Origin of the sequence: Vibrio crassostreae (genome assembly GCF_041439375.1) — a bacterium.
In the GTDB taxonomy this organism is placed as follows: Bacteria; Pseudomonadota; Gammaproteobacteria; order Enterobacterales; family Vibrionaceae; genus Vibrio; species Vibrio crassostreae_D.
Map to the genome: position 1 here is coordinate 1 of NZ_JBGONY010000010.1, position 114,370 is coordinate 114,370.

The window sequence follows — 114,370 nt, forward strand, 5'->3', positions numbered from 1 at the left end:
AAGAGAAGCTGCTTAGTAAACAAGCGAATGATGACAACTACCTTGAAAAACGCCGACAGTAATCATTTTTAATCTCATCGTAGTTTCCGTGATAAGTCAGTTTATCCGTTTCGGTTAGCAGATCGTTAAAGCGTTGCGTAAATGAAGATAAACCAAGTACATCTTGGTACACTATCTCAGACTTACATACATCATTTAAATCATTGATAAATAATCGATTTTCAGCACACCAAGCTAAGTAACCCCTCTGCTTATCAGATTCAAATTGTTCTTCAAATTCATCAAAATAATTGAATGAATCATCTTCATAATTTCCGAGAAACCAGCTTCTAAAATGATGAAGCCGTCCACCCTCCTCAATTGGGATACGTTGTTCTGGTTCAAGCAATTCTTCAAAAGGTTCGAGTTCCTCTAACAACTTAGCAGCAGTATAGTAATGGTATTCTCTATGTCCTGAATCATAGATAGAATCTGCTATAAACAGTGCATTTCGAGCCTTTGCAACATAGGCAACTGGATTATTGTCTAATCGTATTGCTTCATCATAAAGTTCAATACAACATAGTGCTCGACCTTGTGAAGAAAGATGATTGGCTAAGTTGGTACAGATCATCGATTTTAACTTTATGGTATTTGGTGAAGCATCAACGCTATCTATCATAGCTAATGCTTTTCGGTAGCAAACAGCTACTTTCACCATTTCTTGTGAATACCATTTGGACGTTAAAGGGTGGTATAAAGCAGAATAACAATTAGCCAATGCATAATAGTAGTGAGCTTCATAAAATGCTGAGTCAAATTGGTAGCCATTTTCTTCGTGTTCATCTACGTAGTGTTGCAATGCTTCTAAATCACCTGATAGCAGGAGTTCATCAGCTTTTTGTGAAAACTCTACCAGTTGTTCATACTTCATCTCAAACTCCCATCAACAAACATATTCTTTCAAATTATACCTTGCTCGAGCTATTTCTACGATAACTTCTTTTAAATCATGTGGTTGTTCATAAGTTAAATCCTAAATCTTTAAGAATTAACACCACAGTGTTCACAACTAACTTTAGAAATTTTGCTTCTGAATCTGTGAGTTTTAAGTGGCAATAGGTTACACAACTCTCATTAAATAAGTGGCAATAAGTCACAAAATCGATATACTCAAATAGATTATTAAGGAGGTTTTTATGTCAGTGTCACAGCAAGTAACCAGCTATATCATGCACCAACGATATGGCCGTGTATTTACGCTTGATGATTTCATGAAAAATTCAAGACTTGAATCAAACCGAGCAGCAGTCACAGCACTCAGTCGATGCGTTGAAATGAAGTTAGTAAAACGTCTATCTCGTGGAGTCTATTACAAACCCCAAAAAAGTCGTTTTGGTACTCTTCCTGTTGATACACAAGAACTAATCAAAGCTCTCAGCAGAAAAAAACATGCTGAATATGTAGTGTCGGGGGCGGCGGCAGTCAACGCTTTAGGCTTATCAACACAACTCCCAATGGTCAGGAGTTACATAATGACAGAGCGTATCAGAGCCGACCTTAAGTCCGTCAATATCAAAATTGAATATAGTAAAGCACTTGATCATTTTTCAAAGTACCTAAAAGTCAGTGATAATGCGCAGAAAAAACAAGCTTTTATTTTTTGGAGTGCACTACATTACATAGGCAAGGATAGGTTTTCTGATTATAGAAGTAAGTACATTTCACGGTTTAACAAAACGTTAAGCAGTGATGTTAGAAAAAAATTCTTACAAGCTCTTCCGCCATCGATGAATTGGGCAAAAAGTGAATTAGGACATTAAATTGAGCAAATTTTTAGAGCTATCTGCTTCTGAGAAACGAGAAGCACTATTGGTTGCAGAAGAGCAACATGAGAGTAACCTTCCTGCGTACATAATCGAAAAAGATTATTGGGTTACGCAAACTTTAAACATTCTCTACACAAAGATTGCACCTACTTTTTCTGATAAATGTGATAAGCCATTTCTCTTTAAAGGTGGAACGAGTCTTTCTAAAGGCTACAGCTTAATCAATAGAATGTCTGAAGATATAGACCTATCTTTTTCTTTAAACCTCATTGAGTGTGAACCTATTGATTTAGAGAAAATAACCAGTAGGAAAGCCAGACAAACCGCAGCTATAGCAATCGATACAAAAGCTGAAGAGTTAATAAAGCAACAGCTCATTGACCAACTTACTGAACATTTACAAGCTCTGGATACAGAAGTCAAAATTGAGATTGAATCCGATGCACCACTCAACATCGCAATATACTACCCAAAAGCTCTAAACGAGGATGAATATGGAAGTTCTGCTCAACAAAGAGTTTTGCTCGAAACTGGTGGGCGTTCTGATAATCATCCAGACAAATTGATTGAGCTTAATCATATGTTGGGCGAGGCTATACCAGATCTTTTAGATGATGGTTTTGATGTTTTAACCTTGTCTCCTGAAAGAACAATTTTAGAAAAGATGTTCGCAATACACACGAACCATGTGAAAGAGTCCTTAGCTGATAAACATGCTCGACATCTTTATGATATTGTCGAAATTGATTCGAAATTCCCAGAATGGTGTACAAATAAAGCATTGTTCGAAGTTGTGGTTAACTTTTGTGATGTCTACTACAAATGGCACGCTGATTCATGTTCAACAGCTTTAAAAGGACCGTTAATCCTTGTCCCTCAGAATCAAAACATGACGGATAAGTATAAACAGGATTGGGAAAGCATGGCTGATATGTTTCCTAAAGCTGAACTGCCTTATTCATTCGAAGATTTAATAGATAATGTTAAGTCAATTGAAGCTAAGGCAAATGGTAGCTTCTACGCTGATTCACCTTAGAAGCAATCTCCAATATTTTTAACCTCTTCATATTAAAAACATAACCACTCGGTTGAGTGGTTATTTATCATATGTGAACCTGTAATTTATTTAAAAATTTATGCCTATGGACACTTTCAATATCTGAATGGAAAAATTGAATATTCAAGGGTAATCTAAGCAATGCAAAAGATACTTCAAAGGGATTAACGAATAGCTCCAAACTTTAAGCTATTGATTTAAATGAAAATATGTACTATTTAAAGTAACACTAAGATGTAAACTCCCCCTCTAAATGTTAAATTTTGGTCCTACTCGCCAATTTCCATTGGTGAAACAATTGTACTGTCGCCTGCACCAAAGATAATCTCTTGTTTTTTATCAGCTTTACCAACGAATTTTAAATCTTCGATCCACGTTACTTCTGCTTTCATAATACTTATTTCCTACTTTATGCAACAAAGCCACTCTATCGAGTGGCTTCTATCTATTTGCTCTTTACCGATGGTATTTAGTTTACCACTGTATTTGGCTAAACCTACCGTTGAACCCATTTCTTCTTTGTTTCAGCAGATCGAACGATCTTATTACTTGATGAAAGAGCGTTGATAGCCTTTGTAAAAACTTGTCGTGATAAGCGTAACTCTTTCTGCAATGCTTCATCTAAGGCTCTTGGCTTAGATAAAGCAGCGTACAACCGTTCTTCGGCATTATCAGCCTTAGATTTTTTCTGCTCAACAGGCAAAGCGACAACTTTTGAGCTTTCTTTCGTCTGAACAGATTCCGATTTAACACTAAGCCTATTGCATTGATACTGAAATGCGGAGATTAAATTTAAGTCATTGCTATGAAGCTCAAATACTACTTGCGAGAGTGCTTTAAGGTCATAGTGAGTCAGAAATCTCATTAGGTACGCAATAATACAAAAATCGGCTTGGTTAGCTCCTGATGGATAATCTGAGATGTGCTGATACATTTCTTTCTCACAAAATTGCTCTATGTTATCTGACTTTGAAAAGACAAAAACTTTATCAGATACAGATGGAGCAATCTTCTCCACCCCTTTCAGGCCTACATTCTCAGCATCTACCAGTATTATCTTCATTTTTTCACCTAAGCATCCATGTTGCATATGATTATAAACTTGTTTCCCATGTCGATGAAATCAAATAACTTAGAGACATAAATCCATAAGTATCAAACCATCACAATTGTATTTGACGCAGCTCATACTCTTGAACTCTGTGCTTTCATACAATAATCAACAATGAGCATAATTAATTTTAATACTCGGTAGTATAGGAGCCGTCCATGAGGAACATGACTGCTGTATTTTTGACTCAGGAAGATAAGGTAATTGATGCTAATGAGTTCTTGGATTCTTGTGAAGAACAGGAATACTTCCAATTCAGAACCGCAATCGCCAAAAACAGAAAAACAAACCCATTGGCTCTTTGTAATGTTTGTTTTCAACCCGTAGTTTTAAGAGCCACACCGCAAAGAACCACATTCTTTGCTCACGTAAAAGACTCAGAAGACTGCCCAATCAAAACTACCACGAATCTCACAATGGAAGAGATTCAAGCGATGAAATACAACGGTCAAAAAGAGGGACGACAACACAAAGAGGGTAAACAAAGGTTAGCGGAACTGCTAAGTTCAGATCCCCTATTCTCTGATGAGATTCATATAGAAAAAACATTCCGAGAAAAGAACCCTGTTGGTATAGCCAAACGCTGGCGTAGACCTGATATTTCAGCTCGTTTAGCTTCGGATAACCGAGAAGTCGTATTCGAACTTCAAGTATCGACAACGTTCCTTGACGTTATCATTAGTCGAGAAGAATTCTATAAAAACAATGATGCCTATATCACTTGGTATTTCTTGACTTTGACTCTGAAAAATTCACAACTCTCGACATAGCATATGCCAATAAAGCTAACGTATTCGTTTTGGACAATGAGGCAAACCATGAATCCGAGCTTAACGGTAAACTGGTCATGAAATGCTACTACCGACAACCTTACATGACCGAGGAATTAACCATCGCTCACAAGTGGGTTTCGGAAATAGTGGACTTCTCTATGCTTAGTTTTGATGAAGCTACTAAAAAAACGTACTTCGTAGATACTGTACAATTAAGAATGCAGGTAATCGAACAAATTAATGATGAAAAGCTTAGACAACAGATCGAACAGCAAGAAAGAGAGCGAGCCAGAGAAATAGCCTTACAACAGGAAAGAGATGCACAAGAGCGACTTGATAAGTTAGAACGCTCGTATTCAAGTTTTCATGCTCCCAAAAACTACAAAGAGAAAACTCATCGAAGCCAGAAACTATCCGCCTTACCAATGTCGGTCAAATCTATTGGCAGCACCTCAATTTGCCGAAAGTGTATGAACATAGGAAAACCTCGAAAAATGGGCAGATTGACCGTTTGCAGCAGATGTGGACATGAAATAATTTAAGATAAGCCTGCGAATATTTTCGCCATGTAAACGCACAAATACCTAAAGCAACTTAAGTTGTAGAAGCCGAAGCCATTAAACTCTTTTTAACTTTATTTAATTCACATAAAGCCTCAGAAACATAGGTATTTTGGGGTTCTACTTTTTTAATATAACTACCAATACCGATTAATTCATCGACTTCCAAAAGTTCAAACAGCCTCTCATTACCTAAGTTATCATAACCATTCTTAATTAAGTAGTATGAGTCTTTCCTGAATTTCCTTCTCATTTTTTTAGGTACTCTAATAGCATCAGATTGAACTACGAGACCAGTAACAACTTTTCTTTGATTGTCTTTCACAAGTCTTGATTTATCATCATTAATACTGAAACCATGATCTTTTAAATGAGAGAAGATATCATCTATAACATCTTTTGTAATATTATCGCCCGAAAAAAATAGATCATCAGCATATCGAGTATAAGTTAAACCATTTGATTGTGAAATATCATAAAAAACACTATCTAAGTCATAAAAAATAATATTACTTAATGCAGGGCTTGTAGGAGCACCTTGGGGAAGGTGATCATAATATGTGCAAATCTTAGCTAATTTATTACTTAAATCTTCAGTGTACCCACAATCAATAAAAACTTTCTCAACTTGGCTTATACTTATATGACCAAAAAAGTTGACCAAATCCAACTTAAGCATTTGTTTGCAGCCAATATGCATTTTTGCATTACTGATATGAGATTTACCTTGCAAATAGGAGAATACATTATTGTGGACGGGCAGAGCGGAAAGAATATTATCGTTTATCCATCTTTGAATATATTTTAACTTGGGATAAGGTGATTCAATATGACGAAATCCATCATGCCTCTTTGCCAAATTAAACAGCCTATAAAACCGTTCATTAAGTGTGCAAATTCGGCTCAGTAATGATAATTCCACACCCAGAAGTTTGGATAAGTGTTCGAGTTCAAAGATCACTGGAAGTGATTTTAACTCAAGTGTTTGTGCATATTCAGCCAGAACCTTTGCTTGTGATTTGCTTAAATCATTTTCTATAAAAAACTTAAACCAACGACTTTGTTCCATCATCAATGCAGCTTCTCTATCGATGTGTGATATGTAAAGCTACCCACCGTCACGAAACCCGGTAGAGAATCAATGAGGTTAAAGTGAGCCTTATTGATGGCGGGCGAATCACCCGCTCTAACTAACGGTGAGTAGCGTTTGAATATTATCAAATTTTTCTCACGAGTCAACAAGTAAGGAATCATCAAGCCTATTTAGATTTGGAACATATAAATCATATATTCCCAGTGATGATTCTTTATAACCTGCTATTATTGAACACTCAAGGCTAAGGCTTCTAAACCTAATTGTATTATATAAATCTGAAATACTTTCAAGAGAGATATCATCGTTTAAAGAAAAGTTATACCCATCATAACTAACCATTTTCTTCTCATTGAGATAGTTGATAACCTTAGCTGACTCGGTATAAGTTAGACGAAACTTATTATGAAGATCAAATAATGAAGCCTGATTTTTTTCTTTCAGAAAATCAATGGCGACTTTCACATGTGATGGATTCATTTATCTTAACCTACCAAACATTGGGTTTCTGAAATTTTTATTGTCATCATATTTCCACCAAAAAATAGGAAGAACATTATTAGAACAGTTTGACATATATAACTGATAGAGAGCTTCTGATTCTTTATAACCTAAACTAAAATCTGATATTTTTAACTGATTCCACTTCGGTAATAACGACATTTCCATATTTAGAACTTCTTTTCTAATTTCCTGAGAATTGGGGTGGTCTACAATTCCCTTTGTTAGTTCTGTGTGGCAATAAATATCTATGCCAAGTTCATCCCTTGCATACTCAACACCAAATTTCATTCCAACAAACGAGAATACAAAATACTTCCTTTGCTTCTGACCTCGATTATTCATTTCAGCTTTCAAAGTGTTAACTTTGTTCACTATTGTCTTGCCACTTCCAATAAAGTCATCAAAAACAACTATATTCTTCATACCTGCCTGATGAATCCTATCATAGCTCTCATCCAATACTGGAAGAAGGTTACGTTCTTTCCAATCCGCCTCCTGCCTGCCAAGTAGCGACTTTATTTGATATAAGCCAGATTGAGAGCCATCGGACTCTTTACCATCGGATGTAGCGACAAATACGGTATCATTGGGTTTAAAATTATGTTCGCTTATGATGTTGATCAGCAAATCATTTGCCTCTAAACGATCATCGCTTTCATGATGAGTGAATCGGCGAAATAGTTCTTTTAACACTACTCTTTCTGACTCTGTGTTATATGTATTGAATAACGCAGGAAGTGAAGATTCATAGTCTTTTTTAGCCAACCATGGTATTTCTTTTACCAGTTTACCCAGTTCAATGAAATCTTCTTCACTATTGGTTTTTGAGGATAAAATTGACATTAATCATTACACCTAAATTTCGAGTTTAACCTAACGTTAAGTTAGGACTCACTGATTATACCGAATAAGAGATAGATGTCTGCTGCTCTCTACAAAGAGGTACATCAATTTTAAGCTTAAAATATGCTGTATAGTGTCTGACTTAAAGGTTATAAGGATGTATTGAGTACTTGAAGCTAATCTAAGAAATGCGAAAGAGGCATCAGGGAGGATTTATAGGAATCAGACCTTGCCGAAACTAAGCTGTTGATTTAAAAACAAAAAACATTTTAAAATGTAAAGGTTACATTAGACATGTAAGTCTTTATCACCAAATGTTAAATTTCGGTCCTACCCCACCATTTCCATCGGGCTTGGCGCAGTAGCACCGCCGCTTCCATCCATCACGACAGAGTGACCTGATTGAGATTGACCTAGGAATTTAAAGCCTTCGACCCATTTAACTTCTGCTTGCATGTGGTTCCTTAGATGTACGATAACCGCCATCAGTATCTATTATTGGATATCAATACTGACACCCTACTACTGGCGGCATTTATGAGCAAGATGTTCTCGGCGACATATTTTTTGTGAACGATGCAATTTTTTTCATCTAAAACCTGTCTCTATTCGTACATTCAAAATTGAATAAGAAAAACGTCAAGATGAGGTATCTATGAATAAACTATCTAAAATATTGGTATCACTCGTAGTCGTACTGCCACTGATTTCGCTGTTTGTAAGCCAGACTGGCACTGCCAATACAATGGATAAAACGGCTGATTCAGGTAAAAATGAAATCGCGACACTGGCTGGTGGTTGTTTTTGGTGTACAGAGTCCGACCTAGAAAAACTGACAGGCGTGACCGACGTTATCTCTGGGTATTCTGGTGGTGAATTAGAAAACCCCACTTATAAACAAGTATCTTCAGGTAAGTCTGGTCACATCGAAGTCATCAACGTGACTTACAATCCAGATCTTGTCAGCTACGAACAGGTTCTTGACCAATTCTTTAGACACATAGATCCAACCGATGACAAAGGCTCATTTGTAGACCGAGGCCCTCAATATCGACCTGCTATTTTCTATCATAATCAAGAGCAAAAAGACGTCGCTCAGAACTTTATGATGGAAATCGACAAAGCTAAGATCTTTGGTGCTCCACTAAAAACAGAACTGATTAAGTTTGAAAAGTTCTGGCCTGCCGAAGGTTACCACCAAGATTATTACAAAAAGAGCAAGGTTCGTTATAACTATTACCGTTACGCTTCCGGTCGTGATCAATATTTAGATAAAATCTTCGGTGATGATAGAAAGGAAAACCCACAAACTATCCGCCAGATCATCGACAGCAAAAATGCGACAGCAAACGCTAAGACCTACGTTAAACCGTCTGATGCTGAGATTAAGGCGAAACTAACCTCACTGCAGTACGATGTAACACAAGACGATGCAACAGAGCGCCCGTTTGACAACAAATACTGGGATAACAAGCAAGAAGGTATTTACGTTGATATCGTCACCGGTGAGCCTTTGTTCTCGTCAAAAGACAAATACAAATCAGGTACAGGCTGGCCGAGCTTCACACAGCCAATCAGCGAAGCTTATGTAGTAACCACTACTGACTACAAACTGCTTTACCCAAGAACAGAGGTCCGTAGTAAATTTGGAGATTCTCATCTAGGTCATGTATTTAAAGATGGTCCTAAACCGACAGGTTTGCGTTACTGCATGAACTCAGCTGCGATGCGCTTTATCCCAGCGGATAAATTAGCGGAAGAAGGCTACGAAGAATACGTTGAGATGTTTGAGGGCTAGCTAAAGGCTCAATTCCACAGAATTCTATTCATAAACAACAAAGCCAGCATATCGCTGGCTTTCGTTTTTCTAACGCTCTAACAAGAAGGATTAACTCTAGCCTGTTAGCATTATTAACCCGTTAACACCGTATCTTCTGGGTATTTCAACAAAGAAGGTTCTGGCCGAGCTAACATATAAGCTAACGTTAAAGGACCGATACGGCCGATCACCATAACAACAATCATGATGTATTTACCTGGCTCAGTCAGATTCGCAGTTAATCCAGCCGTCAGTCCTACCGTTGCAAAGGCTGAAATCACCTCAAACATCACTCGATCAAACGCAGCCTTTTCAGTAAGCATTAACAGAAACATCGCGGTGGTTAATAACGCCCCACTTACCACAATAATGGCCAATGACTTTGTTACCGCTTGCCAAGTTACGGTTCGCTTAAACATCACTACATGTTTTTTCTGACGTAAAAACGTCCACGTCGCGACAAAGGCAACCGCAAAGGTCGAAACCTTAATACCACCACCCGTTGAGGTAGAACCTGCACCAATCAACATCAAAACAATCATCACCAGCAATGCAGGCTGAGTGTATTGAGACAAATCCACACTATTAAAGCCAGCAGTACGAGCACTCGCCGACTGGAAAAACGCTGCCAGCCACTGCCCTTGAGTCGATAACCCCTCCATGGTTGCTGAGTTATTCCTCTCCAAAAGCCAAAACATCACCGTACCGACCAACAATAGAGTCGGTGTCGCTGTTAGCATAATCTTGGTGTGTAGATGCAGATGTCGAAAGCCTTTACGCCAGTTACTCGATAAGTCACCGACCACCGTAAAGCCTAAGCCACCAAAAATGAACAGAGCCGCTAAGGTAAAGATCACTAATGGATCGTCAACAAAGCTCATCATACTATCTGAGAACAGAGCGAAACCCGCGTTATTGAATGCTGATATCGCATGAAACAGTGCGTAGAAGCTGCCTGTTGCCCATCCCATTTCAGGAACCCATCGGAAACAAAGCAATACAAAGCCGATAAATTCCGCCATTAACGCAAAGATGATGATCTTCTTTACTAGCTTACGCAGGTTAATCTTACGATCTTGCCCTAATGCTTCTTTCGCCAATGCTTGTTGCTTTAAACTTAACCGAACACCGAACATATAGAGCAGCACCGCAGACAAGGTCATCTGCCCTAACCCGCCCACTTGCATCAAGAACATCAGCAAGATTTTCCCGGCCAAAGTAAAGTGTTCGCCCGTATCAACGACTCCTAACCCTGTTACGCTGATTGCAGAAGTCGCAGTAAACAATGCATCTGTGAAACTGAGCCCTGTGACAGAAAATACGGGCATCGTTAGTAAGATGGCCGAGGGAATAAGAACCGCCAAAAAGCTGGTCAGGATTATCTTAGGTTCAGAGCCTTTACGCGGCTTTTCATCTCTTGTGAGTGTGTAGAAAGTACCTTTTCGCTGAAACGAATTCATACTGTTACCCTATTACAAGTTCCCATTACCAATTACGTAGCTTTCTAGATAGGGTCTCTTTAGGCCCAGCGATGATCACCACATCTCCGATTTCTAAACTAATATCCAGTTCAGGTGCTTTAGTGAGATTAGGTCCGCGCTTAAATCCAAGAACTTCGACACCTACCTCTTTGCAAAGCTTCAAGTCACGAAGTTGCTTACCCAAGAGTTTTGAACCAATAACAATTTCAGTCATGGCCAAATCACTGCCAAGGTCAATAAACTCCAGAACGCGCCTGTCTAACATCTTACGTGCAACACGAATACCCATATCGCGCTCTGGCATGATGATATGGTCAGCCCCAATCTTAGAGAGGATCTTGCCGTGGAATTTATCGTTCGCCTTCACCCAGACGGCTTTTGCGCCTGACTCTTTCACCACCAGAGTGGTTAGAATACTGGAGTTAACATCAGAGCCAATCGACACCATGACCATGTCGTAATCATCGAGCCTTAGCTCTGTAACCGTCTCTTCGCTCGTACAGTTCGCAACAATAGCTTGTGAAACGAAAGCCGCTGCTTCTTTCACTCGCTCTCCATCAATATCGACGGCTAATACCTGCGCCCCTGAACCTTGCAGCTCTTTGCAAACTGACAGACCAAAACGCCCTAAACCGATAACTGCATATTGTTTGTCGCTCATTTGAAATCCTGTTTAGAAATTTTAATTATACGGGATAGCCAAACCTACATTAGTTTCTATCTCAAAAAAAGTTAGTTCTGTAATAATAAGGTTATACTATTGCCATAATCGCTTGATTTATAAAGGTAGAGAACAACTCGAGTTTCTGCTAATTTCCAATTCATAATTTCTGCGGCAGCACACACAATGAATGAATTCATAACCCAAGTACAAACCTACATCAACCAGAGCCATAGTGATTGGGCAAACAGCGTCCTATTCATCACTATTGCAAGTTTTCTCGCTTGGGTAGCTTGGCGAATTATCCATAATCGCTTGGAAGTTCTGGCACAGAGAACCCACTTTCACTGGGATGACCTGCTACTAGAGGCACTGAAAACCCCTGTCAGTACGTTACTTTGGTGTTGGCCCGCGACCGTATCTATCGGGTTGATCCTTCAAGACCAATTTGGCAACGAAATCAACTGGTTAAAAACGCTCAAGCACATATTGATCATATGTACCTTCGTTTGGTTCACCTTACGAATGATCACCAATGCTGAAGCGTACATCTTAGAGCAGAAAAACAGAGATGAAACCACAGTACAAGCAATTGCAAAAGTAGCTCGTCTGTTCTTTATGGTTATGGGCGGCCTGACGATCATGCAGGCATTTGGGCTCAGCCTGTCAGGCTTGCTCACCTTTGGTGGTGTGGGTGGTTTAATCGTTGGTTTGGCAGCAAAAGATCTACTATCGAACTTCTTTGGTGGCATGATGATCTACTTCGACCGCCCTTTTAAAGTCGGAGACTGGATTCGCTCACCTGACCGCCAAATTGAAGGTACTGTCGAACGTATAGGCTGGCGTATGACCATTATTCGCACCTTCGATAAACGTCCTTTGTACGTACCAAACTCGGTATTCAGTAACATTGTGGTGGAGAATCCATCGCGAATGCTAAACCGCCGAATTAATGAAACCTTCGGGCTTCGTTACGAAGACGCAAGCAAGTTGGCTGTTATTGTGGATGACGTAAAAGCCATGCTTGAAACGCACCCAGATATTGATGCCAAACAGACGCTGATCGTTAACTTTGATAAATTTGGGCCATCAACGCTTAATTTCTTTATCTACACCTTTACAAAAACGGTCAACTGGGTGAGATACCATGAAGTTAAGCAAGATGTTCTGTTACAGGTGCTAGCGATCATCCATAAACACAATGCGGATATCGCATTCCCAACACAAACACTCAAGATTGATCCTCAAAGTTTTAGCGAAGCTCAAGCTATGATCATGTCCAATCCAGAAGCGCATCAATAAGCACACCTATATTGCTTATCGTTAAGTAAATTTCTTAGCGATAAGCAAAAAAGGTGAAGCGTGGTAACATGGTGCCAGTCTTCCAATGCACCCAATTACCACTCTATGATTGTACCTGTCATTCTAGCTGGCGGCTCCGGAAGTCGTCTCTGGCCACTATCTCGCGAGCTTTACCCTAAGCAATTTCTCAATATTGCCGGCAAGCAGTCCATGCTTCAGCAAACACTTCAACGACTGCAAGGTCTTGATGAGTACTTAACGGATAGTAACTGCGATGCCCCGCTCATCATCTGTAATGAAGAGCATCGCTTCATTGCCGCAGAACAAGCTCGAGCATCCAATATCCAACACAGTGGAATATTGTTAGAACCTGTAGGTAGAAATACAGCCCCAGCCATCGCACTAGCTGCGTTACAGGCTTTAGGTCACTCGAACAGCAGCCAACAACATAAATCTGACCCAATATTATTAGTGCTGGCTGCAGATCATCACATCGTAAAAACAGCTGAATTTCAGCAAACGGTGGCAAGAGGCGTTGAATACGCAAAACAAGGTAAACTGGTTACTTTTGGTATTACTCCAAATGTACCAGAAACTGGCTATGGTTATATAAAACAAGGAGAGCCACTCTCCCATCATGCTTTTGCCATTGAATGTTTCGTTGAAAAACCAGATCTAGCAACCGCAGAACAATACGTTAATTCAGGGCAATACCTCTGGAACAGCGGTATGTTCATGTTTAGAGCATCACGCTACCTTGAAGAACTTGCTGAACATCGTCCAGAGATCTTAACGGCCTGTAAACTCGCTCTCACAACGCAAAACACCGACCTCGATTTTATCCGTATTGACGCCGAAGCATTCCAAAGCAGCCCGAGCGACTCTATCGACTATGCCGTGATGGAAAAAACGTCGGATGCTGCGGTGATCCCGATGGATGTTGGTTGGAATGATATTGGTTCATGGTCTGCAATCTGGGATGTCAGTGATAAAGATGAACACAACAATGTGATTGAAGGCGATGTGTTAACTGTCGATTCTCAGTACAACTACATCCACGCTGAAAACAAGCTGGTTGCGACGGTAGGTGTCGAGAACCTCATTATTGTCGAAACCAAAGACGCTATATTGGTTGCGAACAAAGACAAGGTTCAAGGTGTTAAATCGATTGTCAGTCAACTGAATCAAGCCGGTCGCACAGAACATTTGCATCATCGTGAGGTGTTTAGACCTTGGGGTAAATACGATGTTATCGATCTAGGCCAGCGCGACAAAGTTAAACGTATCACCGTAAAACCCGGTCACAAGTTGTCGTTACAAATGCACCACCATAGAGCGGAACATTGGGTAGTCGTGGCGGGTACTGCGAAAGTGACCAACGATGAGAAAACCTATCTGGTTGAAGAAGATCAATCCACTTACATCCCTTTAGGCCATATTCACAGCCTAGAGAACCCAGGGGACACTCCACTCGAAATGATCGAAGTACAAACCGGTAGCCATTTGAGTGAAGACGACATTATTCGATATCAAGATAGTTACGGGCGGAGCAAACAATCTAGCTCACCTCAAATCAACAAATCGAACTAGAGCAGCCACAATAGAATGAAACAGAATTTAGAGCTCAGCTGCTTTAAAAATAACGATATCCGAGGAATCATTGGTAAACAAATCAATGAGCGCCTTGCTTACCTGCTGGGTAGAGCATTTGGCGAATATGTCCTGTCCGCTACGCCTGAAACCTCATTCGATGACTTGGCGCAAGTGGTGATTGGTCGTGATAACCGCGAAACGTCTCTTTCATTACAAGAAGCCATGACCAAAGGCTTAATCGAGTCAGGGATTACCGTGATAGACCTAGGTATGACTGGCACAGAAGAAGTCTACTTTGCGACACGTTCCCTAAAAGCGATTGGCGGAATACAAATTACAGCTAGCCATAACCCAATCAATTATAACGGCATGAAATTGGTCGGTGTAGACGCTAGCCCTATTAGTAAAAACAGTGGTTTAGATGAAATCAAACGACGCATTGAAGTACTCGAACAAGAGCTAAACAGCAATTTACCGCTCGTTTATGTGCAACCAAGTAACTCTAGTAGACCGACTAGTATTCTCGCCCCTTATGTAGACCACCTACTCTCCTATATATCACCTTCTAAGCTTTCGCCAATGAAGATTGTAGTTAATGCAGGAAACGGCGTCGCAGGACATGTCATTGATGCTTTAGAGAATAAATTTAACAAACTCAGTGCCTCTATCACTTTCGTCAAGGTTCATCATACGCCCGATGGAGACTTCCCCAATGGTATTCCAAACCCTTTGATTAGAGAGAGTCAAGCAGCCACTCGAGATGCCGTTTTAGAACATTCTGCAGACCTTGGAATTGCATGGGATGGAGACTTCGACCGCTGCTTTTTCTTCGATGAAAAAGGCAATTACATTGAAGGTTACTACATCGTTGGTCTGCTAACCGAAGCCTTCTTGCTAAAAGACTCTAATGCAACTGTACTGCACGACATGCGCATAACATGGAATACAATAGAGATCGCAGAAAGACTAGGTGGAAACGCTGTTGGCGTAAAAGCTGGACATGCTTTGATCAAAGAGAAAATGCGAGAGTTAAACGCAGTGTATGGTGGAGAAATGAGCGCACACCATTATTTTCGTGATTTTGGATATTGCGACTCAGGGATGATTCCTTGGCTACTGGTTATCGAACTGATGTCGAAGACTCAACAATCTCTTCATCAATTGACGAGTACCAGTATGCAGAAATTCCCCTCTTCCGGAGAGATAAATCGCAAAGTTTCAGACCCCGAGCAGGTCATGGCTTGCGTGTTATCGCACTACCGAGATAATGCCGTTGAGATCGATCATACAGACGGTATCAGTATGGATATGGGAACATGGCGCTTCAACCTAAGACAATCGAATACAGAACCATTAATACGCCTTAACGTTGAGACCAAACAAGATAGAGCTTTGTTATCATTTAAAGTCAACGAGCTACTGTCTTTTCTCATTTAAGAGTACAAGGTGCTTCCAATTTTCAACTAAAAACCATAAAAAAGCCCTTACTAACGATTGCTAATAAGGGCTTTGAATTTTCAGTAGCTTAGTCGCTGACTGTAATTGGTCTATTTGTTACGGCGAGCTTCAACAGCGTCTGCCAACTGGCGAAGTACTGTTTCAGTATCTTCCCAACCAATACATGCGTCAGTAACAGATTGACCGTAAGTTGCTGCTTTACCATCAACAAGGTCTTGACGACCTTCAACTAGATGAGACTCGATCATCACACCAAAGATAGCTTTGTCGCCGCCAGAAATTTGTGCACTTACGTCATCAGATACATTCATTTGACGCTTAAACTGCTTAGAACTGTTTGCGTGGCTGAAATCGATCATTACTTTTTGTGGAAGACCTGAAGCTGCTAGCTCTTCTTTGATCTTACCAACGTGTTCTGCGCTGTAGTTTGGCTCTTTACCACCACGTAGGATGATATGACAATCAGGGTTACCTGCTGTTTCAACAATAGCTGAATGACCGTACTTAGTTACCGATAAGAAGTGGTGAGAAGCGCTAGCAGAGCGAATAGCATCTGTTGCGATCTTGATGTTGCCATCAGTACCATTCTTAAAACCAACTGGGCAAGATAGGCCTGAAGCCAGCTCACGGTGAACTTGAGATTCTGTCGTACGTGCGCCAATTGCACCCCAACTGATTAGGTCAGCAACGTATTGAGGCGTGATCATATCTAGGAATTCACTTGCCGTTGGCATGCCCATGTCAGTTAGGTCAAGCAGTAGCTTACGTCCTAAACGAAGGCCATCATTTAGTTTGAACGTATCGTTCATGTACGGGTCGTTGATTAGACCTTTCCAACCTACCGTTGTGCGTGGTTTTTCAAAGTAAACACGCATTACGATTTCAAGCTTATCGCCGAGTTCGTCACGCAGCACTTTTAAACGCTTGCCGTACTCAAGAGCAGCTTCTGTGTCATGAATAGAACATGGACCAACAATTACAAGCAAGCGATCGTCACTATCTTCTAAAATATTGTGAATCGCTTTACGGCTTTCAAAGGTTGTAGAAGAAGCAATTTCTGTCGCTGCAAACTTTTCTAAAACAGCAACAGGTGGTAATAACTCTTTTACTTTGTTAATTCTTACATCATCAGTCTGGAACATTGCTTACTTCTTCCTTTTTTCTATCCTTGAGCTGAATGTACGTTGTCTCACGTCACTTTCTATCAGCACTAATCTTCTTGTTCCCTGTAACTTAACTAGTAAAAACTCTAGTTTCAATCACTAATTGAAAATAAACGCAATTTTTTTTGTGTTTTATATTTAAAACACCCCGTATAACATTATTTACACGTTATCGATTGCGTAATTTATAGGAAAGCAAGAGTAGTAATTCTTCAAGCTTCACCATTCCTGTGAAATTGTGTAGAACTGAAAAACAAAAAAGCTCACGTTATCAGCGTGAGCTTTTGTTTAATTACATTCTTTTCAATGGCTTGACGACACTATCAAGCCCTTCAACTTTGAGAGCAAGGCACAATTTTAATAAGTCGCCTAGTTCGCCTGACGGGAATCCCTTTTTGTCGAACCACAGCAAATATTCTTCAGGTAAGTCAATCAGTGTACGACCCGCGTACTTTCCAAATGGCATCTGCATTCGAGCCAACTTAATCAGATTCTCTTTCTCTAGCACTATTCGGCCTTTCTATGCGTCATCTATGTTCTGTAGAGTATCACCTAAACGTTCAACCCAATAGTTGATCGCATCTTTGGCATCATCTAGCGAATCAATCATGGTTGAAAAATCTTTATTCCCCGCTTCTCGGTCGATTGCAGCAAATAATGGAGTACCCTCTTGAGCATCACTGACCAACAACTCTACACTCGCACTCCCAACATTAGTGTGTTCTCCTGTTGTCACCTTAGATATGGTTGACATCGCAAGACCAAACGGCAGAACGCTGCTCGTTACAGCTAAGATCGGGTTGGGCGTTTCAACGTTACTCAGAGCGATACTCAGGCGTAATGTTTTACCCGTAGGCTCATCGACGATTGTTTTATGAGGCGATATTTTCTCTTCCAAACGCGCAACCATGTGGGTAGTGAGCACCTGAATTTCGTCCTGCTCTAACGAACCTTCTTCTGCCAAAACAAAAATTTGGTCGATCACTACAGAATCGTAATCATCTAACTTGGATTTCAAACGCTGTGCGTCACGCAGACCGATTCTGGCCCAAACTAAGTCAACACCACCGTCAGGACCTGGCTGAAAATCTTCATAACTGGTGAACTTGGTTGCGGTTTTAATTGGACCGCCTGCACAACCAAACAAAAAAATGCTGGTTGTAACAAGCAAGAGAAGTTTTAAAGGTTTCATAGCGCACTTACATTAAATAGAAAAATCCAACTAAGTATGCCATACCCTATGTGAGAAGATTGTAGAAAAAGGGGTTAAAACTCAGAGCTAGCTCTAAAATTAGTCATGCTGCACGGTATGAGCATACTCTACAATCACCTGATTTCCTTCGATATAAGCGTTTTGAATCTCGCCATCAACACTCATTCTACTTTTCAAATACACCACTTTAGGTCCAGACTCATTACCTTCTTTAAGTGAAGGGAACACATTTCTAGGTTCTAAATGAAGTAAACGGCAAAAGTGACTGATGAAAGACATGGTCAATGGCGTCTCCCCTCGCAGTACATTTGAGAAATCAAGCTGGTTCATCCCTAGCTTTTTTGAAAACTCCATCTGCGTAATTCGCATTCTCGATTTTTGTGACATCCACGTTTGATACAACGCATCTCTGTCTTGTTCTGTGAATTCCATACCGACTCCTTTATATAATTTATACCAATCAATTGTCCGTTTTTTCATACATGACATGTCAGAGTTCGGTTAGTGGAAACCAAAGGTTTGGTTTTGATATGAGCACAATTGTTCTACAGAACGAAACACAAAGACTCAAAGTATTCACAAAAACGATTAGAGCAAATACTTTCTTTATTTATATCAATAATTTATACATTAACTTAAGAAATATATAGCAAGTTAATTTGTATTAAGAATTAAAAGTTCGAGATTGGCATTCCACATTTCAATCGATTGATTCGCATTTATAAAACTGGTTGGCTACATTTCGTTTGCTCAAACGCACTTCTGGCAAACTATTTGAAAGAATAGGACGCAAAGCCACCGGTCTGTCGACAAATATTCTGTCTATGATAGCGGGGCCGCCACTTAATAGGATTTAAGTGTAAATGCATGCCGGAGTGTTCTCTTTTTTGTCGGCCAAATACAGTAAGGACAAATAATGAAACAACTCCCAAAAAAATCACTCATCGCACTATCGCTACTTAGCGTAAGCGGTGCAAGCTTCGGTCACGGTTATGTCTCTGCATACAACAATGGCGTTGCTGAGAGCCGTGTTGCTCTATGTAAGTTCCCCGCGAGTGATACGCAAGAGAAAAACACCAACTGTGGTGGTATCCAATACGAGCCACAAAGTGTGGAAGGCCCTGAAGGCTTTCCTGAAGTCGGCCCTGCTGATGGGAAAATCGCCAGTGCGCAATCTTCTTTAGCAGCAGCACTAGACGAGCAAAAAGCAGATCGCTGGGTTAAACGCCCTATCAAGTCTGGTTCTCAGTACTTTGAATGGACGTTCACAGCTAACCACAAGACTCGCGATTGGAAATATTACATTACTCAACCAGACTGGAATCCAAACCAGCCTTTGGCTCGCAGCTCTTTTGACTTAACGCCATTCTGTGTTGTTGAAGGCAATATGGAACAACCACCGATGCAAGTCAGTCACTTGTGTAATGTACCAGAACGCGAAGGTTATCAAGTGATCCTTGCGGTATGGGATGTAGGTGACACTGCTGCGGCTTTCTACAACGTTATCGACGTGAAATTTGATGGCGACGGCCCTATCATTCCTGATTGGGATCAAGGTGGTCAAATCAACCCGACACAAGACCTGAATGTTGGTGACGCTGTTTATACGCGTGTATTTGACCAATCTGGTGAGAACGCTTCATACAGCACAGAGCTTGTGATTGAAAGTTCTGATCAAGGCAAAGCCAATAACTGGTCTTACGCACTTGCCTCTAAGATCAACCAAGAGCAGACGCAAATCAAAGCAGGCCAATTGAACGACCAAGGCGATTTCGCACCCGTTTACGGCACTAACCCTGTTTATCTAAAAGCAGGCTCTGGCTTTAACAGTGTAGAAATCGGCTACAAGATTGATACTCCAGAACCCGAGCATGAGCTAGAAGTCACGGGCTTAGAATCAGAGTACATTATCGATGAGAGCCAACCTACTCAGCTTGATCTTACGTTAGCGGCAACAGGCGATATCCAAGCTGAGCTTACCGTGTACAACCACCACCGTGAAGCACTTGCCTCTCAGAAATCAGATCTAACAGATGGACAAGTTGAAGATGTTCAACTGACTCTTTCTAAGTCTGAAGCTGGCCACCACATGCTTGTGGTTGTGACGAAAGATGACCAAGGCAACTTAGTGGATCAGAACACACTTGATTTCCATCTAATGGACGAGCAAACACCGCCACCAGCGGGCGATTACGACTTCGTGTTCCCAGAAAGCATTGAATCTTATACTGCAGGAACAAAGGTTCTGAGCAGCGATGGTGGTGTTTATCAGTGTAAAGAGTTCCCATACTCTGGTTACTGTGTTCAATGGGCTCCAACAGCAACTCAGTACGAACCAGGTGTCGGTTCACACTGGCAAGATGCTTGGAACAAAGTGGACTAATTGTTAGCGAGTTACTTACCTTCAAGTATGTGAGCTTGTGTAATTAGCCAAACAAAAACGGATGCCCAGAGCATCCGTTTTCTTATTCAGCAACAGCAGAAATGCGGTTATCAAAGTAGATAGTGGTCTGCCAACAGAGCCACAAACAAGATCATGAGATGATAGATGGAGAACTTAAAGGTCTTCATTGCCATATTGGGCTCATCACGATACTTAAGTACCCAAGCGTGATAAACAAACCCACCGTTGAGTACCAATGAAGCGCTCAGATATATCCAGCTGCTCATGCCGACCAATACAGGCAATATACACACGATGCTAAGCAACAAGGTATAGAGAAAAATAGAAGTCTTGGTGTATTCGATTCCGTGGGTCACAGGCAGCATGGGGATGTTCACTTTGGCATACTCGTCACGACGATGAATTGCCAGCGCCCAGAAGTGCGGAGGGGTCCAAATAAATATGATCATCACCAATAACCAAGCGTTTGAATGAAGCTCATTAGTAACTGCCGTCCAGCCCAACAGCGGAGGCATTGCACCAGCGATCCCTGCTATCACGATGTTTTGTGGCGTCGCTCGCTTCAGATACATGGTATAAATCACTGCGTAACCCAACAAGCTTGCAAAGGTTAACCAAGCGGTGAGTTGATTGACCCACACCACAAGCGTGACGAAACCAAGTAAGCCAATACCCGCGGCAAAGCTGAACACGCGCGCACTACTCAGTTCACCGGATGGTAAAGGTCGTCGATTTGTTCGAGTCATCTGGCCGTCGATCTTTTTATCGATCAAATGGTTAAATGCAGCGGCTGAACCTGCCATTAACCCTATCCCAATCATTCCGAACAGAGTTTGTTGCAAAGGCAATCCATTCGGCACAGCCAAACACATTCCAACCAATGCAGTTAGCAGCATCAAAGCCACCACTTTAGGCTTGGTCAGTATTAAATAAACTTTCCAAGTGGCTTTGTTTTTTGCAGCCATTTCGTTACTTAAAGCTGTGTCATTGTTGGCTGCTATCTTATGAGTTAAGGCTGCGTCTTGAGCCACCACTTCATACTGTGTTGACGTTCTACTGACCATGATTACCTCCTTGTAATACACTATTCTTCACCAAGCTTTCACTCGGTTTGCGTTGCCACACCACAAAATTGGTTACAACCATGCTGATGAGCAACATCGCTGCGACTAGGTTATGCAAAACCGCGACTGAAATTGGCAAGTGAAACCATACATTACTGATCCCAAGGCTGATTTGAGTAAACAATACTAATGCGACAATCACGCTCAGCTTTTGGTGAGGCACTTGGCCAAATTTCCATAGCTGGTACACGATCATCAGCACCATTAACGTCGCCACAATAGCCCCGAACCGGTGCATGACATGGATGGTAAGCCTTGCGGGATATTCCAACACACCAAACTCATAGTTATCGTGTCCATGTTGAGCAAAATCGAACGCATTTTTGAAGTCGAGGAAGCTCATCCAGTTACCTTCACAAATCGGTAATTGAGTACACACCAAAGCGGCATAGTTTGACGATGTCCAGCCACCGAGCAGTATCTGCCCGATTACAATGAGTAATCCGAATAGTGCCGAGACTTTAAGTGGTGAAGAATAGGTAGCCTCACCAAAACGGCTTTGGAATTGAGACAAACGACAGTAGAGCAAACACAACAGTGACAGCAACGTGAAGCCCCCCATCAAATGCGCCATAACCACAACGGGCATCAACTTGAGAGTCACCGTCCACATTCCAAGCAAAGCCTGAAAGATCACAGTAGCCGAGATAAGTAATGGAAGACCGACTGGTGTGATGTTCTTTTTAATACACCAAGCAACAACGACAAAGATAAGCAACCCTAATGTTCCTGCAAAGTAGCGATGGATCATCTCTATCCAAGCCTTGTCAGCTTCGAGAGCTCGCTCGGGAAATTGCAGATTGGCTTGATTCACCGCTTGGGTATTCGAGGGAACGGTGATCTTTCCATAGCACCCAGGCCAGTCAGGACAACCAAGGCCAGCATCAGACAAGCGTGTATAAGCACCGAGAACAATCACGGTAAGGGTTAACAAGATAGTTAATCTCATCACGAGCATCAGTAAATCAGGGGCTTTATTCTGCATCACTTATCTCCCTATACTTATTCCCTTTTCGCTAACAACACTCAGCATTAACGCAATCTGCTAAAGCTCATTAACTCAAGCTCATCAACTCAAGCTTATCAACTTAAGCTGATTAACTACCCAACTCGTGACAGCTTAAGCAGCTTTCTTAGATCATGAATCATGCCTTTAGATTGGCTGACTAGCTGCGAAGGATCAGAAACACTTTTGTATTCCATAACCAATTGCCCGAGTGGGTCAATTATGACAATGGAAGCTGGTGCAAACTCAGTACTTAATTGATCACCACCTGCTAACAAAGATAAATCAGGCTTGTTGAGCGAACCCGACAACGAGTTACCTTCTGAGACGAAAACAACGGCGGTCACTCGCTCTTTGTTTTTCCCTAGCGCCAAGTAACTTTGATTCAAATAATGAAGCTGTTGTTCACACAAGCTTTCGCACTCCATCGGTGCGATATAACCCACAACCCAACCCTCTCCTGCCATGGGTACCGTTACGCCGAAATCCGCTAGTGTAATTCTTGGTTCTACCAATTCGCCTGAGTTAGTGACACCTGATGTATACCAATTCTGATCCAACACTGTTTTGGCGATAATCGCAGGCAAAGCGAAAATTAAAACGAGTCCGATTAATACCAAGCGTCCTTTAGTACGACGGCTTCTGAGCTCAGCCATGTTTGCCTCGGTACTTTCCTGGTTCATTTGCGCTTGAGATTTATCCATATTTCTTCCTTGTGGTAAGCACTGCCTTTAAGTCGCTATTTCAATCTCGAGTGCCTACTTCTTATTCATGTGGCTATTTTTCTTAAAATATCGGAACCCTATCAACAACATCAAAAACAAAAGTACGGCAGCCATTACAAACCATTGAAATGAGTAACCAAAGTGCTTCTCAGATTTCATCGCCGTTGGACGCCATAACATTTCATAGGGCCATGAATCTAAACTCTGAGGTTGGAAGACAAAGGGCAGTACTTCTTGCCCGGTGTACTCTGATAACGCTGTTATGTTTAGGTTTTGGATTCTATTTGGTGTCGTATTTTCTAAAGCTAACTCATGGCTTAAAGGATTCACCGAACGTGTATACAAACGCCCTGACATTTTGGTTGGTAGTGTGATGCTTCCTAGTTGTGGGAGTTCTCTTCTGTCACTGCTCGCTGCAACGAACCCAAGATCGATCAATAACTGTTTTTCAGCCACTAAGGATTTGTTGTCATCTTCAAAGCGAACCTCACCCAACATGTAAATCACATAGCCTACCGTTCCTTGGTTAATCTGGTTGTCTAACAAAACCACTAAACCACTGGGTGTTTCCAGCTCCACGTCAACTCTTAAGCCATTTAAAGACGGCAGTTCAGATGCACCTTGCATTTGTGTACGCGAGCCCTTCCATTCAGAGATCACCGTATCCAACGACCTAGACGATTGCTGCGCTCTTTCTGATAGCTGCTGTTCATAGCGCAATTTCTCGTTACCTCGCTCTAACTGCCATAAACCCAACTTGATTAAAATGCCGACTGAAACCACAGTTAAAACAACCGCTATCCAAAAACCTTTACTGCGGAACTTGTGTTCATCATCAATCAATCGGTTTGGAGTTATCACTATGGCGTCATCTACCTTTGTGTTGTTGTTTAAAATTGTGTTGGTCGCTTTGCTGTTCTTCATCGCTTTCAACTTGATGAAAGGCCTAATCCAAATCGCCTCGGGCAAACACAATGGCAAAAGACTGAGCCATTTCTTGGGTCGTCGTGTGATGTGGTCAGCTGTTGTCGTGTTACTGTTATTACTGGCTTTAGGTGCAGGAGTGATAACTCCCAACCCTCGCCCCTATTAATTCCCAATAGGCTCAGCAGTTAGAGCACATACACAAACACAAACAGACCTAACCAAACCACATCGACAAAGTGCCAATACCAACTGCCCGCTTGGAACGCAAAATGGTCTTTCGGAGTGAAGTGGTCTTTCGCAACCCTTGCTAGCAACACAATCAAAAAGAGGGTTCCTAAACAGACATGCAAGCCATGGAATCCAGTCAGTAAGAAGAATGTGTTGCCATAGATGCCAGATTGAAGTGTCAGCCCCATCTCTTGATAAGCGTGAAGATACTCTTCAACTTGGAAAAATAGGAAGAAGCCAGCTAGAACAATCGTGATCTCCAACCAGACGATTAACGCCATGCGCTTATTTTGTTCGAGGCTTAGGTGCGCCATGTGCAACGTCACGGATGAAAGCAGTAGAATAATGGTGTTCTTAAGAGGGATACCCTGCCAAGGCATAGCTTGTGTCGTCACGCCATCAGGTGTGGTTGTTAGCGGCCACATCGATTGGAACATCGGCCACAACACTTCGTGAGTCATTTCATTATTGCCCGCCCCACCAATCCAAGGCACAGAAATCATGCGAGCATAGAAAAGCGCACCAAAGAAAGCACCGAAGAACATGATTTCGGAAAAGATAAACCAACTCATGCCTTGTCGAAACGAACGAGATATCTGCTCAGAGTAGAGACCACTTAATGATTCCGTGATCACATTGCTAAACCAACCTGCGAGCATGTAAAGCAGCACAGCAAACCCGACTAACAACACCGCTTTGCCAAACACACCACCAGCCGCGTCGCTACCCATGTTTTGCACCGTCAAGCCTGCGCCAACCGCGACCAGAAACAGTGCTACCGCCCCCACTAATGGCCAGTGGCTTTGATGCGGAACGAAATAAACTTCCTTTTTAGAACTCATCGCTCAACTCCTTATGTTGATACTGGTTCTGTAAATCCCTAATTACTTGCGAGTACGTTAGGCTCAGATTTATTGGCTGCAGCACCCACCTCATTCGTGATATTGAATAATGTATAAGAGAGCGTAAGCGTATGTATCGATTCTGGAATATCTGGCTCAATGTAAAATATCAAACCCATTTCTGCGCTTTTGTGCCCGTCCAGTGGCTGCTGATTAAAACAAAAGCACTCCATCTTATTAAAGTAGGTCGCTCCCATACCTGGAGACACAGATGGTACAGCCTGACCAACCAATGAACTCGCAGATAGATTCTTCGCGATGTAATTGGTTTGAACTACCTCTCCTGGATGAACCTCTAGCACTCGAACTTCAGGCGAAAACTGCCATGGCATATCTGGCTTGATGTGTGACATGAATTCAACGCGGACCGTACGAGAGTAATCGGGTTGCATTCCCTGAGGCTGAACGGCAGAGACCGTGTTGGTTTTACCATTAATACCTAAAGCGTCACACATCACATCGTAGAGTGGCACCAAAGCAAAACCGAAACCAAACATCGCAACCACACTCAACACCAAGTAGCCCGTCAGCTTTTTAGTCGATCGCTTATTAGATAGGCGCTTTGGTTGTTTTTTATCTTGATCGGAATCGCTTTGCTTATCACTCATAGCTCATTCCTCTAATCTACTTTAGGTGGATGAGTAAAGGTGTGGTGAGGCGCAGGGCTTGGTACTGTCCACTCAAGTCCTTCCGCTCTGTCCCAAGGCTTGCTTGGTGCAGGCTCTCCGCCTCTTACGCACTTAATAGCCAGCCATAAGAAAATCAACTGAGACAACCCAAAGGCAAAACCACCAATCGACACGACTTGGTTAACGTCAGCAAATTGAATGGCGTAATCTGGAATACGACGCGGCATGCCCGCTAGCCCTAAAAAGTGCATCGGGAAGAACAGTACATTAACTGAGATTACCGACGTCCAGAAATGCCACAAACTGAGCTTGTGGTCGTACATATGCCCAGTCCATTTCGGCAGCCAGTAATAGGCGGCGGCCATAATTGAGAACACAGCACCTGTCACCAGAACATAGTGGAAATGAGCTACAACAAAGTAGGTATCGTGGTATTGGAAATCAGCAGGTACGATAGCGAGCATCAATCCGGATAACCCACCAATCGTAAACAGAACAATGAAAGCAATAGCAAACAGCATTGGCGTCTCAAAGGTCAAAGCACCCCGCCACATGGTCGCCACCCAGTTGAAGACTTTCACACCTGTCGGCACAGCGATCAACATGGTGCAATACATGAAGAACAATTCGGCAAATACTGGCATACCCGTGGTGAACATGTGATGCGCCCAAACCAAGAATGACAGCAATGCGATACTGCAAGTCGCGTATACCATCGAGTGGTAGCCAAACAAACGCTTGCCACTGAATGCAGGGATGATGGCTGAGACAATACCAAAAGACGGCAAGATCATGATGTACACTTCGGGGTGACCAAAGAACCAGAATATGTGCTGGAACATCACCGGATCACCACCACCAGCGGCATCAAAGAAGCTTGTTCCAAAGTATTTGTCGGTCAGTACCATGGTGACCGCACCGGCCAGCACCGGCATAACGGCTATCAGTAAGAAAGCGGTAATTAACCAAGTCCATACGAACATCGGTAACTTGAACCAAGTCATGCCCGGCGCTCTCATATTGACAATGGTTACGATCACGTTAATCGCCCCCATGATCGAACTGATCCCCATAATATGTACTGAGAACACGAATAGTGCAGTGCTGTCCGGGCCATAAGTTGTCGAGAGTGGCGCATAAAAAGTCCACCCAAAGCTCGGGCCACCACCCTCTGTAAACAAAGACCCTATTAAGATTAGAAAAGCAAACGGCAAGATCCAGAAGCTGAGGTTATTCATTCTCGGCAAAGCCATATCTGGAGCACCGATCATCATTGGGATCATCCAGTTAGCTAACCCCGTAAATGCTGGCATCACCGCACCAAACACCATGATCAAGCCGTGGACTGTGGTCATCTGGTTGAAGAAGTCTGGCTCAACGAGTTGTAACCCCGGTTGGAATAGCTCCGCGCGGATCACCATTGCCATAGCTCCACCCGTTAAGAACATCGCAAAGCTGAACCACAAATAAAGTGTCCCAATGTCTTTATGATTGGTTGAATATAGCCAACGAGCCCAGCCTTTAGGGGCCGCATGTGAGTCGTGATCATCAACAGGCAAATCACTATTGCCCAGTGTACCTTCCACAGAATGGCTTAGCGCTTGGTCTTCTGCTGGAGCCGATTTCACCGGCTTATTGATTGGTGAACTCATAGCTGCTCCTTAGCATCACTTTGTGCTTCGTCCGATGAGCCCTGTTCGTCAGGTGCTTGGGCTCCGCCTTCTTGTTTAACTTTGTAAGCGTTAATATCTGAAGCCTGAACAATATCGCCTGTATCATTGCCCCAAGCGTTTCGTTGATAAGTCACTACCGCTGCGATCTCTTTCTCGGTTAGCTGATTATCGAATGCCTGCATCGCCGTGCCGCCACGACCATAAACAATGGTGTCAATATGAACATCGACATCACCAAGAGCGATAGGGCTCCCTTTAATGGCTGGGAACGCCCCGGGAATACCCTCACCGTTAGCTTGATGACAAACTGCACATCGAGTTTTGTAAACCTCTTCACCGATCATATTCAACTCTTCCAAAGAAAGTGACGCATCTAATGCATCTTTCGCGGCTTGTTGTTCGGCTAGCGCCAACTCTTTTTGCTCTGCTAGCCATGCGTCAAATTCATCTTCTTCCATGGCATGCACCACTATCGGCATGAAACCATGAGCACGACCACATAGCTCAGCACATTGCCCGCGATATACCCCAGGCTCATCGATTTTTGTCCAAGCCTCATTGATAAAGCCTGGAATGGTATCTTTCTTAACGGCGAACGCTGGCACCCACCATGAGTGAATTACATCGTCGGAAGTCATCAAGAAGCGGACTTTTCGGTCAATAGGCAATACAAGTGGCTTATCAACTTCTAGTAGGTAATGCGCGCCTTTCATTTCGATGCCTTCAATCTCTTTGTCGCTGGTCGCTAGAAGGCTGAAGAATTCGACATCCTCACCAAAGTAGCTGTAATGCCATTTCCATTGTGATCCAGTGATTTTAACTGTCAGGTCTGATTGGGAGGTATCTTCCATCGCTATCAAGGTTTTGGTGGCTGGTATGGCCATAGCGATAAGGATGATAATAGGGATAATAGTCCAGAGGATTTCGACTTTGGTACTTTCATGAAAATGAGCAGCAACTGCGCCCTTCGATTTCCTGTGCCTCAAAATCGAATAAAACATCACACCAAAAACAACAAAGGCAATCGCACAACAGATGTAGAAGATCAGCATATGAAGTTCATACACCTTACCACTGATCTCAGTGACGCCTTGAGTCATGTTGTAATCACTGCTTGCGTGCACTAAAGGCGATACTAAAAGCACAACAAAACTCTTCAAAAGCCACGCTAGCCTAACCAGTAATCTTTTCAAAAGATCTCTCCTTATCCTTCCTAATTGGATACTTGCGACCTAAATGTCGTTGCGAGATATATGTCATTCAGAGCTGGACAACATTCATTGTTATTCCGGCTACACATGAAAAGGCGAATCTCAATCTACAACTCACATGAAATTAGCCTGTAAGTGGGCTACTGACCTCATATAACCTAAGAACTAATACGGTTCAAAAGCGTTGGAGGTTTCCATGAAAGATTCAAAAACGGCGAACTTGTTAAATTTTGTTATATTTATGTAAAAGGCTAGTTAGTGATATCCAATTGTTCAAGGTAAGTTTACTTACTAAACAGTCAATTATTTGAAGTGGCTTAATCTACATGCCTTCTTGCCGTTGGAATTTAATTTATATCGAGTTTTACGATTGTCCTCATGGAAATGATAATCAATATCAATTAAGTTAAATCCAACAGTAAGTCATACAGACATTTAAAGGTTTAGTGATTATGCAAGATGCAATGAACTGGTTAGCGAGAGACCCAGACCCAAGAACTCGTGAAGAGCTTCAGCACCTCATTGATGAGGGAATGCACGACGAACTAGAAGACCGCTTTACTCAACGATTAGAATTCGGAACCGCAGGGTTAAGAGGCAAAGTAGGATGCGGTCCAAATAGAATGAACCGCTTGGTGATACAAGAAACGGCAACAGGCCTTGGCCATTACTTGATTGAACATGTCGCCAATGCCTCGATTCGTGGCGTCGTTGTGGGTTATGATGGGCGTTTAGATTCAAAGCAATTCGCAATTGATACGGCTTCTGTGCTTACCGCTTTGGGCATTAAGGTGTACCTAACCTCCGATGTCGCTGCAACACCTATCGTTGCTTTTGGTATTGAGCATTTCAATGCGGCTGCCGCTGTTGTTGTTACGGCGAGCCACAACCCGCCGGAATACAATGGGTTCAAAGTATACTGGGAGAATGGCGCTCAAATCATTCCCCCTCACGATGCGGGCATTGCCGGCGAAATCGATGTCGCTTCAACCAAGCCGATCCCTTTAATGAGCCTAAGTGATGCCGAAACGCAAGGTAAACTAGTGTGGTTAACTGAGGGTTATTATCAAACGTACCGTGCTGCTATTAATCAAAGTCCGTACGTGAATAACGCTCTTGAATCGGCGAATACCACCATCACCTACACAGCAATGCATGGGGTGGGAGCAAAAATGGCGGAAGATCTTCTTCACGATGCTGGATTTCACAAAGTCTTCAGTGTGGCCGAACAAAGAGAGCCTGATGGCAACTTCCCAACCGTGAACTTCCCGAATCCAGAAGAAAAAGGGGCAATGGATCTCGTGGTTAACTTAGCAAAAAGTGTCGATGCCGACATCGCTTGTGCCAATGATCCAGATGCAGACCGATTTGCCGTTGCGGTTAGAACTGACGATACAGCTAGAACTGATGATGCTTCCTATAAAATGCTAACGGGCGATCAAGTCGGCGTGCTATTCGCTCATTATTTACTCTCAAAGCCGCATACCAAAAACCAGTTAGTTGGTAACAGTATCGTATCTTCAACTCTGCTTGAAAAAGTGGCTCAGTCCCATGGTGCGACTTATTTCCAAACGCTGACCGGGTTTAAATGGTTAGCTAATATTGGCATGCAATTAGAAGATGAGAATAACGAGTTCTTGTTCGCCTATGAAGAAGCGTTAGGCTACACCATTGGTACTCAGGTACGAGATAAGGATGGGCTATCGGCTATCGTCGTGTTTGCTCAATTGGTTGAAGAGTTAAAATCTCAAGGCCGAACGGTTTGGGATCTCCTTGCTCAGATTTCATTTGAACATGGGGTTCACACCAACGCGCAACGAAGTATTGCCCTAGACCCAAATTCACCGTCGATTGGTTCTAAACTCCGCTCGGCTCAGCCTAAAGCCATAAACGGTGTCGCTATCTCTGTGATTGAAGATCTACAGTCTTCTCTGCGCTTTGTTATTGGCGGCAATACCGAAGCGATCAATCTACCTTCCAGTGATGTGCTCATCTATCATCTCGAAGATGGCTCACGCATTATCGTAAGACCTTCGGGCACTGAGCCAAAAGTGAAAGTCTATTATGAGACGGTAACAAGATTTGAAGGGACAGAAACGTACGAAGACACTCGCCTGCGCGGTGAGAAGTACATGGAGAACCTGATTGAGCAACACCAGCAGGAACTGAATTCTTAACGATTGACATGTTCAACGTATAACAGCTAAGAACAAAAATGGACGCTTAGAGCGTCCATTTTTTTCGGCGACTAACCCCGGAAGTATGTTTTGGTTGTGAGCTTACGACGTAAAGAAAGAAGACAGCATCCAGATCGCCAATACGATGAAGACCCCGCCCATCACTTTTTGTTGATAGGTGCGAAACTTAGCATTTTCCACCAGAGACTTACCAATCGTACCCACTAAAGCCACCAGCAAAAAGTTGAACGTTAGGCCAAGAACATTCAATAATAAACCCAGAACAAGCATCTGCTCACCGGAAGTCGCTTCAATATTCGTCGACACGAACTGAGGCAAAAACATCACAAAGAACACCAACGCTTTAGGGTTAAGCAGGTTACTGATTAGCGCTCTTTGGTAGTAGGCTTTTGCTGCAAAGTTATCGCTTAGCTCAGGCGCGCTCCCCTGTTCTGTCCGAAGGCAATCCCACCCCATTTTCAATAAGTAGGTTCCGCCTAAAAGATGAAGGGCTTTTAAAGCTATTGGGCTCATCGCAATCAATGCTGAAACACCCATTGCAGCCAATACTGTCAGGATGATTCCGGAAGTCGCGTTACCTAAACTTGCGAACACACCAACCTTGCGGCCATAGCTCATACTTGAGCTCGCGATGAGTAACATATCAGGGCCAGGTAAAAGGAGAAGTGCAACAACGGCAGTCAGGTAGACAGGTAAAATGGTTAAGTCGATCATGGGTTTCAGCATTGATAAAAACGGAGGCGAATTTTATATCAATTACCAACACCCTTCCAGATGCAATTAGTGGTAATGCGGGAGTATATTCGAATTAAAAACCAACTTTAATCACTTGTACCAACTTATTAACTAAACATAGAGTATTAATTAACTCGCTACCCACTCAATCTCAATCAGTGTCGTTTCACCACACTTTAGACGACCAAGGAATATATCACCTCGATGCACCTCACCAACGCCTTTGGGGGTTCCTGTCATTACAACATCGCCATCAAGCAAAGTCGTGTAAGAGGTTAACTCTTCGAGGATAGTTTGTGGAGAATAAAGCATCTGCTCTACGTGCCCTTTTTGAACGCGAACACAATTAATAAACAGTTCCAGATTTAAGTCTGTGATATCTAGGTTATCTGTTGGAACAAAGCGACTAAATACGGCTGAACCATCAAACGCTTTGGCCCGCTCCCAAGGTAAGCCTTTCGCTTTTAAGCTACTTTGTAATTCACGTTTGGTAAGATCTAACCCTAAACCCACAGCGGAGTATTGACCATTTTTAACGATGAAGCAGATTTCTGCTTCGTAGTGCAGGGCTTCTTGATGAAAAGAAGACAGAGAGGACGTAACACTGGTGCTCGGCTTATTGAAAACCACCATAGAGTCTGGGATTGCATTATTGAGTTCTTCGATGTGATCGACATAGTTACGCCCAACACACAGCACCTTAGTTGGGGTTGCGGTTCGCTTCGAATTCATTAATTGTTCCTGCTCTACAACGCTGCTCATAGTTTGTCCCTGAACTATTTTTTGGAGTGAGAAGTTTAACGCATCATAAAATGAGAGTCTTCGACAAGATGGTTACCAATATCTAAATTCTGATCTTTAACTCAATTAAATGATTTAAATACTTTTATCCGAAGATCGCAGCAGTACGAAATAACAATCCAGATAAAAGTTCTAAACGAAAAAAGCCCTCTCCAACCAAAAGGTTTGAGAGGGCTTAGCATGGTGTCTAGGACAGTATCCTAAAAGGTAAACTTAAGGAGTAAACACTATGCTAAATAAGTCTGCGACTTATAGGTAGTAACGAGCACCAAGTAGCCATTGGTCGTCAGCATCTTTCTTGTAAAGGCCTGAACCTTGAAGATCAAACTGGTAACCAGCAAAACCTACGAACTGAGATGTGAAGTTGTATTCAGCTTGTAGAGCCGTTGTGCTGTATACAGTTTCGCTGTTCTTGTCGTCTTCTACCGCTTCGTAGTTAACGCTTAGGTTAAGGCTGTTAGACAGAGCGTAAGAAGCTAGTAGTTCAATTGCTACAGACTCTTCTAGTACACCAGTGAAGCTACCTACAGTCGCAGAGTTCATGTAGTTGTTCATTGCGTATACACCTGCAAGGTATAGACCTTCCGCGCCGTATGAACCGTAAGTTGCACTTAATACGTGAGAATCAGCAGTTTTTGAGCCAACAAAACCTGCGTAATCAACGTCACCTGTGTTGTAAGCGTAGTTTGCAGTAAAGTCAGCAATAGCGTAGTTCAAAGCGATCTGGCCACGGTTTCCGTAATCGTTGCCATTGTCTTTATCTGCCTTACGGCCTTGCCATGCAACAGCTGCACTTAGAGAGCCTGCGTTTCCGAAGTCTAGTGCATTAGCGTAGCTCACCATCTCTTCGCCACGACCAGTACCTAGGTTACCGTGATCATCGTAAATAAAGTCGTTTGCGAAAGCGATTGGCATATCAGCAACGCCAGCAACGTTGTAGTAAGGTGCCCATTGAGTACCTACTGCTGCACGACCTAGGTCATCATGAGTTAGACCAACGTAGCCTAGACGAGTTGTGAATGCTTCATCACCGCCGTCAAGCATGTTTAGCGCCCATTCACCTTTAGCATCAGCAGTAAAGCCGTTGCCTAGTTCATGAGTAGCGTTGAAGTTAATACGTGGAGAAACAGACTCTACACCGATATCATCTTCGTTGATACGGTCACCACTGTTTACATCACCAACAGCAACTGAAACGTGGCCGCCAACTGAGAATGTTGTGCCGTCTTCGTTGTAAAGTTCTACTGCAACTGCCTGTGTACCAAATACTGCACCAGAAATTGCTAGCGCTAAAAGTTTCTTATTCATTGTCATATCCATTTGTAACTGGGTGAGTTATTCACTAACAACCTCGTGCTTACGGAGAAGTTGTTACCTGCATTTAACAAGTAGGAAAACACTAATATACGAATGACAAAAAAGTTGCATTAAAATATATAAAATAAAACAAATCACACTATAAAAAACAAAAAATCAATATCAAACAAAAGGATAGAACACAAACCCGCCGTAACCTTTTTATATTTTGAGACCGACACCTTGTCAGATTTTGATTTTTCAATCGTGAAAGTAGCATTAAAATTCAAAGCAACATATTACTCATTAGACCATTGAGTGACACACCTTTAACCTTGAAACATTTTGTAACATATAGAATTCAGCTGAAATATTTTTCTTTGTGAAACAATTCTCAATTTGAGCTAGGAAAAATCACTCAATTGAAAGTGCGCTAGAAAAAATACAAAAAAAGGGCAACCAATAAGCAACTGGTCGCCCCTAATAACACATCATTAAACTCTTATTTGAAGCAAACTTCAGCCCAGCGAGCTAAACCTGCAGTTACCGAACCGAAATAGTTGCCACTCACAATAGGTACGTTAGGCACAGCTTGTTGTACAGCTTCACGAAGTATCGGTGAACGAGCTGAACCACCCGTCATGTAGATTACGTCTGGCTTTTTCTGGCCTTGTTGAATCGCTTCTTTAACCAACTCAATCATCTTAGACTTTGGTGTTTCAATCGCTTCAACCATCTGTTCGATTGAGATATCCACCTCGACCAATTCAGAGGCAACATTAATTGCAGCACGATATTGAGAGGATTCTGCCAGCGCGATCTTAGCTTCTTCCGCTCTGCGCACAATGCCGTAACCTAAAGTATCATGATAAACCTTCATCAAACGTTCTAGCTTTTGAGGCTCTGACGCTTCTTTACGAAGTAATTTCAATGCTGCTAGGTTTTCTCTTGAATAGAAATTCTTTTGAGCTTCAACATTATTAATCGCAATTGGATTCCAGAATTGAGTCAGTGGCATATCGATACCCGAAATGCCTTTGCTGCCCATACCAAAAGGTGACATCAGTTGTTTGAAAGCAAGATAGATATCTAGGTCATTGCCCCCTACCCTTTGTCCACTGTGTGCGAGCAAACTCTGGGTACGATCCGCTTTACCAGACCAAGTTGGTCCCATTTCTAACAATGAACAATCGGTGGTACCACCGCCAATATCCACAACCAATACCGTTTGGTTTTCAGTTAATGTACTTTCGTAATCAAGACCTGCAGCTACTGGCTCAAATTGAAAAGCGATATCAAAGAAACCGGCACGCTTAGCTGCGCGAGACAATATATCTTCAGCTTGCCTGTTTGCCTCTTCACCACCTCGACCATGAAAGTTAATTGGTCGGCCGATAACCGCTTGTTTGATCTGTTCTTGAGTCGTGCGCTCGGCTTGGTGCTTAATATTGGCCATCATGGCACACACCAAATCTTCGAAAAAGCTGACCTGAACATCGTGCAGTCCACTCGCACCAAGGAAAGACTTAGGGGACTTAACATAATAAACGTCGCGAGGGTCTTCTAAATAGAGATCCAACGCAGCCTGACCAAATGCCATGTCTTCTGGCACTAGATCGATACTCTCTTCTCTGTTCAGAGCAATAGCACGTCGGAGTACTTGCTCACCGATCGCATCACTCGGCTTGATATTCAAGTGGCGGAATAGATGTTCAGAAACGCTTTCACGGGTGGGCGCAAACACAGTTGAGGGAATATAATGGTTGTTACCTTCTAGTGGTAACAGGCTTGGCTCTCCATTAACCATCGCCGCGACAGAACAGTTAGCTGTTCCATAATCAAATCCAATAAACATAGTATCCCCCACTCAACAAAAGGGGCAAGATGCTACCTGAAAAGCCTTGAAATTACGAGGTCATTTGCTTCTTTCGCTTGCTCATTTTTATTTTTCTGACTCTTAATAGCGAAACAAGTATGCTACATTTCAGCGCAAATGAATCACAGGTTAGATAAATGAAAACACCTTGCCGAGCGGCTTGTAAAAATAACGGTGGAATGTGCAGTGGCTGCTTTCGAACTATGGATGAGATTATAGGCTGGAAAAGCTTATCTGAAGACGAAAGACTGTCAGTCATGAATAACCTTAGCGGTGTAAGTTCCACTCACCAGTGTCCACAATGCAATGAACCGGCTCAGTGCGATATTAGTGCAGGTAAAGAAACGTGTTGGTGTTTTGAACTAGAGAAGAGAGATACTAACTCCGTACCTAAAACTGGGGTATGCATGTGTCGTAAGTGCTTGTCTGAGTTGCCGATTCAGTAGCCCACCAAGATAAAAGCCACTCAAAAAGAAAAAGCGAGAAAATCAAATCTCGCTTCAAAACACTTATTGTTTAGTAAGTATTTACTTCTTCTTTAAAGCAATTTACTTATTACTTAGCTTTTGCAACCAGCGCAGGCTGAGAAAACTGTATTCCGTTCCAGCCATGAACCATGAAGTTACGAATATTTTGATGATCGGTGTTCTTAGGAAAAGCTAGCACGTCGTTACGATAAAATTGACCAAAACAAGCAAGTGTTTGCTCTACTGATAGACCTTGCGCTAAACCAAAAGCAAAAATCTTACACGAACCATTATTTTGCCCTGCTGCATTCACCACCTCACCATTACGAAATTCACTCTCCGTAAAATCATAGTGAGCTTCAATCACCTGCATTGTTTCTTCAAATTGCACGCTTTCTGGAGTTTCAGCCAGAGTATTTAATAAGGTTTCCAGTTCCATTTACTATTTCTCCATCAAGTATATAACTGACAGCAGTGTATCTTGTTTTTCGGTAAGAGTAAGCCGTTGTTTACTTTGGACAGCGATTCACTTTTGGGCTTACAATGCTAATTACCTCAATGAAACTAATGACATAGTTTTGTCAGGGCGTTATATTATTTTATCAAGCGGTTAACATTGTTCAGTAACGAATATGCATAAAGATAAGAACTTAGAACTGTTTAGATACCTTAAACCAGGTACAAAAACAGCAGCTGTATTAGAATTTGGCCCAGACGACTCCATCCAGATCAGTACACTTTATATCGGATACAAAGAAGATCAGTACCTTATCCTAGAGCTTTCACAAAAAGCGACAGAAGCTCTGACGCTCAGAAAACTCATCAATGTAGATATTATTGTTCGTGCTATCACAGATACTGAACTGGGGCATATTGTCGCCTTTAAAACCAATGTACTGGCTCATATCACCTCGCCCGCGCACCTTATTTTCCTGCGTCCTCCTTCGAGCTTTGCAAGCAAACCTATCCGAGAACACGAAAGATACAAGGTACGCCTTAGCTGTGAAGTCACCTTTGATACTTTGTCATTGGATGCCACTTTGGTCGATTTTTCAGTTTCAGGTTGCGGCATTTATATCACGCAACAATCAGATATCGATGTAGGTTGGAAGATACAAGTAAACTCTGTCTTAAGTGAATACTTAGATAGTGAACTGGTCTACAAAGTGGTGAGCAAGAAACGACAAGGCCAAGGCTGGCTGTTAGGCATTCAGTTCCCTGAACACCTAGATATGAGTGACGAGTTAAAAACGCTGCTGTTAGAGCAGGCCTTTGTTGCCGGCTTTGTATAAATGATTTTATTCACAATACTTGATCTATAGCGCTTTCAAAGAGTCAAATTAGTATTTCGTTACATCCCAGTGTAAGTTTTTAAAATGAACAAATGCTTGGTGTAACGACTCTTCTTTAATAGGCTTTACAATCACGTAATTCGCTCCTGCAGCCATAAAGTTGTCTCTGGTTGAATCTTGAGCATCAGCGGTACACGCATAAATTGGAGCTGTGACACCAATTTCGCCTCTTAATTGCTGTGTAGTTTCAACACCACCTAGATTGGGAAGTTGGTTATCCATCAAGATAAGGTCATAGGTTGTCGCCTTAGCCATTTCTATCGCTTCTAAACCGTCTTTTGCCCAAGTAACTACCATTCCATATTTTTTGCAGAAAGCTTGAGCAATAAAGGCGTTAGTGTGATTATCTTCCACCAGCAGCACCTTCAAAGACCGGCTAAACAACGCCTCTGGCTCGATATTCACTTGTTGCTTAATGCTCAAGAGCGACTTAGAGCGCACTTCCACAGGAATTTCTATAATGAACTCCGAACCTTGTTCTATAACGCTTCGGACTTGGATGTCCCCCTCCAGCATATCGACAAGGTTTTTTACAATCGTTAAGCCCAACCCTGTTCCACCATACTCACGAGTAGTAGTCTCTTCAGCTTGAACAAAAGGTTCGAACACAGCATCAATTTTACTTTCATCGATACCAATACCTGTATCTTTCACTCGAACGACCAAACTAGCATGGTCTGAATTAAAGATACTTTCGAGTTCAAAGCTCACGGAAATGCCACCTTGGTGAGTGAACTTAAGGGCGTTACTCAGCAGGTTAAACATGATCTGGTTAAGACGCACTTGGTCGGTATTTATTTCGATGTCATCAACTATGTGATTCACAATAGTAAACGCTAATGATTTATCTTCACAAAGCGGACGATAAATGCTGTCCAACGTATTGACCAACTCCCCCAAACGGAAGTTTTTCTTTTGAATATTGAACTGCCCCTGCTCTATCTTTGAGAAATCCAAAATATCGTTAAGTACCGCAAGTAGATGCTCAGCACTATTACAAAGTACATCCACCTGTTCTCGGTTATCTTCACTGTGTATAGAGCGCTTCAGTAACTGAGAAACACCGAGAATACCGTTTAGTGGAGTACGAATCTCATGACTCATCTTAGCTAAGAAGTCTGCACGCACATTCGCAAGGTGTTCTGCTTCTTCTCTTGCTCGATCTGCTTGCCTCTCAGCTTCAATAAGCTTGGTAATATCTTGTCCTTGCACTACCACACCAGTGATACCGTGTTCAACGCTTATTGCAGACATGTTCCAGCGAAATACCTTCTTGCCAATCGGCACATTGATACCCGTTAGTTTCGAGCCTTGAACGACCATCTGAATATTCGGCAGCATTCGGGTTTCAAACTCTTGAGCCACCGATCCGTAATTGTCATCGGCATCAAATAACGCCATTCGAGCCGCGGGGTTCATCTGGATTAAGTCGCCTTTCTCAGACCAAACCAGGATCGGTGAGTGGGCAAAGTTAAAGAGATCTTGGAACTTTTGATTCTGTTCCGATAAACGCTCAAAGGTGTCTTCAAGGGTACAACCAATATGATGAAATTCGAAAATGTTAGAGCCATCGAACTTGCTGTACTCTTCGCCATCACTTGCTGAGCGAGTGAAATCCATCAGCTTATCTAGTTCAGCAGCGACCCTTCTTTGAATCCAAGTTCGCGCAAAAAAAGACATCAATATAATCACCACAATCACCACGATGATTGCGCGCTGATAATTCTCTTCTAACGCAATGAAATTGTTGTTTTTTTGAATAGCTCGAATGATTAAAGGAGTTTCAACAGCATTGATCTTAATGGTTGCGATAGTGACAAAATGACGAGGCAACTGCTCGTACATTTGATAATTGAGGATGTCTGTAATGGTATAGCTTTCATCACCACTGAATGTCGATGTAACCGGTGTACCATGCGCCTCAATAACGATATTTTCGCAGTTACTGCCCTGTTGGATTGACTCAGCCAACGAGAAGTTGTTATCAAGCACAATAGCGATGTAGAGCTGACCAAGAACTTCCCCAGTAGCGTTATCAACAATAGGGGTACGGCGAGCCAACAAGTGACGCTTACCTATATTGGTCCTCAGTTTAATAAAATGCCAATTACTGCTGAACGAAACCTCATCAGAAATATGCTTTAAGCTGGACTCATCCAAACCATAAAACTGACTGTTGCCATCTTCCCAAGCCAAACCATCGTGGGTAGAGACAAAGCGCAAATCTGGAGCATGATCAGGCTCACGTTGGTCAACACCAAAGAAAAAGTAGCTCAGAGCATCTGCATCGTTGGTATCAAAATACTCCCGTAGCGTCTCACTGTGTGAACTACTATCTTGGTGGATTTGCAACACCGACAAACGATAATCAAACATATTCTGGATCAGGCTAGAGGTTTGCTGAACCGTTCGATTAGTCTCTTGTTTGACGATGCTACTACTGGTTTCATAATTATGAATAAGCACGCCAAGTGCCATCACGCCTATCACTAAAATAATGATACGTGTAATGAGTTTTGCTAAGGTGTTCCTTGGTGTACTGGCATAGCTTTTCTTCATTATTGACCTGAGTACCTAAATGCTCGCTGTTTAAGTTCTGAAATACGTTCTGGGGAATCTTCCTTGGTCACAATTTCAAATTCACCAGAGTAAACGGTAGGTACTTCCAAACCGGCTAGATCCCACTTGATCGCCTCTGCCATCGCAATGCCCGTGTCGTCGTTCATACGCATGACAGTAACATCTAGGTCACCCCTTGCAATGGCTTCAAGTTCAGCAGAGCCGCCTCCCCAACCATTCACTAAGATGTCTTGACCCGATTCGCGGATGGCTTCCGCTGCACCAAGAGCGACATCCGTTGAGCATGCATAGATAAAGTCTAGATCCTTATCGTTCTCTATGCTGATTTTCGCCGCTTGGTAGCCACTGTCTTTGTTTGATTTGGTGTAAAACGAAGACTTAAGGGTAAAGTTCGTATCAGTATTCACTTCATGGATAAAAGTATCTCCACGCGCATCACTGATATAGCCTTGTGAGTAATACAAAACAGAATACTTACTGTTTGGTTGGCTTACTTGTTTAAAATAGTCCGCCAGTTTTAAACTGCCTGTCGCATGATCAAAACCCACATACATAAATGGCTGTCTATCTGCCCAAGCTCGCACTGGCGTTGTGATGTTTTGAAGAATCAACTTAGTATCTGTAGAGGTCAACACGTGCTCAATAAACTTACGGTGGCGCGTGGTATCTAGCGTGAAAATCAAATAATCCGTCTTGTTTTCAATCGCTTCTTGCAATGAAATGCTCTGCTGCGCGAGATCAGCATTAATACGGGTAAATACTTGATTTATTTGGTAGCGGATCTTCAGCCTATCGAGACGCTTCTCAAAAGCTTGAATATTACGAACCCAGTAATCCGAGATTTGTTGACCCGGATACACCACGGAAATCGTAATTGGCTCGTCTTGGATTCTTCTCAATGGCACAGGGTGATTTTGTACAGCCTCGACCATTTTATCGGTCAATGCTTTTTGCTCTGGAAAAGTGGAAAGATAATCTTGGTATTCCCAGTACCCATTGAGGACATGAGTACCATGGGATAGAGCGGACGCAGAAAATACGGCAAGTCCAAACAACATCAGTAAACGTTTCATATTTTTCTCGTTTTATATGAGCTACTTTGGCTCATTTTTTAACCTAGCATGACACCACCTCTTTGTATGGCTGAAAGATATTATGTAGGACAACGATGAGAAATGATAGCGTCTAACAATAATTAGAACGACATTCTAAATGAGTAACATGTTAATTTGGAATGGAGATTAAGAACAACTAGTTCAATCATGATTTCAGCCTATTAACAGTAAGAGTAATTACCATTTAAATTCATAAGCTTAGCTTGATTTATTATAGACCCTTACATTATTAAGATTTAATCAATAACAAACATTTTGGCTATGAATTATGAGACTTCGATATATTGAATTTGGTCTTCTTGCCACTCAATTATTAGTTTGAGTGATACCAATTTTTCTTTACGAGATTTGGGTAATTGTTTGATCGCGTATTCGGTTTTCAACGCCTCACTTTTTGACCTAACATCGAAACTCCAAACCAACTTAAGCGGGCCTTTACCTTTTAAGGCTTTTGCGCCTTTACCTGTCTGGTGCTGTTCAAAACGGCGATCTAAATTATTCGTCACGCCACAATAAAGGGCATTGTGACGATTGCGGATCAAGTACACGACCCAATCCGCACTTTTATCAGACTCAGACATCTAAAGCAGCGATTCAACCAGAGCCTTAAGCTGTGCCACTTCTGCTCGCAGGCTTGCGACTTCTGACTCTAATTCTTCAAACTTTTCATTCGATGCAGAAGGTGCTGCCGCGCTTACCGATGCCGTCGCAAACGCTTCAACATCCACTTCACCGCTCAACAGATGTTGATAACGTGATTCACGCTTGCCCGCTTCACGAGGTAGCTTCACGACTAATGCGCCCGCTTCTCTTGCAGCTAGCTTCTCAAGTGTCGCTTCCACCTCTTTTACATCGCTGAAGTTCGCTAGGCGGCCAGTTCGAGTTCGGAGTTCACCTGGAGTTTGAGCGCCACGCAGCAACATACAACAGATGATTGCGCGTTCTTGCTCTGTGAATTGCAAATCACCGAACTCAGTGTTGCAGAAACGATGCTGATACTTATTAACACGGCTATTGAAACTGCTTTCGTCGCTTACCATGCGACGCGAAATCAAACCATCAACCGCATCTAAAACGTCTGATTCAGACAGTGAAAGAACAGGTTCACGGTTGCTCTTTTGATTACAAGCAGTTGTTAAGCTGTTCAGTGTTAATGGGTAGTGATCGGGAGTAGTGACTTCTTTCTCGATCAAGCAACCAATAATTCTCGCTTCAATTGGGGAAAGTACTGTGTTCATCGTTTTTCCTTTTTATTATTTTGATAATTCCATCTCAACACCTAACAATGCAGCCACTTAGGACTAGTGCTCAGACAAAATCGGTACTCGTTTCTTTCTGCCTTGTTCATCAATCATTATGATCTTAGAACGGTTTAGCTCTATTTCCACGACTTCCAAATAAGTACGCTCTTGTACATACGCATCACGAAGCTTGTTTTGTTCTGCTGAAGATTCAGTGACGTTATCGTCCAATTCTTCGGTTTCTAATTGTTGTTGATTCATTTCACATTTCGTATCAATGCAGTATCTACATGGGATACTAACTTGATCGGTGAGATAAAAACAATCACACATCAGCGAGAGTGACGAATAATTAAACAACCTTACTTTTGCTTTGATCTAAAGACTGTTACATCATCAATTGATGTGCTTTAATCAGATCCAGACAATGTATTTGAAGATTAGGAAAAGGAATCTATGAGCAGCGTATTTGAAATTGTTAGCCAAGCACGACGTAAGAACAAACTTAAGCGTGAACTTTTAGACAACGAAAAGAAAGTTCGTGACAACCGTAAGCGTGTCGACCTTCTTGATAACCTACTTGATTACATCAAGCCAGAGATGACTCACGACGAGATCCTAGGCATTATCAAAAACATGAAGGCTGACTACGAAGACCGTGTTGACGATCACATCATCAAGAGTGCAGAGATCTCTAAAGCTCGTCGCGACATCAGCCGCCGCATTCGTGAACTAACAGAAGAAGACAAGCAAATCCAGGGTAAGAAGTAATCTAACCTCGTTGATTAACTTGTAATAATGTTAATAACCCATTCTTTGTAGTGGGTTTTTTTGTGCCTAAATTCTAGTGTCTATACTTAAGCGTACGTAAGTAACGATATAAAACTCAACAGCAGTATGAAACAAAATAACGAGTGAACATCAGCTATGGAGAGACCTTATGTACGCAAGTATTCTGATAACCTTAGCGCTATCAACTGCACAACCCTACCCTGAAGAGTTTGAGAAGCTTTATACCGAAGAGACAGAAATCACTTATGACGATCTCGTGGTCGATGTTCATGGCTATAAGGTTCCAACCCGCTCAGCATTTCGAGGTTGGATGCTCCTCAACCACGCTCAAGACCAAGTCAAAGCAATCGGACAACAACTCAAGGACAATGGCATAACTCAAAGCATGCCTCTGCATCTAGTCTTGCTGCAAGGGACGGATTGGGCAATGAGTAATACAACCTTGTTTACCCTCCCGAATAAGAAACATGTGCCAAACATGATCAACACCCTTAAGTACATACAGCAATATATTGAGCCTGAAATCGGTGTTGTTATACCAGTATCTGGAGAGCGAACCGATATCTACAATCAGCAAGCTGGCGGTGCACTACGAAGTAAACACTTGGAATTTTGCGCGTTGGACTTGGTTCCCGCCAATGATATTACTCGTGAAGATCTACACGTGAAGCTTAAAAAGGTTCATGCTGAATTTGGTCAGAAAAATAACGTTGGTCTAGGTTTGTATTCTGGTGTTCGGTTCCATATTGATACCTGTGGCTTTAGGCAATGGTAAAAGAACACATAAATGTCAAAACGACACGATAAAACATCGTGTCCTTTTGACTCCAATAGGCCTAGATGAAAATTAAAACACTGATAAATAACAACTTTAAACTTGGATCGCTAATTGCTATTAGTTAAGTATCAAAAGAACTATTAGTAACTAGGAATTCAATATGAAGACGATGACTCAACGCTTTCAAACTCTACTTTCTGTTTCAAACTTCAGTTTAGCTATCACCGCCTTGCTTATGCTACTCAGCATTATTGTTGCTTATCCGATGGCCGATCACTTCTCACTGCCAACTCAAATCATGGCACACATCAGCACTATCTTGGTGGCTGCATTACTAAAGATTAGTTATGTAGGTCGTTGCCTTGCACAATACAATCTTGGATTGGAAGTTCGTTAGTTTGCACATCGCTAGCCTGATAATGAAGCAGTTAAACAATATCAAGGCTACTGAAAAGATCATACAGTTGGTGAGACTTATAAGGTTTTGGTAAATAGGCATTCATGCCCGCTTCAAAGCAATCTTTAATGTCTTCTTCTAACACACTCGCGGTTAAAGCAATGATGGGTAATGGTACGGCTTGTTGAGCGGTTTCCCACTGTCGAATCGCACGAGTCGCCGTTATCCCATCCATAACAGGCATCATACAGTCCATCAAGATCGCATCAAACTGAGCACCTTGAGTAATCACGTCCACCGCTTCTTGGCCATTACTGGCAATCAAATATTCATAACCCGCTTGCTCAAGGAAGAAGCTCGCTATTTTCTGATTCATCAGGTTGTCTTCAACAATCAGAATACGTCGATTAAGAGAGCGAACCTCTTCATCTTTTGCTTCCACCGTCAGCACTTGCTCTTCACCGACATCAAGCGATTGTAAGCTGTTTAAGAACCGTCGGCCCAAAAATGGCAATGTATGAGTCGAATGAACCGTTTCTGAGATTAGATTGGTTTTAAATAGATGATGCTGACACACGATGACTCGAGTCAAAGGGTATGCTTCCTTCAACGTAGCAAGATCTTTCTCCATGGAGTGATGCAGCGTATGACAATAAAGTATGAAGTCGCTTTCTTTCAGGCTCTCATCAAGATCCGAAATGGATGACACGACATTAGGTCGAACGTTTAAGCGTTCGCATTCTTTGACCAGTTGATCGAGGTAATTGAAAGAATTCGAGATAATCGTCGCACGGCTTAGGTTGTTGAAGGTTTGAACGTGAACTTCGATAGTGTCTACATACAGACAAAATGTGAATGTAGAACCCTCCCCTTTCACTGAGCGCGCGGTAATATAACCGCCCATCAAATCAACAAGCTGTCGACAAATCGCAAGCCCTAGTCCTGTTCCACCGAATTGGCGAGTAATACTGCCATCTTCTTGAGTGAAAGGTTCAAAAATAGACTCTAACTTCTCTGGCTCAATTCCAATACCGGTATCAGACACACTGCATTCCAGCTTGCCTCTCCCCATAGACATGGGTGTATAAGCAATGTCTGTTGTAATTGTACCCTTAGACGTAAACTTGATGGCATTAGATAACAGATTAGTCAGTACCTGCCTCACGCGGTACTCATCGAAAAACAATTGTGGCGGCGTTTGAGAATCAATATTGATGTCGAGCTCGATATCCTTACTTATCGCTTTGGATAAAATCACACTTACTGAGTCGTATACCGCCTCTCTCAGATCAGCATTGTGTGGTGATAGCATTAAGTTACCCGACTCGATTTTGGACAGATCAAGGATGTCATTCAGCAGAACCAACAATGAGTGAGAAGACGATTCGATATCTCCTAACACTTCTTGTTGATTCACGCTCAGTTGGCTTTGAGATAAGATCTCAGCCATCCCAATAATCCCGTTGAGTGGCGTACGTATCTCATGGGACATATTGGCTAAAAATGCGCTCTTGGCCTTGTTAGCCGAGATCGCATCTTCTTTTGCTTGTACTAGCTCTTTGTTATGTTGATAGTTGCGCTCCATCACTCGATTTAGAGTTTCAGTGAACTCGGCAAGTTCATCATTCCCTTGAATATGAATGACCTTTGGCTTGCCGTAGCTATCTGCGCATTCAGAGACTCCTTTCAAGATAATCGATAGGTTTCGATTTAAGCGAAGAGATGTCGCTACACCAAGCCATAACAACACACCTGACACGACAAGAATAAGCAATGTCATAACCAAGGTTTGCCTTTTTTGCAGTGCTATATTTTTGGTCAGATCAAACTGTAATTGCTTAGTGTAAGCACCCACAGCCTTTGAAATCGCTAACTTCTTTCGTTCTAAACCTTCCACATGTTCATATATTTCAGGCGACGAGAAATCACCTTTGAGGATTCGAGCTGTAAAACGGTTTTGAAAGTCATCTTTAGAAAACGTACTTAATAGCTTTCTAATTTCAGGCGAACGGCTTCCAGAACGGAAAAACGTATCTAATAACTGCTGCTGCCTTTCTAAAGCACCAACATAACTCAATAAATATTGTTCTATCAGCCTTGGAGCACGATACAAGCGGTAACTCAACCACACTTCTCGCTGAGTCCAGAACACATAGTGCGTGAGATTGACAAACATCGCGTCAGCTTGACCGATCTTTTCATCCACTATGTTAAGACGATATTCAGATAGCTCCATTAACACATCTTTCAATAAGTCAAAGGCCTGCTCTGTTAGCTGTGTGTTGTTGTCAGTAATCAATGATGCGCTGTTATTAATATTCGAGGTCGCACTAGCTAAGTTTGCTAAAACCTCCTTAAGCTCAACCAATTGTGATTCAACACTCCAATTACTGTCTAGCTGTTGCAGTTGTGCCTCATACTGAGTGAGTCTATCCAATTCCGTATGCAGCTTTAAGAGCAGCTGACCTTTCTCAAGGGAGTCATTAGACAAAACTAACCATCGATAAGCATCACTTGAAACCGTATTAAAAGATTGAAGCGCTTCAACTTTAATGCGTGTTGTTTCGAGGTGGTTCATCTTCTTATCGTTCTTAAGCACTTCATTTACTGTAAAACCAAACATGATGAATACAGAAACCGTGGAAAGAAATATAAGGCGCCATCTAATTGACATATTTATCATTTTTATAACCACTCCCTTCCCGAAAGTAATTTTACCTAGCCCAAGTTAAGAATAGGACATTAACAGAGGGTTATTGATCAAATTGGATATGAACAAACGATACTCTGAACCCAGAACGAAAAATTCGAAGAACAGAGCTTTAAAGCTGAGAGGCGTGCTTTTGCTAAGTGAAGTTTAGAAAAGCGAGGTTTCAGTGGGCAAAATGTAAACAAAAGATGTTTTCTCAAGTTATTATCACCCACATAACAAGTGAACGGCCACATTTAGAGGCTCAACTAGACTGTAAATAATGACTCTGCGCGCTAACAAAGCGGATAGTTAGGGTAAAATTGTGACATCCAATCGTTTGCGTGATGCACTTTTCACGCTCAAGCTAGGCTTATTCAAAGGTCGAACAACAATACTGGTTGATTCCCTTATTTGTCGTTTACTGTTTACGTGTAACTTGAGTTATCGATCACACCTTTAATGTTCATTATGACCTGCATTACATATTATCTTTTGAATTGAGTATTTTTTTACGAAAAATAAGTGCTACAGATTGTTAAAGTCAATAGTCTTTATCGACGTTCAAATCTTGATTTATGGCTAACATAAGGACAATTTACAGATATTTTGTCTGCATTTATTTTTCCTAGCAGAATAACCCGTCATACCTTACAATCCTGCCACATAAAAATCACAAGTTACACACAAGGTATATCAGCACATTCAAGTGGCAATAAAGACCACAGCCTGATACCTCAAATCCCCTATGCTGATTGGCTTCCCTACAACCGCCATGAATGCAGAAACTTAACGTGAAAGGTCCCGAGTAAAGATGAGTCCCGAAAAGCACCTCCTAGATTGGCAAACTAGTCAAACCATTGCTGAATCCATCGCTCCAACTTTAGGTCAGTTATACCGTCAAAAAGGCGTAGAAGTTATCCTCTTTGGTAAGACCCTAGTTAACGCGACAACTATCGACATCATCAAAGCTCACCGCATCGCAAAACGTTACACTGGTTCTCCTCTTACAGCAGAACAGACTCAACCCATCATTCAACACCTTCTTTCTATGGACTTGTCTCCATGTCGTATCGATGTTGGCCGACTTGCTCATTCATTCTGGCAAGATCGCGAAGACACACACGGGTTGGATGATTTCCTAAAAACTGCACTTATCGAATCGCTTGAAGGCGATGCGATGACAGAACCTCGTGACGTTGTATTGTACGGTTTTGGTCGTATTGGCCGACTGCTAACTCGCCTGTTGATCGAGAAAAGTGGGCCGGGTTACCCACTGCGTTTGCGTGCCATCGTTGTACGTGGCGGCAAAGATGGCGACCTAGAAAAACGAGCAAGCCTGCTTCGTCGTGACTCTGTACACGGCCAATTCAACGGCAGCATCGTGGTAGACCAAGAACGCAAAGCGATCATCGTTAACGGTAACTTCATCCAAGTTATCTACGCAAACAAACCAGAAGAAGTGGATTACACGACTTACGGTATTGAAAACGCACTTGTGGTTGATAACACAGGCGTATGGCGTGACGCGGAAGGCCTGAGCCAACACGTTGCGTGTAACGGTGCGAAGAAAGTTTTACTGACTGCGCCAGGCAAAGGCGACATCAAGAACGTGGTATTTGGTGTGAATGAAAATGTTATTCAGCCAGAAGACACCATCATCTCTGCAGCAAGCTGTACAACCAACGCTATTACACCTGTATTGAAAGCGGTTCACGACAAGTTTGGCGTACTGTCTGGTCACATCGAAACGGTTCACTCATTTACCAATGATCAAAACCTAATCGACAACTTCCACTCAGGTGATCGTCGTGGTCGTGCTGCTTCATTAAATATGGTTCTGACATCGACTGGCGCAGCTAAAGCGGTATCAAAAGCGATGCCAGAAATGGAAGGTAAGCTAACAGGTAATGCGATTCGCGTACCTACGCCAAACGTTTCAATGGCTGTAGCTAACCTAAACCTTGAGAAAGGCACAAACAAAGAAGAGTTGAACGAGTACCTACGTGAAATGGCGCTGTCTTCTGCTTTGTCTGCACAAATCGATTACACAGACTCGACTGAGATTGTATCTACGGACTTGGTTGGCTCTCGTCACCCAGGTGTGGTTGACGGTGTGGCGACTATCGCAAAAGACAACCGTGCCGTGCTGTACATTTGGTACGACAACGAGTTTGGCTACAGCTGTCAGGTTGTTCACTGTATGGAACAGATGATGGGTGTACGCTACAAGACATACCCTGAAGTTTAATCAACTTCGCTCTTGTAGATACGTCCATCGCAAAAAGCTCCACAACATAATAACTATATCTGCGAAGTCTGTATGGGCTTCGCAACCCCTTTTGTTTTACTCCCCCGTATAAACAAGAGGGTTGCCACTTAGATCTGCTCTCTCTAACGGATCTAGGTGGCCTTTTTACATCTAGCGCCCTAGCTTTTATCGCTATTGCAAGACCTTGTCTTCATCACTCTTGCACAGCTTCACTTCTGTTATAACTCAACCTCAACATCTGACTGAATCGAGCTTGAACATGCAAGCACGTACCCCTGTTCAATCTGTTCTGGCGTCAATGTTTCTTGACTGCTTGATTCAACAGACCCTTTGGTCACTTTGCATTTGCAAGAACCACAGATCCCACTACGACAAGCGATAATAATTGGAACGCCTGCTTTTTCTAATGAATCCGCCAATGGTGTGCCCGCTTCCGCTTCAACTTCTGCGCCAAACGCAGGTACAAATACCTTAACAGTCCCATTCGAATCCGCAGACCCTTCTGCTTGTGATTCTGCTGAGGCAGTATTGCTATTAGCTAGTGAATTATTGCTTTGAGTTGCTGGCGTAAAACTTTCCTGATAGAAGTTTTCCATGTTGAACTCTAGTTCTTTCAGGTAACTTTCTATGTCTTGCATAAAACCGACAGGCCCACACAAGTAAACAGTTCTGTCTAAGATATCTGGGCTCAGTTTTACCAACCAGTTCTTATCTAAACGACCTTGAGGAGCTGTTGTTCCCTCACTGTCTTTCAGAAGTAATCTTAAATTGAAGTTCGCGTGCGCTTCATCCATTTTATGAAGCTCTTCAAAATAGATAGTCTCAAGCTTGTTACGTGCCATGTGAACGAAATCTATCTCGATGTCACTACCTTGAGCGAGCCAGTATTTTGCCATCGCCATCACAGGTGTGATGCCGCAGCCCGCACTCACTAGCGTTACTTTTTTCGTCGCCGTTGGCATGCAATCAATACAGTTAAACACACCTGCAGGTTTCAATACTGAAACCTCATCACCTTCGTCAAGTTCATCAACAATAAAGTTCGAAACCAAACCACCTTCCACACGCTTTACCGTCAACTTCAGGCGGTTATCTTCCGGGCAAGAGGCCACAGAATAGGCACGGTAATCCGTTTTCGTCGGCATATCCAAACCCAGAGTAATAAATTGCCCTGGCTTAAAATTAAAATGTAAGTCTTGTGGAATACTACCAAGCTCAAAGCTGACCGTATCTGGCGTCTCGTGCCATTTCTTTAAACACACTAAATTGATTGAATCGCTATCCGACCATGCATACATAGTTCACGCACCTTGCTGATGACTAAAGATTTAAATCTAAAAAGCCCCGCCGTTGACTGTTTTATTAAAAACGTCACAACAACGAGGCTTCAGGTTGGCTTAAATTAAGCTGCTAAGATTGTTTTAAGATCTTGATCTGGCGTTGTGATAGAACGCATATCGAACTCATCTTGAATAATCTTTAGTAAGTTTTCTGTTAGGAATGCAGGTGCAGTTGGACCAGTGTAAATGCCTTTCACACCCAGAGCGAACAAAGTAAGCAGGATAACGATCGCTTTTTGCTCGAACCAAGAAAGAACCAGTGTTAGCGGTAGTTCGTTGATGCCACAATCAAACTCTTGCGACAGCGCAAGAGCAAGCTGAATCGCTGAGTAAGCATCGTTACATTGACCAACATCGAGCAGACGTGGAATACCGTTAATGTCACCGAATTGGTTTTTGTTGAAACGGAATTTACCACACGCCAATGTCAGGATTACTGAATCTTCTGGTGCTTGAGCTGTGAAATCTGTGTAGTAGCTACGTTCAGATTTGTCGCCATCACAACCACCCACAAGGAAGAAGTGCTTGATGTTGCCTTCTTTCACTTGTTCAACAACCGCAGGCGCAGCTTCCATCAAAGCATTACGACCAAAGCCGACAGTGATCATTTGCTCGATCTCGTCATGCTTGAAGCCTTCTTGCGCAAGAGCACAATCAATTACTGCACTGAAATCGTCACCTTCAAGGTGAGCAACACCCGGCCAGCCTACGATGCTACGCGTAAATAGGCGGTCAGCGTATGAGCCCACATCAGGATTAAGCAGACAGTTCGATGTCATTACGATCGCACCTGGGAAGTTCGCAAATTCTTTTTGCTGGTTCTGCCAAGCACTACCGTAGTTACCCGCAAGGTGTGGATATTTGTTCAGTTCAGGGTAGCCGTGTGCAGGTAGCATCTCACCGTTGGTGTAAACGTTAATGCCCTTGCCTTCCGTTTGTTGAAGGATCTTTTCTAGATCATGCAGGTCGTGACCAGAAACAAGGATACAGTGACCTTGCTTCGTCTTCACATTCACAGTTGTTGGTTGAGGGTGACCGAAGGTATCTGTCTCGCCTTTATCCAGCATTTCCATGACTTTGTAGTTCATCAAGCCAATCTGCATAGACGTATCTAACAGTTGTTTTAGGTCTGATGGATCCGTACCTAGGAAAGCCATGATTTCATGGTATTCAGCAAAGATAGCATTGTCAGTTTGACCAAGAACACGTGCGTGCTCCATGTAAGCTGCTGCACCTTTTAGCCCGTAAAGACAAAGAAGGCGAAGACCAATCACATCTTCGTGTTGAGAGTCGTGACCACGGTTTACCGCCGCTTGAGGGGCAAGCGCCAATAGCTCTGAAGAGTCCGTTGGAAGGTCGAATTGAGCAGCAGCAGAAAGCGCTGGGATCTCAAAACCAATCAATGTCGCTGCCGCGCGAACCTGTTGTTCTAAGCGCTGCTTAAATTCATGAGATTGCTGTGCAAATTCAATGATACGAGCAGGGTCGAAGTTAACGTTGGTTAATGTTGCGAAAAACGCTTTTGGCGCCCACTCGTCGATTTCAGTATCAATAACATCACACGCACGGCCCAAATTGGCCCAAAAAGAAACACCTTGAAGAGAATGCACCAACACGTCTTGAAGGTCGGATACTTCAGACGTTTTTCCACACATGCCTTGTGCGAAAGAACAGCCTTTTACGGTTGGGGTTTGAATTGTTTGTTCACATTGAATACAAAACATATAAGGGCTCCAGTAATTTTTATTAACTGTAAGTACTTTGCTTACAGTGACTTATTCCAAACCCTATAGAGCATTAAGCGTGCCAACCTTTAAATTATTGATTTTATTTAACTTAGTTTTATTCCATATTTTTAGTGCGTGATTATGACTACATATAAACTCCCTAACAGCACACATCCGTGTCATAGTGACTCTCTGAGATTTATTAACGACGTTCATGTTTCGTTCAGAATAGAAGCGATAAAGTAACAACATAGAAAAAGAGGAATGAATATGAAAAATATATTAGTTACGATTGTTGCATTGTTTACTGGCCTTTTGGCGTTATTCACAAGCTTGATCCTTGCTATTCCTTTAGCTATTGCAGCTTTAATTACTGGCAAGCGCATTCAGAATCAAATGAAGAAACAAGGTTTCGCAGCACATATGAACACTCGTCAGTCATCAACCAATGATGCCGGTGTTATTGAAGGTGAATACGAAGATCTTTCAAGCAAAAAGTAACCTAAACTTTAGTTTCAGACATAGTGAAAGCACAACAGAGACAAAATTACATAATGCAAAGAAAGCCCCTGCTAGCACTGCTGGCCTTAACGACTTTAAGTCTCGTTGGTTGTTCCAACGAGACACCGATACCCGCTTACGAAACATCTCCAGACTTACCTAGCTATCAGCAAGACAGCTTCGATGCCTACGTTAATGACACCCAAGATTGGTTATTGAAAAACCGTGTGTTCATGACGGAAGACAAGCAACTCGAGATCCAACTCAATTCACCAACCGAGTATCAACCAACCTCGCCAAACGGTAAGGCGGTGTTATTGGTTCATGGATTAGGCGACTCACCTTATTCATTTAAAGACATCGCTACGCATTTGGCAGAGCAAGGTTACTTAGTGAGAACCGTATTACTTCCGGGTCACGGCAGTCGCGTGGGTGATTTAATGCAGCCGAGCCTAGAAGATTGGCAAGGTGTGGTAGCTCATCATACGAAGTTACTTGAGCAAGAGTATGATTCTGTTTGGCTAGGCGGCTATTCAACCGGCGCGAACCTCGTGACTTCACAGGCGATGAACGATCCTAAGATCTCTGGGTTACTGTTGTTCTCTCCTGCGTTTCAACCAAGCTCGTCTGCTGTTCAATACGCAGGGCTAGCAAGCTACTTTGTCACTTGGGCTGATCAAGATCCTGAAGACAATGTGTTGCGTTACAACTCGTTGCCAATGAACGGAGCCTCGGTTTACTACGAGACATCAGAAGTCGTACGTGATGACTTACAAGATAAACACTTCGACAAGCCCGTATTTATTATGATGAGTGAAGGCGACAGCGTGATTGATACCAACTACGTTCAGCAAGCCTTTACTGAATCAATGCCGAATCCAAACAATGTGTTGGTTTGGCAAGGAGAGACGACTCTCGAGGATCCTCGCGCTGTTCAGTACAGCATGAAAATTCCAGAGCAACGTATCTCGAACGGCTCTCACATGGGCTTACTGTTCTCACCAAATAACCCTTATTACGGAATCAATGGTAGCGAGAAGATTTGCTCCAATGGTCAGGCAGAAGGCTTTGAAGAACAATGTAACGCAACCAGTGAGGTTTGGTATTCAGCTTGGGGCTATCGTGAAGAAGGGAAGAACCATGCGCGTTTGACCTACAACCCCTACTTCTCAGACTCGATGGCGAAGTTAGATGCCGTGCTGAACTCTGAAGGCTAATACGCTCAAGCCTTTCGAAACCAATCCATAGAACTCAAAAAGGCTCACTAGATAACCTCTAGTGAGCCTTTTTAATGAGTGTCGTTTCTGGTGAACGTCTAGGGTCTGTTGACCTTTAGAGCTGATTTTTGCAGCACTTTGTGGGAAATTTCTACAAGGCAGAGGCTTTGAAGTGTAGCTAGCCTATATGAGAAGCCGATAACGCAGTAGAAATGAACCACAAAGGCTGCCCGAAGGGTTCGGCTAGAATCGTTTTATGCTTTGTTAAGAAGTATTAACTTAGAATGACTAGGCTACATACTCCTTGCCGCGCCTAAAACGATTCTATCTCGAACAAAATTTAACCACTAAAAGTTAACAGACCCTAGTTACTTATTCTTATCACGCACTGCTATATCGTCCACACCACGCGAACAGCAAGCAAGATCAACACCACGCCAGATAGTCGATCAATCAACTGAGCTTTCGAGCGAATACGTTCAACAATCAACGGGCTAGACAGTACCAAGGTGATAAAGGTGTACCAAAGACCGTCGACAATCAGCGGTGTTGAGACAATGATAACCTGATTGGTCAGTTCATTACCTAGCGCAACAAATTGGCTAAACAGAGCGATGAAGAACAACGCGATCTTTGGGCTCAAGATAGAGATCAAGAAAGCCTCACGAGCAGACTGCATGTAACTCATCTTCTCACCTGCTTCTAATTTCGCGGCAACACCACCTTTCGAACGCAACGCGTTTACGCCGAGATAAAGCAGATAAGCAGCACCCGCTAAACTAATACCTTTAAACAACATTGGGGATTGCTCAAGCACAACAGCTAAACCAACAATGGTTGCGAACGCATAAATACCGATGCCAGCAGCGTGTGACCAAGCTGCGATAAGCCCGTTCATACGTCCACCAGCCAAACTGTGTTTAGCGATCATCGCCAAGCTTGGGCCCGGAGACATTGCACCCAACAAGCAAATCGCTAATAAAGAAAACCAAATTGTTACTGTCATCATTCCATTCCTAATAAAATAAAGCGTTCCAGCTGCACGCTCTACGCTTAATACTCAATACTTGGCACTTACCATAATCCGCAGAACATATCATTTGAAATCAAAGGTTATCATTACACCTATGATTTCAAATCATACTGATATTGTAACTCGACTTTTGCATGGCTTGGAATGCTTTTTCTCGCGCCCATTTGTGGGCAGAGTCGTTGTCATATTTAGGGTGCCACATTAACCAATAGGTATGCATTTCCGTATCAAATGGCAACGAAAAGTAGGTAGTATCGAGGTGTCGACCTAGGTTATAGGCGATATGTTCTGGCACGATCATCAAGTAGTCGTCTTGCATTAACACAGTACCTGCGGATGAAAAGAACGGGACCTGCAAAGCTACTCTTCGCTTCAGCCCTTGCTTCTTCAATGCTATGTCCGCGTAGCTGTCTTTATCTCCACCACCCGTCACTTTGATGTGAGAGTAGCTGACGATATCTTCTGCACTCAAAGCCGATTGGTGGGCTAAAGGATGCGACTTGCGCATCAAACACACCGATTTATCTTCACCAAGCTTAATGCTTGATACATGTTCTGGCTTTGTGGGAAACATACTGGAAGCCAAATGAATACCCGACTCGTTCAGAGCTTCAAGGTAATTTGGCTGCCACAAACGGAAGGCCAAATTAATGTTCGGGGCTTCGGCGGACACCTCTGCAACAATAACAGGAAGAATATACTGAGCCACATAATCACTCGAAGACAATACCAGTTCACCCTGCCAGTCTTGCGGTTCAAAGGGTTTATCGTCTAAAAGGTGGTCGAACTCTCCAAGCAAGTCATCGAGTTTGCCTTTGAGCAACAAAGCACGGTTAGTCGGAACCAGTTTGTTGCCATCACGAACCAGCAAAGGATCGCCACATAGATCTCTAAGCTGAGCCAGTTGACGGCTCACCGCCGACTGCGTGATGTGCAAACGCTGAGCTGTTCGACTGACATGACACTCTTCAAGAAGCACGTGCAGAGAGCGCAGTAGGTTTAAGTTGATATTACCTAACATGAATGCACCGTCGCATTCTGTTTGTTGAAAAATTCCGTCAAGACAGTATGAGTCATAAGGTGTCGAAGCTCTGGGTAGCTTTGCAGCTGGTCGCGAATTTGGTTCAAACGCTCCATGCTTTCAACTTCAACATAAAGCATCATGTCAGTCTCACCGCTAATAGAGTGGCACCATTGCACCTCATCAATACTCTGGATTCGTGTCGCGTAAGACTCACAACTATGGTCGCTGCTCGACATGTCGAACTTCAACAAGATGTAAGCGCACACATTCTTCGTTTGGTTGGGCTTTGCCACTTTAGCACAATAACCCGTAATCACTTTGTCGCTTTCCAGTTTCTTGATTCTGGCATTCACCGCCGAACGCGAAAGACTGACATCTCGGGCGATATCGCTCACTGAGCATCGTGCATTGGTTTTGAGAATATCCAAAATTTGGCGATCAAATTTATCCATGCTTCTGATTCTTTCCATTTATTGTTCTATTTATAACGCCTAATTTGACACAACTTTCCTACTTATAACAACCATTATGACAGCCGACACTTTCACGCTTAATCAAATTAAAACCGTTAAATTGACGGTGTCTTAAGACGTTTCGCTAGCTGTATTATTGATGTCGACAATGTATGCTCTCATTCATAGCATCACCCATACATCAGAAGACAGGCACAAGAAGGCCGATATAATAAGCCAATAGCTAGGAGAGCGAATGACACAACTCAAACAAGAAATCACGCTTATTTCAGGAATCGGACAACTCTCGACTACCTTGCTAGGCACTGGATTATTTATGATCCCTGCGATCGCAGCAGGCATTGCAGGACAGTTATCACTACTCGCGTGGTTAATCCTGTTTATCGCTATTTGCCCGATTGCACTAACCTTTGCCGCATTAGGAAAACGCTACCCCAATGCAGGTGGCACGGCCTATTTTGTGCGCCAGGCATTTAGCGAGCGATTAGAAACCAGCGTGGCTTGGTTGTTTGTGAGTGTGATTCCTGTCGGTATTCCGGCTGCGATTGCATTGGCTGGAGGTTTTGCACAACAACTATTGCCAGCACCACTCGACACACCACTTGGCGCTCAGTCCTTTACCGTCGCTCTGCTTATTGCCGTCAATTTGATGGGCAGTAAGTCTTCTGGTCGCTTGCAAACGGTGATTGCCTTGTCGATTTTTGCCTTGGTTAGCGCCTTTGTTTGGAAAGCCGACATCACTGCAGCTGACATCGCAGTTCCGACCATGACGTCCGATTCGATGTGGTCGATTGGCGCAGCCTTAGCGGTGATGTTTTGGTGCTTTGTCGGAATAGAAGCTTTTGCTCACATGGGAGAGGAATTCAAAAATCCACAACGTGACTTCCCAATCGCCATCATTGCAGGCTGTTTTGTTGCGGGGCTAGTGTATTGGGCTTGTTCAGTAGTGATTCTTAAGCTGGGTGCTTTCGGTTCATCTGAATTCGATGCCGCATCCATCCCTTGGGTAACAGAACAACTGTTTGGTAATGGCTTCAAAACCGTCATCAGCGTGCTGGGGTTCTTTGCTTGCTTTGCCAGCCTAAACCTTTACACACAAAGCCTGTCTCGGATGATCTGGGCTCAGGCCCGCCAACACAGCCCTGCAAGTCGAATGGCTCAACTGAACAGCCGCGGCGTGCCGCTCTACCCAACGTTAGCAATTGGCTTTGTCGTGCTTATTTCGTGTGTGATTGGTGAGCTGTCTAATTTAGACCTTGAGTTCTTTCTCAAGCTCGCCAACGGTATTTTTGTTCTGGTTTATCTGCTCGCGATGTTAGCCGCTTGCCGATTACTGACAGGCGCATCTAGATACACAGCCATGCTCTCGCTAGTCATCTGTACCTTGGTGTTTATCTGCTTAAGTTGGTCGATGCTCTATGCCGTGACTATTTTTGTGACATTGTCACTCCCTTGGCGAAAGTGGTTGGGTAAACCCACCGTTTCTGTCGACAAGCTGTAAACGATACCTACCAATATCACTGATAGAAAAGCCGAGCGATCTGTTTGATCTTCGGCTTTATCTCAGCCAAACGGATATTTCCAAACCCCAACACCGCCCCACTCCAATCACGAGCATCACTTGATCCATATTCATAAAAATCAAACGGACGAATGATGATATTTTCAAGCTCTGCTCTGTGGCTCCACTCATGTTCAGATATACCTTGATACCACTTCACGGTCACATGTAACCCTGCCGCCTGACTGATCACTTCAAGATCGCCATGAAACTCGCTTTCAATCGCTTCTATCATGGCTTCATACTTGAGTTTGTATGACCGACGCATCTTTCTAATATGACGCAGCAAGTCGCCTTCTCGAACAAAATCCGCCAAAGCTTCCTGTGTGTGGGATGCCGTGTCTCCCGTTAACGCGTCTTTGATCTCAAGACACTTCGCCACCAGACTTTCTGGCACCACTAAGTACCCTAATCGAAGGCCATTGAACATCACCTTACTCAGAGAGCCGACATAGATGATGCGATCATCGAATCCCAACTTACCCGCCAAACCTTGCATGCTGGTATAAGGGCGATGAGCAAACTGGAACTCACTGTCGTAGTCATCTTCAATGATCCATGACTGATGTTGATTGGCCCAATCGATCAGTTTAAGGCGTTGCTCAGTATTTAAAGTCGTGCCCATTGGGTATTGATTACTCGGTGTGACATACAGAGCCTTAGCGTTACTGGACAACACTTTTTCAATATCTAGCCCCACCTTTTCACGCACACTCACACCATCCAGCTCTAGTCTCAACAGATCGATAATTTTATGCACTTGTCGATAACCGGGTTCTTCCACGAGGATTTTGTCGCCCATCGCTAACGTTGCCATCAAACCAATTGAGATGGCTTGCTGAGCACCTGCGGTGATGATGATTCTATCCGCACTACAATGAACTGAACGACTGCTTGCAAGATACCCACTCAAAGCTTCTCTCAATGCTAAGCTTCCCTGAACCTCTTGATTGCCCGCAATGTTCTGGCGTGTAGAGTGGCGTTGCAGCAACCTCTGCCATTTAGCAAAAGGGAACGTATCTAAGTCTGGGACTCCGGGGGCAAAACTGCGGTTAATATCGTTAGGTGTCGCTATGTTTGCACTCGGTTGACTGACTGTTTGTTTAACCTTCGCATCCTGAATACTGTTTGGCTTAGACAAACTTAGAAAGTGTTCTGGTTGTTCAACCGAGACATAAAACCCTGAGCCTTGCTTACTCTCGATATAGCCTTCAGTGACCAGTTGTTCATACGCATAAATCACAGTATTTCGACTCACCGATAACTCGACGGCCAACTTACGTGTTGAAGGCAACTTACTGCCCTTGCTCCATAAATCTTGAACGATCTTCTCTCTTATCGCGTGGAACAATGCGGTTTGACGCGTGTCGTGTTGTTCATCTAACTGTAGGTCACCGACATCAATAGGCTGCATAACTGGATCCAAATAGTGTTTAAAAGTGGCTCTATTTAATAGACCAGTTAATCGCTACATTAATCAAAAGGCAATGATTAAGGAGCGATTATGTTATCTAACACGAAAAGAACCACGATTAAAAAAGGGGCTCACAAAGCTGTATTTGAACAAGAGAAACTGCACCAAATTATTGATGAGAGCTTAATCGCACACATTGCATTGCAAGGCGAACAAGGACCAATGATCATCCCGATGCTCGCGTGGCGAGTGGATGATATGGTCTACATTCATGGAGCTAAAAACAGTCGCCTACTAAAAGGGCTAAAAAAGGGAGAACCAACCTGTTTAACGTTCACCTTGTTCGATGGTTGGGTGTTGGCTCGTTCGGCATTTCATCACAGCGCGCATTATCGTTCTGCTGTGGTGTTGGGGTCATTTTCAGTCATCGATGACAACCAAGAAAAGGATCGCTTGTTGAATATCTTTATTGAGCAAATCGCGCCGGGCAGAACCGATGAAGTCAGGCTCAGTAATGAAAAAGAACTCACCGCAACCGAGTTATTGGCGATCCCTTTGACGGAAGCCTCCGTGAAGATTGGTAAACATGGAGTGAATGATGATAAAGCCGATATGGACATTCCAGTATGGGCTGGCGTATTGCCTTATCGAACGATTGTTGGGCCTTTAGAAACCGTTCCAGAACAAGAAGGCATCATTGAAACACCAGATTACCAACAAGCTTATGGTGAACGTTGGTATCAGAATTAACACTCGAAGATGGTGAACTTGATAAAATTGTATACAATCTGACTTACAAAAATTTAACATGACTCAATAATGTAATCAGACGATGAAAACGAACAAGGATATTCTGCCATTTCAAGGCTTGCTCAATGGCATTGGGCAAGTCTATTTCACACAGTCTGTCATGACGTCGACTTTGCTGTTGCTTGCCATTTCTATTGAGTCACTTGCACTGGCTTTTCTTACCTTGCTTGGCGCTAGTTGCAGCTTTGCATTGGCCTTCTATGGCTATATGTACACCAACACCAACACCAACACCAACACCAACACCAACACCAACAAGTCAGTTGACGACATTGATAGTGGAATGTACGCGCTAAATGGGGCTTTGATTGGTTTATTTATCGGTAACTTTTTTGGTGTGACACCATTATTGGCTTTAGTGACTGTGTTAGGTGCATTAGTCACGGTGCCGATTGCCCACATCGTATTCAGTTTTAAGAAATATCGCGGTTACACTAGCGCCTTTATCCTCACCACTTGGTTGATTTATATTATCCAATCAGCCTTTGAGCTATCAGCGTTTTATGCAACTGATTCCGCACTGATGCCACTCATCAGTATTGAGGCTAGCTCATGGTTCAACCTGCCGACAGTGGTGACCCCGTTGTTAAAAGGGATAAGCCAAGTCAGCTTCATAGAAAATGCGTTGTCGGGGCTAGTTATATTGTTTGCCATCGCACTCAACAATATCAAGCATGCCATTTGGGTTGTGCTCGCAGTAATAATTAGCACCGTATTTAGCGGTTTGATTGGCGTTTCTAACGAACTGGTAGCCCAAGGTCTTTACGGGTACAACGCCATCCTTGCTACTCTAGCACTTGTGCTCTATCCACGAGTCCCTTGGCCGTTAATCCTATTAGGCATGCTGTTAAGCTGCCACATCACACTCGGTTTTCATGAACTGTCACTGTTACCACTCACCGCCCCTTTCATTTTGAGTACTTGGGCTGTGGTTTACTTGTCCAGCCTGATCCATAAACGAACCATAAGTTAGCTCTGTATAGTTACAGGCCGGTTTTTAAGCGCTCAACATATTGCTTGGGGGTCAAACCTCGATGTTTCTTAAACATCCGATTAAAGCTCGCGACATTGGTATAGCCGAGCCTCGTCGCGACTTCTTTTATTGGCACTGAATACATCAACAACTCCACCGCCACGTTACTTAACGCATAGCCCATAATGGTAGAAAAGTTGATGCCTAAGTTATGCAATCGACGTTGAAATTGCTGTTCAGATAACCCAAGCAAACTCGACACTTTATGCAGCGTTGGCAGGCCGAAATGGCGACTGTAATTGATCATCTCATAGGTCACCTTATGCTCATCCGCGGCATCCGGCATGTTGAGGTAATTATCTAAGTCATGAAAATTCATGGCCAAGCTCATCTTGCCGTTCGAAGGGGCTTGATTGCTCGATAACCTCGACTGGCTTGGTATCCAAATTTCAGTTCGTGGCTGGCCCCACTGAATATTGCACCCAAAATACTCTTGATAGAGTTGAGTGTTCTCGCGATAACCTGCGATAGAGACAGCTGCGGGAGTAAAGTCATCTCCCAAGTAACGCCTTAATATCTTCATCATAAAGATGGCAACTCGAATTGAGTCATGAACTTTACCCACCTCAGTATAAGCAGGATTGTCGTAGCACCATTTGATGAAATTACCGACTTGAGCACCATATAGGAAAGCCCCAGACTGCAAACAGTGCAATCCGATGTTCACTCGGCGTATGGACGACGCCAGATCGTGCCCCGAGAAAAACCAGTTAGAGAGAGGGCCTAGCCTTTCAATATCCACTCTATCAGCCAGCTTCAAGATAATATCGGAATCATCGGTTTGTTGTTCAAGCAAGCCATACCATTTGTCCACTTCACTTACGGGGATAAGGTTCATCGGGTTATTAAACACCGATTTAGGAATACCTAATTGCTCAGTATTCACAGCCTTATTAGTCGTTGCGTATTGGTAAATACCCCAAATACCCAATGCTCTTAAGAAGTTACAATTGTTCATTAGCCACCATACTTAGAAGTCACTATTACAGATCAAATCATAATGACATCATTATTAAAGTAATTAGTAAATTATCAACTTCTAAATCTGATATCAATCACACTCGGTGCTCAATTTAACCTAGGGTATATCAATGAGTTTAGTTAGTGTCCCATTTGTCGGAACCGGCGCAGATACCGCACTACACGTAGTTGCAGGCGTAGTGTTGGTCGCAACCATCGCTGCTGCATGTTACGGCTTCTGGCGTGTACATGAATTACCAATCAATAAAGCTCACAGTAAAGATCATCATCAGCTCGGTTTGATTACCGCATTAACATGGATTGGTTTCGTATGGCACTGGGTATGGGTACTAGCAGTAATTTTGGCCTTCGTTGATATGGAAAAAGCCATCATCAATCTAAGAGACACATGGAAGTCACCGACAACAACCAAGGAGCAAACAACTTCCGATAAGCAAGATGAGGAGAGCCAAACATGTTAGAAGGCTTGGCAATTTGGGCACTGTTCATTTACCTACTCAGACTTGTTGGTATGCCTTGGAACAAAGGCACAAAGGCGTTTGCGTACCTAGGGGGTACATCTTGGTTGCTGTTTGTATGGGTTGGCCTACTCAACTTTACTCCGATGGATCTATCCGGAGGCTCAGTGGTTCAGTCTCCACATATTCAGCTGCGTCCAGATTCAACTAATGTGTCGGGAAAAACTTCCAAAGTCCACATCGACCCGAACCAGGATGTAACTGAAGGACAGCTAATTTACGAAATTGATGACACCAAATATGTCATCGCAAGAGACAAAGCCAGCGTTCAACTTGAGTCTGCAGAGGTCGCTTTAGACACAGCTCGCCAAGAAGTGAGCATTGCTAAAGTTAGCTATCGCTCAGCGCTAGAAGACATCAAAGCTTCAATTGCACAAATAGAGTCAGCGAAAACCGATTTAGTACTGCAATCTAAAACGCTTGATCGTTACCAGAAGCAAAACAGTGTCGTACAACACACAATCACTGAAACTGACATCGACCAACAAACGGCAAAGGTAGATTTGGCGACTCACAATGTGACTACGTTAGAATCTCAACTGAGCAAGAAAGAAGTCGATGCAGAAAACGCGAAACTCGACATTCACAAAGCCGAAACTAACGTTAGCAAACAACAAACAGAAGTGGATTCAGCGAAAGCAACCTTGGCTCAAGCACAATGGGATCTTAACAGCACCAAAGTCACGGCACCGACTGACGGCTTTGTAACGAACTTTATTCTTCGTGAAGGTCAGCGCGTTTCAATGATGCCTCGTATTCAAATGTACACCGAAGAGAAGTACGTGCTAATGCGAGTTAACCACCAAGCGATTCGTAATATTAAGGTCGGCCAACCAGCAGAATTTGCGACGGCGGTTTACCCTGGCAAGATATTCTCGGCAACCGTAGAAGGTATTGTTGAGGCGACGGGTGAAGCACAGGCGAGCTTGCTCGGTATCGATGAACAGGTGCGTGTCACCACAGGTCGGAACCTTCAGAACAAGCACCACTTTGTACGTTTAAAGATCGATGAAACAGAAGGCTACGATATTCCTGTTGGTTCTGTCGGGTTAGCGTGGGTAAGTGGTGAGAAACCGATTAGCTTCATGGCGTTCCTAGATGTAATACGCGGGATCATCATTAGAATGAAGTCTCAGCTGTACTTCTTTTACTCTATCTAATATGCCTGATAAGCAAAACAAGACAAAGCCCGTGCGATCTCAAATCGCACGGGCTTTTTTGGTTGCTTGCACAAAATTCCATATTTTTAGGCGTAGGAAGAGTCCATAGAAGGCAAAGAACTCAGAGACACGCTGTGCTCGCCTTTCTTCTTATCTCATCTCATCTCATCTCATCTCATCTCATCGCGACACTAGATCATCAACACCTAGATCACCCAACACTATCATTAAATTGCAAATCGCAATTGCATAATGCGACAGGATAATTCTAAAACGCGAATAAAACACCCAAATACGCACCAAATTGCTATTAAACAGCCTATATTCGAGGTTTTAAAAGTTGGCACGCTACCTGCAATGTATAAATCGACCCTTCTTAAGCCGAGGGTCACCTAGCCAACTGACGTTGTTAGTGAACCTTATTCTTGTTCACAAAATATATAAGCCAATTGCGGTTATTGCGATTGGCTATTTTTTTGCCTGCCGTTTGGCTAACCGCCCATCTCTCGATACAGACACCCATTCAATCGCATAACAATCAACATTCATAGCCAACTATCGATAGCAGATACCCAACACGCTATGGAAAACGTTTTCTATTTATTTTCATGAAATAAATGGAGAAAATAACCCTATGTTTTACAAGACATTTAAGATGATAACTAATTCTCAAGCGCCTTTATTGACAAAATTAGCATTGACTATGTGATTTATATCACCATAATGCGCACGTTTGCCTGCAATACGGCGACCGTTAATTTTAATTTTGATCATTTGCGGAGGTAAAAAATGGCTGCTGATAATAACTACAGTCTAGGGCCGGTTCCTACATCGGCTAGGAAAGGAGTCGCTTCACTCACCATGGTAATGCTTGGACTCACTTTCTTCTCTGCAAGTATGTGGACAGGTGGTTCACTCGGGACAGGCCTCTCATTCAATGATTTCTTCCTCGCCGTTCTCATCGGTAACCTAATTCTTGGTATTTACACTTCTTTTCTTGGCTACATCGGCTCATCTACTGGCCTCTCCACTCACCTCCTAGCTCGTTTCTCTTTCGGTACCAAAGGCTCATGGCTTCCTTCTGCTCTACTTGGTGGTACACAAGTAGGTTGGTTTGGCGTCGGTGTAGCAATGTTCGCAATTCCGGTACAGAAAGCCACAGGCATTGATACCAACACTTTGATTATTGTGTCAGGTCTTTTGATGACGGGTACGGTGTACTTCGGTATTAAAGCGCTAATGGTGCTTTCAGCGATTGCTGTTCCAGCGATTGCTATTCTAGGTGGTTACTCAGTGTTGACTGCGGTAGACAGCGTTGGCGGACTAGAACAGCTACAACTGATTGAGCCAGAAACTCCAATGGACTTTTCAATGGCCTTAGCAATGGTTGTAGGTTCATTTGTTAGTGCGGGTACGCTAACGGCCGATTTTGTTCGCTTTGGTAAAAAGCCAGCAAGCGCAGTATTGATTACTATGGTTGCATTCTTCATCGGTAACTCGCTGATGTTTATCTTCGGCGCAGCCGGCGCAGCAGCGACAGGCCAATCAGACATTTCAGATGTGATGATTGCACAAGGACTACTGCTTCCAGCGATCATCGTGCTTGGCTTGAACATCTGGACAACCAATGAAAACGCACTTTATGCATCTGGCCTTGGTCTATCTAACATTACTGGTCGCTCAAGTACTACAATGTCTATCATTAACGGCATCATCGGTACGATTTTCGCGCTTTGGTTGTACAACAACTTCGTAGGTTGGTTAACCTTCCTATCGTTGGCGATTCCACCAATGGGTGGCGTAATCATCGCTGACTTCTTCGCAAACCGTAAACGTTACAAAGATTTTGCAAATGCAGAGTTCCAAACCGTTAATTGGGCTGGCATTATCGCGGTAGCAACAGGCGTAGCCGCTGGTCACTTCCTTCCTGGCGTTGTTCCTTTGAACGCAGTGTTAGGTGGTGCAATCAGTTACCTCGTGCTTAATCCTCTATTGAACAAAAAAGCTCTGAAATCTCAGGCCGCTTAAGGACACACTATGACAACCTTATTAATCAAGAACGCGAAACTTCAAGACCAAGAGGGCTTGAAACAGATTCTGATTGAAAATGGTCAATTTTCTCGCATTCTCGATAATGACGCACAAATCAATCATCAAGGTGACATCCTTGATGCTGAAGGTGGCATTGCAGTTACACCGTTCTGTGAACCGCACATTCACCTAGATACCACTCAAACCGCTGGTGAGCCTAACTGGAATATCTCTGGCACTTTGTTTGAAGGTATTGAGCGTTGGGCTGAGCGTAAAGAACTGCTATCAATTGAAGACGTAAAATCGCGTGCGAAGCAAACACTGAAATGGCAGATCGCTAACGGTGTTCAACACGTGCGTACTCACGTTGACGTATCTGATCCAACGTTAGTTGCGTTAAGAGCGATGGTTGAAGTTCGTGAAGAGATGAAAGAGTGGGTCAACATTCAGATCGTCGCATTCCCTCAAGAAGGCATTCTTTCATACCCGAACGGCAAAGAGTTGCTTGAAGAAGCAGTGAAGATCGGCGCTGACGTTATCGGTGCTATCCCACACTTTGAATTCACTCGCGAATACGGTGTTGAATCGCTGCATTATGTATTTGAACTTGCACGTAAATACAACTGCTTGATCGACGTTCACTGTGATGAAATCGACGACGAGCAATCTCGTTTTGTTGAGACACTTGCAGCCCTTGCTCATAAATTTGAAATGGGCGAAAAGGTCACCGCTAGCCACACTACTGCGATGGGTTCATACAACGGTGCTTATGCCTCTCGCCTATTCCGTCTATTGAAGATGTCTGGTATCAACTTTGTTGCGAACCCGTTAGTGAACATTCACTTACAGGGTCGCTTTGATGATTATCCAAAACGTCGTGGCGTGACACGAGTTAAAGAGATGCTAGCGGCAAACATCAATGTGTGTTTCGGCCACGATGATGTGTTTGACCCATGGTACCCACTAGGTACAGCGAACATGCTTCAGGTACTACATATGGGGCTGCATGTAACACAAGTGATGGGCTACGACCAAATCAACAACTCGCTTGATCTGATCAGTAATAACTCCGCTCGCACGCTGAACATCCAAGACAACTACGGTATTGAAGAAGGTAAGCCTGGTAGCCTACTGATTCTTCCTGCTGACAATGGCTTTGATGCAGTACGTCGCCAGGTACCAGTGCAGTACTCTGTGCGTCACGGTAAGGTGATTGCAGAGACTCAACCAGCTAGAACAAAAATTAACTTAGATCAGACTGAAGATATCAACTTTAAGCGTTAATATCGTCTATACTAATCATGAAAAGGAGGCTTAGGCTTCCTTTTCAGTTTGTCATGGCGCGTAACTTTATAAAACCATCAGCTATTTTAGGTAGTTTTTGTTAACCAGCACAACATGACAAAAAAACTCGCTGATTTCTCAATCAATGAGTGTACAACAGGAAAGACTGTGTTAACATGCACTCGCTCTGTTAGCCGGAGTTATTTAAGTTAGATGAATAGTAAAAAATGACATGTAAAATCGTTACCCGTTTTTGTAAGTAGTTTTTCCTTATTTCTTAGCAATATTAAATAATTCAATTATCAGCGCATTGCAGTAATGCAATCAACAATTTAGAAAATTTATGAATAAGGGACAAATTATGTCTAACACAAATACTGGCACTGTAAAATGGTTTAACGAAGAGAAAGGTTTCGGTTTCATTTCTCAAGACAACGGCGGTGCTGACGTATTCGTACACTTCCGTGCAATCGCTTCTGAAGGCTTCAAAACTCTGAAAGAAGGCCAAAAGGTTTCTTTCGAAGTTGAAAACGGTCAAAAAGGCCTACAAGCAGCAAACGTTGTTGCTCAATAATTAGCTTTTAGCTAAAAAGAATTTTAAAGCGCTGATTTTTATCGGCGCTTTTTTGTATCTGTCGAAAAGTTTTCGACACTCCCTTTCCGTTGATAACTTCCTCTACCACACTCTTCAATCTCTAGCCCCCTATTTCAAACAACTACACTTTTACTCATCAATTTAGAGCGTCATTTTCTGAAATCATTGCTAAGCTTTAGTGTTGATATTTACATCGCTGATACAAAGTGAATAACCAAAAATATGTTTAAAGAACAACCCATTAGATCTTACATATGAATACGCAATCGATATTCATAATAAAAATGAGTTATTTATCCAATCCTCATCCATTAATCATATAATTTTTAAAGCAAATACCTGCGAAATCCGCTAACCTTGTCGACAAGTGGCTTTAGTTATTTTGGTATCTGCAGTAAAAATAATGAACAAAGACGAATTTCAGAAATCCACCGCAAATCTAAAAAAAGCGGTGCCTCTTATGATGAAAAACAGGGTGTCTACTACACCTGCAAATTACGCACTTTGGTACACCTATGTCGATAACGCTATCCCACAGCTGACTCAAGACATGGACGGTGTTTTAGAACACTACGGTATTTGCCCTCCAGCCGTTGGTGAGCAGCTATATAACAATTATGTTGCGAGCAAATCCGAAACAAATATCAATGACCTTCGCGCTAATTTGGAACTGTTAGTTTCTGAAGTTTCGAATTCGATGAACGACACCCTGACCGACACCTCTGCATTTTCTGACATGATCGATAAAAGCTTTGAAGATTTAGCTCGTGTTGATAATGAAAGTTTATCGATCGATGAAGTTATGTCTTTGGTTCGTCAACTGGTTTCTGAATCACGTCACATTCGTCACTCCACTCAGTTTTTAAACTCTCAGCTAAACTCTGCAACGTCAGAAATCACCAAGCTTAAAAGCCAACTGGTAGAAGTTCAGAAAGATGCACTCTTTGATAGCACTACGACACTCTATAACCGACGCTCTTTCGATCGAGATATGGAAACCTTGTGCGAAGCGCAGCAATCTTTGTGTTTGATTCTTCTCGATATCGACCATTTTAAAAACTTCAACGACACCTATGGCCACTTGTTTGGCGATATGGTTCTTAAAGGAATTGCTCGTAAGCTGAAGCTAAGTTGCCGAGAAGGTATCTCTGCTTATCGATTTGGCGGTGAGGAGTTCGCACTCATAGTGCCAAACAAGTCTTTGCGTATTGCCCGTCAGCTCGCAGATACCAATCGTCGATCTCTTGAAAAGCTGTCAATTAAAGATCGCCGCAGTGGTGAACAAGTCGGCAGCATCACCGCATCGTTTGGGGTTGCTGAACTTGAACCCGGCGAATCAGCACAATCGTTGATCGAACGTGCAGATAAACTGCTTTACGAAGCAAAATCACTTGGTCGCAATCGAGTCATGCCTCTTTAGCTTTATCACTGACACGACTTAACTAAAGGCAGTGAAGCATTCATCGACATACGTTTAAAAAGAACAACAAAAAGCCCCCAGGACTAACTAGTACGTTAATCTTGGCGGCTTTTGTTCAGCTATAAGTATTGACTTATTACTTACAGGGTTAAAACTCTACAGCGAGCTGAACCTACTTTGTGACACTAAAGCTGATAGCAGTAATTCAAGCAGTAATCTTCGCCACTCTTTGCTCTGAACTCTTTATCTTCGCTACATGCCTTTGGTTTACCTTTTGAATCACCTTGAATCAAGCTGATCCAGTGGCGCATAGCTGCGATAGTCTCTTCGCGCATTGTAGTCGTAGCTTCCATTGGTGATTGGCCGAATGTGGTGCATGATTCTAACTGAATATCATCAATCTCCACCAACTCGATGCAACCCGTCCCTTTATGGCAACCAAACATCACCTCTAAGTGGCTGCCACTGCCATCTCGGAATAAGATTGAGTCTGGGTCATTCTTCTCCCCCATGTACGCTACAAACTGTTTAGGGTGCTTTAGGCCACTATGCTGGCCATCTTTAAAGTAAGCCATGATATGACGGTAATCGACTACATAGCTGGTTACGTCTTGGTGTGAGCCATTCTCTAGTGGGAATAGTCGATCAAGCAGCTGTTTTGCTTTAACTTGCTTCTCAGTTTGCTGGTTGGCACTGATTGTCTCCACGGCAAAGACAGCTTCAGCGATAAATGGCTTTGATTGTTTTTGGATTTCTGTTTTATCGAATGTCAGCATATTCATAGTCTTTCCCTCTTGACCAGTCCGGTGAAACTCACCGATTTCTACAGCGAAAATGTGTCCTAGAGCAATTATTCCAAACTAACGTTTAATTTATTTGTCATTTTGTGAATTGCTTAGTTTGTAGATTAGCGCTTTTTTACATACAATTTCACAACAAAAATTTTACAATGTGAATTTTACAAATATGGCCTTGTCAAAAAGTTTAGTTCGTCAGTCACATTTCCTAGGTACGAAAATACGTAACCTTCGAAAACGTAACCATTTAACGATGGAAGAGCTGTCTGCGCGCTGTATTAGGATCAACCCAGAATACGCACCTTCCGTTTCTTACCTTTCAATGATTGAGCGTGGAAAGCGGGTCCCAAGCATCGATATGCTAGAAGTGATTGCCCAGGTCTTTCAGAAAAACCCAACGTGGTTCCTCGACGATGAATCGGAACAACAAGCCATTGCACCTGATAAAGGAAATCGGGGTGGAATAAGTGGCATGGCACTCGAACCGAGCTTCCTTTTTTCCAACGACATTCTTCAAATCGCGATTCCTGAGATGCTTTCGCAAACGGGAATCTCCGGTCGCCAATTTGCGCATCTATTGATTCGGGCACACCAAGAGAGCAACCAGAACCACTTCCCTGACCTTGAGCGAGCTGCAGAAGAAGTTGGTCTAAAACGTCTTAACCTCAGCGTAGAAGACCTCATAGACATCGCTAGAAGCCTAGGAATCAACATCCGCTGGGTTACACGGACACCTCAAGACGTAGTCGACGAGCTAGGAATTAATGCCAAGCAACTGGTTACTTCATTTTTTGAGCCTCCCGGTACTATCTTCTTAAACGAAATTCTCAAGGAATACCCAACTCGTCTAAAATACGACCTCTCGGTTTATATCGGCCATTGCATTCTGCACAGCAAAGAGGGGCTAAAAAGTGTGTTGTCGGTAGGTAACAACAATACATGGGACGACAACCAAGTTTCAGGCTCTTCTCAGCTGAACTCTCAAGACATTCTTCAAGCATGGCGTGACTTCGAATCTAGCTTCTTTGCCGGAGCACTGCTGTGTCCGAAAGTCCCATTTAGACAGTTACTCGACCGCACTGGTTACGAAATCGACGTTCACAAAAGAGCAGGGGTTTCCCCCTCTGTTGCAATGCGCCGAATGACAGTAGTATCGCCCTACCCTCACTGGCATTACTTTGATGCTTACGGGCCTGGGAAGCTCAAGGCGGTATACCGCGGGAACGGGATTCCACTGCCTTGGGGAAATATGAGAACGGTCGCTGATCCATGTCAACATTGGGCTGTGTTCCGTCGATTATCGGAGCCTCGAGCGGGAAGCTCGGCTCAAATCTCCATTTTAAATGTGGGAGACGAGCCAAGAATCTACTGCTGTGAATCCATCAATATGACGGATCCCGCGGGTAACAATCGTGTGTTGTGTGCTGGTATAGATCTCAACCCTGCGATTGATGCTCAAGGCGGTAATTCAAGAGACATAGCAGAGCAGCTAAAAGCATCATGTGTTAACAACGGTGGCTCTGTGGCAATCCCGCGCAACATCAAGAAAGATCTCACGACAATAGCCAAGATTCTAAATATAAATTGGATTGAACGTGGGATAGAGACAGAGGCAAGGCTTATCTGCTCCAGAGGTGGAGAATGCCCTCGCCAACCAAGCTGTTATTCGAAGTGTGGTGAGTAAAGAAGTAATAACAAAAAATAGAACCTAAAATTCAGGCAAAAAAAAACCAATCACAATAAGGGTGATTGGTCATATATTTTGTGTGAACAAAAAAGGTTCACTAACAACGTCAGTTGGCTAGGTGACCCTCGGCTTAAGAAGGGTCACCATTACTAATGCAGTATGCGTGCCAACTTTTAAAACACGTATTTACTACGCATCTGGACACGTATTGTTCGTAAATGCTTATTTGTTTTGCAAACTGAAATTGCAAATTGCAAAATCCAACAAAAACGCTAGTGATTATGTTGTTATTAATAAATCCTTAAAGATTCATTTCCCTTTCCCAAAATGCCGTACTTCCCTTAGGTTCAATCACTTTAAACAGCAATAAACCTCTCCTGAGTTACAAATCAACGCCCATAAAAAAACGCGAACATTGAAATTCAATATTCGCGCTTATTTGAGTTAGATAGCAGAAAGTCCCGAATCAACGAGAACTCTCCTAAAAAGCACTCTCGTTATTGGACCTTTATGATCTATCTAAGAGACTCTACTTCTGAGGAGCTGGCTTAGAGCGGCTTCTAGACGGTGACGGTTTGTTGCCTGTCGGCTTATTTGACGACTTGCTCGGACCGTAGCTACCACCGTAACCAGACTTCTTAGGCTTACCTGCGTTGTTTGGCTTACCTGTACCGGTAGTTTTACCCGCACCGCTTGGCTTGCTCAGAGTGTTCTGAGAACCTGCGTTATTTGCAGCAGGTTTATTGCCCGCATTACCGCGTTTAAAGTTACTGCCATTGTTTCTTACTGATTTATCTTCACCAGTCGCGGCTGAATTGTTTTCAGTCGGCTTCTTTCCAGACGTTGGCTTACGCTTTGGCGCAGATCCATTACCCGCTACATGGCGCTTGTTCTTACCTGCAGGTTTATGTCCACGAGCGTTATCACCAGAGCGTTGACCATCAGCATGCTCACGTGGCTGTTTTGCTTTTTTCGGCTTCTTAGGCTTGATTGGACGTGTATCTAAACGAGATTCTGGTAGCTTGTTTACTGGCGAGAAGCCTTCAAGCTCACGACGCTCTAGTACTTGTTGAATAAGACGTTCAATACCGAACAACTCGCCCACTTCATCAGCACAAACCAGTGAAATCGCTTTACCTACTTCACCAGCGCGGCCAGTACGACCGATACGGTGTACATAGTCTTCTGATACATGTGGAAGATCGAAGTTAACTACTTGGGGCAGTTGTGGGATATCAATACCACGAGCAGCGATATCAGTTGCAACAAGTACTCGTACCTTACCCGTTTTAAAGTTCTCTAAGGCTTTAGTACGTGCACCTTGGCTCTTGTTACCATGAATAGGTGCAGCAGTGATGTCTTGTTCTTCAAGGAAGCGAGCAAGCTTATTCGCGCCGTGTTTCGTCTTGCTGAACACCAACACTTGTCGCCAATCGTTATCTTTGATTAGCTTCGCTAGCATTGCGCTCTTTTTCTTTTTGTCTACTGGGTAGATGCTTTGCTCAACGGTTTTTGCCGTCGAGTTAGCAGGGCTTACTGAAATCTCAACAGGATTGTTAACTAAGCCTTTCGCTAAGCTGCGAATATCATCAGAGAACGTCGCTGAGAACAGTAGGTTCTGACGCTTCTTAGGTAAGAAAGCCAAGATCTTACGGATGTCACGGATGAAGCCCATGTCTAGCATGCGGTCAGCTTCATCTAGCACTAGGATTTCTAGTTGGTCAAAACGCACGGCATTTTGGTTATATAGGTCAAGTAGACGACCCGGTGTCGCCACCAACACATCACTACCTTTACGCAGTTTTTGCATCTGAGGGTTAATCTTCACACCACCAAACACAACCGTAGAGGTAAGCGGTAAGTTAATACCGTACTTCACTACGCTGCCATTTACTTGCGCAGCAAGCTCACGAGTTGGCGTTAACACCAGCGCACGTACTTGGTTCTGACGTACGCGAGGGCCTTTTGACAACATTTCAAGAATAGGTAGCGTGAAGCCTGCAGTTTTACCTGTACCTGTTTGAGCAGCGGCCATCACATCTTTGCCCGTTAGGACAGCTGGCACGGCTTTCTCTTGTATTGGTGATGGCTTATCGTAACCTTGTGCTTCAATAGCTTTAAGGATCGGTTCAGAAAGGCCAAGGGAGGTAAAACTCATAGATTATTTTCTCAGTTGAATAACATTTAGTATGAGCAACACGTTAAAAAATGCGTTGCTTCAGCTTTTGCTCATCAAATACATTGATACGGAGCAAAGCGCGGTATTCTGAGGCTTTTCCCCACATTCAGCAACTAAATTCTAATCGCAGCTCAAATTCAACCTAGATAACTTGACGCTTCTGTTCGTACATTTTTTCATCAGCCGCTTTCAAGAGCGCATCGACATCATTGTAGTTGTTATTATGAATAACCCAACCAACACTAATTCGAAGATAAATAGAGTGCGCCTCGTAAACAACTGGTGCCGCGCACATCGCCTTTCGTAGTTTAGTCACGATCGACGATACGTGTTGATCATCAATGATGCGTGGCAATAAAACTAAGAACTCATCACCGCCTATCCTTGCGACGATATCTGAAACTCGTAGTTCACTCCTAATTCGGTTTGCACACTCGATCAATACCTGATCGCCAGCTGCATGGCCATAAGTGTCATTGATCGCTTTAAACCCATCGAGGTCGATATTTACAACGGCAAACGTTCTCGCTCGCTGTTTTTGAGTAGTTTTAAAGGCCTGCTTGAGGCTATACATAAAGTATCGACGATTCGGTAACATCGTTAGCTCATCATGCATTGAGCGGCTATCTGCAATGCGGTACAGGCGATAAATCGTAAAGAAGGCAAACGCCAGCACTAGCATTATGGAATAACCCACTAGCCTTACCGCTTGGATTCGGTACCAAGGTTCATCCATCAATACATATTCGTTACCAGAAAGAGCAAGGTACCAACCACCATATGGGAAACTTACCTGTTCGGTGGCAAACGCATTATCGAACACATCCTGAGTACCATAAAAGACAGCGCCATCTTTACCTGAACTGTTTTTACCACGTATCGCAAGTTGATACTTGTTCTCGATCTTCCCGATTCCGACATCTTCAAACAGCTCGTCTAAGCCAATAGCAGCGCTAGATACACCCCAGTAATCTTGATTGAAAGGCGGATCTCGGAAGATCGGAGTACGTGTAATAAGGGCTTGCCCTCCTTGAAACAGCTCAAAGGGACCCGCAATAAACGTATTGCCAAGATTACGAGCTATCTCTACAGACTCCCATTGGTTTGGGTGATCGCGATAATTAATACCTAGAACCTGCTCATTACCTTCCAGAGGGTAAACAAAATTTAGAATGTCGTCTTTGGCGAGTCCGATAAGTCGAATATGGAAGCCATCTTGAATGATATTCTCTGCAATCTTATCCCAATTTTTTACCTCTCCATCGGGGTTGATGGTCACTAAGGTCGAGAAATTATTGAGGATATACATATCTGACACGATCGCGGCTTCAATCCGAGAACGAATAATGGATAGTTGCTTTTTTGCCTCTGAATACGATTCGTTTTTAAGAAAAGTTAATTGCTTGGCATGAAAGAACTCAATTGCGCTTACTATCGCAAGAAAAAAAAGAAAAGATACTACTCTGGCAGACCACTGCTTGCTAGAACCACTTGGCATTTACGAACCTCTAACACTATTGTTCTATATACTGCCTTATAACGGCTCATTTCTGGCTTATTGCCCCAGTATGCCGCTAAGTCATTAAAAATCCATACTGACGTCGACTATCTATCAAATATTGAGTGATCCATCACTTCAAACTTCTTTACTAAACGAATGGTTTAATCAAAAAGGGTTAGTGAACCTTATAAAGCTTACATTGTATTGACTCAACGCTTACATTGAAGGATTCATCAATGTTATTTTACATAGACTAATAATCAGCTTGGTACCTCACGACATGAAGTTAAAAACTATCACACTGTGTACATTGCTATCAGCCTCGGTTGCCGTTCACGCACAAGAAAACGTTCAAGCGCCAACCGCAGTGAACGTTCAATCCCAAGCAGATTCGCTCAATTCTCAAGAACAATCTTTCAAGCAATCTGCAGACCTAATTCGCACCACCTACGAAAGCCAGCTTTACACCCTGCCTGCATTCAAAGAAGGTCACTACGGGCTGCGCATGTATCGTCAAACATTAGACGATAAGTATTCAGCGGCGGTGTGGAGCGACATGGCTCGAGTGGCAAGCAAGCTCAGCACCCTGTCGAATGACGTTCAAACCATGGAACAAATCGTACTCTACTCAGAGAAGCGAGTTGCATCTTATATTGGTGATAACGATGAGCGCAGTATTCGACGCTACAACATCACCAAGCACATGCCTGAATACCTTTACCTTGGTGTTGACCTTCTAGGCTCTATGGCTCGTGCTAACGAATACGGTTTAGAACACAAGAACGATGCCAAGCTACGCGAAATCATTCGTCGCTATGACTTCTCACGATACGTGACCAATGAAGACATGGTGAAAGCGTGGGCCGCTCAATTAGCGAATCAGGTTTACTGGTTGCGCCAACTGGGTGAGCAGGATGTCGTTGATGAGTTCGTCGCTACCTTCAAGAAAGCATATCCAGACGACAAAGACAAAAAGCTTTCGAGCCAGCAATTTGGCAACAAGATCTATGGTATGACACACGTGATCTTTGGCGATTCCGAATACTATCAGCATCAAGTAAGCGAACAAGATCATCAATGGATCTACGATTACTTCAGAGAAAATATCGATACGATTCTGCTTCGAGCGAAAGAGGATGTGATTGCCGAGGTTGGATTAACCTTCTTATTGGCAGGTTTAGAAGATGATCCAGTAGTAGAGAAAACTCGACTCGCGATTCAAGCTTCAATCGATGAGAAACAGGGCATGATCCCTTCAATTACTGGCGATTTTGACCTGGAGTATGGTGAGCACCGCAACGTGTTAGCCATCATGCTACTCGATTGGCAGCAAGTAAATGAAGCGCCGACTTATGAAGGCAACCCTAAGGTGTTTACTAATGTCCCTTACGGACTCATTAAAAACCAACCGAAGAAGAACTAGCAGCGATACCTAGGTTGGTCTTAGAACCCTAAAAGCCGCATACCTTTCGAGGCCTGCGGCTTTTTTAATTCTTACCACACCGTCATTTCGCTCTGGTTTAGGTTTGAACTTAGGGGCAGACTTTGTTCATCACTATCGTAAAATCCCCTTCTGCGTAGCCTTCTACTAAAGAGACATCCTCACAAAGTGATTTACAGAAGCGATATACGCCCTGAGGGTGATAACTCATCAAGGTATTACGTGAAGGATATTGGCTTGAGTTGAGAAGATTAAAAATCACCGTCTGATTCGCCAATTCATACATGCGAGTAATCATGTTTGTCAGGTAGTCGGAATCACGAGAGGTATAATTCAGTGAACCACTAGCGATAACAATATCGTGGGCCTCAAGGTTCATTTTGCTCATATCACCAGACAAAAACCGACAACGATCTTCTGTGTAGTTTTGCTTCGCCTTCTTTAGAAAGCCTGCGTGTTGGTCAACACCGGTGTAAGATTGAATGCGGTAGATGCAGTCGAGCAATTCAAACAACTCGCCATAACCACAGCCCAAATCTAAAACGCTCTTCTTATTAAAGTCAGCCGCACGAGCGATCACTTCAAAGCGACACAATTGGCTCTCTTCGCTAGTCCAACCTAAAGCTTTAGCCTTGTCGCCATTCGAGCGGTTAGTCTGTTTCCGATGATAGCGATACACCTTCCAACGATCGAGCCAGTGCATTCAAATCTGCCCCACTTCAATGAACATCAGCACACCTTAATGAGATTAAGCTTTAGAACTTGAAGAAAAGAGTCCACCGATTTTATAACCAATCGCATAACAAACCACGGCAATAGTCACAAACACCAATGCTGAGAAGAAGTATGCCACCGATGCCGCTACGCCTGTGCCCCACACGACGCTGAACACCAAACCGAGATAAGCCTCTTGCGGCCACTGAGAAATAGGAAACTGAGTACCACCAGCAATAAGATAAACCATCGCAAACAAGCCGATAAAGGCGGTGATAAGACCAATGAGAACGCGCATGTTCATGGGAAGACCTTTGAATAATTGGACTTGGTTGCTTTTGTTCTGGTCAAAACCGAATGTTCTCAGCTGAAACCGAACGTTATTAATCGCAACCTAATGATATTCAAGTATATCGGATAAAACAGGCTTGCTCTATTACTCTTCCGAGTGAGCGTAAAACGATATAGAAGTAATAAGATAAGTCGTTAAGTCCGAATGAACTTAACGAGCAGGCATAAAAAACGGACACCCTTCTTACATAAACTTCGTAAGTAAGGTGCCCGCTTTTAGTGAATCTAGCTGTTTTTGCTAAACCTAGCTTAAAGAAGGATGAAGATACCCGCTAAACATGCACTCATTAGGTTTGCTAGCGTACCAGCAGCTACAGCTTTCAAACCTAGGTTAGCAACTTCAGCGCGACGCTCTGGCGCCATGACACCGATTGAACCTAACTGAATCGCGATAGAACCAATGTTAGCAAAGCCACACAGAGCAAAAGTCACGATTACTTGGCTGTGTTCAGATAGCAGAGCTTTGTTCTCAACGAAGTCAATGAAAGCAACAAATTCGTTCATAACGATCTTCTGACCGATGTAAGAACCCGCCATCAACACTTCATCACTTGGGATACCGATTAGCCATGCAAGAGGCGAGAACAGGTAACCGAAGATAGCTTGCAGTGTAATACCCGCAAAACCGAACGTTTCACCTAGGCTTTCTAGGCCAGTGTTGACCATCGCAATCACACTCACGAAGGCAATCAACATAGTACCAACCGCTACCGCAACCTTCATACCGTTCATCGCGCCACTTGCCAATGCATCAATCACGTTGCTTTGGTCAGCTTTATCGAGCTCGATGTGGTCGTAGTCACTCGGTGTGCTGCGCTCAGGAACAATGATCTTCGCCATTAACAGGCTACCCGGAGCCGCCATAAAGCTTGCTGCGATAAGGTATTTAAGCTCAACGCCAAGGCCCGCATAACCACCAAGTACACTACCCGCTACCGACGCCATACCGCCTGCCATTACAGCAAACAGTTCCGAACGAGTCATAGACTTTAAAAAAGGACGAATAAGAAGAGGAGACTCACCCTGAGAAAGGAAGATATTACCTGTAGCAACTAGAGATTCAGCTTTACTTGTACCCAGCAGTTTTTGCACCGCTCCGCCCAAGATTTGAATCACTTTTTGCATGACACCTAAGTAATAAAGCGCAGAAATCAAAGCACTGAAGAAGATAATGATTGGAAGTACGCGAACCGCGAAAATGAAGCCTTCAGTAGCAAGGTCACCGAAAAGGAAGGCAATACCAACGTCTGCAAAACCAAGCAGGCTAGAAACACCATTACTTAGGCTTGTTAGCGCCAATTGTCCCCATGGGAAATACAAAACCAAGGCCGCAAAGCCGATTTGAAGTAATAGAGCACGAGAGACCGTTTTCCAGTTAATCGAAGAACGACTTTCAGATAGCAGGTACGCGCAAGCAATCAGTGCAAGAACACCGACAAAACCAAATAGAATATTCATAATGTGTCCTAGTAATCCTTAAAGAGTGAACATGAGCCAAGCAAATGACATCAAAGGAACAGGACAAAGAACCGCAAGCAAAACGCTACGCGATGAAGGAGCTAACAGGGTTAGCGAATGTAACAACGAGTTGTTCATGTAAAAAATCACCTTATACAAGCAGTGGAACGTAGCTGGTCCGGTCCGTGGGGTCATTCACATATCCATGTGACGGCTTGTATTGGCTAAGCACCGGCTTAAAACCGGAAAAGAAGTATAAACAGTTAAGTGAGACTTTCATCACATTTTTTGACGCAAACGATCGCGCGGTCATAAAGCGTACAAATCGAACTACTTCTCGCAATAATTAATTTTTCCAGCAAGAAATAATGCAAAAAAAACCATCATTAAAACAAAAAGCCACAGAGTGTGGCTTTTTCAAAATATGAGATCAAAGTGGGAATAACTAGTTTAGCAGGGCACTTTTCACTTCAGCATCTCGGAATATCTCTTCAAAACGCTGTTTGTAGATCAGTTGCATCTCATTGATGATTGCACCACCATCAGGTACATCATTCTCGCCTTGGAAATTTTTGCTGAGTAGCTTATTACCAGCTTCATCATAGATAATCACATTAACGTTGTACCAAGAGTTATCCGTAAATGCGTGGAAGTCATACTTCCACTCATTCAAGACAAACATCATCGATTTGTTGTCGAATGCTTTCATCTGCTCAGCAACCTTGGTGATATCCTCTTCAGGCGTCGTCTCAACCGACTCAACAGCTACTTGCTGTTTTTTCAAGCCTGCGACCAATCTGTCAGTCAAAAATTGAGACATTGGCTGCTGTGTCGCCGTGTTGTAGGTATAAGGAATACCTAACGAACTGCGAATAATTCCCTCAAATTTTGGCTCTTTATCATGATCGAGAACGTATGGTCTCTTATCGATTACAGCGACGGTCAACGCTTTTTCCTGTGGAACTTCATTGAGTTGAGGCGCACTTTGTTCTGCTGTTAATACCGTTGCACAACCAGAAAGCCCTAACGATACTGCAGAGAGCAGTAAACTGACGAGTTTTTTCATAGATTTACCTATCTTATTGTTTTGAATAGGCTGTTCTAACAAAAATCGACTTAATGAGTAAACATTCATAAAATCAATATTTTACATAATTGTTATTTATATAAATTCGCTCACACATCGGGTTAAATTTATTGAGTCATCAGTCAATAACAAGGGTTTGTAACGGAACGTTATGAAATGAACAGATTATGTTCAAGCTATCAAGCAAAAGCACAAGGACATCGGCGCGTACTATGTTCTAGCACCAAAAATTACGATGCCTCATGCTCGTCCTGAAGATGATGTGAACGAAGCATCACTGCAAGTGACAGTATTCAAGAAGGGTGTTGATTTAGAGTCGGAAGACAACGGTGACGTTTATCTTTCAATTACTCTGGCGGCAATGGACTCAGATAGCCATATCCATACGATTATGGCGCTATCAGAGTTATTCCAAAATGATGATGACATTGATGCCATTATCGCAGCGGAAACTGAGCAAGCGATCATCGAGATCTTAAAGCGCTACTAACCTCGCTATCTTGCTCCTAAGTGAATAAGCCCCCAAATAAAAAGCGATAGCCTCGGCTATCGCTTTTCTGCTTCTGGTGTTAAGTCATTTTTCATCGAGCGTGATTTAGGGAATCACACATCTAAAAGACTCACTGGCACTAAAACGCGTACATTCTTTTATCTGTCGATAATTCAAAGCAGTATTGCGCATGTTTTTTAAGACACTCAAACACTTCTCTATCCAGCTTAAAGTTATCAACGTGGTCCGTCAAAATAGCCATCGTCTGTTCTAGCGTCATGCCCGCACGATAAGGGCGAGACTGAGTCAACGCTTGGAACACATCCACCACAGCAACAATTCGACTCGGTTGATCCAGCTCTTCAGCCGTTTTTCCCATTGGATAGCCCGAGCCATCCAACCTCTCATGGTGATTAGATGCCCACTGGCAAACCTGAGGAGAACTGAATAGCTCCTGCAGAGCGAATCGCGTGTCCGTAGCGTGGCGTTTAATGCAGCAATATTCTTCTTCAGTAAGTAAATCCGGCTTATGCAGAATGTCGTTAGGGGTTTGCAGTTTACCGATATCATGAACCAAACCCGCTAAATAAAGTTTACGCTGAGTGGTGTATGAATAACCCATCTGCTTAGCGAGGTATTCAGAGAGCTGCCCTACCTTCAGCGAGTGCTTAAAGGTAAACGAACTCTTGGTATCAACAACATTGGCAATAAATTCAGCGAAGGCGACCGTCTCATCCAACGACATTTGCTGAGAGAAGAAAGGCACAGGTTCAAAGTTATCCCTCATATTTTCAATGTAAGGGATCTCCATCGAGAACCAGAAATCATCCAAATCGACCAATTCGCACATATGTTGCACAAGGTTGGATTCGAACATTTCATCCGCTTGTTCTGTTAAGAGTTCAATAATGCTGGCTTTGCCACCGGGTGTGAGGTTTCCATAACGATCTGAAGAAGTGATGCCATACAAGTAGCCGACCCTATCGGCAAGCATCACGATGGCTGCTAACTCTTTTTCTAACTCGCTAATATGAATAGCCTTTAACTCAACCCAAGGGGTGTGATGATAAAGCACTGGCTTAGCGAATATAGAAAGAACCGGGCACTCTTTTAGAATTTGGTAGCCCTTTTGACAATGGTGGTAACTCGAGTCAGGAATGAACCCTGAAACCAAACTACGTTGCTCATCAATTTGAGAGACACCACAGTCGTGAATTAACCCCAATGAGAACGCAAGTTGCGCTTGTTCTTCTTCCCATCCCACACTCAGAGCACATCGATACGCGATGTAACCCACCCTCTGTCCATGATTTTTGCTTTCGAAACCGACGTTATCAAGCGCCTTAGCAATACCAAATAGAGCCTTCCTTAGGTCTACGGTCACGTCCTGGCAATGTTGATTCATTAATTAAGCCTAGATTTTTTATAGTTTTTATATATTTAGGCCGCTAATACTAATGCATACTTAATGATTATATACACAACTATTGTAAGGTTTAATGAGTTTCGTGATAGATCTAACGTATCACGAAAACTCCGTGCTACAAGTGGTTGCATATTAAAAATCATGCGACATTATATACTGCCGACTAAGATTCACTAAAATCAGCAGCCATAAGAAAAGGAAAGACATGTTTAAAACAGTTATTGATGACGAACTATCCATCGCATTGGTTGAAGAGAGTTTCGCTGTTCATTACGCAGAGATCTCACAAAGCCAGAATGAGTACCTAAGCCAATGGCTTGTGTGGCCGCCACATTGCAAAACTGAGCAAGATTTTAGGATCTTCATCCAACGCTCGCTGCACGATTATGCGGAAGGTAAAAGCATGACATGTGCGATTATCTATAAAGACAAGGTCGTCGGTAACTGTAGTTTCAATACCATTGATCATGATAAGCAAAAGGTGACGATAGGTTATTGGTTATCTGAGACATACCAAGGAAAGGGGATTGTGACACGCGTTGTCCAGAAGCTGATTGATATAGCTTTCAATGAGTTAGATATGGAAAAGGTCGAGATATCAGCAGCAACGGGCAACCAGAGCAGTCGCAAGGTATGTGAGCGCTTACATTTCGCCTTAGAAGGTATCATTACACGTAACGAGAACTTGAATGGTCGCATCATTGACCACGCTATTTATGGCCTTCATCGTTCAAAGCAACAAGAGCGCTAACGTTTTGTAAAATAAGTAATATAATTTAGTAATTAACTATATGAAAAAGCCACAGCATAAGTCCGTGGCTTTGTTACTTGACGAGCCTAAAGAGCTCTTAAAGCTACAGCTTAAGCAACCTTTGGAATCACGATACTGAACTTGGCACCACCGTGGTTACTGTCGTCAATTTTGATATCCCAAGAAAGTTTTTTAGCCGCCGATAGAGCAATCGCGAGGCCTAATCCCAATCCCCCTGTGGTCGACGTTCTGCTTGAATCTAGTCGAGAAAACGGAAGAAACACTTCATCACGGCGCTCATAAGGAATACCAGGCCCATTATCCTCAACAACCACTAACCAACTCTCTGAGTTCTCATCTAACGTCACCCACACTTGGTCTTGAGTGTAGTTGCCAGCATTCTTAAGAAGATTATCGAACACTAAACGCGCCATTGAACAATCACATTTTATCGTACTGTCTTGTTGTACCTTTGATTCGAAGTTGACATTGTCCAACTCAGAATAACGGATCCGATCTAAACAATACTCAAGTAAACTCGCTCTGACTTTCACTAACTCAAAAAACGAGTTGTCCATTACATTCAACTTCGACAGCATGATAATTTCTGACGTTAGTTCGTTGATATCCTCAATGTAGTTATCAATATCATCGAATAGAACTTGATGATTATTTGGCGCTCCCCTTCTTAAAATATCGGTCGCCAATTGAATACGACTTAACGGGGTTCGTACTTCATGCGGGATAGCTTGAGCAAAGATATGACTCTGTTTCACCTTGCTCTCGATCTCTTCAGCCATGAAGTTAAAGCTGCTAGCTAAATCCGAAACAGGATGGATGTCATCCAAATCAGAGCGCGTACTAAGCTTCCCCTTACCAAACTGCTTCTGCTTTTCGACGAGCAACTCTATTCTTTCTTGAAAACGCCTCACAGGTAAGTAAACACTTGCTCCAATCGCCACAATCACAGCCAATAACAGCCCTAGCAAAAAGTGCCGTTCTGAATCCTCATACCATTCAATATCAGGAGAGAAAAAATCCCCAACCTCACTGAATCCAAAACTAAATTCAGAGTTTGGCAACTGAAATACTGCCGAATAGAGGTTATTTTCACTTAAATATATTGGCACACCGTTTAAGGTCGTATATAACTCACATCGTTGGCAGGGAGTCTCTCCCGACCAATCTTTCAACAGGCGTAAATCGAAGATATAAAATTGTTGGTAGCCTGTTCTATCGAGTGTTTTATATAGCGAGTCTTCTTGGTTGTGTTGGCGAACATACTGTTCAGCAAAGTAGATCCCATCATTAAGGAAGGTTTCGATCTCGGTCCTTCGCATGTACCCTTCACCAAGGTTCACAAATAAAAATATCGTTGCCGACATCCCAGTCACAATCCCAAGGTATAAACGAGCAAACATCGAGACCGAGCGAAGTTTCGCACTAATGAACTTACGCAACCAGCATGTACCCCTTGTTGCGAACCGTGCGGATCAACTGTTTGTCTTTGGCGTGAATACGTAGCTTTCGGCGCAAACCAGATACTCGCATATCAATCGAGCGGTCGTTAAAGGCATAATCAATGCCTCTAAATAACTGACAGCACTGGTCTCGAGTGACAACCTGAGAAATGTTATTAACAAGAAGATTTAAGATTTCAAATTCGGCCGAGGTGAGCTTGAGGTTTTGTCCATACAGAGTGGCACTTTGGGCTGCATTGTTGATCACGATATCGCACTGTTTTTCAACTGTTACTTCCGGAGCAGGAACAGCTCGACGTAATAACGCTTCAATTCGTGCCAACAAGGCATGACCACGAATTGGTTTTGCAACGTAATCATCCGCTCCAAACTTGAACAAGCTAACCTCGCTCATTTCATCGGCAGAGGCGGTCAACACTAAGATCATTCCATTGTAAAACTCACGAGCTTGACGACAGATTTGCGCGCCGCTCATGCCTGGAAGCATCAAGTCCAGCAGAACTAAATCAGGTTCAATACTTCGGATCGCTTCAAGTGCCAAATTCCCTTCATGAACAACGCTAACATTGTAGCCTTCAGCTTCGAGGTAAAGCGTCGTTAAACGAGCTATCTCTTGGTCATCTTCAACAATGAGCACTTTGGTTTTTGACATTTCTATCACCAGTATTTATTAAAAGCGAGGGCAGTATATATACTGTTCATATATCATCAACATTGTGGTTAGAGCCCCAATTTTACCGTACGCAAAACATAGTAATCACTTTTGTACATACACGTTTACAAACACAGGGTTCAGCAACCAATACGCCTCAATTTATGAAGGTTTCACCATTCAGAACGATCTGCTAGGGCTGTATTAATCGCCTATCCACCACTTACATTCGCTTTATTTTCTTACTTGCACTTACATTTGAGGCATTTACAAAATCCTATCAAATCAACCATCCATACACTAACGACATGATAGTCAATAAAACCATAAAACAACGATTTGTCAGGTTAAAAAACCAAAATAGAAGACTTACAATCAAAAGAAATCGATTACTTCAACCTAGCACCAGTGCTTTCCATTTCTCAGTGTGAGGCATGTCCTATTAAGTAATATCTTCTTAAAGTAACATTCAGCCAATTGATACATCGCTTCAGTATTTGGTCATTATCACTTTCTCACAGGGTTCACTTTAAGATGAATAAAACGCTTTCACTGTTACTCACCACCACAGCTTTATTTTCAACATCGCTCTTGGCTGACACCAATAAACAAGAAATGGTGAAACAGATTCAAGCACAAGTTAACTCTTGGATAGACATTCAGGTCACGCCACAAACTAGCATCATTCAAAAGATGGTCTTCAACTGTGAGTTCTACAGTGCAACCCCTTATATCAAGTCGCCTGACGGGAGCGAGAGCAGTTCTGGTTCATACCGTTTTTACTCGCACAACGGTGTTTTAGGCTCGATGACAGAACCCTTCACCACTCAACCCCTTCCGGAGTTGACGATGTGCCTTAAAGAAGACTTCGTAGTCACCAACCAAGATGAAGCTCAGTTATTGTTTGAAGCTATTGAAACGGTCTACCCAAATCATTCAATGTTCGATGAGAACTTTCCTAAGGAGATCATCAATAAGCCAAATGGTTGGCACTTCATCGATGGTGAGATTTTTGATGATAACAAAGGCTATGTCATTGAAAGCAACGCTGAAGGCAAAGTGACCAAAATCATCCGCTCACTGAATCTTTAACACGCTGTTTCTTCTATACCATTTTGTTCTTGTTTGAAACAGCTTCTTAAAGACTGTTAAAGGCCAGAATTCAATTTGACCAGCGACTGGCTGAACATAGTAAGTTCGGTGGGCGCGGTTCGACCAAACATCAGTTCACCGAGTTCAATATGATGACCAGTTATCAACCCTTCGAGCATCTCAAGTGTCCTATTTGGATATATGACATTGATAATAAGAGAATAACTTGGGCAAATAGCAGCGCCCTCCCTCTTTGGGAGTCAGAATCTATGTTTGAGCTGACGTCGCGCGACTTTAGTATAGAGATGTCAAAGGCAATAGAAGCGACCTTGGAAGAATACCAAAGGCAATTTCTACGTAACGAAAGCATCAAGATTTGGTGGAACTTCACCCCAAACTACATCTCTAAGCGTGCATTGTGTCTATTTTCTGGAATCCCATTACCCGATGGTCGGACAGGAATGTTGGTGCAAGTCATTGCTGAAGAAGGCAGCTTAAAGCACGACCTAACTTGCTCAGATGGCGTAAACCTTTCCCTTTTGTTTGATAGGACTGGAAACGTAGTGAGTGCTAACTCCGCATTTTATCAAAACTATGGTTCACCGTTTGGCACGCTATCCGACTTTGTTTCTAGCGAAGAGACCGCTGCACAGTGGTTGTTTGCCGCACGTAAAGGTCGTGAAATTCTAGAAGAAGTCAGCTGTCAAATAGATAACAAAACCCATCACTTTGACGTTCAAGGAAAGTGGCTATTTGATAAAAGCGAGCTGCTGTTAAACCTCACCTGTACAACCAAACAGAAAGAGAAGCTACTCAAAGCCAGATACAACGCAGAGCACGACTGTTTAACTGAGCTTTATAATCGTCGTGGAATAACTAATCTTCTAGAAACCAGCATTGCCTATCGCTCGCCCTTTGAGTTGATGTTTGTTGATCTTGACGGCTTCAAATTGGTCAATGACACTTATGGACACAGTGTCGGTGATCAACTACTCAAACAAGTTGGCGAGCGTCTTAAACAGTTGGTTGATGAAACGTGCATGATCGGTCGATTTGGGGGCGACGAATTCATTGTTATTGCTCATACCTGTCGAAATAAAAACATCCCTCTGCTTTGCACTCGTATTATTGATGCCTTGAACCGGAGTTTCCATATCAAAGGCATTGGTACCTTGTCTGTTGGTTGTAGCATCGGTACCGCACATTTCCCTGATAATGCCGTCGATCAAGAATCACTGCTTAAGCAAGCAGGTATGGCGATGCATATTGCTAAAGCCAATGGTCGAAATCGTTTCCAAACTTTTACTCCTTGCTTGGCACAAACTCTTCACCGTAAGGTAGAAATCCGCCATCGACTCACACGCGCACTAGAAAACGATGATCTCAATCTTCATTACCAACCGATCATGAACACCAACAGTGATAAGGTGAAGGGCTTCGAAGCGCTACTTCGATGGTCGGACAAAGAGCTGGGTAACATCGGGCCTGATGAGTTTATAACCTTAGCGGAAGAAACAGGTCAGATTGTACCGCTCGGGAAATGGGTTCTTACTCGGCACTTAAACAGTTATCGATTTGGCAACGAGAGTTTGATAGCGAATTAATGATGAGCATCAATATCTCAAGCATTCAGATGCACGCGTCCTTTGCCGAGCAATTATCGGCAATGCTTGAGTTCTACAATATCCAGTCTCAAAGTGTTGCCCTTGAAATTACCGAGTCCTCAATGATCTTCAAGCACGGTGAAGTCAGACAAGCGTTAAACGATATCTCCAAGTTGGGGGTAGAGCTTCACCTTGATGACTTTGGTACAGGCTACTCGTCGCTCTCGATGTTGCATGATCTGCCAATTAGCACAGTCAAACTCGATAAAAGCTTTGTCCATGGTTCGCATAAAGGGAGCAAAGCAATTGTTCAAGCTACCCATGCTATTTGCGACAAATTGGGGCTTAAAGTGGTAGCTGAGGGTGTCGAAACAGAAGTGCAAAAAGCATTCTTAATCGATTGCGGATACCAGTATTTGCAGGGGTTTCTATTTAGCAAGCCCATCCCATCAAATGAAGTAGAAAGCCAATTTTTAACGGGTCGATTCATCGATATTTAAAATATTACTTATCAATAAGGTCAAGTTTTAGAACACTCCGTAATCAGCAGAGTGGCGCAATATGAACGCTTACGTATGCTTACACAACACAAAACAATGAAAAAACAACAACAAGCTGTTGTTTTTTATAACAATTAATTAGTGAGGCAATCCATAAACTATATAGCAGATATACCTACCTTCTGTAATGACTTTGGTATTTCGATTACCCTCAAGCGATCCCTTTATTAAATCACATAACCGGTAAATATGAGCAGACAAAACGGCTTCACTCTCTTAGAACTTATCATCGCAGTATCGATTCTAGCGATCTTGTCTTCTACGGCTATGGTCAAGTTCTTAGAGGTTCAGGGGAGCGCCCGTGCGAGTAAAATACACGATGTGGCAGGTAACTTACGTACTGGTATCGATATGATTTACGCTAAGTCTACGATTGCAGGTGTCGAGGGTGAGTGCAACTATGTTGAGAAGACGGAAATTGAAACCTACTACGTCTGCCATGGCTATCCGATAGCCTATGTTGATTCACTAAGAAGACTGCTCAATATCGACAAAACAGAGCTCCATGTAATCAATAAAGAAGTGGTTCCTGACAGCAATGCTGAGAGAGTGGCCGCTATCTCTTTTGACGCAGATAACTACACCTATTCACCTGAAGGAAATTTTTGTCAGGTACTTTATCAACCAGAAAAAGAACCTCAGATCGTCGTACTTGATGGTGCATGTTAAATACTCACGATTGTACGCTTTCTATAGTTAACACAAAGCCACCGCAACAGATCTTTGAATATCATGTGGTTACGCTAACATTTGCTCAAAAATAACACTACTTTGTTACTATTTACGTCTTTAAGCACTGCCCAAGGTATAACACAAACTTAATTCTTTATAATTAGTCTGTAAATTTCTACGTGGGTGCATTTTTGATATAAATGTTAACAGTGTTTTCATTAAATACCTTTCATAAATAGATAAGTATAAATAGATTCCTTGCGCTATCTAACACCTCCCTCCTTAACTCTTCATTATAAAACTAACATATAAAAATAAGAATAAAACACACGACAAAAATAAAATCATCGACTATATCATCTTGTCACATTATTTATACAACCAAAATTACATATAAATTAGATCATATTAACAATCACATAAATTGACATATTTTAATTTTATCCTGAAAATTTCTGATAAATCTTACACATCAATAAACTGAATGAATACCACCAAAAGCTACATTAGAAACCTCTAAACCTTGTAACTAAACTACCACATAGGAGCTGTGGAATGGATAAATACCAAAATAAATGGATAAATCCCCCCTAGCCCTTGTAAATAATTGGCTTTCATTTATAAATCCAACTTTTGGGTGAACATCTCCATAACTTTTCATTCAAGACCAAATTCTGCGATTAATATCAACATCTTGAGAGAAAATGGTGACATTTTGGTTATATTATTTAGATCGAACTCTTGTGTTGAATGAAAATCCCAGCCATCACGCCAATATAATAACTATCGCTTAGGAGTTGAGCCATGCACTGTTCTTTCAATATAAATAACAATAATGAGAGCTTGCAACTGATCTACAATGAAGAAAAAATATATATAAAAAACGACAGCAATAAGATATCAGAGGAAAGTCTCAATAGTAAAGAGAGTTTTGTTTTCAAATATCTTATTGAACACTCATCAATATCTAACCCTCAATCTGCGAGAGACGTTGAAGAATCTTTTAAATTACATTTTGATGAAGAGTTCAGCTTATACGCATTAAAGAACATTATCGCTTCAATAAGAAAAAAGTATCGGAATTTATGTAAAAAAGCGAAGATCGATAATAACAGCGAACTTATCTCTAACCTTTATAAGGTGGGTTACTTCATCGATCTCGACAAAAGCTCTACAAACAGTATCGCACCAAAATACGACATCAACCGATTCAAGCCCAGTCAGATAGAGATGTTAAAACTGATGTTCAAGACTTATCATCGAGAACTGATTAAGGCTCTGATAGCCGTGCTCACCATCTCTTCATTTTGCCTCTTCGTTGTCTACTTTTTCCAAATCCTTTATACGACGAAGATTGCAGATGAATACAGCGAAAACACCAAACATATTGCGCAAGAAATCATGGACTACAGTTGCAATAACGAAGGGGCCGTACACTCGCTAAGGCACTCACTCAACCTTGATTCTGTCATTATGACGACGTCTCGCGGTTCATGTTATATATCCAAGACGCGCTCGAAAATAGTAGACCTTGATCAAGTTGATGACTTCTATGATAGTGCCGATTTTGCTTATTCACGTTTTGCAGATACCAAGCGCGACATTGACCTTACTGTGCGAATTTCTAAGCGCTCTATTGAAGCTAGATACAATAACTCATTATTGCCTCTGTTAGTCGATTCAGTCTCTATCCAGAAGAATGGTTATTACATTCTTAATCTAGGAGAAGAAAGCAAAGCTATCTATCAAGCATCACTGCCAACCGGCGCAACCATCACCTTCTACAGTGACGATATTGTTGCACTGTGGGCTGCACTTTCTCTGATTCTCGCCACTCTACTTTATCGCTCCTACATTCTTGGCTTCGTCATATACATGTTTCGTTGGAAAAACATCTCCTTCGAAGAAGAACCCATCATCAACACCGAAGATAACAGCGTTCTGTATTACGAGTTGCTATCGAGAGTTCGTAACGTTGGCGTTTTGAGCTTCATCAACACGATGAGACGCTCCAATTTACTTACCTTTCATACTATTTTGATCATCGAAACGGTAAGAAGAACTAAATTAAACAACAGCCATGAAATCTATGGTGTCAATGTATGCCCGAGTGCCTTGGTCGGCTCTAACTTTGCCAAATTAAAAGAGCATTTAGTCATGATGGAAGCGAATGAATTTGTCGTCGAGATTACCGAGTATTCAAACATTGGCTATGGATGTGAGGTTATCGATAACATTAAGGATGTCAAAAAGCTTGGTATCACCATCGCACTGGATGACTTTGGTACGGGCAATAACAACATCGAAATCATCAATGTTATATCTCCCACCTATTTAAAACTGGATCGCTGTTTTGTTAAGGATATCGAGTCAGGAGAGCACCATCAGGGTGTATTGCTTAATATCTCGGAAATTGGACGCTTATCAAACATCACGATGATTTATGAAGGTGTCGAGACACGTAGGCAACAATATATTTTGTGTCAGTTGGGCTACAACTTACATCAAGGTTATCTGTATAGCAGACCTCAAAGCACAACCGACGGGTAACTTAATAATAATATCAAACATCTATGGCTCAGCACCTGTTGGCCCTGCTGCGTCGAATGGATATGGCGTAGCTCTAATCTTAGATCGAACGCAGTCTTCAAGCTTCGCAGGAAAGTACGCGTCAACTAACCCTTGGGCAGAGAGCGGCTTATCAAAGTAATAACCTTGTAGTAAATCACAGTGGTATTGCTGTAACTTCGCCATCTGTTCTGGGGTTTCAACGCCTTCTGCGACCACTTTCATCTGGCACGATGCACCAATATCGATGATAGCTTTAACCAAGGTTTCACTGTGCTGACTGGAATTCAATTTTCCAATAAAAGAGCGGTCTATCTTTATCTCTGTGATCGGCAGGGTATTCAGGTAGTTCAGTGATGAAAATCCGGTACCAAAGTCATCGAGCGAGATGCCAAATCCATATTCTCTAAGCCTTCTCAGTACCGGCTCGACAATGTGCAGATCTTTGATGAGAATGTTTTCGGTCACCTCTAGCGTCACTCGGCAAGGAGCTATACCCACCTCTTCGACGAGGCGAATGACCTTATCATCGAAACCAAGTTCGAAAACTTGCTTAGGTGACACGTTTACAGAAACTCCTACCGCCTCAGGTCCGTTTGGCATCAAGTTTAAGGTGTCTTCACATGCTTTCCTTAGTACAAACTCTCCAATTTCATGAATCTTACCAAACCGCTCTGCCGCAGGAATGAAATCCAACGGAGACACAAAACCAAGTAAGCCGTTGTTCCAACGACACAATGCCTCAACGCCTTTTAGCTGTTCAGTATGAGAATCCACTTGAGGTTGATATAGTACATTGAATTCGCCCCTCTCTAACGCAGTTCTAAGCTGCTCTTCCACCGAAAATTCGTACTTCACTTTTCGATTGATCACATCGTCATAGAAAATTGCTTCGCCTTTATTCAATTCTTTAGCCTTGTACAACACAATGTCGGCTTTGGTTAGCAGTTCTTCTACCTCAGTCCCGTCATAGGGATACATCGACACGCCAGCCGAACACTGGATAGAGACCGAAGTACCCTGAATATTAAATAGCGATTGGAATACATCTTGGATTTGTTGGACTTTCTGTTCCGCTTCCACAAGATCGTAAATTCCCGGCAGACAGAAGACAAACTCATCACCCCCAAAGCGTGAAACGATATCGTTAGTCCCTAAGATTTGTTCAAATCGCGAACCTATCTGTTTCAGCAGTTCATCTCCGCTTGCGTGGCCATATTGGTCATTGATGCGTTTAAAGTTATCTAAGTCAACAAAGACTAACGCCACCAGCTTGCCTTCAAGTTTCGAGTGAGCGATGGCTCGGTTCACTTGCACTTCAAGTTCAGAGCGATTAGGGAGAGCGGTCAAAGAATCGTGTCTTGCCATATGTTGCAAACGACGGCGGCTATTTTGGATTCGATTGAAGTCGTCGGAAATTCTCTGCTCCATTTGATCAAAGCGCAGCGACATTCGTCTGCTCACTAGAACGCTGATAAAAATACAGACCAAGGTAGCCAGCACACTCAAGATAAGAATTAGCCCAAATTCATTACGAGATTCCGAGAGTAGTTGGTCTTTTCTGTGTTCAATGGAAGCATTAACATTATTCAAGTACACGCCAGTACCCACTATCCACCCCCAATCACCTACCTTTTTGACGTAGCTACTTTTGGGACCGATAAAACCCTGTTTATCAACGGTGATGTAGTTAACAAACCCGCCAGACTCAGCTTGCGCTAAAACGTCTTGCTTGAAGTTGTTTCCAAGGTCATCGTAAACATTAAGATCTTGCCCAATATGGATTTGGTGTGCGTGAAGTAAGCTGTCACCATTCTGTTCAAAAACGAACAAGTATCCATTATCACCGACCGTTATCTTCGACAATATATCGAGAATTCTTTGGTAACTGACTCGTTTAACATCCTCGAGAGAAATACCAGTGCCGAAATACCAATCAAATGGTTCGAACCGACGAATGTAACTGAGTTTTTCGAAGTGCGTATTGCCGATGTGTGGCTTTTCAAAGTCTTGCCCATCAAAGCCGGGACGAGGCACAAAATAGCGGGAATAAGCACCATTATTCTGCTTAAGAAGCGCTATTTGTTGTTTGATGACCGCCACACCACGGCTATCAGTCGTTTCTAGTTGATTTGTATTTTCTAGCTCTGGATCGCGAGGGTGAACCAGCACTGTGCCCTGCATATCGTAGGCGTAAATGTAGTCTTTTTTGTCCGCGTAGCTCAGCTTTCTGATTTCATTAAAAATGAGCAATTTAAGCTCTTCTTCCGGCAGGTGTTGATTCGAGGAGTAGATATTCTGTGCAGCGGTATAGGCTCTATCTAGTCGACGTGTAATGCGCTTTTTTACCTCGATTTCAACAAGGCGCTGAGTGTGCTTTATCTGTTGCGATACTTGCAGTACTTGCGCCTCAATAGAGTCCTTTTGAGCAGAGATGTAGTCTGTTCTGATGAGGTCTACCAATACCTTGACCTTCTGATCTACGCTGGTAAACATCGCCACATTCAAGACGATTGCAGAAAAGATGATGATGGTGATCGGCAAATATTTGGTAAACCAGACCAACTTTTTGTCATTAATATGCAACATATAAACACAACAGAGCAGAGCAGGGTTCTATATAATGTCATTATTTTACTGAACAACCAACCATAAAAGTTAACATTCATTTAATTTATAGAAAAAGCTTGTCTATCTCGTAAAAAAGGATAGTGTTATACACATGTATATCACCATGTAGTTTTAATTATGACCGAATGGAAAGACGACCAGCCGATCTTTAGGCAACTTGCCGCAAAGATCAGTGACCAAATTCTTCAAGGTGTTTGGCTAGAGCTACAAGCATTGCCCTCTGTGCGTGCGGTTGCCGCCGATCTTAAAATCAACCACCTTACAGTCATGAAAAGCTACCAGTTACTGGTGGATGAAGGCCTGGTAGAAAAAAAACGCGGCCAAGGCATGTATGTGGCCGAAGGGGCACTTAAAAAATTGAAAGAGTCTGCGCACCAATCATTCATCAACACACAGATCCCAGCCATCGCTGAGACGCTAAGCATCATTGATATGAGTGTCGAAGAACTCGTGAAACAGCTAGCACAACATATAAAGGACAAGTCATGAGTACTTTACTTTCAGTGAAAAACGTAACCAAAACCTATTCAAACCAAGTGGGTGTTGAGAACATCAGCTTTGAGTTAAAGCCGGGGCAAGTGCTTGGGCTGCTTGGACACAATGGCGCGGGTAAATCGACACTGATCAAATCACTGCTTGGTGGGCACAACTATCAAGGTGAGATTGAGGTGAATGGTTACCATCCTATCCACCAGCACGCAGAACTCATGCAGCACTTATCGTACATTTCAGATGTAAACGTGTTACCAGAGTGGATGACAGTGAAACAACTGCTTCGCTATACCCAAGGTGTACACCCAAGCTTCAACAAGCAAAAAGCCGAACAAACGTTAAGCAGCACTAACATTAAGCTCTCTTCAACGATTAAGCAGCTTTCTAAAGGGATGAAGGTACAACTTCACCTTGCGATCATCATTGCAACCGACACACAGGTGTTGATCTTAGATGAGCCAACGCTGGGTCTTGATCTACTCTACCGCGATACTTTTTATCGTCACCTACTTGAGTGGTTCCATGACGGCGAACGCGCGATGATCATTGCTAGCCATGAGGTTTCTGAGATCGAACATCTACTGACAGATGTACTTATTCTCAAACAAGGCCGCTGCGTGCTGCAGAAAAGTATGGAAGATATCGAAAGTGATTACTTCATTATCGAAGTTGCTAACAACCACTCTAGCGACATTCAAAAATTGAAGCCACTCACTTCACAACCAGGATTAGGAACGACTAAATGGTTATTGGAAGGTCAATACAAACCACAAGTTGAATCACTAGGTAACATCTACAACGTTGGTCTTGCCGACCTATTCCTTGCAACACAGACGGAGAAGGCATAATGCATCCAAGTTTTTACATGCTAGAAAAAGAGCTTATCGAGCACAAAATCAACACTCGATTGCCTCTGTTTGTCGGGTTGTGTGGCTTCTTGCTGTTCGTTAGCTTGTTCTTTAGTGGTCAGGCACAACACGAGTTTTTCTTCCAAATGGAAGTCAACGGCGACGTGAGCGACATCCACAGAGAGTTCGCACAAGATCTTAACTCAGTGATCTACTTTGGCGCAGGCTTGATTTCACTGCTGCTTTCGACGCTTTATATCCCTAAAACGCTGCGTAAAGAGCGCCAAGAAGGCAGCTCAATGTTTTGGAGAAGTATGCCAGTATCGAATGCCATGACTCACGGTGTGAAGCTAGGTTTCGGTTTAGTGGTGATTCCCGCTATCTGCGCTCTGTTGGTTCTGTTCGCTGATTCTCTGTTTTGGATTCTGAACATTTCAAGCGAACAACAATTAGCACTGATAGTCGAGCAACAATCGCTATTCTATGTGCTAACCAATTGGGTGGTTTTCTTTGGTCGAATGCTGCTGGTTGCGTTAGTTCTATTGCCATTAGCAACGGTTACTCTGGCGATTTCGCAACTGGTTAACTCTCCGCTGCTCGTTATTTTCATCTCAAGCTTTGCGATTAAGTGGTTGGCTATCGCGCTATTCGGATTCTATGGTATCAATGATTTCTTTTCTGTCATCGCATCGTTGCCGATGAAAGTGCTGACGACCAGCAATCCATTCAGTGCGCTTTCAGAAGTCTCTATTCTGTCGCTAAGTATTTACGTACTGCTCGGTATTGGTGGTTACCTACTGAGCCTTAAGTTAAACAGAACTGATGATGTGAGCTTGAAGACGCTGTTCCAACGCTAGAGTCACTTATTCTGAACCTGAGCCCTGAGCCCTGAGCCCTGAGCCCTGAGCGGCTAGCCTCATCAGATATCAAAATCTTAATCAAAGCTTCTGAGAAATCAGGAGCTTTTTTATTGGCTGCTGTTTATTATTAGGCACTTTAAACCCTAACAACGGTTTTGGTGATAGAGGCAAAGGTACGGATTGGTGGTTGGTTTTGGTTTTGGTTTTGGTTTTGGTTCAGGATGCTGAGTGAGGTAAAGATAAACTAGGAGGTATTAATGAGCTGACATTGAATTGCATTATTGTTAATGCCTGCCAGCTCTTTGGGGGATGATTTCTTTAGTCGCCGACCAGATGAAGGTCCTTGAGAGTGCTATTGAAATCGGTTTGTTGCGTTTACAGATCTTGTAATCAGTTCTGCTTATAAGCTTTTAATTCATCATTTTAACTTCAAGCTCTTTCGCTTTTCAGTTATCGATATAAAGCTTATTTCTTTGAAGCTTCTTTCGCTGTGTCTTTCCAGTATTGGATGCGAACGCGATGAAGCTGTGCTCTTCTCATTTTTTTCATAAGGGATATTTCCTTTTCTTTAACTGCTCTTCATGAGCTATTTTTATTGCCAACCATTCGAATCTAACGGTGTTTGATGCCCAGATCAATGATACAAATCACAAAATATATAGAGTTTTGAGTACCATTTACATCAAAGTATGACCTAGATATCAACTATGGCTCAATTCAATCCTATGAGCCTCTGTTCAAAATTAAGGTTAGTTCTCTCAGATGACAAATTCATTTCAGTATCAATACAGTTCAATGATACTAATTTAATAGACCGGACCAACGCGGATTTAGTTCCAACGTCTTATCTTTTATTGCTATTACCACCTCAAAAGTTACAGCGTAACTAAAGCCAAATTCAATGTGAACAAATAGTCACCACATTAGTCTATACGTCACAACATCAAAATGGGATTATGTTTGTAACGGATAGAGCTTTTAATAGAAAAAAGCCGTAATGAATACAATTAAATGGACGTAATAATGAGTAAAGTAATTCTGCAAGGGCATATTCTAGTGCTAGACAACGATCTAGAAGCAGTGACACAAGCCTTGGTTGTGCACAAAGAACTGACACTGGAAGAACCTGGTTGTATCGTGTTTCGAGTCAGTCAAAGCACGCTTCAACCTAATCGCTTTGAAGTGTATGAAGAATTCACTAGCCGAGAAGCATTTGAATCCCACCAACAGCGAGTAAAAGCCTCTGAATGGGGTGAAATCTCCAAAAATGTGACCCGTCATTACCAAGTCACCGACGTTCCGACATCATAATGATACATCCACTAGCCAACCGCATCGTCACATTGATCAAACAAGATCCCTTACGAATGCAGGTTTTAGACTGTGTCGCTCAGCTGGATTTACCGCAGTGCTATGTTGCTGCGGGCTTTGTGAGAAACCTCGCTTGGGATCACCTGCATGATTATGCCTCCCCGACTCCACTCAATGATATTGATGTGATCTACTTTGATCCCATTGATACCTCTTACGAATCGACTCTTCGATACGAGGATCTGCTTAAACAACGCTTACCCGAACTGAATTGGCAAGTTCGTAATCAAGCCTGCATGCACATCAGAAATGGGGATAAGCCTTACCAAAGCTCATTAGAAGCAATGAGTTTTTGGCCAGAGAAAGAGACTGCAGTTGGTATCAAACAAAAGCTAGCCGGAGAAATTGAGTGTATTTCTGCTTTTGGCTTAGAAAGTTTGTTTGATTTGCAAATCACACCCAACCCAAAGCGTAGCCGAGAGATCTTTGATCAAAGAGTACAATCCAAGGACTGGCTGATCCAGTGGCCCAAGTTAACGATTAGTCACCGTTAACTAGCAGTCGAATTCAAACGCTAAAACCATTGACTAAAATCCCAATCAGATCGAACATGCCCCACTTGTTAGCTTATTAAGTAAGTTAGTAACTAACTCATCAACCGCGCGTGGCGACTAGCAGCTACGCTCTCTCGTCATACTGAGTAACGACCATGAACCAACAATACATGCTGCAAGCACTCGAAGCTTCGCGCCAAGCCTTACCTGATTGCCAACCAAACCCGCCAGTAGGCTGCGTTTTGGTAAAGAACGATAAGGTGGTATCTGTTGGGTACACGCAAAAAGTCGGCGGAAACCACGCCGAGGTCGAAGCGCTCAATAGCTATGATGGAGCAACGGAAGGGGTTACCGCTTACGTAACTTTAGAGCCATGTTCATTTGTCGGCAGAACTCCCGCTTGCGCCAATACATTGGTTAAAGCCGGTGTGAAACACGTAGTGGTGGCGATGCTAGACCCAGACCCTCGTAATAATGGTCGTGGTGTAGCAATACTGGAATCTCATGGTGTCAAAGTCGATGTGGGGCTATGCCAAGCACAAGCGAGTGCCTTTTTAACCCCATACCTTGGTAAGTCTTAGTGCTCAGTATCTGTGGAGGTTAGCTATTGCACTAGGATTATTGAGTACTCGTTACTCAACATCCAGTCAACCGAGACTAACCCACGTCTACTCGATAAAGTGGGTTAGCTGGCGTATCAACAAAGTATGCCCAGATATGATCATACACCGCATGTTGGTTAGGGAATGGCGCTAACGCTTTCGCTTCCTCTAAACTGCACCATCGATACTCAGTGTGTTCATGGTTTAATTCTACCGCTTGGTCTGGCGGGCAAAGCACAGCAAATATCGGGATAAGTTGAATAACATTGACGTTCGCCTCGTAGAACTGCTCCAAAAATTGAGCGTTATACAGTTCTTTCGCTTCGATTTTAGTTTCTTCTTCAAATTCACGTACGATTGCCTGCCAACCAGTTTCATCCGCTTCAATCGAGCCTGCAACATGGCACCAATAGCCGCCCTTTACGCGCTTCATTAATAGCATTTTCGTCTGTCCGTCGATCTCAGAAAGAGCGACACCAGCCACAATCGAAGTATTGAGTGAAATCATAACGTTACCTTTTTAGAACACGAAGCGAGCAAGCCTAGCACCCTTCCATCAGTAAGTAGTCCTTGATGATGGAAAACGAGATACTAATCATTAATTTGTATTCCTCCCCAAGCACTCCAACCTTATGCGGACAATCGAATTTACTGTATCAAACGACGGTGCGATTTCTTATTTGAGGCGCTTTTAGATAAAGAGTAGAATCGCCTACCTTATACTGTATTTAAGCTCTCAAAACACAGTAGACTCATAGCCATTTATCACCACCAAGTAAGACGACAATATGCACTCATCTAAACCAACGCACGACTCAGAAAACAGCCACACACCTGAGCATTGCTTCACTCGTTTTCAACAGTCGATCGAGTCATATTCGTTGCCTGAACGTTTCACATTTCCGTTCTACTATGAACCGCACCCATTGTGTGAGATCGCCTCGCACCAGCTTCAACAATACCTAGAAACACAAACCGATTGGCAACATGACTTCGGACTCGATTCTGATGCCGGTCGCGGCAAGATGTTTGGTGTGTTGTTAGTAAGAAGCCCAGAAGGTGATCTGGGTTACTTCTCTGCTTTCTCTGGGAAAATCGCCGACCAAAACCTGCTGCCCCTTTTTGTGCCACCGGTATTTGATATGTTGAGCAGCGACAGCTTTTTCCATCAAGACACGGCTGACATGATGGCTGTGAATGCGAAATTTAAAGCGCTGCAAGTCAACGCTGAATATCTCGAATTGTGTGAGCAGTTAGCACAGCAGAAAGCACAGGCAGAGCAAGAGATCGAAGCGCAACGTTTCTTGATTATTGAAGGCCGAAAAACACGTAAAGAACAACGTGAACAAGGTAAAGAAAACCTTGATGAGCAAGCTTTCGAACAACTAAATAACGAGCTAAACAAAGCCAGTGTTGCCGACAAGAATCAGCAGAAGTACCTTAAGCTCAACTGGGAACAAACTCTGAATGAGCTTCAAGGCAAAGTTGACGTGTTTACGACTCAATTAGCAGAGCTCAAAGAGCAAAGAGCACACATTTCTCATCAGCTCCAACATAAGCTGTTTTCACAATACGCTTTCCAAAACGCGGAAGGCAATGTCGAAGATCTTAATCAGATCTTTGAAAACACGCCAAATAAGATTCCACCAGCAGGTTCTGGCGAATGTGCTGCGCCAAAGCTTCTGCAATATGCGTATCTGAATGGTTATACGCCACTGGCACTGGCGGAATTTTGGTGGGGCCGTTCACCGAAGTCTGAAATTCGCAAACACAAAAAATACTACGCTTCTTGTCAAAGCAAATGTGTACCAATCCTTGGCCACATGATGAAGGGCCTTGAAGTGGATCCAAACCCACTATTAGAGAACCCTGCTGAAGGCAAAGAGCTCGATATTCTGTTCCAAGATGAACACATTGTCGTGGTTCATAAGCCAGCTGGTTTTCTATCCGTACCGGGAAAAACCATCAAAGACTCGGCCTACACTCGCGTTCAAGAAATGCATCCTGATGTTGAAGGGCCATTCGTTATACACCGCTTAGACATGGCGACCTCTGGCATTCTGATATTTGCCCTTACTCGACGTGCGAACAAAAGCTTGCAGAAGCAGTTTATTACTCGTGAAGTCGAGAAGCGATACGTAGCTATGATTGAAGGTGTTCTGGCTGAAGATGAAGGTTATGTTCGATTACCGCTGCGTGGTGATTTGTACGATCGCCCTCGTCAGATTGTCTGTTTCGAACACGGTAAGCCAGCTGAAACCAAGTGGGAAGTGATTGAACGCAATCAAAAAACCACCAAGGTTTACCTACACCCTAAAACAGGACGCACACACCAATTACGAGTTCACTGTTCACACGAAGAAGGGCTCCATATGCCAATCGTAGGTGATGGCCTATATGGCAACAAAGCTGAACGTCTTCACCTACATGCAGAACGACTTGCTCTACACCACCCAATTACTAAAGAGTGGATGGAATTCCAATTTGAAGCAGAGTTCTAAAGATTCTCATCAATAACGAGTCTTAATGAAAGGAGTCACACCATTTGTGGCTCCTCTTCTCCCATTTCCCCGCATTTCACGCCCTCGTTTTGCCTAACTCTTTCGGATATATCTCCACGCTTATTGCACTACATCAAGGTTCACTTCATTTTGAGGTGTAGGATGCCCCTCTTCACCTTTCCTTGAGGCCTTTGATATGTCATCAGCTGCTTTGAATCTGCATTCCAATACACAAACATCTTCTTTGGCTACTGCGCCAATACCAACACGAACACCAACAAACTTAAAGCCAATCACAACGAAAAAACCGGATCTGAATTCGGCAATGCTGAGTCTCATCGAAGAAGTTAAAAATGAACTCCCGCTCTATGAGTCAGAGACATTCATTTGTGGACCAAAAGGAAATTGCTCAGGTTGCTCTAAGAAATTGCTAGAGATGGTCGACACAGAATTGATGTACTGGGAGCACAGCATTTCAATGGGACAAGGACCAAACTTCGAAGAACTGCGTCGTTTTGGCAAGCTATGCAGCAGCGTAAGACGCGGCTTAGAAAGAAACGGCTTGGTAGAGAAACGCCCTAGAAGAAGGTGACTAGAGCCAAGTCGTTAATTTTGGTACTGAAACACGATCTAGGGCGTCCTCGATCGTGTTTGAGGTCTCGCCCTCACTGGCTTGAGCGCATATTGACTCCAATTACCTCAATTGGAGTTAAACCATGAAATGGATACATTTACTGTTCACACCCCTACTTTTCCTTTGCGCTTCATCAATCGCTTCCGATGTCGGATTCACCCAGATAACCTTAACAGACGACCCTATTCGCCCCCTCAACACTGCTATTTGGTATCCCACACAAGATGAATCAAACACGTCCTTGATTGGCGATAACCCAGCCTTTATAGGCACGAGAGTCATCAAAAATGCCAAGATCCAATCAGGTAAGTTTCCCGTTGTCCTCATATCGCATGGTTATCGTGGTAACTGGCGAAACCAGAATTGGTTGGCGACCGAACTTGCACATCTCGGATACATAGTCGCCTCAGTCAATCATCCGGGAACAGCATCTTTTGACCAATCCCCAAAGCAAGCAGCGAAATGGTGGGAAAGACCGCGAGATATCACACGAACTCTCGATTACCTGTTAAGCGAAGTGCTATGGAAGCAATCTGTTAACGCCAACAATATCACTGCAATCGGACATTCATTAGGAGGCTGGACAGTGATGCAATTGGCAGGAGCGAAAATCGATAGACCAACCTTTGAGGCCAATTGTCTCATATACCCTAACCCACGAACTTGTGGGCTTGCTGAAGAGCTAGGGCTAGACAAAGTCCAAGCTGAAGAACCAAACCAAAAAGACCTTTCAGATCCTCGAATTCAACGTGTAGTTAGCCTTGATCTGGGGCTTTCACGCAGCTTTTCAGTCGGCAGCCTAAATGACATTAAAGTGCCAATCTTAATACTGGCGGCTGGGATTGATATTGGCGACTTACCTCAGGCATTAGAGTCTGGCTACATGGCAGAGCATATTCCTCTTAGTTCGAGACAATACAAAGTCTACGAAAACGCCACTCATTTCAGTTTCATTCAACCATGTAAATCAGGAGCCGAAGTAATACTTGAAGAGGAAGTACCGGGCGATGGCATTATTTGTAAAGACGGCTTAGGATCTTCACGCGGTGAGCTACATCAATTGATATTGAATGACATTATTGGCTTCCTGAATCGATAAACTTAGAAGTAAACAAACTCAATCTAACACTTATGGCGAGCTTCGAAACTCACTCGGAGTTTGCCCAGTAATCCTTGAAAACTCTCGATTGAAATTGGACTTGGTTTGAAAACCTGAATTGAGGAAGATATCGGTTATCGTGTCATCACTTTGCTTCAATAGAGTCTTGGCATACTCAATTCGATAAGCGTTGATCACCTTCGAAATGTTCTCATTATGAGTTTGGTTAACCGCTGACGATATCTTGCGAGCTGGGATGCCTAGCTTTCGTGCCAAGCGATTGAGAGACAGATCAGGATCCTTAAATAATTGATGCTCCCTCATTAATGCATCGAACTTAACCATGATCTGCGCGGTTTCTTCTGCTTGGTCTTCATCTAGGCTGCTCGCTAGCGTAGTCGATGTGTCGACTTCTTCTGGAGAGCGTTGTGACATGGAAGATAAATCCTGAACCTGCTTGGTTTTTTCTTCGTCAGGCGTGCTCATACTGACCACCATCACAGCGGACACAATGGCGGGAATAAGGACAAGGTAGCTTAGCGATAAAATCAGGTGGGTGTGCTGCGCATCCAACAGCAAGATATCGTAAAAGAGCACACCGTCGACTAAGGCGGAAAATAGTAGCATTACACCTGCAACTCTTTCAGCAGCCAGCACTTTCGATACATCGGTCAGCCGCACTTGTTCCGGCACTCGCAGCGACGACTTCAGCAGCAAACTACCATATCCGAGATAGAGCAAGATCAGCAATACATCAAGAGTTCCCGCCCAGAGATGCGCATAAAAAAGTGAGCCAACTAAAACAGCAATTGGGCCTAGCCAATGAAAATGTGTACTGGATTGACTTCGATGAGCTCCGGCAAAGCATAACCAAGCCGCCACTGGAACACTAGCACCGAGAATGGGTTGTAAGAAGCGAAACAACGCAATATCAAACGTCCATCGCAGGCCCACTACCGTCACCATCAACGCGCAGAGAATGATAAACCAAAATGGCTTTTGACTGGTTTGTGGGTAACGGCATCGAAGCAGCACACCTGTCATCAATAACAACAGCGCTGCGACAAATGGTAAAGGAATGGCAAGCATCAATAGTCCGTTTGAGTTCGAGAAAAGATCACTCCGCTTCAAGCACTTCATTAGCGAAGTGACTGAGCGAACCAGTGATACATATTGAATATCAATCTATGATAAATCATTCCTCCGATAAAAATCTAGAGCGAAACCTTGATGGTGTTAAACCAATGATTTTCATAAAGACTTTTCGGAAGCTGTTAACGTCTTCATATCCAACTAAGTAACTGATTTGTTCTACAGGTTTGTGTGAGCTTTCCAGTAGCTCACACGCGCTTTGAACACGCACGTGTTGAATATAAATCGGAGTCAAGGTCGTCGCTTTGGTAAATTGTCGGATAAAGGTTCTTCGCGTCATGAAGGCTTCCTCCGCCAATTGATCAAGCGTCAAAGGAAGGTGGTGATTCTTTTGAATAAAGCGCTGCACAGAGACAATCTTGTCATTCCCATGAGCGTAGTTAGGCACAAAACTTTGGTAGTAGCGCTGCTCTCTCAACCCCGTATCCAACACCAGATACTTACCCAAATTACGCGTATTGGTCGGCGTCGTGTATTTAGTCAGGATAAACAGAGCCAAATCCATCCACGACATCAAACCACCAGCAGTAATGATGTCATCGTCATCGATCAGGATTTTATCGATATCCACTTCGATTCCAGTATGTAGCTCCGAAAACAACTGTTGAGCTTGCCAGTGCGTTGTGACGGTTCGCCCTTCCAACAATCCTGTTTGAGCAAGAATGAACACGCCTGCGCACGCTGAGCACAATATTGAACCCTTTTGATGAGACTCAATCAGGTAATCCGTTAGCCTATCATCACGGTCTAGGTAGTAACTGCCATCTAGGTTGGGCGGTAATAAAATGATATCGGCTTTAGACTCTTCATTTGAGTTAGCCGATGAAACCGATAAGTCGCCATAAGGCTTAATCTCAACCTGAAACTGAACCGCTTAATTGCCAGAATCAAGGCTGTTCGCCATCTGAAGGAACTCTTTTACTCCAAATACAGCGCTCTGCAGAGAGCCTGGGTAATCGATGATTTCGACCTTCACTGATTTTGTCACTATTGCCATATAGTCTGTCATTTTTGACGTGCGTTAAAAAACACAGGGTAGTCATAATATCCATACACCGCAACACACTAAATACAAAGGTATAGACTATGAAGAACACAGCCCTACTACTTATCGACTTTCAAAATGACTATTTCCCTTCATACGAAGGTGCAAAATGGCCGCTATCTGAAACAGAAAAAGCAGCCGAAAAAGGTGCACAGTTATTATCAGCTTTCAGAGACAAGCAACTTCCTGTGGTTCATGTACATCATGAGTTTCCGACGAATGATGCACCGTTCTTCCTACCAAATTCAGATGGAGCTCAAATCCACAGCAGCGTGACTCCGCGAGAAGGTGAGCCAGTCATCGTAAAGCATCAAATCAATAGCTTTAGAGATACTGAACTGAACAAGGTGCTAAAAGAGCAAGGCGTTGAAAAACTGATCATCGTTGGCGCAATGAGCCACATGTGTATTGATGCTGTGACTCGTGCAGCAACCGATTTAGGCTATGAGTGCCACGTAGCGCATGATGCTTGCACAACCTTAGACATGGAGTTCAATGGCGTTAAGGTTCCAGCAGCGCATGTCCACGCCGCATTCATGGCTGCACTGAGCTTTGGTTATTGCAATGTCGCGACAGCAAACGAGCTTGAGAGCCTGCTTAAATAAAGCTCAAAATCAAAAGCCAGCTTCTGAACAATTCTTGTAGATACAAAAAAGGCGCCGATTACGGCGCCTTCTCATTAAAATCTATTTTTACTAAGCTTGAGCCACTTGGCGTGCTGGGTGTTTGATAAACACAGCAACAACAGCCACGATAGCAAGTGCAAAACAGTAGTACGAGTTAGACACGATCTCTAGTGGCGATAAATTGAATACCGAACCTAGTAGCAATACCTGAGCACCGTATGGCAGCACGCCTTGAATCACACAAGAGAAGATATCCAATAAGCTTGCCGAACGGCGCGGAGATACATCGTTCTCTTCCGCTAATTGGCGAGCCACACTACCTGAAACAATAATCGCTACTGTGTTATTTGCCGTGCACATGTTAACCATAGACACCAAACCAGCAATACCCAGTTCACTTGCGCGGCCATTCGCTTGCTTAGAGTGTGAAGAGCCAAATGCACGAATCATGCTACTGACTAAGTTAGTCAAGAATGCCAGACCGCCTTGGCGACGCATCAGTTCACTCAAACCACCAATCAGCATCGACAATAAGAAAATTTCCTGCATGTTGCCAAAGCCTGCGTAGATGTCTTGCGCGTAATCCGTTAAACCGTAGTTCTCGACTGAACCTAAGCTAACGCCACCCGCCAATAAGATACCGATTGTTAGCACAACGAACACATTCATACCTGATACCGCAAGAATCAGGATAGTGATGTAAGGCAGTACTTTAAGCCACTCAATAGGACCCGTTTCAGGCACTTGAGTTGCAGTGCTGTTAAAAGCAAAGATAACAATCGCGATCAGTGCAGCAGGAAGTGCGATACGGATATTTTCTTTGAACTTGTCTCTCATCTCACAGCCTTGCGAGCGTGTTGCAGCAATCGTGGTATCAGAGATGATAGAAAGGTTGTCACCAAACATTGCGCCACTTAAAACAACACCCGCTGTCAGTGGAATGCTCATGCCAGCAGAATCCGCAATGCCCAGTGCAACAGGCGCTACCGCCGCGATGGTGCCCATCGAAGTACCCATTGCTGTTGCGATGAAAGCAGAAATTAGGAAGATACCCGGTAGTATCATGCTCGTCGGGATCGCCGATAAACCAAGGTTTACCGTCGCATCCACACCACCAGAAGCTTTAGCAACGGCTGCAAAAGCACCTGCCAATAGGTAGATCATACACATTGCGATAATGTCTTTGTGACCTACTCCACTCAAGAACTGTTCGATAGCACGGTTCAATTTATCTTTGCTCAACAACAGCGCCAACATCACAGCAGGTAAAGCCGCAATCGGAGCTGGAAGCTGATAGAAAGCAAAATCGACACCTTGCAACGACAGGTACGTACCTACGCCAATAAACAGCGCTAGGAACACGATCAGAGGGATAAGCGCCACTGCCGAAGGAGCAATAACCGCATTAGAGTTTTTTGAATTGGACATGGAACGACAACACTATAGAACAGGAAGGAGAGCAGACTAATGTCACACTTAGGACTTGTCAACGTCTAGACGTCTAAACGCCCAATATAATGCAAAGTAATACGAACTCTATTGAACATCACATAATAGAAAAGGCTATTTACTCACCAGTAAATAGCCTTTCGAGAACCAATCACCTGTGCGAAAAGCAGGGTTGTAGAGAACAGCTTTCTTAATCAATAGAGCTTGTAAATAACTTAGCGCTTTTGAGTGAAAGTCACTTGGTACTCTCCGATACCATCATAAGCAACGGTTGTTAGCTCGTCGAAGCCAACCTCAACCACACCACAGTAAGACCCTGTAATGATCGCCTCGCCCGCTTCAAAACTGACTCCACGCTTGGTCATGGTATCGATCAACCAGTAAACGGGATTTTGAGCTAATGCGTTAGGGTGAGTACCAGAAAATGCCTGAACTTTTCCAGCTTGAGTTATAGCCACTTCGACCTTGGCAGCAGCAAACGCTTTATCTTTCTCTATTTCAGGACCAAGAAACAGACCTTGGTTTGCCAAGCAATCGGCTAAAACTTCGTAAAACTCTGCACCACTGTCATCAGCAAAGCGAGATTGAATTAACTCAAGTGCCATATGGCAAGAGCCAATGGCATCATTGATTTGTGCTTCGCTGTAACCATTTGAGTTCGCAGGCAAAGACTTAGTCAGTACAAAAGCGATTTCTGGTTCTACTCGGGCTACCTCTTTACCTGGCACTGAGCCTGTATCTGCGAACAGTTCACAAACTTCAACTTGCTGAACGTTGTCAGCGAAAATAGGCGCTACAATAAATTTGTTTTCTGCCAGAGGTAACAGACACTTCCAGCCCCCCACTCTATCTGCGCGAATTTCAATCATGGATTCTTGAATGGCTAACGCATCATCTAAACTGGTTGGGCGATATTGTTCGATTAATCTTGGCGCTTTAATTCCCGCTGTGCGACGGCTTAACAACTCTTTAGCCGCCTGCTCAAATACACTTGTCATAATATACCGTTTAATTTAGAACGATTAGAAATAGGCTCGGGCAATGGCATCACTCATGCGATGGTTGCACCATAAAGTGTTCAAAGGCCTATTGTCACATGTCCCGCAAGTGAACACATACCGCTAAGTCAATATATTAAAAGAAAAGCCAGCACCTGATGATCAGTTTGCTGGCTTTTTGAATATGTCATTGCCGGACAAGCGCTACGCGCCTTTCAGCGTCTTCTTAAGATTTTGCATGAAGTTTCTGAAGTGAGGCATGAAATCTACAAACAGAGGGTGCTTTCTATCTTGCATCATCAACGGTCCCAGCAAGCGAATACTTACACCTAGTCTCGTTGCGGATTGCTCATCTAAGCCACTGTCCTGCTTGAGCTTATCTACAATCGCGAACATGTTTTCTCTATCTTCAATTTCAAACTGCATGGTTTGCAGTTCACGATCTTCCTTGATGTTCACTTCTTCGATAGTGATACGGTAGTGATTGTGTTTGCCTGTGATTGTTTGCATCGTCATTACTGTCTCCTAACTTGAATTCACGAACAATTAAGTTGATAATGTCAACTATAAATACAATAGTTGACAGTGTCAACTATATTCTAAGGATCGTTTATGTCTGATAACACATCGTTAGAGTCTATCTTTCGTTTAGTACACTCTTTGAAACGTCAAATGAGTGAACAGATTGAGAGCTTGGATTCTGAGATCGCACCCATGAACATTCGTGTCATGAAGATCATTACTAAGAAATCTCCATGTACGGCTATCGATATCGCGCACTACTTAAACCGCGATAAAGCGCAGGTCACGAGATTAGTTAATGCATTGATCAATCAAGAGCTTGTGAAAAAGTCTCCAAATCCAGAAGACAAGCGCAGCCAGTTATTGATTCTGACCGATAAGGGTCAAGAGGTCATGAGTAAGGTTTCGGATCTAGACCGAGACATGTTGAAGAGAATGACCAAAGGCATGGCCGAAGATGAGTTAGAGCAATTCAGGAAAATTGCAAAGAAAATGGCGCAGAACTTAGAGAGCTGATCTTAAAAATAAAACGAAAAAACGCCACCGAATCGAATAATCGGTGGCGTTTTTTGTAGAATTTGGTTTTACCTAGATATAAGCATGCCAAAATCGACTTTGAAAACGCTTTATCCTACTCGGTAAGCATTAATCAGCAGACCATACATTCTTGAAATCTGGCCATCCCCAGTTAGTGATGGCCACGTTTTTCAGAATCCCTTGGAAACGAACGGTCTGCAAGTGATGAAACATAGGCACTAACCAATAATCTGAGATCAGAGTAGACGCGATCGGTTCTAACTCTGCCAAGTAATTAGGCAGTTCAACGGATGCTTTATGACTATCCAAACGCTGCTTGAGCCAATCACTGTTCATCTCTCCTAAAGCAGAATGCAAAACAGGATCGTTCATCATCCAAGAGAACAGCGAAGACGGGGCATTGTCATCGAGATTCAAGTTACACAGCACCAAGTCCTCCTTTAACTCGCCACTCTGAGAGAGCTCCGCCAACTCTCGAAAACTGTAGGTGTTCACCTCAACTTCCACACCATATCGTTTGAGTATGTCGGATACGCAAACCGCACATCGATACAACGCATAATAGTCATAAACCGCAATACTCATCTTTTGTGGCAGTTGTGCATCTTTCGAAGGCGTTCGATACAATTTCTTCCAACTTGGCAGTATATTTTGAGCTAAAGAGACACTAAACAGACCCTTGTTATGTTCCAACTGAGACAAGATCGCTTGTGGGTTGGTCAGTTCTGAAAGGTATTTGCGCTGCTCATTATTTAGTGATCTGGCCGCTGAGTTCTGATTGAATAGGATAAACAGACACCCATCCTCGACTCGGCTACGAAGGCCGTCTGTATCTACAGAAACAAGTTCCGCATCGCTTTTCCCTAACTGATGGAAGCAAGATGAATCTTCATAAGGCGATACCTGCATTTGGCTGCCATCGAAGCGAGCAGTGCCCGTCATTGATTCCTCAAACTGCCAGATGGTCACCTCATCGGTTAAAGAGCGACAACCATAATAATGTTCAAATGCGGCGAGCTTGATTCGTTCATTATTGGTTTCAACCACTTTAAATGGGCCGGTTCCAATAACAGCATGGGTCACAGAACTTAATGGAGACGGTTCACGGGTGACTTGCGCTGCGGGTTGAATCGAATATTTAACGCCAGCAAGTAAACCAGCAAAGCCGGTATCTGCCTTGGTGAGTTGGAAGCTGACCCTCAATGGTTGTTCACTGTAAACCGAAGCGACATGGGCGAGCTCTGTCTGATAGAAAGGTAAAGTTTGCAACGCAGAAAACATCGAAACTAATTGCTTAGCATCCACAAACTGCCCGTCATGGAAAGTAAGTCCCGGGCGCAGATAGAAAGTCCAAACTAGCTTTTCAGCATCATATTGCCAATGATGTGCCAGCTCAGGCTTCAGCTCGCCTTTGCCATTGCAAGTCACTAAACAACTGAACACTTGCCTGATCAAAAATCGTTCACTACTGCGGTGAATATGATGCGGGAACAGATCTTCGAACTTACGTTTGTAGGTTAATTGGACGTGCAGTAACCCTTCGCGCATCGTCGCACCGGATGTTTCTTGGAGAAGAGAGCCAAACACTGAGCGGTCATTATCCAAAATAGAGAGTGCTTTTTCGTACTTGCCCTGCTCTATCAGCTTGCTGGCAACATGTTGCGTCAATTGTTGATTACTAAAGCGCAATGTCAGGTTAGAACGTTGATTCCTTCCGACTTTTGGCTCCCACACCACCCATTCAGCTTGATGCATCTTGCCGAGTAAGGTTCGTGCATGACGCAAACTGGTAAACAGCTTGTCTGCGACCTCAGTTAAAGTCACCGAGTGTGAGATGTGAGGCTCGAATAAATCCAGCCGAGTGTAGTAACGCATCATGTTTAGATCAGACAAATAATGAACCTTTTAGAAACAATCCTTCCTCATAAAGCCGATTATAAAACACATTTGTCTTTAAGTGACGATAAAAGACAAAAACAGGAACAATCATCTAAAAAATCATCTGTTTATTACTTCCTATTAAATAACCATAATTAATGGGTCAGCAAGGAACTTTGAGTTCCTACCAAAGCCCAATACAAGAGAAGTAATCATCATGAGAAAATACTATCTTAATAAGCTAAAAAGCACCTGTAGCAAGCTCGAAAGAGAAGCACTACGAACACTTATAGAGCTATGTAACTGGCGTTATTAGTACACTTTTAAGCACCGAGTTAACGCGAGTTGAGTACAACCTAATATGCTCCTACCCCCAATATGAGTTAGGTCTCAACTCGCTTTTCCATTCCAAATCCCCTCTCAACCCAGATGTACTAATCGCTCACGCATTCGATAAATTTCTATTATCGACTCGACAAATTTAATTCGTTTTCTTAGTTAAACGAAAAGCCTTAAGGTTCGCCCCGAAGCAAGCAAAGAGCCTCAGAAAAACTGAAAGCTCAGCTAACAACTAATTTATTTGCAGTTACCAATCAGGTATTAACTAAGGAAACGCTATGCGTATCGCAATTCTTTCTCGCAACGAAAACCTATACTCTACTTCTCGCTTAAAAGCGGCTGGAGAGGCACGTGGTCACCAGGTCGATGTTATCGACACGCTGCACTGTGATATAGATATCGCGAGTAACAATCCGAAGATTCGCTACATGGGTGAAGAGCTACCTCAATACGATGCTGTTATTCCACGTATTGGCGCTTCCATTACCTTTTACGGAACTGCGGTTGTTCGCCAATTCGAAATGATGGGCACTTTTTGTATCAATGAGTCAGTTGCTATTAGCCGTTCTCGCGACAAACTGCGCTCACTACAACTGTTGTCTCGTAAAGGTATTGGCTTACCAAAGACAGGTTTCGCTAGCCGCCCAGACAAGATTCAAGACTTGATCAAAAACGTTGGTGGCGCACCACTGGTTATCAAGCTTCTTGAAGGTACTCAAGGTATCGGCGTGGTTTTAGCTGAAACAAATAAAGCAGCAGAAAGCGTTATCGAAGCATTCATGGGCCTAAAAGCGAACATCTTGGTTCAAGAGTTCATTGAAGAAGCAAATGGCGCAGACATCCGTTGTTTTGTTGTTGGTAACAAAGTAATCGCGGCAATGAAGCGTCAAGCTGGTGAGGGTGAATTCCGCTCTAACCTGCACCGTGGCGGTACAGCTCAACTGGTTAAACTAACCAAAGAAGAGCGCGCTACAGCAATCAATGCTGCGAAAATCATGGGTTTAAACCTATGTGGTGTTGATATTCTACAATCTAAGAATGGCCCTGTTGTAATGGAAGTTAACTCTTCTCCTGGCCTAGAAGGTATCGAGAAAGCGACTGGTAAAGATGTAGCAGACATGATTTTCGAATTCATCGAAAAAAATGCAAAACCAAACGCTAACCGTACTCGTGGCAAAGGCTGATTTAACGCCGTTAACTCATGATTGGAAATGACATGAACAATAAAATGATCATAGGGAATACTGAAGCACTTTGCTTACCAGAGTTAGGGATAACTGGACTACATACACGTGTTGATACAGGAGCTAAAACCTCTTCTCTACACGTAGACAATCTACTATGTGTAAAAACAGACGGTGAGAACTTCGTTGAATTCGATCTTCACCCAGACGTTTACCACCTAGAAGAGACAGTGCGCTGCAAGGCGAAACTGAAAACAAGCAAGAAAATCAAATCATCTAACGGCGAAGTTGAACACCGTTGTGTGATTGAAACCATGCTAAAAATGGGTGGTCAAGAATGGCCTATCGATATCACGCTAAGCAACCGTCAAGATATGACTTATATGATGCTGCTTGGTCGCCAAGGCATGAGTGACAAAGTGATTGTTGACCCAGCGGGTGAATTCCTGCTGACTTACTAATCAGAGTCATCGTAACCGCTCCACAGGTTATAACTAAAGCTAGTCACAACGATATAAGGCCAGTCTCATGACTGGCCTTATTGCGTTCTATTCTTTAATTTCTAGGGCGTGTTGATCTTTGCTGTACATTTCGCGTTCAACAATACATCGGTAGCCA

The 114,370-nt window shown here is 43.0% G+C and carries 103 protein-coding genes, 4 pseudogenes and 1 riboswitch; of the genes and pseudogenes, 49 read left to right on the plus strand and 58 right to left on the minus strand.

Annotated features, from left to right (window positions below; genetic code table 11):
* Positions 1 to 37: 37 nt before the first annotated feature.
* The gene (locus ACED45_RS06405; RefSeq protein WP_371713534.1) at positions 38 to 913 is read right to left on the minus strand and encodes a hypothetical protein; all 876 of its coding nucleotides are present in this window, start codon (positions 911 to 913) and stop codon (positions 38 to 40) included.
* 265 nt (positions 914 to 1,178) lie between these two features.
* On the opposite strand from ACED45_RS06405, the gene ACED45_RS06410 reads away from it, so the two are divergent.
* Together ACED45_RS06410 and ACED45_RS06415 are read left to right on the plus strand one after the other, a co-directional pair.
* Positions 1,179 to 1,802 carry a DUF6088 family protein gene (locus tag ACED45_RS06410; protein WP_371713535.1) on the plus strand — a complete coding sequence of 208 codons (624 nt, stop codon included), beginning with the start codon at positions 1,179 to 1,181 and terminating at the stop codon, positions 1,800 to 1,802.
* A 1-nt stretch (position 1,803) separates the two neighbouring features.
* Positions 1,804 to 2,844, plus strand: coding sequence for a nucleotidyl transferase AbiEii/AbiGii toxin family protein (locus ACED45_RS06415; protein ID WP_371713536.1), 1,041 nt, complete (start codon positions 1,804 to 1,806; stop codon positions 2,842 to 2,844).
* Between the two features lie 290 nt (positions 2,845 to 3,134).
* Here the strand turns inward: ACED45_RS06415 and ACED45_RS06420 are convergent, their stop codons facing one another.
* Both ACED45_RS06420 and ACED45_RS06425 read right to left on the minus strand, forming a co-directional pair.
* A complete protein-coding gene (locus ACED45_RS06420; RefSeq protein WP_371713537.1) occupies positions 3,135 to 3,257 on the minus strand; it encodes an osmotically inducible protein OsmC in 123 nt (40 codons plus the stop codon).
* A 104-nt stretch (positions 3,258 to 3,361) separates the two neighbouring features.
* Positions 3,362 to 3,928, minus strand: coding sequence for a hypothetical protein (locus ACED45_RS06425; protein WP_045600110.1), 567 nt, complete (start codon positions 3,926 to 3,928; stop codon positions 3,362 to 3,364).
* Between the two features lie 206 nt (positions 3,929 to 4,134).
* On the opposite strand from ACED45_RS06425, the gene ACED45_RS06430 reads away from it, so the two are divergent.
* On the plus strand, positions 4,135 to 4,746 hold the full coding sequence (locus tag ACED45_RS06430; protein WP_371713538.1) for a DUF6035 family protein: 612 nt from the start codon (positions 4,135 to 4,137) through the stop codon (positions 4,744 to 4,746).
* 104 nt (positions 4,747 to 4,850) lie between these two features.
* Complete coding sequence (locus ACED45_RS06435) at positions 4,851 to 5,291, plus strand: hypothetical protein (protein ID WP_371713540.1); 441 nt, start codon at positions 4,851 to 4,853, stop codon at positions 5,289 to 5,291.
* 52 nt (positions 5,292 to 5,343) lie between these two features.
* Here the strand turns inward: ACED45_RS06435 and ACED45_RS06440 are convergent, their stop codons facing one another.
* From ACED45_RS06440 to ACED45_RS06455, 4 genes and pseudogenes are all read right to left on the minus strand, one after another.
* Entirely contained in the window at positions 5,344 to 6,381 is a 1,038-nt protein-coding gene (locus tag ACED45_RS06440; protein ID WP_371713541.1) for a reverse transcriptase family protein, read from the minus strand.
* Between the two features lie 156 nt (positions 6,382 to 6,537).
* Positions 6,538 to 6,882 (minus strand): hypothetical protein, encoded by a 345-nt coding sequence (locus tag ACED45_RS06445; RefSeq protein ID WP_371713542.1) that lies wholly within the window; start codon positions 6,880 to 6,882, stop codon positions 6,538 to 6,540.
* Positions 6,883 to 7,749 carry a phosphoribosyltransferase-like protein gene (locus ACED45_RS06450; RefSeq protein WP_371713543.1) on the minus strand — a complete coding sequence of 289 codons (867 nt, stop codon included), beginning with the start codon at positions 7,747 to 7,749 and terminating at the stop codon, positions 6,883 to 6,885.
* A gap of 336 nt (positions 7,750 to 8,085) precedes the next feature.
* Positions 8,086 to 8,205 (minus strand): annotated as a pseudogene (locus ACED45_RS06455) (OsmC family protein); the annotation flags it as partial.
* A 199-nt stretch (positions 8,206 to 8,404) separates the two neighbouring features.
* On the opposite strand from ACED45_RS06455, the gene msrB reads away from it, so the two are divergent.
* The gene (msrB, locus tag ACED45_RS06460) at positions 8,405 to 9,547 is read left to right on the plus strand and encodes a peptide-methionine (R)-S-oxide reductase MsrB (RefSeq protein ID WP_285953482.1); all 1,143 of its coding nucleotides are present in this window, start codon (positions 8,405 to 8,407) and stop codon (positions 9,545 to 9,547) included.
* Positions 9,548 to 9,660: 113 nt separating this feature from the next.
* On the opposite strand, the gene ACED45_RS06465 is transcribed toward msrB, so the two are convergent.
* Together ACED45_RS06465 and ACED45_RS06470 are read right to left on the minus strand one after the other, a co-directional pair.
* Entirely contained in the window at positions 9,661 to 11,028 is a 1,368-nt protein-coding gene (locus ACED45_RS06465; RefSeq protein WP_371713544.1) for a TrkH family potassium uptake protein, read from the minus strand.
* 25 nt (positions 11,029 to 11,053) lie between these two features.
* Complete coding sequence (locus ACED45_RS06470) at positions 11,054 to 11,710, minus strand: potassium channel family protein (protein WP_371713545.1); 657 nt, start codon at positions 11,708 to 11,710, stop codon at positions 11,054 to 11,056.
* Positions 11,711 to 11,896: 186 nt separating this feature from the next.
* Between ACED45_RS06470 and ACED45_RS06475 the strand changes: the two genes are divergently transcribed.
* The 3 genes from ACED45_RS06475 to ACED45_RS06485 all read left to right on the plus strand — a co-directional run bounded on the left by ACED45_RS06475 (position 11,897) and on the right by ACED45_RS06485 (position 16,042).
* Positions 11,897 to 13,012, plus strand: coding sequence for a mechanosensitive ion channel family protein (locus ACED45_RS06475; protein WP_371713546.1), 1,116 nt, complete (start codon positions 11,897 to 11,899; stop codon positions 13,010 to 13,012).
* A 105-nt stretch (positions 13,013 to 13,117) separates the two neighbouring features.
* A complete protein-coding gene (locus ACED45_RS06480) occupies positions 13,118 to 14,602 on the plus strand; it encodes a mannose-1-phosphate guanylyltransferase/mannose-6-phosphate isomerase (RefSeq protein ID WP_371713599.1) in 1,485 nt (494 codons plus the stop codon).
* A 15-nt stretch (positions 14,603 to 14,617) separates the two neighbouring features.
* Entirely contained in the window at positions 14,618 to 16,042 is a 1,425-nt protein-coding gene (locus ACED45_RS06485; RefSeq protein ID WP_371713547.1) for a phosphomannomutase CpsG, read from the plus strand.
* A gap of 110 nt (positions 16,043 to 16,152) precedes the next feature.
* Here ACED45_RS06485 and aroG read toward each other — a convergent pair whose 3' ends face one another.
* From aroG to ACED45_RS06505, 4 genes are all read right to left on the minus strand, one after another.
* Entirely contained in the window at positions 16,153 to 17,205 is a 1,053-nt protein-coding gene (gene aroG, locus ACED45_RS06490) for a 3-deoxy-7-phosphoheptulonate synthase AroG (protein ID WP_060981594.1), read from the minus strand.
* 313 nt (positions 17,206 to 17,518) lie between these two features.
* Positions 17,519 to 17,734 (minus strand): DUF3820 family protein, encoded by a 216-nt coding sequence (locus ACED45_RS06495; RefSeq protein ID WP_017075825.1) that lies wholly within the window; start codon positions 17,732 to 17,734, stop codon positions 17,519 to 17,521.
* Positions 17,735 to 17,746: 12 nt separating this feature from the next.
* Positions 17,747 to 18,418, minus strand: coding sequence for a DUF3313 domain-containing protein (locus ACED45_RS06500; protein WP_146490065.1), 672 nt, complete (start codon positions 18,416 to 18,418; stop codon positions 17,747 to 17,749).
* Between the two features lie 99 nt (positions 18,419 to 18,517).
* A complete protein-coding gene (locus tag ACED45_RS06505) occupies positions 18,518 to 18,871 on the minus strand; it encodes a hypothetical protein (RefSeq protein ID WP_048659090.1) in 354 nt (117 codons plus the stop codon).
* 322 nt (positions 18,872 to 19,193) lie between these two features.
* Positions 19,194 to 19,283, plus strand: a riboswitch (cyclic di-GMP riboswitch).
* 72 nt (positions 19,284 to 19,355) lie between these two features.
* Here ACED45_RS06505 and gbpA point away from each other — a divergent pair.
* On the plus strand, positions 19,356 to 20,822 hold the full coding sequence (gbpA, locus tag ACED45_RS06510) for an N-acetylglucosamine-binding protein GbpA (protein ID WP_371713548.1): 1,467 nt from the start codon (positions 19,356 to 19,358) through the stop codon (positions 20,820 to 20,822).
* Positions 20,823 to 20,932: 110 nt separating this feature from the next.
* On the opposite strand, the gene cyoE is transcribed toward gbpA, so the two are convergent.
* From cyoE to ACED45_RS06530, 4 genes are all read right to left on the minus strand, one after another.
* The gene (gene cyoE, locus ACED45_RS06515) at positions 20,933 to 21,907 is read right to left on the minus strand and encodes a heme o synthase (RefSeq protein ID WP_371713549.1); all 975 of its coding nucleotides are present in this window, start codon (positions 21,905 to 21,907) and stop codon (positions 20,933 to 20,935) included.
* Positions 21,897 to 22,952, minus strand: coding sequence for a COX15/CtaA family protein (locus tag ACED45_RS06520; RefSeq protein ID WP_371713550.1), 1,056 nt, complete (start codon positions 22,950 to 22,952; stop codon positions 21,897 to 21,899). Before ACED45_RS06520 ends, cyoE begins: the two co-directional genes overlap by 11 nt.
* A gap of 116 nt (positions 22,953 to 23,068) precedes the next feature.
* Positions 23,069 to 23,677 carry a hypothetical protein gene (locus tag ACED45_RS06525; RefSeq protein ID WP_371713551.1) on the minus strand — a complete coding sequence of 203 codons (609 nt, stop codon included), beginning with the start codon at positions 23,675 to 23,677 and terminating at the stop codon, positions 23,069 to 23,071.
* Between the two features lie 54 nt (positions 23,678 to 23,731).
* Positions 23,732 to 24,622: an SURF1 family protein gene (locus ACED45_RS06530; protein ID WP_371713552.1), complete on the minus strand. Its 891-nt coding sequence runs from the start codon at positions 24,620 to 24,622 to the stop codon at positions 23,732 to 23,734.
* Between ACED45_RS06530 and ACED45_RS06535 the strand changes: the two genes are divergently transcribed.
* Entirely contained in the window at positions 24,561 to 24,791 is a 231-nt protein-coding gene (locus ACED45_RS06535; protein ID WP_371713553.1) for a DUF2909 family protein, read from the plus strand. The two genes, ACED45_RS06530 and ACED45_RS06535, sit on opposite strands and share 62 nt — an antisense overlap.
* 19 nt (positions 24,792 to 24,810) lie before the next feature.
* Here the strand turns inward: ACED45_RS06535 and ACED45_RS06540 are convergent, their stop codons facing one another.
* From ACED45_RS06540 to coxB, 4 genes are read right to left on the minus strand one after another with little or no spacing between them, the layout of a single operon-like run.
* Positions 24,811 to 25,695, minus strand: a complete 885-nt coding sequence (locus tag ACED45_RS06540; RefSeq protein WP_371713554.1) for a cytochrome c oxidase subunit 3 — start codon at positions 25,693 to 25,695, stop codon at positions 24,811 to 24,813.
* A 38-nt stretch (positions 25,696 to 25,733) separates the two neighbouring features.
* Positions 25,734 to 26,363 (minus strand): cytochrome c oxidase assembly protein, encoded by a 630-nt coding sequence (locus ACED45_RS06545; RefSeq protein WP_371713555.1) that lies wholly within the window; start codon positions 26,361 to 26,363, stop codon positions 25,734 to 25,736.
* Between the two features lie 11 nt (positions 26,364 to 26,374).
* A complete protein-coding gene (gene ctaD / locus ACED45_RS06550; RefSeq protein WP_371713556.1) occupies positions 26,375 to 28,036 on the minus strand; it encodes a cytochrome c oxidase subunit I in 1,662 nt (553 codons plus the stop codon).
* Positions 28,033 to 29,250 (minus strand): cytochrome c oxidase subunit II, encoded by a 1,218-nt coding sequence (gene coxB, locus ACED45_RS06555; RefSeq protein WP_371713557.1) that lies wholly within the window; start codon positions 29,248 to 29,250, stop codon positions 28,033 to 28,035. The genes ctaD and coxB overlap by 4 nt, the downstream gene beginning before the upstream one ends.
* A 470-nt stretch (positions 29,251 to 29,720) precedes the next feature.
* On the opposite strand from coxB, the gene ACED45_RS06560 reads away from it, so the two are divergent.
* Positions 29,721 to 31,445, plus strand: a complete 1,725-nt coding sequence (locus ACED45_RS06560; RefSeq protein WP_371713558.1) for a phospho-sugar mutase — start codon at positions 29,721 to 29,723, stop codon at positions 31,443 to 31,445.
* A 102-nt stretch (positions 31,446 to 31,547) separates the two neighbouring features.
* Here ACED45_RS06560 and ACED45_RS06565 read toward each other — a convergent pair whose 3' ends face one another.
* From ACED45_RS06565 to yegD, 4 genes are all read right to left on the minus strand, one after another.
* A complete protein-coding gene (locus ACED45_RS06565; protein ID WP_146490055.1) occupies positions 31,548 to 32,180 on the minus strand; it encodes a LysE family translocator in 633 nt (210 codons plus the stop codon).
* A gap of 150 nt (positions 32,181 to 32,330) precedes the next feature.
* A complete protein-coding gene (locus ACED45_RS06570) occupies positions 32,331 to 32,963 on the minus strand; it encodes a fumarylacetoacetate hydrolase family protein (RefSeq protein ID WP_146490054.1) in 633 nt (210 codons plus the stop codon).
* A gap of 288 nt (positions 32,964 to 33,251) precedes the next feature.
* Positions 33,252 to 34,310: a porin gene (locus ACED45_RS06575; protein ID WP_102479721.1), complete on the minus strand. Its 1,059-nt coding sequence runs from the start codon at positions 34,308 to 34,310 to the stop codon at positions 33,252 to 33,254.
* A gap of 490 nt (positions 34,311 to 34,800) precedes the next feature.
* Positions 34,801 to 36,153, minus strand: a complete 1,353-nt coding sequence (gene yegD, locus ACED45_RS06580) for a molecular chaperone (protein ID WP_371713559.1) — start codon at positions 36,151 to 36,153, stop codon at positions 34,801 to 34,803.
* A gap of 158 nt (positions 36,154 to 36,311) precedes the next feature.
* Here yegD and ACED45_RS06585 point away from each other — a divergent pair, with 158 nt between their 5' ends.
* Positions 36,312 to 36,620 carry a DUF1289 domain-containing protein gene (locus ACED45_RS06585; RefSeq protein ID WP_146490051.1) on the plus strand — a complete coding sequence of 103 codons (309 nt, stop codon included), beginning with the start codon at positions 36,312 to 36,314 and terminating at the stop codon, positions 36,618 to 36,620.
* 109 nt (positions 36,621 to 36,729) lie between these two features.
* Here ACED45_RS06585 and ACED45_RS06590 read toward each other — a convergent pair whose 3' ends face one another.
* Complete coding sequence (locus ACED45_RS06590; protein WP_285953495.1) at positions 36,730 to 37,080, minus strand: HopJ type III effector protein; 351 nt, start codon at positions 37,078 to 37,080, stop codon at positions 36,730 to 36,732.
* Positions 37,081 to 37,273: 193 nt separating this feature from the next.
* Here ACED45_RS06590 and ACED45_RS06595 point away from each other — a divergent pair, with 193 nt between their 5' ends.
* Positions 37,274 to 37,933 carry a PilZ domain-containing protein gene (locus ACED45_RS06595; RefSeq protein ID WP_060981612.1) on the plus strand — a complete coding sequence of 220 codons (660 nt, stop codon included), beginning with the start codon at positions 37,274 to 37,276 and terminating at the stop codon, positions 37,931 to 37,933.
* A 48-nt stretch (positions 37,934 to 37,981) separates the two neighbouring features.
* Here ACED45_RS06595 and luxQ read toward each other — a convergent pair whose 3' ends face one another.
* The 5 genes from luxQ to ACED45_RS06620 form a co-directional block, all read right to left on the minus strand.
* Positions 37,982 to 40,552 (minus strand): quorum-sensing autoinducer 2 sensor kinase/phosphatase LuxQ, encoded by a 2,571-nt coding sequence (gene luxQ, locus ACED45_RS06600; protein WP_371713560.1) that lies wholly within the window; start codon positions 40,550 to 40,552, stop codon positions 37,982 to 37,984.
* On the minus strand, positions 40,552 to 41,646 hold the full coding sequence (locus tag ACED45_RS06605; protein WP_146490048.1) for an autoinducer 2-binding periplasmic protein LuxP: 1,095 nt from the start codon (positions 41,644 to 41,646) through the stop codon (positions 40,552 to 40,554). Before ACED45_RS06605 ends, luxQ begins: the two co-directional genes overlap by 1 nt.
* Positions 41,647 to 41,954: 308 nt before the next feature.
* Positions 41,955 to 42,269, minus strand: coding sequence for a GIY-YIG nuclease family protein (locus tag ACED45_RS06610; protein ID WP_371713561.1), 315 nt, complete (start codon positions 42,267 to 42,269; stop codon positions 41,955 to 41,957).
* Positions 42,270 to 42,926: a YceH family protein gene (locus ACED45_RS06615; RefSeq protein WP_371713562.1), complete on the minus strand. Its 657-nt coding sequence runs from the start codon at positions 42,924 to 42,926 to the stop codon at positions 42,270 to 42,272.
* A gap of 63 nt (positions 42,927 to 42,989) precedes the next feature.
* Entirely contained in the window at positions 42,990 to 43,190 is a 201-nt protein-coding gene (locus ACED45_RS06620) for a hypothetical protein (RefSeq protein WP_017630496.1), read from the minus strand.
* A 195-nt stretch (positions 43,191 to 43,385) separates the two neighbouring features.
* Between ACED45_RS06620 and ACED45_RS06625 the strand changes: the two genes are divergently transcribed.
* The 3 genes from ACED45_RS06625 (at position 43,386) to ACED45_RS06635 (ending at position 44,896) form a co-directional block, all read left to right on the plus strand.
* The gene (locus tag ACED45_RS06625; protein WP_060981617.1) at positions 43,386 to 43,700 is read left to right on the plus strand and encodes a DUF496 family protein; all 315 of its coding nucleotides are present in this window, start codon (positions 43,386 to 43,388) and stop codon (positions 43,698 to 43,700) included.
* Between the two features lie 169 nt (positions 43,701 to 43,869).
* Positions 43,870 to 44,496 carry a D-Ala-D-Ala carboxypeptidase family metallohydrolase gene (locus ACED45_RS06630; protein WP_146490045.1) on the plus strand — a complete coding sequence of 209 codons (627 nt, stop codon included), beginning with the start codon at positions 43,870 to 43,872 and terminating at the stop codon, positions 44,494 to 44,496.
* Between the two features lie 163 nt (positions 44,497 to 44,659).
* Positions 44,660 to 44,896 carry a hypothetical protein gene (locus tag ACED45_RS06635; RefSeq protein ID WP_371713563.1) on the plus strand — a complete coding sequence of 79 codons (237 nt, stop codon included), beginning with the start codon at positions 44,660 to 44,662 and terminating at the stop codon, positions 44,894 to 44,896.
* A gap of 31 nt (positions 44,897 to 44,927) precedes the next feature.
* Here ACED45_RS06635 and ACED45_RS06640 read toward each other — a convergent pair whose 3' ends face one another.
* On the minus strand, positions 44,928 to 47,519 hold the full coding sequence (locus ACED45_RS06640) for an ATP-binding protein (RefSeq protein WP_371713564.1): 2,592 nt from the start codon (positions 47,517 to 47,519) through the stop codon (positions 44,928 to 44,930).
* A gap of 880 nt (positions 47,520 to 48,399) precedes the next feature.
* Between ACED45_RS06640 and ACED45_RS06645 the strand changes: the two genes are divergently transcribed.
* Complete coding sequence (locus tag ACED45_RS06645; protein ID WP_371713565.1) at positions 48,400 to 49,836, plus strand: glyceraldehyde-3-phosphate dehydrogenase; 1,437 nt, start codon at positions 48,400 to 48,402, stop codon at positions 49,834 to 49,836.
* Between the two features lie 239 nt (positions 49,837 to 50,075).
* Here ACED45_RS06645 and ACED45_RS06650 read toward each other — a convergent pair whose 3' ends face one another.
* Positions 50,076 to 51,155, minus strand: coding sequence for a 2Fe-2S iron-sulfur cluster-binding protein (locus ACED45_RS06650; RefSeq protein ID WP_371713566.1), 1,080 nt, complete (start codon positions 51,153 to 51,155; stop codon positions 50,076 to 50,078).
* 104 nt (positions 51,156 to 51,259) lie between these two features.
* Entirely contained in the window at positions 51,260 to 52,921 is a 1,662-nt protein-coding gene (hcp, locus tag ACED45_RS06655; protein ID WP_371713567.1) for a hydroxylamine reductase, read from the minus strand.
* A gap of 273 nt (positions 52,922 to 53,194) precedes the next feature.
* Between hcp and ACED45_RS06660 the strand changes: the two genes are divergently transcribed.
* Together ACED45_RS06660 and ACED45_RS06665 are read left to right on the plus strand one after the other, a co-directional pair.
* Positions 53,195 to 53,425: a hypothetical protein gene (locus ACED45_RS06660; RefSeq protein WP_017061777.1), complete on the plus strand. Its 231-nt coding sequence runs from the start codon at positions 53,195 to 53,197 to the stop codon at positions 53,423 to 53,425.
* Positions 53,426 to 53,478: 53 nt separating this feature from the next.
* Positions 53,479 to 54,642, plus strand: a complete 1,164-nt coding sequence (locus tag ACED45_RS06665; RefSeq protein WP_048617008.1) for an alpha/beta hydrolase — start codon at positions 53,479 to 53,481, stop codon at positions 54,640 to 54,642.
* Positions 54,643 to 55,033: 391 nt separating this feature from the next.
* Here ACED45_RS06665 and ACED45_RS06670 read toward each other — a convergent pair whose 3' ends face one another.
* The 3 genes from ACED45_RS06670 to ACED45_RS06680 form a co-directional block, all read right to left on the minus strand.
* Positions 55,034 to 55,648 (minus strand): LysE family translocator, encoded by a 615-nt coding sequence (locus tag ACED45_RS06670; RefSeq protein ID WP_017061779.1) that lies wholly within the window; start codon positions 55,646 to 55,648, stop codon positions 55,034 to 55,036.
* A gap of 127 nt (positions 55,649 to 55,775) precedes the next feature.
* The gene (locus tag ACED45_RS06675) at positions 55,776 to 56,696 is read right to left on the minus strand and encodes a LysR family transcriptional regulator (protein ID WP_371713568.1); all 921 of its coding nucleotides are present in this window, start codon (positions 56,694 to 56,696) and stop codon (positions 55,776 to 55,778) included.
* Positions 56,690 to 57,151: an Lrp/AsnC family transcriptional regulator gene (locus tag ACED45_RS06680; RefSeq protein ID WP_371713600.1), complete on the minus strand. Its 462-nt coding sequence runs from the start codon at positions 57,149 to 57,151 to the stop codon at positions 56,690 to 56,692. The genes ACED45_RS06675 and ACED45_RS06680 overlap by 7 nt, the downstream gene beginning before the upstream one ends.
* A 256-nt stretch (positions 57,152 to 57,407) precedes the next feature.
* On the opposite strand from ACED45_RS06680, the gene yjeH reads away from it, so the two are divergent.
* Positions 57,408 to 58,673 (plus strand): L-methionine/branched-chain amino acid transporter, encoded by a 1,266-nt coding sequence (yjeH, locus tag ACED45_RS06685; protein WP_371713569.1) that lies wholly within the window; start codon positions 57,408 to 57,410, stop codon positions 58,671 to 58,673.
* Positions 58,674 to 58,689: 16 nt separating this feature from the next.
* Here yjeH and pdxR read toward each other — a convergent pair whose 3' ends face one another.
* A complete protein-coding gene (pdxR, locus tag ACED45_RS06690; protein ID WP_371713570.1) occupies positions 58,690 to 60,147 on the minus strand; it encodes a MocR-like pyridoxine biosynthesis transcription factor PdxR in 1,458 nt (485 codons plus the stop codon).
* A gap of 90 nt (positions 60,148 to 60,237) precedes the next feature.
* Here pdxR and ACED45_RS06695 point away from each other — a divergent pair, with 90 nt between their 5' ends.
* Positions 60,238 to 60,897 (plus strand): pyridoxamine 5'-phosphate oxidase family protein, encoded by a 660-nt coding sequence (locus ACED45_RS06695; protein ID WP_371713571.1) that lies wholly within the window; start codon positions 60,238 to 60,240, stop codon positions 60,895 to 60,897.
* Between the two features lie 82 nt (positions 60,898 to 60,979).
* Positions 60,980 to 61,930, plus strand: coding sequence for an urea transporter (locus ACED45_RS06700; RefSeq protein ID WP_371713572.1), 951 nt, complete (start codon positions 60,980 to 60,982; stop codon positions 61,928 to 61,930).
* A gap of 10 nt (positions 61,931 to 61,940) precedes the next feature.
* Here ACED45_RS06700 and ACED45_RS06705 read toward each other — a convergent pair whose 3' ends face one another.
* Positions 61,941 to 62,948, minus strand: a complete 1,008-nt coding sequence (locus ACED45_RS06705; RefSeq protein ID WP_371713573.1) for an AraC family transcriptional regulator — start codon at positions 62,946 to 62,948, stop codon at positions 61,941 to 61,943.
* Between the two features lie 133 nt (positions 62,949 to 63,081).
* Here ACED45_RS06705 and ACED45_RS06710 point away from each other — a divergent pair, with 133 nt between their 5' ends.
* The 6 genes from ACED45_RS06710 to ACED45_RS06735 all read left to right on the plus strand — a co-directional run bounded on the left by ACED45_RS06710 (position 63,082) and on the right by ACED45_RS06735 (position 69,979).
* Entirely contained in the window at positions 63,082 to 63,432 is a 351-nt protein-coding gene (locus tag ACED45_RS06710) for an MFS transporter (protein WP_371713574.1), read from the plus strand.
* A complete protein-coding gene (locus ACED45_RS06715) occupies positions 63,426 to 64,649 on the plus strand; it encodes an HlyD family secretion protein (protein WP_371713575.1) in 1,224 nt (407 codons plus the stop codon). Before ACED45_RS06710 ends, ACED45_RS06715 begins: the two co-directional genes overlap by 7 nt.
* Before the next feature lie 789 nt (positions 64,650 to 65,438).
* Complete coding sequence (gene codB, locus ACED45_RS06720; RefSeq protein WP_371713576.1) at positions 65,439 to 66,677, plus strand: cytosine permease; 1,239 nt, start codon at positions 65,439 to 65,441, stop codon at positions 66,675 to 66,677.
* A 9-nt stretch (positions 66,678 to 66,686) separates the two neighbouring features.
* Complete coding sequence (locus ACED45_RS06725; RefSeq protein ID WP_371713577.1) at positions 66,687 to 67,964, plus strand: cytosine deaminase; 1,278 nt, start codon at positions 66,687 to 66,689, stop codon at positions 67,962 to 67,964.
* Between the two features lie 361 nt (positions 67,965 to 68,325).
* Positions 68,326 to 68,538: a transcription antiterminator/RNA stability regulator CspE gene (gene cspE / locus ACED45_RS06730; protein WP_004730009.1), complete on the plus strand. Its 213-nt coding sequence runs from the start codon at positions 68,326 to 68,328 to the stop codon at positions 68,536 to 68,538.
* Positions 68,539 to 68,962: 424 nt separating this feature from the next.
* The gene (locus ACED45_RS06735) at positions 68,963 to 69,979 is read left to right on the plus strand and encodes a GGDEF domain-containing protein (protein WP_060981653.1); all 1,017 of its coding nucleotides are present in this window, start codon (positions 68,963 to 68,965) and stop codon (positions 69,977 to 69,979) included.
* Positions 69,980 to 70,164: 185 nt separating this feature from the next.
* Here the strand turns inward: ACED45_RS06735 and ACED45_RS06740 are convergent, their stop codons facing one another.
* Complete coding sequence (locus ACED45_RS06740) at positions 70,165 to 70,761, minus strand: hypothetical protein (protein ID WP_146492743.1); 597 nt, start codon at positions 70,759 to 70,761, stop codon at positions 70,165 to 70,167.
* A 169-nt stretch (positions 70,762 to 70,930) separates the two neighbouring features.
* On the opposite strand from ACED45_RS06740, the gene ACED45_RS06745 reads away from it, so the two are divergent.
* Positions 70,931 to 72,460, plus strand: coding sequence for a DUF3612 domain-containing protein (locus ACED45_RS06745; protein WP_371713578.1), 1,530 nt, complete (start codon positions 70,931 to 70,933; stop codon positions 72,458 to 72,460).
* Positions 72,461 to 72,992: 532 nt separating this feature from the next.
* On the opposite strand, the gene ACED45_RS06750 is transcribed toward ACED45_RS06745, so the two are convergent.
* Both ACED45_RS06750 and ACED45_RS06755 read right to left on the minus strand, forming a co-directional pair.
* On the minus strand, positions 72,993 to 74,621 hold the full coding sequence (locus ACED45_RS06750; RefSeq protein ID WP_371713579.1) for a DEAD/DEAH box helicase: 1,629 nt from the start codon (positions 74,619 to 74,621) through the stop codon (positions 72,993 to 72,995).
* Between the two features lie 163 nt (positions 74,622 to 74,784).
* Positions 74,785 to 76,140 carry a diguanylate cyclase domain-containing protein gene (locus ACED45_RS06755; RefSeq protein ID WP_371713580.1) on the minus strand — a complete coding sequence of 452 codons (1,356 nt, stop codon included), beginning with the start codon at positions 76,138 to 76,140 and terminating at the stop codon, positions 74,785 to 74,787.
* Between the two features lie 283 nt (positions 76,141 to 76,423).
* On the opposite strand from ACED45_RS06755, the gene ACED45_RS06760 reads away from it, so the two are divergent.
* Positions 76,424 to 77,566, plus strand: a complete 1,143-nt coding sequence (locus tag ACED45_RS06760) for a DUF3541 domain-containing protein (RefSeq protein ID WP_371713581.1) — start codon at positions 76,424 to 76,426, stop codon at positions 77,564 to 77,566.
* Between the two features lie 109 nt (positions 77,567 to 77,675).
* On the opposite strand, the gene ACED45_RS06765 is transcribed toward ACED45_RS06760, so the two are convergent.
* The 4 genes from ACED45_RS06765 to ACED45_RS06780 all read right to left on the minus strand — a co-directional run bounded on the left by ACED45_RS06765 (position 77,676) and on the right by ACED45_RS06780 (position 81,173).
* Positions 77,676 to 78,287: a class I SAM-dependent methyltransferase gene (locus tag ACED45_RS06765; RefSeq protein ID WP_371713582.1), complete on the minus strand. Its 612-nt coding sequence runs from the start codon at positions 78,285 to 78,287 to the stop codon at positions 77,676 to 77,678.
* A 45-nt stretch (positions 78,288 to 78,332) separates the two neighbouring features.
* Positions 78,333 to 78,602, minus strand: coding sequence for a hypothetical protein (locus ACED45_RS06770; protein ID WP_102432667.1), 270 nt, complete (start codon positions 78,600 to 78,602; stop codon positions 78,333 to 78,335).
* Positions 78,603 to 78,898: 296 nt separating this feature from the next.
* Positions 78,899 to 80,107, minus strand: a complete 1,209-nt coding sequence (locus ACED45_RS06775) for a NupC/NupG family nucleoside CNT transporter (protein ID WP_017066501.1) — start codon at positions 80,105 to 80,107, stop codon at positions 78,899 to 78,901.
* A 445-nt stretch (positions 80,108 to 80,552) separates the two neighbouring features.
* Positions 80,553 to 81,173, minus strand: coding sequence for a hypothetical protein (locus ACED45_RS06780; RefSeq protein WP_371713583.1), 621 nt, complete (start codon positions 81,171 to 81,173; stop codon positions 80,553 to 80,555).
* Positions 81,174 to 81,360: 187 nt separating this feature from the next.
* On the opposite strand from ACED45_RS06780, the pseudogene ACED45_RS06785 reads away from it, so the two are divergent.
* Positions 81,361 to 81,684: pseudogene (locus ACED45_RS06785) on the plus strand (PTS sugar transporter subunit IIA); the annotation flags it as partial.
* Between the two features lie 139 nt (positions 81,685 to 81,823).
* Here the strand turns inward: ACED45_RS06785 and ACED45_RS06790 are convergent.
* Positions 81,824 to 83,089: an HD-GYP domain-containing protein gene (locus tag ACED45_RS06790; protein WP_371713584.1), complete on the minus strand. Its 1,266-nt coding sequence runs from the start codon at positions 83,087 to 83,089 to the stop codon at positions 81,824 to 81,826.
* A 226-nt stretch (positions 83,090 to 83,315) separates the two neighbouring features.
* Here ACED45_RS06790 and ACED45_RS06795 point away from each other — a divergent pair, with 226 nt between their 5' ends.
* Complete coding sequence (locus ACED45_RS06795; protein WP_285953530.1) at positions 83,316 to 83,861, plus strand: GNAT family N-acetyltransferase; 546 nt, start codon at positions 83,316 to 83,318, stop codon at positions 83,859 to 83,861.
* A gap of 110 nt (positions 83,862 to 83,971) precedes the next feature.
* Here the strand turns inward: ACED45_RS06795 and ACED45_RS06800 are convergent, their stop codons facing one another.
* Together ACED45_RS06800 and ACED45_RS06805 are read right to left on the minus strand one after the other, a co-directional pair.
* Positions 83,972 to 85,321, minus strand: a complete 1,350-nt coding sequence (locus ACED45_RS06800; RefSeq protein WP_371713585.1) for a sensor histidine kinase — start codon at positions 85,319 to 85,321, stop codon at positions 83,972 to 83,974.
* Positions 85,314 to 85,994, minus strand: a complete 681-nt coding sequence (locus ACED45_RS06805) for a response regulator transcription factor (protein WP_285953532.1) — start codon at positions 85,992 to 85,994, stop codon at positions 85,314 to 85,316. Before ACED45_RS06805 ends, ACED45_RS06800 begins: the two co-directional genes overlap by 8 nt.
* A 534-nt stretch (positions 85,995 to 86,528) precedes the next feature.
* Here ACED45_RS06805 and ACED45_RS06810 point away from each other — a divergent pair.
* The 4 genes and pseudogenes from ACED45_RS06810 to ACED45_RS06825 all read left to right on the plus strand — a co-directional run bounded on the left by ACED45_RS06810 (position 86,529) and on the right by ACED45_RS06825 (position 92,472).
* Positions 86,529 to 87,086, plus strand: coding sequence for a hypothetical protein (locus ACED45_RS06810; protein ID WP_327784460.1), 558 nt, complete (start codon positions 86,529 to 86,531; stop codon positions 87,084 to 87,086).
* Positions 87,087 to 87,182: 96 nt separating this feature from the next.
* Positions 87,183 to 89,190 (plus strand): annotated as a pseudogene (locus tag ACED45_RS06815) (putative bifunctional diguanylate cyclase/phosphodiesterase).
* Positions 89,191 to 89,439: 249 nt separating this feature from the next.
* Positions 89,440 to 89,919, plus strand: coding sequence for a type II secretion system protein (locus tag ACED45_RS06820; protein ID WP_371713586.1), 480 nt, complete (start codon positions 89,440 to 89,442; stop codon positions 89,917 to 89,919).
* 807 nt (positions 89,920 to 90,726) lie between these two features.
* Positions 90,727 to 92,472: an EAL domain-containing protein gene (locus ACED45_RS06825; RefSeq protein ID WP_146492728.1), complete on the plus strand. Its 1,746-nt coding sequence runs from the start codon at positions 90,727 to 90,729 to the stop codon at positions 92,470 to 92,472.
* A 21-nt stretch (positions 92,473 to 92,493) separates the two neighbouring features.
* Here the strand turns inward: ACED45_RS06825 and ACED45_RS06830 are convergent, their stop codons facing one another.
* Entirely contained in the window at positions 92,494 to 95,079 is a 2,586-nt protein-coding gene (locus ACED45_RS06830; protein WP_371713587.1) for a bifunctional diguanylate cyclase/phosphodiesterase, read from the minus strand.
* A 159-nt stretch (positions 95,080 to 95,238) separates the two neighbouring features.
* On the opposite strand from ACED45_RS06830, the gene ACED45_RS06835 reads away from it, so the two are divergent.
* The 6 genes from ACED45_RS06835 to ACED45_RS06860 all read left to right on the plus strand — a co-directional run bounded on the left by ACED45_RS06835 (position 95,239) and on the right by ACED45_RS06860 (position 99,767).
* Positions 95,239 to 95,610, plus strand: a complete 372-nt coding sequence (locus ACED45_RS06835; protein ID WP_371713588.1) for a GntR family transcriptional regulator — start codon at positions 95,239 to 95,241, stop codon at positions 95,608 to 95,610.
* Positions 95,607 to 96,461, plus strand: coding sequence for an ABC transporter ATP-binding protein (locus ACED45_RS06840; RefSeq protein ID WP_371713589.1), 855 nt, complete (start codon positions 95,607 to 95,609; stop codon positions 96,459 to 96,461). Before ACED45_RS06835 ends, ACED45_RS06840 begins: the two co-directional genes overlap by 4 nt.
* Complete coding sequence (locus tag ACED45_RS06845) at positions 96,461 to 97,318, plus strand: hypothetical protein (protein WP_146492724.1); 858 nt, start codon at positions 96,461 to 96,463, stop codon at positions 97,316 to 97,318. The genes ACED45_RS06840 and ACED45_RS06845 overlap by 1 nt, the downstream gene beginning before the upstream one ends.
* A 1,026-nt stretch (positions 97,319 to 98,344) precedes the next feature.
* Positions 98,345 to 98,632, plus strand: a complete 288-nt coding sequence (locus tag ACED45_RS06850; RefSeq protein WP_371713590.1) for a putative quinol monooxygenase — start codon at positions 98,345 to 98,347, stop codon at positions 98,630 to 98,632.
* Entirely contained in the window at positions 98,632 to 99,186 is a 555-nt protein-coding gene (locus tag ACED45_RS06855; RefSeq protein ID WP_371713591.1) for a nucleotidyltransferase family protein, read from the plus strand. The genes ACED45_RS06850 and ACED45_RS06855 overlap by 1 nt, the downstream gene beginning before the upstream one ends.
* Before the next feature lie 155 nt (positions 99,187 to 99,341).
* Positions 99,342 to 99,767: a bifunctional diaminohydroxyphosphoribosylaminopyrimidine deaminase/5-amino-6-(5-phosphoribosylamino)uracil reductase RibD gene (locus ACED45_RS06860; RefSeq protein WP_371713592.1), complete on the plus strand. Its 426-nt coding sequence runs from the start codon at positions 99,342 to 99,344 to the stop codon at positions 99,765 to 99,767.
* Between the two features lie 76 nt (positions 99,768 to 99,843).
* Here ACED45_RS06860 and ACED45_RS06865 read toward each other — a convergent pair whose 3' ends face one another.
* The gene (locus ACED45_RS06865) at positions 99,844 to 100,296 is read right to left on the minus strand and encodes an NUDIX hydrolase (RefSeq protein WP_371713593.1); all 453 of its coding nucleotides are present in this window, start codon (positions 100,294 to 100,296) and stop codon (positions 99,844 to 99,846) included.
* Positions 100,297 to 100,576: 280 nt separating this feature from the next.
* Between ACED45_RS06865 and ACED45_RS06870 the strand changes: the two genes are divergently transcribed.
* On the plus strand, positions 100,577 to 102,289 hold the full coding sequence (locus ACED45_RS06870) for an RluA family pseudouridine synthase (RefSeq protein WP_371713594.1): 1,713 nt from the start codon (positions 100,577 to 100,579) through the stop codon (positions 102,287 to 102,289).
* 120 nt (positions 102,290 to 102,409) lie between these two features.
* Here ACED45_RS06870 and ACED45_RS06875 read toward each other — a convergent pair whose 3' ends face one another.
* Positions 102,410 to 102,628 (minus strand): hypothetical protein, encoded by a 219-nt coding sequence (locus ACED45_RS06875; protein ID WP_371713602.1) that lies wholly within the window; start codon positions 102,626 to 102,628, stop codon positions 102,410 to 102,412.
* Here ACED45_RS06875 and ACED45_RS06880 point away from each other — a divergent pair.
* Both ACED45_RS06880 and ACED45_RS06885 read left to right on the plus strand, forming a co-directional pair.
* The gene (locus ACED45_RS06880; RefSeq protein WP_371713601.1) at positions 102,534 to 102,881 is read left to right on the plus strand and encodes a hypothetical protein; all 348 of its coding nucleotides are present in this window, start codon (positions 102,534 to 102,536) and stop codon (positions 102,879 to 102,881) included. The genes ACED45_RS06875 and ACED45_RS06880 overlap by 95 nt on opposite strands.
* 124 nt (positions 102,882 to 103,005) lie before the next feature.
* Positions 103,006 to 104,022: an alpha/beta hydrolase family protein gene (locus ACED45_RS06885; protein WP_285953543.1), complete on the plus strand. Its 1,017-nt coding sequence runs from the start codon at positions 103,006 to 103,008 to the stop codon at positions 104,020 to 104,022.
* Between the two features lie 30 nt (positions 104,023 to 104,052).
* Here the strand turns inward: ACED45_RS06885 and ACED45_RS06890 are convergent, their stop codons facing one another.
* Positions 104,053 to 105,111, minus strand: a complete 1,059-nt coding sequence (locus ACED45_RS06890; RefSeq protein WP_146492716.1) for a helix-turn-helix domain-containing protein — start codon at positions 105,109 to 105,111, stop codon at positions 104,053 to 104,055.
* A 106-nt stretch (positions 105,112 to 105,217) separates the two neighbouring features.
* A pseudogene (locus tag ACED45_RS06895) lies at positions 105,218 to 106,171 on the minus strand (GlxA family transcriptional regulator).
* Positions 106,172 to 106,260: 89 nt separating this feature from the next.
* On the opposite strand from ACED45_RS06895, the gene ACED45_RS06900 reads away from it, so the two are divergent.
* A complete protein-coding gene (locus ACED45_RS06900; RefSeq protein WP_371713595.1) occupies positions 106,261 to 106,824 on the plus strand; it encodes a cysteine hydrolase family protein in 564 nt (187 codons plus the stop codon).
* Positions 106,825 to 106,914: 90 nt separating this feature from the next.
* On the opposite strand, the gene ACED45_RS06905 is transcribed toward ACED45_RS06900, so the two are convergent.
* The 3 genes from ACED45_RS06905 to ACED45_RS06915 form a co-directional block, all read right to left on the minus strand.
* Complete coding sequence (locus tag ACED45_RS06905; RefSeq protein ID WP_285953547.1) at positions 106,915 to 108,273, minus strand: Na+/H+ antiporter NhaC family protein; 1,359 nt, start codon at positions 108,271 to 108,273, stop codon at positions 106,915 to 106,917.
* Between the two features lie 236 nt (positions 108,274 to 108,509).
* A complete protein-coding gene (locus tag ACED45_RS06910) occupies positions 108,510 to 109,292 on the minus strand; it encodes a hydratase (protein WP_371713596.1) in 783 nt (260 codons plus the stop codon).
* Positions 109,293 to 109,496: 204 nt separating this feature from the next.
* Positions 109,497 to 109,802, minus strand: a complete 306-nt coding sequence (locus ACED45_RS06915) for a DUF3861 domain-containing protein (protein ID WP_146492767.1) — start codon at positions 109,800 to 109,802, stop codon at positions 109,497 to 109,499.
* Positions 109,803 to 109,904: 102 nt separating this feature from the next.
* Between ACED45_RS06915 and ACED45_RS06920 the strand changes: the two genes are divergently transcribed.
* Complete coding sequence (locus ACED45_RS06920; RefSeq protein WP_146492711.1) at positions 109,905 to 110,330, plus strand: MarR family winged helix-turn-helix transcriptional regulator; 426 nt, start codon at positions 109,905 to 109,907, stop codon at positions 110,328 to 110,330.
* A 129-nt stretch (positions 110,331 to 110,459) separates the two neighbouring features.
* Here the strand turns inward: ACED45_RS06920 and ACED45_RS06925 are convergent, their stop codons facing one another.
* Complete coding sequence (locus ACED45_RS06925; protein WP_371713597.1) at positions 110,460 to 112,244, minus strand: SgrR family transcriptional regulator; 1,785 nt, start codon at positions 112,242 to 112,244, stop codon at positions 110,460 to 110,462.
* A 602-nt stretch (positions 112,245 to 112,846) separates the two neighbouring features.
* On the opposite strand from ACED45_RS06925, the gene rimK reads away from it, so the two are divergent.
* Complete coding sequence (gene rimK / locus ACED45_RS06930; RefSeq protein ID WP_019824669.1) at positions 112,847 to 113,752, plus strand: 30S ribosomal protein S6--L-glutamate ligase; 906 nt, start codon at positions 112,847 to 112,849, stop codon at positions 113,750 to 113,752.
* Between the two features lie 32 nt (positions 113,753 to 113,784).
* On the plus strand, positions 113,785 to 114,213 hold the full coding sequence (locus tag ACED45_RS06935) for an ATP-dependent zinc protease family protein (RefSeq protein ID WP_371713598.1): 429 nt from the start codon (positions 113,785 to 113,787) through the stop codon (positions 114,211 to 114,213).
* Positions 114,214 to 114,370 lie beyond the last annotated feature (157 nt).

Coding starts and splice junctions, on each gene's coding strand:
- ACED45_RS06405 (WP_371713534.1), bottom strand. CDS start 913: ATGAAGTATGAACAACTGGTAGAGTTTTCACAAAAAGCTGATGAACTC.
- ACED45_RS06410 (WP_371713535.1), top strand. CDS start 1,179: ATGTCAGTGTCACAGCAAGTAACCAGCTATATCATGCACCAACGATAT.
- ACED45_RS06420 (WP_371713537.1), bottom strand. CDS start 3,257: ATGAAAGCAGAAGTAACGTGGATCGAAGATTTAAAATTCGTTGGTAAA.
- ACED45_RS06425 (WP_045600110.1), bottom strand. CDS start 3,928: ATGAAGATAATACTGGTAGATGCTGAGAATGTAGGCCTGAAAGGGGTG.
- ACED45_RS06430 (WP_371713538.1), top strand. CDS start 4,135: ATGAGGAACATGACTGCTGTATTTTTGACTCAGGAAGATAAGGTAATT.
- ACED45_RS06435 (WP_371713540.1), top strand. CDS start 4,851: ATGACCGAGGAATTAACCATCGCTCACAAGTGGGTTTCGGAAATAGTG.
- ACED45_RS06440 (WP_371713541.1), bottom strand. CDS start 6,381: ATGATGGAACAAAGTCGTTGGTTTAAGTTTTTTATAGAAAATGATTTA.
- ACED45_RS06445 (WP_371713542.1), bottom strand. CDS start 6,882: ATGAATCCATCACATGTGAAAGTCGCCATTGATTTTCTGAAAGAAAAA.
- ACED45_RS06450 (WP_371713543.1), bottom strand. CDS start 7,749: ATGTCAATTTTATCCTCAAAAACCAATAGTGAAGAAGATTTCATTGAA.
- msrB (WP_285953482.1), top strand. CDS start 8,405: ATGAATAAACTATCTAAAATATTGGTATCACTCGTAGTCGTACTGCCA.
- ACED45_RS06465 (WP_371713544.1), bottom strand. CDS start 11,028: ATGAATTCGTTTCAGCGAAAAGGTACTTTCTACACACTCACAAGAGAT.
- ACED45_RS06470 (WP_371713545.1), bottom strand. CDS start 11,710: ATGAGCGACAAACAATATGCAGTTATCGGTTTAGGGCGTTTTGGTCTG.
- ACED45_RS06475 (WP_371713546.1), top strand. CDS start 11,897: ATGAATGAATTCATAACCCAAGTACAAACCTACATCAACCAGAGCCAT.
- ACED45_RS06480 (WP_371713599.1), top strand. CDS start 13,118: ATGATTGTACCTGTCATTCTAGCTGGCGGCTCCGGAAGTCGTCTCTGG.
- ACED45_RS06485 (WP_371713547.1), top strand. CDS start 14,618: ATGAAACAGAATTTAGAGCTCAGCTGCTTTAAAAATAACGATATCCGA.
- aroG (WP_060981594.1), bottom strand. CDS start 17,205: ATGTTCCAGACTGATGATGTAAGAATTAACAAAGTAAAAGAGTTATTA.
- ACED45_RS06500 (WP_146490065.1), bottom strand. CDS start 18,418: ATGAAACCTTTAAAACTTCTCTTGCTTGTTACAACCAGCATTTTTTTG.
- ACED45_RS06505 (WP_048659090.1), bottom strand. CDS start 18,871: ATGGAATTCACAGAACAAGACAGAGATGCGTTGTATCAAACGTGGATG.
- gbpA (WP_371713548.1), top strand. CDS start 19,356: ATGAAACAACTCCCAAAAAAATCACTCATCGCACTATCGCTACTTAGC.
- cyoE (WP_371713549.1), bottom strand. CDS start 21,907: ATGGTCAGTAGAACGTCAACACAGTATGAAGTGGTGGCTCAAGACGCA.
- ACED45_RS06520 (WP_371713550.1), bottom strand. CDS start 22,952: ATGCAGAATAAAGCCCCTGATTTACTGATGCTCGTGATGAGATTAACT.
- ACED45_RS06525 (WP_371713551.1), bottom strand. CDS start 23,677: ATGGATAAATCTCAAGCGCAAATGAACCAGGAAAGTACCGAGGCAAAC.
- ACED45_RS06535 (WP_371713553.1), top strand. CDS start 24,561: ATGGCGTCATCTACCTTTGTGTTGTTGTTTAAAATTGTGTTGGTCGCT.
- ACED45_RS06530 (WP_371713552.1), bottom strand. CDS start 24,622: ATGAAGAACAGCAAAGCGACCAACACAATTTTAAACAACAACACAAAG.
- ACED45_RS06540 (WP_371713554.1), bottom strand. CDS start 25,695: ATGAGTTCTAAAAAGGAAGTTTATTTCGTTCCGCATCAAAGCCACTGG.
- ACED45_RS06545 (WP_371713555.1), bottom strand. CDS start 26,363: ATGAGTGATAAGCAAAGCGATTCCGATCAAGATAAAAAACAACCAAAG.
- ctaD (WP_371713556.1), bottom strand. CDS start 28,036: ATGAGTTCACCAATCAATAAGCCGGTGAAATCGGCTCCAGCAGAAGAC.
- ACED45_RS06560 (WP_371713558.1), top strand. CDS start 29,721: ATGCAAGATGCAATGAACTGGTTAGCGAGAGACCCAGACCCAAGAACT.
- ACED45_RS06565 (WP_146490055.1), bottom strand. CDS start 32,180: ATGATCGACTTAACCATTTTACCTGTCTACCTGACTGCCGTTGTTGCA.
- ACED45_RS06570 (WP_146490054.1), bottom strand. CDS start 32,963: ATGAGCAGCGTTGTAGAGCAGGAACAATTAATGAATTCGAAGCGAACC.
- ACED45_RS06575 (WP_102479721.1), bottom strand. CDS start 34,310: ATGAATAAGAAACTTTTAGCGCTAGCAATTTCTGGTGCAGTATTTGGT.
- yegD (WP_371713559.1), bottom strand. CDS start 36,153: ATGTTTATTGGATTTGATTATGGAACAGCTAACTGTTCTGTCGCGGCG.
- ACED45_RS06585 (WP_146490051.1), top strand. CDS start 36,312: ATGAAAACACCTTGCCGAGCGGCTTGTAAAAATAACGGTGGAATGTGC.
- ACED45_RS06590 (WP_285953495.1), bottom strand. CDS start 37,080: ATGGAACTGGAAACCTTATTAAATACTCTGGCTGAAACTCCAGAAAGC.
- ACED45_RS06595 (WP_060981612.1), top strand. CDS start 37,274: ATGCATAAAGATAAGAACTTAGAACTGTTTAGATACCTTAAACCAGGT.
- luxQ (WP_371713560.1), bottom strand. CDS start 40,552: ATGAAGAAAAGCTATGCCAGTACACCAAGGAACACCTTAGCAAAACTC.
- ACED45_RS06605 (WP_146490048.1), bottom strand. CDS start 41,646: ATGAAACGTTTACTGATGTTGTTTGGACTTGCCGTATTTTCTGCGTCC.
- ACED45_RS06610 (WP_371713561.1), bottom strand. CDS start 42,269: ATGTCTGAGTCTGATAAAAGTGCGGATTGGGTCGTGTACTTGATCCGC.
- ACED45_RS06615 (WP_371713562.1), bottom strand. CDS start 42,926: ATGAACACAGTACTTTCCCCAATTGAAGCGAGAATTATTGGTTGCTTG.
- ACED45_RS06620 (WP_017630496.1), bottom strand. CDS start 43,190: ATGAATCAACAACAATTAGAAACCGAAGAATTGGACGATAACGTCACT.
- ACED45_RS06625 (WP_060981617.1), top strand. CDS start 43,386: ATGAGCAGCGTATTTGAAATTGTTAGCCAAGCACGACGTAAGAACAAA.
- ACED45_RS06630 (WP_146490045.1), top strand. CDS start 43,870: ATGTACGCAAGTATTCTGATAACCTTAGCGCTATCAACTGCACAACCC.
- ACED45_RS06635 (WP_371713563.1), top strand. CDS start 44,660: ATGAAGACGATGACTCAACGCTTTCAAACTCTACTTTCTGTTTCAAAC.
- ACED45_RS06640 (WP_371713564.1), bottom strand. CDS start 47,519: ATGTTTGGTTTTACAGTAAATGAAGTGCTTAAGAACGATAAGAAGATG.
- ACED45_RS06645 (WP_371713565.1), top strand. CDS start 48,400: ATGAGTCCCGAAAAGCACCTCCTAGATTGGCAAACTAGTCAAACCATT.
- ACED45_RS06650 (WP_371713566.1), bottom strand. CDS start 51,155: ATGTATGCATGGTCGGATAGCGATTCAATCAATTTAGTGTGTTTAAAG.
- hcp (WP_371713567.1), bottom strand. CDS start 52,921: ATGTTTTGTATTCAATGTGAACAAACAATTCAAACCCCAACCGTAAAA.
- ACED45_RS06660 (WP_017061777.1), top strand. CDS start 53,195: ATGAAAAATATATTAGTTACGATTGTTGCATTGTTTACTGGCCTTTTG.
- ACED45_RS06665 (WP_048617008.1), top strand. CDS start 53,479: ATGCAAAGAAAGCCCCTGCTAGCACTGCTGGCCTTAACGACTTTAAGT.
- ACED45_RS06670 (WP_017061779.1), bottom strand. CDS start 55,648: ATGACAGTAACAATTTGGTTTTCTTTATTAGCGATTTGCTTGTTGGGT.
- ACED45_RS06675 (WP_371713568.1), bottom strand. CDS start 56,696: ATGTTAGGTAATATCAACTTAAACCTACTGCGCTCTCTGCACGTGCTT.
- ACED45_RS06680 (WP_371713600.1), bottom strand. CDS start 57,151: ATGGATAAATTTGATCGCCAAATTTTGGATATTCTCAAAACCAATGCA.
- yjeH (WP_371713569.1), top strand. CDS start 57,408: ATGACACAACTCAAACAAGAAATCACGCTTATTTCAGGAATCGGACAA.
- pdxR (WP_371713570.1), bottom strand. CDS start 60,147: ATGCAGCCTATTGATGTCGGTGACCTACAGTTAGATGAACAACACGAC.
- ACED45_RS06695 (WP_371713571.1), top strand. CDS start 60,238: ATGTTATCTAACACGAAAAGAACCACGATTAAAAAAGGGGCTCACAAA.
- ACED45_RS06700 (WP_371713572.1), top strand. CDS start 60,980: ATGAAAACGAACAAGGATATTCTGCCATTTCAAGGCTTGCTCAATGGC.
- ACED45_RS06705 (WP_371713573.1), bottom strand. CDS start 62,948: ATGAACAATTGTAACTTCTTAAGAGCATTGGGTATTTGGGGTATTTAC.
- ACED45_RS06710 (WP_371713574.1), top strand. CDS start 63,082: ATGAGTTTAGTTAGTGTCCCATTTGTCGGAACCGGCGCAGATACCGCA.
- ACED45_RS06715 (WP_371713575.1), top strand. CDS start 63,426: ATGTTAGAAGGCTTGGCAATTTGGGCACTGTTCATTTACCTACTCAGA.
- codB (WP_371713576.1), top strand. CDS start 65,439: ATGGCTGCTGATAATAACTACAGTCTAGGGCCGGTTCCTACATCGGCT.
- ACED45_RS06725 (WP_371713577.1), top strand. CDS start 66,687: ATGACAACCTTATTAATCAAGAACGCGAAACTTCAAGACCAAGAGGGC.
- cspE (WP_004730009.1), top strand. CDS start 68,326: ATGTCTAACACAAATACTGGCACTGTAAAATGGTTTAACGAAGAGAAA.
- ACED45_RS06735 (WP_060981653.1), top strand. CDS start 68,963: ATGAACAAAGACGAATTTCAGAAATCCACCGCAAATCTAAAAAAAGCG.
- ACED45_RS06740 (WP_146492743.1), bottom strand. CDS start 70,761: ATGAATATGCTGACATTCGATAAAACAGAAATCCAAAAACAATCAAAG.
- ACED45_RS06750 (WP_371713579.1), bottom strand. CDS start 74,621: ATGAGTTTTACCTCCCTTGGCCTTTCTGAACCGATCCTTAAAGCTATT.
- ACED45_RS06755 (WP_371713580.1), bottom strand. CDS start 76,140: ATGCCAAGTGGTTCTAGCAAGCAGTGGTCTGCCAGAGTAGTATCTTTT.
- ACED45_RS06760 (WP_371713581.1), top strand. CDS start 76,424: ATGAAGTTAAAAACTATCACACTGTGTACATTGCTATCAGCCTCGGTT.
- ACED45_RS06765 (WP_371713582.1), bottom strand. CDS start 78,287: ATGCACTGGCTCGATCGTTGGAAGGTGTATCGCTATCATCGGAAACAG.
- ACED45_RS06770 (WP_102432667.1), bottom strand. CDS start 78,602: ATGAACATGCGCGTTCTCATTGGTCTTATCACCGCCTTTATCGGCTTG.
- ACED45_RS06775 (WP_017066501.1), bottom strand. CDS start 80,107: ATGAATATTCTATTTGGTTTTGTCGGTGTTCTTGCACTGATTGCTTGC.
- ACED45_RS06780 (WP_371713583.1), bottom strand. CDS start 81,173: ATGAAAAAACTCGTCAGTTTACTGCTCTCTGCAGTATCGTTAGGGCTT.
- ACED45_RS06790 (WP_371713584.1), bottom strand. CDS start 83,089: ATGAATCAACATTGCCAGGACGTGACCGTAGACCTAAGGAAGGCTCTA.
- ACED45_RS06795 (WP_285953530.1), top strand. CDS start 83,316: ATGTTTAAAACAGTTATTGATGACGAACTATCCATCGCATTGGTTGAA.
- ACED45_RS06805 (WP_285953532.1), bottom strand. CDS start 85,994: ATGTCAAAAACCAAAGTGCTCATTGTTGAAGATGACCAAGAGATAGCT.
- ACED45_RS06810 (WP_327784460.1), top strand. CDS start 86,529: ATGAATAAAACGCTTTCACTGTTACTCACCACCACAGCTTTATTTTCA.
- ACED45_RS06820 (WP_371713586.1), top strand. CDS start 89,440: ATGAGCAGACAAAACGGCTTCACTCTCTTAGAACTTATCATCGCAGTA.
- ACED45_RS06825 (WP_146492728.1), top strand. CDS start 90,727: ATGCACTGTTCTTTCAATATAAATAACAATAATGAGAGCTTGCAACTG.
- ACED45_RS06830 (WP_371713587.1), bottom strand. CDS start 95,079: ATGTTGCATATTAATGACAAAAAGTTGGTCTGGTTTACCAAATATTTG.
- ACED45_RS06835 (WP_371713588.1), top strand. CDS start 95,239: ATGACCGAATGGAAAGACGACCAGCCGATCTTTAGGCAACTTGCCGCA.
- ACED45_RS06840 (WP_371713589.1), top strand. CDS start 95,607: ATGAGTACTTTACTTTCAGTGAAAAACGTAACCAAAACCTATTCAAAC.
- ACED45_RS06845 (WP_146492724.1), top strand. CDS start 96,461: ATGCATCCAAGTTTTTACATGCTAGAAAAAGAGCTTATCGAGCACAAA.
- ACED45_RS06850 (WP_371713590.1), top strand. CDS start 98,345: ATGAGTAAAGTAATTCTGCAAGGGCATATTCTAGTGCTAGACAACGAT.
- ACED45_RS06855 (WP_371713591.1), top strand. CDS start 98,632: ATGATACATCCACTAGCCAACCGCATCGTCACATTGATCAAACAAGAT.
- ACED45_RS06860 (WP_371713592.1), top strand. CDS start 99,342: ATGAACCAACAATACATGCTGCAAGCACTCGAAGCTTCGCGCCAAGCC.
- ACED45_RS06865 (WP_371713593.1), bottom strand. CDS start 100,296: ATGATTTCACTCAATACTTCGATTGTGGCTGGTGTCGCTCTTTCTGAG.
- ACED45_RS06870 (WP_371713594.1), top strand. CDS start 100,577: ATGCACTCATCTAAACCAACGCACGACTCAGAAAACAGCCACACACCT.
- ACED45_RS06875 (WP_371713602.1), bottom strand. CDS start 102,628: ATGAGACTCAGCATTGCCGAATTCAGATCCGGTTTTTTCGTTGTGATT.
- ACED45_RS06885 (WP_285953543.1), top strand. CDS start 103,006: ATGAAATGGATACATTTACTGTTCACACCCCTACTTTTCCTTTGCGCT.
- ACED45_RS06890 (WP_146492716.1), bottom strand. CDS start 105,111: ATGCTTGCCATTCCTTTACCATTTGTCGCAGCGCTGTTGTTATTGATG.
- ACED45_RS06900 (WP_371713595.1), top strand. CDS start 106,261: ATGAAGAACACAGCCCTACTACTTATCGACTTTCAAAATGACTATTTC.
- ACED45_RS06905 (WP_285953547.1), bottom strand. CDS start 108,273: ATGTCCAATTCAAAAAACTCTAATGCGGTTATTGCTCCTTCGGCAGTG.
- ACED45_RS06910 (WP_371713596.1), bottom strand. CDS start 109,292: ATGACAAGTGTATTTGAGCAGGCGGCTAAAGAGTTGTTAAGCCGTCGC.
- ACED45_RS06915 (WP_146492767.1), bottom strand. CDS start 109,802: ATGCAAACAATCACAGGCAAACACAATCACTACCGTATCACTATCGAA.
- ACED45_RS06920 (WP_146492711.1), top strand. CDS start 109,905: ATGTCTGATAACACATCGTTAGAGTCTATCTTTCGTTTAGTACACTCT.
- rimK (WP_019824669.1), top strand. CDS start 112,847: ATGCGTATCGCAATTCTTTCTCGCAACGAAAACCTATACTCTACTTCT.
- ACED45_RS06935 (WP_371713598.1), top strand. CDS start 113,785: ATGAACAATAAAATGATCATAGGGAATACTGAAGCACTTTGCTTACCA.